This is a genomic window from Bradyrhizobium sp. WCU1 (genome assembly GCF_053474805.1).
The window spans coordinates 3012453-3124689 of the sequence record NZ_CM130280.1; the positions used below are offsets into that span (position 1 = coordinate 3012453).

Consider the following 112237-nt stretch of genomic DNA (forward strand, 5'->3'; position numbering starts at 1 on the left):
GACCTGGGTCGAGAACACGACGCCCAGCATGTTGGGCCAGACGAAGCCTTCGTGGAAAGCATAGAGGCTGCCGGCGAGGCCGGCGATGGTGCCGCCGACCGCGAAGATGATCGCCTTCAGGTGCTGCGCCTTGTAGCCGAAGAAGGCGATGCGCTGCTCGTTCTCGCGCAGGCCGGCGAGCGCGAGGCCGAACTGCGAACGCACCAAAAAGCGGCACAGCAGATAGACCACGACGAGGATGCCGAGCACCATATAGTAGTAGACCGGCCCCTCTTCGAACTCGTAGCTGCCGAGGGTCAGCGGCGGGATCGAGGGGATGCCGTTCTGGCCGCCGAGATAGTACCAGCCGCGCGCCAGCCGATCGGCGGCATAGGAGCCGGTGAGCGTGCCGAGCGAGACGAAGATCACGCTCGAAGGATAGCGCCCGAGCAGCAGGAAGCCGCCGAGCAACAGCGATGCGGTGAGGCCAATCAAGGCGCCGGCCGGCAGGATCAAGAGGATCGAGGTGACGTTGAGGTCGCGCGCCATCAATGCCACACCGTAGCCGGCGGCGCCGAAGAACAGCGCTTGGCCGAAGCTCATGATGCCGGCATAGCCCCACACCAGGTCGAACGACAACGCGAACAGCGCGAGGATCACCACGCGGGTGGCGAACACCGTGAGATAATCCTGCAGCACCCATGGCAGGACCAGTGCGATCAGCAGCACCAGCCCTTCCACGATCGGCAGGACCTTCCATCCTGCCGATGCCTGTCCCGCCGGCGCGCGTGCGGCCGGTGCACTTTCACCCGTCACGACATCTGGTTCCTCACCGACGCGTGCGACGGCCTCGCTTGCTCTACCCATTGATCGCTCAGCACTCCTTGGGATCAACGAGACCGTCGCTGCGCGCCACGATCTCATAGTTCCCGCCTTTGGCAACAGCGGTGTACATCTTCATCTTGCAGTGACGCTTGCCCGGCACCATTTCGGCCGGCCCGCCCGGCCCTTCGGCGATCTTGGCGTGGTCGAGCGCGGCCGCAACCGACTCGCGGTCGATCTTGCCGGCCTTCTTGACCGCCGCTTCCCACAGCTTGAGGCCGCGATAGGTTCCGGTGGCGGCGCTGCCGGCCGCGAACAGGAAGTTGCCGGGGAAATCCTTCTCGTAAGCCGCTTGCAGCTTGGCGTCGAACGGATCTTCCTTGGTCAGCACCTTGAAGTAGTCGAGGCAGCTGGCCAGCCCCTCGATCTCGTTGGCCTGATTGATGTTGAGCGTGTTCTCGTCATAGTAGACGCAGGCGAGCCGACCGCCGTTCTTGAGGAAGCCCGCTTCATAGAGCTGCTTGAAGAACGGACCGACGCCGGGCGGAATCACGGTGTTGAACACCACGTCGACCTTGTTGGAGATGACGCGGTTCACCGTGGCCGAGAAGTCGACCTGGTCGAGCGGGTAATACTCCTCGAACACCACCTCGCCGCCATTGTCCTCGATCACCTTGCGGGCGTAGACGTTGAGCGTGTGCGGCCAGACATAGTTGGCGCTGGGCAGCGCGAACTTCTTGCCGCCGTTCTTGATCAGCCAGGGAATGAAGGTGTCGCATTGCTGCGCCGGCGTCGGCCCGGTGCAGAACAGATAGGGCGTGCACTCCTTGCCCTCGTAGAGCTGCGGATAGATGTAGAGCGTCTTGCCGCGCGCCACAATCGGATCCTTGATCGCGTTGCGCATCGACGACGTGATGCCGCCCAGCACCATGTCGACCTTGTCGCGCTGGATCAGCTTGCGGACATTGCCGACCGCGACCGATTCGTTCGAGGCGGTGTCCTCGATGTAGAGCTCGAGCGGCCGGCCGAGCAGCCCGCCACCGGCATTGATCTCCTTGATCACCATCTTGGCGACGTTGGCGTCGGCGTTGCCGGCATAGGCGATCGGGCCGGTCAGGTCGGTCGCGATGCCGACCTTGATCGGGCCCTCGGCGGCGTTGGCCCAATCCGGCCTGATCACCCAGCTACCGACTCCGGTCGCGAGTGCGCCGGTCGCGAAGGCGAAATTGCCCATGAAGCGGCGGCGCGTCAGGTTCATGCGTTCAATCGACATGGTGATTAGACCCCTTTCCCAGCAATGAGGCCTTGCGGCCGGAATTTGATGAAGGCGATGGCGAGCACGAAGACGAGCACGTCGGCGACGACAGGCGACATCACCCATGGCAGCGCCGCGCTGAGCGTGCCGATCAGGCCGGCGCCGGCGACCGGACCGATGAAGGAGCCGACCCCGCCGACCATCACGGCGACGAAGCCCTGGATCAGGAAACGGATGCCGAGATCGGCGAACAGGCTGAACACCGGCACGATCAACGCGCCGGCAAGCCCGGCCAGCGCCGCGCCGAACGCAAAGGTTGCGCCGTAGATCAATGGTGTCGAGATGCCCGAGGCGCGCGCCAGCGCCGGGTTCTCCAGCGTGGCGCGGACCCGCAGCCCGAACGAGGTGCGCGCCAGCAGCAGGTAGCAGGCCCCCATCACCAGCAGCGTGATCACGATGATGGTGAAGCGCCAGGCCGAGATGTGCACCGAGCCAAGGTCGATCGACCCGCCGATCGGCTCCGGCACGGTGAGATAGAAGCCGCCGATCAAGCCGCGTACGCTTTCGCGGATGATGAGCCCAAGCGCGTAGGTGCCGAGCATCGCCACGATCGGCGCGGCGTAGAAGCGCCGGATGATCAGCGCCTCCAGCACGAAGCCGAGCGCGCCGACCACGAAGGGCGCCGCGATCATGCCGACCCAGACCGGGGCGCCATGGGCATAGGCCAGGTAGGTCACATAGGCCCCGAGCAGGACGAACTCGCCCTGCGCAAAGTTGAAGATGCCCATCATGCTGGCGATGATGCCGAGCCCGAGCACGACCAGCACGATGATCGCGCCGAAGCTCACGATCTCGAACACCGCGGCGAAGGTGCTAGCCATGGTGTTCGATCCCTCCGGCCTGCGACAAGCGGCGCCTCACATCTTCTTCCAGTCGCCGGCCTGCTCGAAGGCGTGCGCGGCGCGGTAGATGGTGCTCTCCTCGAACATCCGGCCGACCAGCATCAGCCCGACCGGCAGCCCGTCGACCATGCCGCACGGCAGCGACATCGCCGGGTGATGGGTGATGTCGAACGGCGCGGTGTTGGAGATCATCTCGAGCGCGCGCGCGACGTATTCCTCGCGGCTGGCATTGGCCTCGGGCAGTTTCGTCGCCTTCATCGGCGTGGTCGGCATCAGCAGCAGGTCGTAGTCCTTGAACGCCTTGTCGTAGGCCGCGGTGAGCCTTCGCGAGATGTTGAGCGCCTTGCCGTAGAAGCGCGGACCGAAATTGTTGTTGATGTAGGTGCCGAGCAGCATGAACAGCTTGGTGGTCTCGGACAGCGAATCCGCCTGGCGGCGCCAGCCGCGATGGAAGTCCATCAGCGAGGTCGAATAGAGGTCGCCGCGGCTGAGGCCGTAGCCGTCGCCGAACATCATGGTCTGGGTCAGGCCTTCGGTGCCGATCGGCGTCCAGATCGCGCCGCCCGCCATGTGCATCGGGATCGAGACATTCTCGACCGAGGCGCCGAGATCCTTGAAGCGCTTGGCCGCCTCGCGCACGCTTTCGTTCACCGCAGCTTCCGCGGTCGGCTGCTCAAAGCCTTCCTTGAGGATGCCGATCTTCATGCCCTTGACGCCCTTGCCGAGCGCCTTGGTGTAGTCCTCGACCTTCGGCGCCTTGATGCGCGGGTCATAGCCGTCGTCGCCGGCGAGTACTTCGAGCAGCAGCGCATTGTCTTCCACGGTCGCGGTCATCGGGCCGGTGTGGTCGACATAGATCTCGATCGGCATGATGCCGGTGTAGGGCACGAGGCCCCAGGTCGGCTTCATGCCGTAGGTGCCGCAGAACGAGGACGGCATCCGGATCGAGCCGCCCTGGTCGCCGCCGATCGCCATGTCGACCTCGCCGAGCGCGACCACGACGCCGGAGCCCGACGACGAGCCGCCGGCCGAATAGCCCATCTTGTGCGGATTGTGCACCGGCCCGTAGGAGCCGGTGTGGCTGCCGCCGGACAGGCAGAAGTGCTCGCAATGCACCTTGCCCTTGATCTCGGCGCCGGCGTCCAGCATCCGGGTCACGATGGTGGCGTCGAAGTCGGGCACATAGCCTTCCAATGTCGACGAGCCGTTGGTCATCGGCACGCCGGCCAGCATGATGTTGTCCTTCAGCGCCACCGTCTTGCCCTTGAGCTTGCCGGAGGCCGCGCCCTTCACCGTCGACTTGCGATACCAGGCGTTGTGCTTGTTCTCCTCCGGCGCCGGACGAGTGCCGGGCGTGCGCGGATACTTCACCTCGGGCAGTTCGTCCGGCATCTGGGCGACGAGATTGTAGGCATCGACCGAGCCCTGCATCAGGCCGCGGAACGAGGCCACGTCCTCATCGGTGAGTGACAGACCGCACTGCTCGGCGACGGCACGAAGTTGCGTTGGCGTGGGAAGGACGACGGTCACGGCGCTCTCCTGAAGCTTTTGATCCCTGGATGATCCCTCGGCACGGGGCTGGGCTGCGCGCTGACCCGCGCGAACCGCTCACCCCGTCGCTGTATTGAAAACGGAAATATTTTCCTTTTCAAGTATTATTTCGCGAAACGCTTGCCCGAGGGTGTTGCACCGCCACTCAGATCGCCTTGATCACCCTGAAGTCGAGGCCGTCGGCTTCGGCAAGATACATCGGCATCCTGGCATGGCCATTGCGCACCGTGATCGAACCGCGCGGACTGCGATAGACCAGATTGTCGGTCGCCGCGAGCAGTGGCCGGATGTCCAGCGTGCCGGCGCGGTTGGCGGCGGCCTCGAGCAGGCAGAAGCCTTCATAGGCGGACTCGCCGCACGACCCGATCGGCGGCGCGAACGGCCCGAACATCGCCCGATGGCGGTCCCTGAAATCGTCGCCGGCGTGCGAGCCGACCGAGGGAAAATAGCCGGAGGCGCAGAACAGGTTCTCGGTCTTGTCGGCGCCGATGCCGAGCAGCGACGTTTCGTCGACGCAGCTGGCATAGCGCAGAATGGTGCGGGCGAGCCCGGCCTCGGCGAAGGCGCGGTTGAAGGTCACGCTGTCGGTGCCGATCAGCGAGATCAGCACGACATCGGGCTTCGCCGCACGGATCCGCTCCAGCTGCGCCGCGTGATCGTCCTCGCCGACCGGCACGAACTCCTCGCCGACCACCGTGCCGCCGGTCTCCTTGATGTAGCGCTTCACCGCGCGGTGCGATTGCCACGGCCAGACATAATCGCTGCCGATCAGGTACCAGCGCGCGGCGCGCTTGGTCTCGGCGAGCCAATGGATCGACGGCCGGCTCTGCCAGCGCGGCGTCTCGCCGATCGCAATCACGCCCGGCGTCCGTTCGCCGCCCTCATAGACCGGCGTGTAGATGTAGGGGATCTTGCTGCGGGTGATGAGGTTACGCAGTGCGAGGCGCACCGCGCTGGTGTGCATGCCCATGATGAGATCGACGTCGTCGGACGCGATCGCCTGCTCGGCGCGGTCCAGGACTTCGTCGAGCGGTCCGCCGGCGTCGTAGACCTGGAACTCGATCTCGCGGCCGAGGATGCCGCCGCGCCGGTTGATCTCGCTAACTGCGAGCTGTGCGGTCGAGGTCGTGGCCGGCCCCCACATCCCCGGCGAACCGGAGCAGCAGACGAAGCCCGCGACCCGCAGCCGGTTGCGCGCGCCGCGCGGACCGAACCCGCTGCGATCCATCGGCGCAAGCGCGCGATCCGACGCCGCCGACGCCAGATTCCTGAACAACAGGGACGGCGGGAACGGGAGGTTTCTTGCGGTGACGTTGAGCGTCGAATGCACACCTGCTCCTGTCTGGCACCGCACCCTGGGACAAGCGCGGCGTCGGCCTCGCGGACGACGGTGCCAAGCTAGATCGTCTTGATCACATTGAAGTCGAGACCGTCGGCTTCGGCAAGATAGATCGGCATTTCGGCACGGCCGTCACGAATGGTGACGGTGCCGCGCGCACCGCTGTAGACGAGGTTGCGCGCCGCTGACGACAGCGGCCCTGTCGACAGCGAACGGGCCCGGTTGGCCGCCGCTTCGAGGAAGCGCATCCCCTCGTAGTTCGACTGCCCGACCGAGCCGATCGGCGGCGCGTGCGCCCCGAACATCGCGCGGTAGCTGGTCTGGAATTCGTCATTGGCGCGCGAGTCGACGCAGCCGAAATAGCCGGAGGCGCAGAACAGGTTCTCCGTCGCGTCCGGCCCGATGCCGAGCAGCACCGTCTCGTCCATCGCGCCCGCATAGCGCAGCGTGGTGGCGGCGAGGCCCGCCTCGGCGAAGGCGCGGTTGAAGGTGATGCTGTCGGTCCCGATCAGGGTGATCAACACGACATCGGGCTTGGCGGCGCGGATCCGCGCCAGATGCGGCTCGTGATCGTCCTCGCCGAGCGGAACGAACTCCTCGCCGACCACCTGGCCGCCGGCCTCCTTGATGTAGCGCTTCACCGCGCGATGCGATTGCCAGGGCCAGACATAGTCGCTGCCGATCAGGTACCAGCGCCGCGCCTTCTTCACCTCGGTGAGCCAGTGGATCGCCGGCCGGCTTTCGGCCCGCGGCGTCTCGCCGATCGCCATCACGCCGGGGGTCCGCTCGCCGCCCTCATAGACCGGCGTGTAAACATAGGGGATGCGGCCGGCCGTGACCTTGCGCAGCGCGAGGCGCACCGCGGAGATATGCGAGCCCATGATGACGTCGATCTCGTCATAGGCGATCGCCCGCTCGGCGCGGCGCACGACCTCGTCGATGGGCCCGCCGGCGTCGTACATCGACAATTCGACCTCGCGGCCGCGGATGCCGCCGCGCCGGTTGATCTCGGCGACCGCGAGCATGACGCTGTTGGCGGAGATCGGCCCCCAGATTCCCGGGGCGCCGGAGAAGGTGATGAAATTGCCGATCCGAAGCTTGCTGTCGGTACCACCGCGGCGCGAGGAGCCCGGCTTGACGGTCAAAGCGAGATCGGCCGCGCAGGACGACGGGCTTCGAAACAGGTGCGGCGGCGCGACGGGCAAGCCGCCATACGCCTGGTAAGAGACCGTCGAGAGCACGCCAACTCCTGTCTGGGAAGCAATACGCAACGCAGCCAGCGGGCGGTCACGGCATCCGCCCCTTGGTTGGGGGAATATCCTAGGGGAAAATATTGAATATTCAACAATTGAAGTGCATATAGAAACGGCATGCGTTGCCGGACATTCATTCACCGGGTCAGGAACCAGGTCTCACGCCGTGGCTAAACCGCCGAAAGAAAACTCCCCGATCACCGAACACCTCACCTACCTGCTCGCGCAAGCCAACCGGGAGATCAACCGGCAGTTGGAGACGCGGCTGGCTAAGGAAGGCGTGCCGGTCGAGCAGTGGCGCATCCTCAAAGTGCTGTCCGACGGCAACGGCCACTCGATGGGCGAGCTTGCGGACGCCGTGCTGCTCAACCATCCGACGCTGACCAAGATGATCGACCGCATGGTGTCGGACGCGCTGGTCTACCGCGTGCAGGACCCGAAGGATCGCCGCAAGGTCTTGATGTTCGTCTCCGACCGCGGCAAGGCGCTGTGCCGGCGTCTGAACTCGCTGGCGGTGAGCCAGGAGGCGCACATCGTCGAGAGCTATGGTGACAAGTCGACCACCGAGCTCAAGCGCCTGCTGGAAAGCCTGATCGGCAGCGCCAACTAAGGCCGCGCCGGCCGGGCGCCGCCACGATCGAAATCATCGAAAAAAACGGCAGGGAAATGTCGGGATATGGCTGACCGGTGCGTCCTCTGGGCGCGCCGGTGGCGCAGCCTTCGCGCCTGGGCGCTTTAGGTCCACCCGATCGACAAACTAGCGAGGACATCCCGTCATGCCTTCGATCACACCGTTCCTCTGGCTCGACAACAACGTCCGCGATGCCGTCGCCTTCTACAAATCGGTGTTCCCGAACGCCGAGATCGAGACCGTCAGCGACTTCATGGCGAGCTTCGAACTCGAGGGGCAGCGGTTCTACGCGCTCAATGGCGGGCCGCAGTACAAGTTCAACGAGGCGGTGTCGTTCTTCCTCAGCGTCGAGACCCAGCAGCAGGTGGATTACTTCTGGGAGAAGCTCACCGACGGCGGCCAGGAATCGCGCTGCGGCTGGCTCAAGGACCGCTTCGGCCTGTCCTGGCAGGTGATCCCGACCGCGCTGAGCCGCTACCTCGGCGACCCCGATCGGAAGGCCGCGGACCGCGTCATGCAGGCGATGCTGAAGATGCAGAAGATCGTGATCGCCGACCTCGACAGGGCGTACGCGGGCTGAGAGCTGCCGACGATCTGGAGCAGCCCCTAGCCTGATCCGGCATCTGAGCGCGCTTCCTTCGAAGCACGCTCAGTGTTCGATCGGCCGCGCTAAACCCCTTCGGCTTGCCTGGACGGGTCGACACTGACATTGCGCCGAAGAAATCCCAAGACATCGGCCTCGGCGATCGGCGGTGAATAGAAATAGCCCTGCACCGTGAGGCGCCCGAGCTCTTTCAACACGTCCAGTTCCTGCTGAGTCTCCACACCTTCGATGACGCAATCGAGACCCATGTCGCGGCTGAGCGCCAACAGCGATTTGACGATTTTGTAGCTCGCGGGATTCTCGTTCAGATTGGTGACGAAACTTCGGTCGATCTTGATCTTTGTCAGCGGGAGCGCATGCAGGCGAGACAGGCTCGAATATCCGGTTCCAAAGTCATCGAGCGAGATTCCGCAGCCAAGCAGCCGCAGCAACTCAACCGAGTTGCGGACCTCCTCGAAGTCATGCGTGAACGCGGTCTCGGTGATTTCGAGGTCGATCCTGTTCGGCGGAAACCCGCTGTTGCGAATGATGCTGACGATGGCCAACGTGTTCCGGGACGAATTGAGGTCATGGGCTGAAAGATTGAATGAGAGCCGGATATCGCTCGACCAGCGGGCCGCCGCCGCCAACGCCTTCCGAAGCAGCGGCTTGGTCAACAAGTCGATGATGCCTGCCCGCTCGGCGACCGGGATGAACTGCGCCGGGGGAATTTTGCCGAGGATCGGGCTGGTCCAGCGCGCCAGCGCTTCAAAGCCAACCGTCGCTTGCGATCGAATGTCGACGATGGGTTGAAACAGGACTGTCAGCTCCTCATCAAAGTCAGCCAGCTTCAGGGCTTGCTCAATGCGGGCGTCACGATTGATCTGCGCTTCATGGCTCGAGGAAAACAGCACCGCTTCACCACGTTTGGCGCCCTTGCCATGATAAAGAGCGTAGTCGGCACGCTCGAACAACTGCTCTACGGAGGATGCCATCTCCGGATAAACTCCGATCCCTATCGATCCGGAGATCTTCACGGTTGCTTCGGGCAGAACGAAAGGCAATCGCAGCGATTGCGCAAGCTGGTCTGCTTGTGCGACAAGCGCTTCGTCCTTCGGCGCGTTGGCGACGACATACGCAAATTCATCTCCGCCGAGGCGCGCCAAGAATACATCCCGGTCGGACGCACATTGATCGGAAAGCCGCCTGGCAACCTCGATCAGCAACCGATCGCCGACCGCGTGACCATAAAGGTCATTGACCGGCTTGAATCCATCCAGGTCGATAATTGCAAGGGCGACACGCGATTGATCCGACGAAGCGTCCTGCAGCACGTCCCCAATGCGACTGAAAAATGCCCGCCGGTTCGGCAGATCGGTGAGACTGTCTAGATTCGCGAGGCGCAAATTCTCGTTGCCGAGCAACTCCGCCCGCGCCTGCGCTTCGACCATCCGGGTAAAGTCACGATATTGAATCGATATGACAATAACGATAGCGACCGTCACCAGCGTGAAATTGACTGCCATGCTGACGAAAACGGGAACCCCAGTCGACGCAAAGAACACCACGAAGGGAAGGCTGACGGTGAGCGCGACAGTCACTGCCGCCGAACGCGAATGAATCAGGCACACCATGCTGCTGAGCATCACGATGGTCTCGAACAGGCCGACAAAGGCTTGCTCGTACGCGTCACCATACGGGAACAGGGCAAATCCCCACGCAGCGAACGCCAAGCCGAGAATGGCGGCCAGCAAGTTCGTCCGTCGCAGCTCACGAAGCGCTCGCTCGTCGGTCAGCGCGAGCTCTCGCTTACGCCACCACACGACCAGCCTGACGCAACAAACGACGCTGAGCAACAAGGCAACACCGAGCGTCAGCCAATCGGGCGCTTTCCCGATAAAGTTGGATGAGACGACCCATGCGTTTGCAACAAGGATGAAGTAGAGCAACGGAACCAATCGCGAGAGCGCCGCGAGTTGCGCACGGAGCAAGCCTGGCTTTCCGCTGTCGACCGACAGGAGCCCGACCGCCGCAGATAGCCCCTTCCTTACGACCATCACGCATGCCTTGCGCGTGCCGGCAAACCGAGAACCGCACAAACGCAGCATTCTGACTTGCGACGATTCCAACACGCTGAAGCCCCCTCTCACGCCAACAAAACTGGCCGCAGATGGGTGAGTTGAGGCGAACCGATCTCGGCGATTTTCACTGCCACGCCGATTTTCCCCGAGCGTCGCGTCGTTCGCCTCACCTACCCGCCAATTGCCTCAATAGAATCCGGACGAAGACAACGACAATCACACCCACTCTGTCGCTGACGCACACGCACCAAGCTGACAGCACGCCAGAATCGCTAGCCACCAATCAGGCGACTGACATTGTATTTCGCACGCTCTACCTCGAGGCACGCAACGGCGATCCTCAAGGCCAGCTCCTGACGACGCTCCTCGTCTGCCAACGTCTCAAGCAACGGATTTATTTCCTGCAGCGCGCCCTCCAGGAGGCCAATCACCCCGGTCAATCTGGCCCGCAGTTGACCACCGGCATCGGCGGCGTTTGCGCCCTCCGCCGCCAATCGCCGTTGGTTGCCGCACTCGGGATTGTCGGGCCCCGCGGCATCTGGCATCGAACCGCTGTTCACCGCGATCGGTGGCGCTTTGCGTGGGAAAATCAAGATATTCTCCATGATTAGACACTCCAGGTCAGGCAGGTCCCGACCAGCCGACGATCGTATCGGGAGCCCCTTCAATGCGTCCGCTCAGCCTCGCCCGCTTTCAGCGGCAGACACCTCCGCAGACCGGCTCGGCCGATTAGCCCAGCGCCGCCGCTTCGGACGCCGCACGCTGCATACTCGACGACATCTCCTTTGTGACCACGCTCTGCTCTTCGACCGCGGCGGCAGTTGACGTCACGTACTCGCTGACATGCTGGATGGCTGAGCGGATCGTTCTCAGCGCCTCGACCACATCGTTCGAAATTCCATTGAGACTTTCGATCTCCTGGTTGATCTTGTCGGTCGCCTGCTTTGCCTGATTGGCAAGATTCTTCACCTCGGCCGCCACGACCGCAAAGCCCCGCCCCGCCTCTCCGGCGCGAGCCGACTCGATCGTTGCGTTGAGCGCCAGCAGATTGATCTGGCCGGTGATCTCGTGAATCATCTGCACGATCCCGCTCATCGATTGAGCCGCTTCGGTCAGGCGTTGCGCCTGCTTGTCCGCCCCCTCGACATGTCCGACAGCCGTCATCGTCGTTTCCCGCGACTTGGACATAGCGGACGAAATCTCCTGGACCGATGCGTTGAGCTCCTCCGCGCCCGCCGCGACCGACTCCATCATCCCGCGGACATGCTCGCTCTTTCTCCGCGCGATCACTTGCGCCGTGACGTCGGAAGCGTACTTCACGACCTTGAACGCTTTGCCATTCAGATCGAGAATTGGATTGTACGACGCCTGTATCCAGACCTCGCGACCGCCCTTCCCGAGCCGGAGATACTCTCCGGCCTGATAGCAGCCGTCCCGCAATGACTTCCAGAATGCCCGATAGTCCTCGCTGCCGCTGTCAGCCGGCGCAACGAAGATCGAGTGATGCCTCCCCTGGATCTCGTGAAGGGAGTAGCCCAATGCATTCAGAAAATTTTCGTTGGCCGTGATGACCGTGCCATCCATGTTGAACTCGATGACCGCCTCGGACTTTCCGATGGCAGAAATCTGCCCGGCGAAATCGGCGGCCTTGAGCCGTTGTTCGGTTATGTCGGTCGCGAACTTGACCACCTTGATCGGCTTGCCCTGGTCATCGAGAATCGGATTGTACGATGCGAGAATCCAGACTTCGCGGCCTCCGTTGCCGATACGCTTGTATTCGCCGGATTGATATTCGCCGCGCGTCAAGCGTGACCAGAACTCTCGATACGCCGATCCGTCGCGCTCGTCCGGCGCAACGAACATGCGGTGATGCTGCCCCCTGATATCGGCGAGCGAGTAGCCGAGCGCCCCGAGAAAATTCTCGTTGGCCGTGACGATGGTGCCATCGAGTTCGAATTCGATGACGGCCTGCGTGCGATTGATCGCGGCAAGCTTGCCGGCCGCATCCAGATTGCGGGCCTTCGCCCGCGTGACGTCGGTCGCGAACTTGACCACCTTGAACGGCCTGCCCTGCTTGTCGACGATCGGATTGTAGGACGCCTGAATCCATATTTCGCGACCGCCCTTTGCAACACGCCTGAACTCCGCCGATCGCAACTCTCCACGGCCGAGCGCTGCCCAGAATTCGCGATACTCGACAGTGTCCCGCTCTGACGCGTCGACGAACATGCTGTGATGCTTCCCGCGGATTTCCTCCAGCGAATAGCCGACGGCGTCGAGAAAATTACGATTCGCCGTGATGATCGTGCCATCCACGTTGAACTCGATCACGGCTTGAGACCGATCGAGCGCATCGATCAGGGCTTGCGCGTCCGCACGCTCTTTGCGACCAAACATTGATGTCCTCCTGATTGGATTGGCCAACGATTCGCGATGAAATTCAGGCCTTCGAGACCGCCGCGCCGTTGGAAATGTTGACTAGGATGGCCTCTCGGAAACCACGGGTTTCAATCACCGGTACGTGCGGATCGCCGACAGCGAACGGAGCGTCCTGTCGATCCTTTGAATATCGGATGCCACGATCAGCAGGCTCACGAATGCCGCATCCTGCTCCTGCAGCGACATTCCACCCTGTGCGACGGAACCATCCAGGCCGGCGCGAAACCGGCCCAGCTCTTGCCTCTGGCGTTCGAGCAATTGACTGAGCCGAAGATAGATCGAGTCGGCACCGGGCAACTGCGACTCCGAATCAGCCGGTTCGGACAGCTGCATCCGCCTCGCGCGGAATCTGACGACATTCTCTGGCACGCGTACGGTTCCATTTCTTCGTGACCACGTAACCGCGTCAAGCCTCGCGGAGTTAGATTCATCTACCGCCGAGAGCTTAACGGAGCTGCTGCCCTGTTCGCGTCAAACTGAACCAGATCGCGCCAAGGCTCGCGCGTCGCACCACTCCTGCGCCAACCAACAGATGCGACATGCAAGCCCGTTAGCGCCACGAAGGACCGGTTCGTGCCACGACGAAAGGTTCCAGCTTGATCGATCGAGCGTCATGGCGTCGAATCACCTGAGCACCATGCATCGAGAAGCGATGTGATCGTCGCGCGATCGCGAACGACTCTGGAAATCTGCCGAAGCACCGGCACGGACGCAGCGTTGCACTCACATGAACCGGAACTCACGGCGTCGGAAGACGCTGGCGCGATCGCGTCTTGATCGCACCGCGTGATTTATTTTCGTTAAGTCGCGGCAACACAAGCTCAATTTTCGGCGAATATGCACGAGCGCGGCGCGTCGACATCATGCTTCGCAATGACGAACGCGATCCGGGTCAGACCTGCTTCATTTCAAACTCTGCTCAGCCCTCTCGCGATGACACGGCGCGAACCAGCGGAGGGACGAATGCGGCTTGACAGCTGTCCTGATTTACCGAACAGATGCCGGAGGCTCATTTGATATTGATCGACTGGTTGGATAGACGCGAAGCCGCAGCGAAGGCGACGACAATGGTCTGAGCAGCGCCAGTGGATGTTCCGTGAATATTTGGTATTCGGCATTTGCCGAACGAACATTTGCAGGGCTGCTCTTGGATGAATAAAGACGACGACCGTCACGATCTCATTCTTGATCGACCCGACGGTTTCTTTGTGCACGACGCGCAGGGCCGATTTCTCGATATCAACGAACAGTCGTCAATCGATCTCGGCTATTCGCGCGAAGAACTCCTGGCGATGACCATCAACGATATCTCGATCGGAGCGACCCCTGCCGAGAACGCGGTGAAGTGGGGAAATGCAGAGCCAGGAATGGCGATGACCTTCCGCGAGATCGCGGTCAGACGAGACGGCTCGAGTTATCCGGTCGAGATCAGCGTCACGTGCCAGATGATGCAAAACCGAAAGGTATTTGTCGGGCTGGCTCGCCGGGTCAACGACCAAGTCCTGCAGCCCGACACCGCCCCCGCCCTACGAGGCTCGTTGTTCGAATTGTCTTCGTTGCAGCAACAAAGGCATTTGCTCGATCGCTTTCAAGTTCTTGCAACCGACATGGATCGGCTCAAACGGTCGGCGCTGGCAGTCTTCGGCGTCAGAGAGTTGCACGTGTCTTCAGCCCCATTCGAGGTGCGGGCCAGTGTCGTTTCGCTCAACGAACTCGGCCTGGTGTATGTGGCGACAACGACCGACTTCACGTGCAGCTTCCCCGAAGAGGCGCATTTTCGTTTGCAGTTTGCGATTAGTGGTAGCGGCACGACAGCAACGGCAGACGCATTCGCCGAAATCGACGAGCAGCGCGCATGTATCCTCCCGCCGGGGCAACACTCTGAACTTCACTTGCGCGGCGGCCACCGACGTCTCGCGCTACGAATTGCTCCTGACGCGTTCAAACGCAAGTTGAGCGCCTTGATGGGCGGAATGCCAAGCGGCGAGCTCGTTTTTGAGCCGTCGCTGGACATGACACTCGAGCGCTCGCAGCGCTTGCTGCAGACGACACTGTTTCTCGCCGAGACCGTGAACTGGTCGTCGTCAGCGAAGGTTCCTTCGCTTGCGTTGCGCGAGCTGGAGCAGGCGGTCATCGTTGCGGCTCTCGAGGCCGGCCGACACTCGCATAGTCGCTTTCTGCAGGGCGCGGCTGCCGCTGCGGCGCCTCATCACGTTCGGAAGGCCGAGGAATATATCGAAGCCAATTGGTCTCGCTTGGTTCCGATCGAAGAACTCGTTGCGGTCGCGGGCGTTGGAGCGAGGACGCTTTTTCGTTCGTTCAGCCAATTTCGCGGCCGCTCGCCCATGCAGTTTGCCAGACTGGTCCGCCTGCAACGGGCGCGCGAGCTGCTTTCGGCACCCACTTCGGAGACCACGGTTATCGGGACCGCCCTGGCTTGCGGCTACTCCAATGCAAGTCATTTTGCACGGCATTATTTCGAGGCCTTTGGCGAGCGTCCGTCGCAGACGCTGGCGCGACACAGCTGAACATCGGTCGGTCCGGCCAATTCCAACGACGTCGGTGCGAAGCGGTCTTCCGAAGAGACCATGCGCAAAAGGCTAAAGTGCATCGCGCACTAAAGCGCGATGAGATTTGGTTGAATCATCATCGCGCTTTAGACCTTTGTTTGAGCATGATCTCTTCGGAAAACCGCTTCGCACTTTTCCGGATCATGCTTTAGCCGGTGCAGCGACAGATCGTGGGATGGGCCAAGCGAAGCATGCCCACCGTCGAAAGCAACGCAAGACGTGGTGGACATGCTTTCGCTTTGCCCACCCTCCAATCGCGACGATCGCAGCCGATTACGCGTACCTGCCGTGGCAGTGCTTGTATTTTCAACGGAAGTGAAATTGTGGAGTCGTTTCAACGAAGTACGAACCCTATGGTTTGCCCTGTCAATCTTTTGTCAAACGGCCTGCCTTTTCTTCAGTGCATCGTGTGCTGCTGATGCGCTCCAGCGTTGTCAGAGTCTCTGATGCGTTTCGTGGTGGGACCAGTGCTTCGGGACACCTAACTGCTTTGGACGCATCGTCGGGCTTCGTCGTGAGCTGCTGGGCTAAATGTACTGTTGCGTTGCTCCGATAGCGATCTGGATTTTCACAGGTGAAATTGGCTTCGGGGGCATTCGACCGGACACGTCGTGCCGGTGGTGATGTCGATGAGCTGACGCAGCGGCCACGGCGCTTGAAATGCCAATAGACAAAGCGGGCGATAGATTAAGGCCTCAGATGAAATTAAGTTTTCGTAATGCGGCAATTGCCGGCGTCGTCGAGAGCTAAATACCAAGACTCTCCCTACAGCAAATCTCGGGTGCCAAACCTGTCGAGTTCGCAGCAAGCGAATGGAGTTCAGTGAGGACATCACGCCAAACGAGATTGGACGAGTCGCAAGCTACTGATGACACGTTGTCGGTGGCATGATGAGGGCGACGCCGCAACCTACTGCGACCCTCGAGCCGCACAGCTTCGGCCAAATGGGGCTGTGTTTGCTAGCGCTGACGAACAGGACGTAAAAGGGAGACCGCTCAGCCACCCCTTACCGAAGAGTGTCCGCATTTGGCGTGTGTGACGGGGCTATATGCAAGCTTCCACGATCATGCTTTGGCCTGCTCGGCTGAAGTGTGATTGAAGGCAACTGCAAGATTGGACTTAGGTACTTTGGAATTGTCCTCGTGATTGTTCACCCAATCAGTGGACACGAGCGCAGCGAGTATCGTCCGCAAGGACGATTGCATTTGATTCTATGGTTTCAGGCTGAACCATCATGCTGCGGCATTGGCAGCTAATTGATCCGGCCGTCGACGATACGAAATGATCCAGTTAAGGGAGAAATGGAGCTGGGGGTCCTACATAGCGCTGGACTCGAAAGATCAAACACCAGGAATCACCGCCCGCCGAGGGGTTTCCTTTCGTGAGGGTCAAAACGGTTTTGCGGTTTTATTATACCCCTCAAGCTGATAGTTGGTCAGAACTTCTTAGGCAACGTGTAAATCGCTGATCTAATGGCAGAAATTGGCATCACGATTTCTTGAGCTGCATTGCGGAGATGGTCTGTAGACGCCTCCCAAAAGGCGCTAGGAGCGTCGCCCATGCGGCAATCCTGAAAAGCGTCAAAAAACCGATTCGAAAAAGCTAGATCGCAACTGGTTGCGTTTTTGCTGATTTACAGAACTGCCGTCTGATTGCCAAACACTCAAAGCGAGATAGGTTTCTCGTCGCAAGGACGCCCGAGCGATGGAGAAGCCTATGGAATAGCCGAGCGAAACAACAAAGTCTGAGCTGAGGCACGGCCGCCCGTCCCTCAGCTCAGCCTTCTAAACCAACTAACTAAGTCGGTCGTTAGCGACGGAAACACAATTCCGCCGTGCGCTATCGGCCGGCATCAAACACCTGAGCAAACGGAAACATATGCGACGAGAGGAGCACGATAATGACCGACAACGTGATCAATATTGACGATGCCCGAGAGTTGCGGGAGCTGGGTCTGCCAATCCTGCCCATTGTGGACAAGGAGTTTTCCCACCGAGCGATGAAGCTCTTTGCGAAGGCGGAGCAGGCAAGGATCAAATTCTACAGGACTTTTGTTGACTACTGCAAAACAGCCGAGCCGACCGAACGAGGTTACAACCGTATAAGAAAAGCACTCGATAAGGTGTTATCGGTCCGCAATCAGGCCGCAACATACACGTCAGCTGACGATAGCGAAGCTCAGGCGCTTCAAAGCCTCCTGACAGAGCCGATGACCTCATTCTTGGCTTTCTGGGCAGAGACGCTGGAAAGGTTCGAGGAGGAGGGCCAGGCGGTCACGGTCCACGTCACACGAGAGATGTTTGATGGGTGGTCCGTGGGCGAAACCGCAACTCCATAAGCGGCAACAACCCGAGCGGACCAAGACATTCGCAGCAAACGCAGGAACGCTCTGCCCGGAACTTCTATCTAAAATAGTAGTATCGAACATGCTCGCACAACGAGACTATGACTTCGTGGAGAGGCCAGGAATGAACGTGATAGGTGAACTCAAAGGTGATCTCTTGATCCTCACGATCGACATTTCGGCCAAAGCTCGCAAGCTGGCTAGGCCGTCTTCGACTGGGAAAACCAAGCTTATCGCTACCACGAACGGATTCATCAACTATGGCGCCATGAAGGTGTCGCTCAACGCCACGGTTCCTTTGAAGTGACTGAAACGAAACTGGACGTCTGATGCCTGCCGTTGTCGCTAATGGGACGGCGCTTTCGCTAAGCTCTTGGAGAATCCATTGACTAGATGAAACGTCATTTCTGGCAGCGGCGGAGCTTCGCCCGACGACTGCGGGAACTGAAGGCTATTACACCGCACTAAGCTAACCCAAACAGGAAACTAGATATGACCGGAAATCACGATTCTGGCGACGGCGGAGCTTTGCCTGGGCTGCACGATAACTCCGATATCGAAGCGAGGCTCAGCTACTTCATTCAAGGCTACTACGAATTCACCAAGGACGCCGCAGACATATACATTCGAAAATGCCAACTGGTTCTCGAAGCTGAAGAGGAACTCCCCGTTGAAGCGGTCCAGCGGTTCTTCGACCGAATTCGGTTGCCACGCAATTCGGCGACTTATCGGAAAGTGAGAAAAATCGCAGAGGCTGGCGACCGTTTGCTGAAGGTTGCAGACCGACTGCCCGATTCGTGGACGACCCTTTACCAGCTTGCAAAATTGCAACCTCAGGAATTCGACGAACTGGTCCAAAACGACGCTTTGCATGTCGGCATAACGGCCGCTGATTTGCGGACAGCTACCGCTAGCGGTTCCGACAAGCCGAAATTCATCATCAAGGTTGACGGGTCCAGTCTGAGCCACGGCGAGCAAACGCAGCTCTATCGGGAGATCAAGGAGTCTGCTGACAAGTACGGTGCGACCGTCAGCGCACCCGAGTTTGACGAAACCGAGCATGAGGATGAAAGTCAATGAGTGGAGATAACAGCGAGCGTAGCCTTCTATCGGAGCGCCTTCGTCCGCAATGCTTTTGCGACCTGACGCTGCCGCCAGCCACCAGTGAAAGGCTTCAACGTATGATCGAGGAGAAACGTCCGATGAATATGATCTTCCATGGTCCTCCAGGAACAGGGAAGACGTCGGCCGCTCGGATCTTTCTGCGGAAGTGGGATGCGTTTGATGTGATGCAGATCAATGGTTCGTCGCAAACTGGGATTGATTTCATGCGAGAGCGGGTCGAGGGCTTTGCTCGATCTCCCTTTTCCATGACCGACGACTTGCGGATATGTTTCATCGACGAAGCTGACTATCTTTCGGCGAGCGCTCAAGCTTCTTTGCGAGTGTTGATCGAGCAAAACGAGCACAGATGTCGTTTCATCTTTGCGGCAAATAGACTTGAGAAAATCGCAGACCCGCTGAAATCTAGGCTTCACGGCGTCAGCTTCTTGACCCCCGCTGCTAGTCGGCCCTCAGTGCTGCTCCGGCTAGGGACAGGTTGTCCGAACGTCTTGCCGAACTAGGCGTCAAATTTGACCCCGTCCGTTTAGACGAAATCGTGACGCTGTATTTTCCGGATCTCAGGCGAATAGCGAATGGCCTAGAGTTTGAATTCGAGACCCAACCAAGAGATACGTTCCAAATGGAACGCTGAGCGATGTGGTCCAACCCGCCTTCTTGAGATGGGCGTCTTGGGTACACAAAGCAATCGGCCGAGGATGGCCCCCTCGGCCGATCACAGGACGGGGTATCACCTTCTCGGATTCTTGGTTCGAGGAAGAGCGCTGATCCATTTCTTTTTTCGGCCCAGTAGTCTCAACCTCCACAATAAATATTGGCGGGCATTGTCGCTGACGATTTCGAGGGTGCTGTGTCGGCCTATTAGACTGAATTGGTCATCGGTCGCCCGTGCGACGAAGTAATCGTTGCGGGTGCAGCGATGATAGAGAGCGTAACGAATATCAGCGAGTTGCTGAAATGAAAGCGGCGCATTGTGTTTCAGCCAAAGCTCGATGTCCTCATCAGGCGGAAATTTTGGCGGCTCTGATTTTTGACACCTCGTTACGGTAGGAAACCAAGTGCGACCATTGTCGTCGGCTAAAATGCCGGGCTCAAAGTTTGAAATCGTATTTTCTTGCATATTCTAACTCCGTTAAAAGCAGGCACGCCAAAGGGGCGTGCCTCAGGGTTATTTATGCAGATTTTAAACTCACCTTTTTCAGCTGATTCTGCTTCATTCCGGCTCGACAGTGCGAACGACGGCTGTAGATCGACTCCTGCTTAGTCCAATTCGAAAGCAGGAGCACACGATGTCGTCCCCTATCTTGAAGTCCCTTACTTTCGTGCCGCAGCCCAAGCCCAGCTCAGACCCACTGATCATGAAGCGGGAACGCATGGTGTCCCGTTTGGAAGACCAGAAGAAGTTGCTCGCCGATCCCCTATACCAGCGACGCATCAAGCGCTGGGAGAAGAAAGAGGGCGGCGAGAAGGTGCTGGTCGAGAAGCCCCTGCGCACCAGTAAGTGGTGGCAGCAGGATCAGAGCGGTGCCTGCGTGATGACCGTGAAGGTCGGATCGAAGCGCATCGAGTTCGAGAAGGGTAAGGCAGCAATTGCCGTTGGCTCATTGGACAAGCTGCCCGCCGTGATCGATGCGCTGATCAAGGCGGTGCGAGCTGGCGAGCTTGATTCTCAGCTAAGCGAAACGAGCAAGTCGGCTCGTCCGGTGCCGCCCCGTAGGGCTGCCTAACGTCCAGTCGATTCCACGGATAGACTTTCGAGAGTCTTCCACCGAAATTGCCAATCTGGCAGTTGCATAGCCAGTCAGGTTCTATATCTGTTCTTGGTCGGGTGCCTGACTGGTTACGCCTAGAGGATAACGAAACTTACATTCAATGAGCACTGCTGTTCAAAAGGGATTCGTCTTTCATGAGGCACGCTTCAATGCTGCTGATTTCCTAGCGAAAAAAAATAGTGCTCGTCCCGTCTACAAGACTGACCTAGGTGCCCTTTTCGAGGGAGACTGCCTCGATGTGCTGCCGCTTCTGAGAGACGAATGCGTTGATACCGTATTTGCGGACCCGCCGTTCAACCTCAACAAGCAATATGGGAGCCGCTCCAACGACAATCGATCCTCCGAAGAGTATCTGAATTGGTGCTACGCTTGGATTGAAGAATGTGTACGGGTCCTCAAGCCAGGCGGGTCCTTATTCATCTACAATATTCCTCGCTGGAACATATTGATCGGCGCCTACCTGATGAATCGGGGGCTCGACTTCCGACACGACATTGCTGTGGACTTCAAAAGCTCTCTCCCAATTCCTGGGCGTCTTTATCCAAGTCACTACAGCCTTCTGTATTTTTCCAAGGGCAAGCCCAAGACCTTCAGAAAAATTAGAACTCCCATCGAGTTATGCCGGCACTGCGGTAAGGAGATCAGAGACTACGGGGGGCATCGACACGCCATGCACCCGAACGGGGTAAACCTAAAAGACGTGTGGACCGACATCCCCCCTGTTCGCCACTGGAAATTCAAATCAAAGAACCGGAGAGCCAATGCGCTGTCTACTCGGCTGGTAGATCGAGTAGTGGAGCTATCCACCCGTGCGGGAGACGTCGTCCTTGACCCCTTCGGTGGCAGTGGAACTACCTTCGCAGTTTGCGAAAAGAAGCACCGCCGTTGGCTTGGCATCGAGTTGGATTTTTGTGATGTAATTGTCGACCGGCTGGAAGATGCGGAAATCAAACATCACCGCAACGACGATCACGTTGAGGATTAATCAACCGGCTTAAGTTTGATATGCCCCCTGATGTCTGAATATTGATCGTACAGGACTGAATCGATCCTTTCTTGCTTCCCAGTAGCATTCATCTCGTAGAGAGAGCCGTCCTCGGCGAGGTACTTTGCATTCGCATCGAACCGATCCGGCGCAAAGCCGATCTCCCACAATGGGATTGTGACAGCCTCGCTAAAATTGCGCCTGTCCAATTCCTGGAAACTGCCGTTGCGATTCGAGACAGGCCATATGCGGGCAGCGCAATTTGCTTTGTCATTCGAAGTAATGAAGATGCCGAGATCGAGCGCCTTCTCTTTGAAAAGATAGTCCAACTTCATTGCTGCTCGAAACGAACTTGCAATATTCCCCGTTTCAAACTCCACGCCGCACCGAAAAGTGGTCTTGGCATCACTACGACTGAAGAAATGTTCCAAACCCTTGAGCGCCGGGATCAACCCAGGCGACGCTCGAAGACAATAACTCTGATGGATTGACGTTGCGATTGGACCCGCTGATGCTCCCGAGAGCTTTTCATAGGCCTGCAACAGCTCAATAAGGCGGCTCGCTTCCAAGCGGTAGAGTGCGAACTCGTCTTCGACCTCAAGGTATCCGTCGATTTCTTGATCAAGGATCGTCTTGTCAGTGGCCCAACCGAGCTCCCGTAACTTTGACTGGAAGCGCCCCGTAATAAACTTTGCCGAGTTGGTTACGGAGGGCTTTGCCTTGCCCGCAGGATTTTTCCAGTACCAGGCGCTATCGTTCACAACGAAATCTTCGTTTGAACTCTTCACATAGCGCAGAGCTATCTGCACGTCGCTGGACAGACGCTTCTCTGTTTGTGAGTTACCAATCGAGGAAGTCTTTCGGAAGAAGATTTGCACAAAATGCCTCTCGCCCAATCCAAGGCGAGGAATATCATCCTTTTTATCAATTTGAAACCTATGGAAAACGGCTACTTATCAGCTTGATTCTTCCGTCCACGTCTGATGTCGTTTGGTACAATCAGAGATAGAGGTCGCCATTGACCGCCAAGACAATCGTCTTTTTCAATAATAAAGGCGGCGTTGGGAAGACGACCCTAGCCTGCAACGTCGTTTCTTACCTGAACATGCACCTCGGCAAGAGGGTGCTGCTAGTGGATGGTGATCCGCAATGCAATGCAACTCAGTCGGTCCTCGAGGAGGATCTGCTGGGTGAAATCTACTGGGATCGTTTCAGCGCTCGAAAGACGCTTTATCACTACCTTAAACCACTAGAGCGAGGCGAGCCTTCGATCGAAGGGACATTCGAGCCCGTGAGGTCATCAGAAAACGCTTACAAGACCGACCTAATCGCAGGGCATCCCAATATGTCCCTTGTTGAAGATCGGCTCAGTCAAGCTTGGAGCGATCTGCAAGGCGCCGATCCGATCCGGGGCTATAGAATCAGCAACTGGATGTCGCAGTTGCTTCATTCAATCGGCGACCGATATGACCTCATTGTTTTCGATGTTGGTCCGTCGCTCGGCGCCCTAAATCGTACAATTCTGTTGAGCTGTGATTACATCGTCACGCCATTCGGGTCCGACATTTTCAGCCTCTTGGGCATCCGGAATATCTCCGCATGGATCAAGAGTTGGTCGGATGACTATGAGAGAGCTGTCGCTAATCTCAAGCGAAAGAACGAGACGATACTGAGCGAATTTTCTGGAATCGTGGACACGAGTGTAAAATTTCGTTTGGCCGGATATTCAGTTCAGCAGTATGTCAAACGAAAATTCAAAGAAAAGGCCCGTCCGGTAAAGGCTTATGACGAAATAATTCAAGATATCCCTGAGACGGTGCAAGAAAGCCTCGGCGCCTTTATACCTGACTTTTTGAAGTTCGAAGATCTAGAACTGGGACACATCCCGTTTCTCTACAGTCTGGTTCCCCTTGCTCAGTCACAGCGGGTGCCAATTCACGCACTTACACAACACAAGGCAGTTGTTGGGAATCAAGTGCGCCAAGTAGCTGACTATGCACAGCTGATGAAAGTCGTGTGTCATCGCTTGCTGAACAATGTGAATAGCCAAGCCGCTGCGGATGTTCAGCGCCCATGATCGACTGGCCCTCAACCTTGATAAACGAAATCGCCAAAGGGCGATGTGTTCTCTTCCTGGGTGCTGGCGTATCTGCTACCGCCAGCAATCCGGCTGGTAATCGACCGCCGGACTGGAAGACCTTTCTTTCAGCGGCTTGCTCTTTGGTGAAAGATCCGACAAAGCGTGCGGCGGTAGACGCTTTGATATCGGAAGGAAAGCTTCTAGTAGCGCTTCAAGCGATTAAGGATCTGTCCGATCAAGCGGACTATCACGCATTCCTAGATAGCCATTTCAATAGCCCTCACTTTGAGCCCAGCGAACTACATCGCATCATCAATGCTCTCGATGCTCGAATAGTGATCACGACCAATTTTGATAAGATCTATGAACGGTATTGCTTTTCGGCTCCAGGTGGAATGGATGCATTTAAAATCATAGATTATAGAGCAGCAATTCTAGCTGATGAGCTTCGATCCGATACGAGGCTCATCGTGAAGGCGCATGGCACCATCGACAAAATCGATGAAATGATCTTCACTAAGGCTCAATATCACGAGGCGAAAAGAGACTATCCAAGGTTCTATGATGTTCTGAGAGCAATCTTTTTAACGAACACGATTGTTTTCATCGGCTGCGGCCTAGAGGATCCTGACATCCTCCTGTTGCTTGAGGATGTCCGAATATCGGGGCGTCAAAGTAAGCCTCATTATGCGCTCATAAAACAGGGCAAGCATGAATTCATGATTCGTGATTGGCGGGCAACGTACAACATAGCTGTGATTGAGTATGGTCCTGACCATGACGACCTAAAAGGCGAGCTACAAAATTTGCTCGATCAGGTGGAGAGTGCTCGAGCCGATTTAACCGGTGCAATACCAGCAGGAGTATAAGCAAAAGTACCCCCAGCTCCATTTCTCCCTTAACTGGATCATTTCGTATCGTCGACGGCCGGATCAATTAGCTGCCAATGCCGCAGCATGATGGTTCAGCCTGAAACCATAGAATCAAATGCAATCGTCCTTGCGGACGATACTCGCTGCGCTCGTGTCCACTGATTGGGTGAACAATCACGAGGACAATTCCAAAGTACCTAAGTCCAATCTTGCAGTTGCCTTCAATCACACTTCAGCCGAGCAGGCCAAAGCATGATCGTGGAAGCTTGCATATAGCCCCGTCACACACGCCAAATGCGGACACTCTTCGGTAAGGGGTGGCTGAGCGGTCTCCCTTTTACGTCCTGTTCGTCAGCGCTAGCAAACACAGCCCCATTTGGCCGAAGCTGTGCGGCTCGAGGGTCGCAGTAGGTTGCGGCGTCGCCCTCATCATGCCACCGACAACGTGTCATCAGTAGCTTGCGACTCGTCCAATCTCGTTTGGCGTGATGTCCTCACTGAACTCCATTCGCTTGCTGCGAACTCGACAGGTTTGGCACCCGAGATTTGCTGTAGGGAGAGTCTTGGTATTTAGCTCTCGACGACGCCGGCAATTGCCGCATTACGAAAACTTAATTTCATCTGAGGCCTTAATCTATCGCCCGCTTTGTCTATTGGCATTTCAAGCGCCGTGGCCGCTGCGTCAGCTCATCGACATCACCACCGGCACGACGTGTCCGGTCGAATGCCCCCGAAGCCAATTTCACCTGTGAAAATCCAGATCGCTATCGGAGCAACGCAACAGTACATTTAGCCCAGCAGCTCACGACGAAGCCCGACGATGCGTCCAAAGCAGTTAGGTGTCCCGAAGCACTGGTCCCACCACGAAACGCATCAGAGACTCTGACAACGCTGGAGCGCATCAGCAGCACACGATGCACTGAAGAAAAGGCAGGCCGTTTGACAAAAGATTGACAGGGCAAACCATAGGGTTCGTACTTCGTTGAAACGACTCCACAATTTCACTTCCGTTGAAAATACAAGCACTGCCACGGGCGGTACGCTTAGCCAATGATTTCAAGTAGTTAGGCGTCTCGACTGTTCAAAACTCGGTCGTTTTTGTCTAACTCTCGAAAGCATTTCAATCCTGGTGGTGCTTGCTGAACTTCAGGGACACCACGAATGGACGGCGCTCGCTATCTTGAAGATGGCAAGCTCACGATTTTTCGCCGAGCCGGCACCTACTACGCCCGCCTGCGACTTTCGCCGGGGAAATATGTAACTCGGTCTTTGAAGACGACAGTTGAGGAGACTGCCGTTCAAACAGGCCGTCGGCTGCTGTTCCAAATGGAACACCGAGCCGAGCAGGGCTTGCCGCCAAAATCCAAATTATTCTCGACTGTCATCGACGAGTACATCCGCTTCCGTGAGCGGGATCATGCGCACGGCAAGACCTCAACGGGGATGCTGTCTCGTCAATCCGACTTTTGCGCTCGAACAAAGACGTTGCCATCCGTCGTTCGCTCGGCTGTGTAGAACACTTCACGATACCAAGTCCCAGTTGAAGCATGCATTGACAGTCGACCTTCGCACGCAATTGCACCAGTCTGCTCGTTTTTCTGCTGCGGTCGGATAAGGCCGAGTTCATACCGAACTGATTTATCGAACTCCGCTAATTGAGTTTCTTCTTTGATCCGAGCCTCTTCCTGAATCGCCTTCCGCTTGTCTTGAAGGGATCGCAATTGATCGAACAAAGGCAGGAAGTTGGAGCTGTAATACGCCACTTCGGCCGCAGTCATCGGCCTTGATCCATTATAGTTGATATTACGAAATGCAGCCAACGTGGGCGTGACGCTCATATCCTCGCACACCATACTAGAGTTGCCGCACCGCACTTTTGCTGCTTGGATCTTGCGGCTAATCTGCTTCGCTTCGGCCTCCAACGTTGACCACGTAGATGGATCAACCACAGACGGCAGCGCAGTTCTCGCTGCGGTGTACATGCTGCCTTTGCCCTTCATGGCAATATCGGTCACGACCGTAGTGACTTGCGGAGAGTCGCAAGTGAGATCTCCGGAATTGCAGCCCGCAAGCATTAAGACCGAAAGTAGCGGCAAGTAGCGCATTTTCAAATTGCCCCCGTCGCTCAACAAAAGAAGCTAACAACGAGCGGCATAGCACATTTTGTTCAGTATATCGAGGTGTGATATATTGAACAACACTCGATGCTTCCCTGCATGGACCTGCGGGAAGTGTTCGCCACAAATCTACGGCGCATAAGGAATGCGAAGGGCCTCTCGCAGGATGACCTCGCCTATGAGGCGGGTATTAGCCGGAGTTATTTGAGCCAGCTTGAGAAGGGCGTGTTCTACGCCAGCTTAAAGATTATCGAGAAGCTTGCTGCGACGCTCGAGGTTGAACCGGCTGAATTTCTGAATACACACAAGGCAAGCCGGAAAGCTCGTTAGGCTTGATTTAACCTTCCTGGAGGAGGCGCTAACAGCATTCCTCATGTTCCACGGGATAGCCGTGTTGTCTGGCTCGCTTATCAGCGTCCGCCGGACTACTGGACGATCTCTAGACGAGAAAGTCCAACAACAGACTGACTGGCTACGCCTGCCTCGACCAATGCTTTCGCAACATGCACAAAGAGATCATACAGCCCCTCACAGAAAACCGATCGTTCTTCGAAGCCATTTCCCGCTTTGAAGCGGTGAGAGATTTGGCCTCCCTTGCAAGCGCCCGCCACGTCACAGTCAGCACATTTCAATGGTAGGTTACTAAATTGAGCGTCGAGAGCTCGAGCTGAGATCAGCGAACGCAGTTCCGTGCGCTGCAGGTCTTTAAGAGTAAGGCCCGTATCCACAACGTCTAGGCCACAGACTCTCAGGAAATCGTCCAGCTCAACAGCGCCATCCGAGCGAACAGTAAAGGCGTCTGGCTGGCTCGAGCCAAACCCAGCCAGGTACGACTTGCCTCCCAGAAGTACCGACATCGTCGAGCGAAGCACACGTATGTTCACGACCGGATTGTCCTGGGCGAACCACTCGTCGAACGCCTCAATCAAAAAGCGGCCATATGACTTCGAATCCCCAGTGAAATTGTCATGCGTGACATCCGGGAATAAAAAGTCGAGTTGATCAAACCCAACTTCATTTACTAGATGGATGAAAACGTCCCTCCCGGAGAATTTTGGCTGAATGACGCTGAGGCAAGCCACGCTTGAAAGTCTGCCCGCTCTCTTAGCCTCGATCAACAAATCAATTCCACGCCGAACGTTCTGGTACGTCCCTCGTCCCCTATGATCAACACGAAATGAATCGTGCACAGATTGAGGACCGTCTAAGGACGTGCAAACTTTCACATCATGTTGCTCAAAAATTCCAATCCACTCGCTATCGATCAGTGTTGCGTTTGTTTGAAGGCATAAATCCAGGGATGGGGAATCGATGTCAGATCGCAATTTGCTGCATAAAGCGTCGAACCGCCTCTTCCCGTAAAGCAACGGCTCTCCACCGTGGAAAATTACTTGCGCTTTATCTATCTCTCCAGCGGCCAAAGTACGCTTGAGGTAATCGCTCAGCGCATCTCCGACATCTGCCTTTGTTCTTGCGGGCTTACTTAGAAAATCTCGTTCGCCGCCGTGGAAGTAATAGCAGTAGGTGCAATTAATATTGCACCTTTCTGCCAATTTGAAAATTATCTGCTGTTGGGCCATTCTTTAGAAGCTTTTCGTCCAGCTCACCCAGGCGTCAAACTGCGGCGACACTCCTTTCCGAATGTCTCCGATCACAGAGGCGGTGACCTTTTTTCCCTTGGCGTCCCCCTCATGAATCTTAGCACCGGCCTTTTCGAGTTCTTCGAGAGCTTTAGCAACATCTTCTGGTTTCGACATTTTCTCGACTCCTAAAATTGCTTAGCTGAAATTGGGCGAGTCATTGAGCTTGCTCTCCCTTAGGTAGAATACCGCAAAGTATCGTTTTGTAAATAGTTGTCCGGGATTGCCCGAATGAGCTAGCCACCATTTTACGAATTAGTTTCGTAAATTCAGTCGCCTAGTCTAGTTGCAAACACGGTTGGTGTGGCCTGCTTACCGTAATACTCTTGGATCATCTGCACAGATGTATCCATGTTGCGAGCGACATCAAACACGCCGACGCCATTTCGCAGCGCATTCACCGCACAGAAGTGCCGTACGCAGTAGACGGCATACTTTTCACCGAAGCTGCTTCTGATGATCCCGGCGTCTCGGAGCGCCGCATTCAGCTGATCGATGAGCGTGATGATTTGCGCTCCATCGGGCATGACCAGAGCGTTACAATCGGGGATCTCTTCAACATCGAATTTCCGCCCATCTTAGCCGAGCGCCCTTCTTCTGCACCTCAATGTTGACAGGGGGATAAGTCCTGTTACGAAGGCCCCTCAATTCAAGGAGCCCTCAATGGCAAAAAAAGCAAAAAAGCGGACTCCTGTTCGCTATTCGAAAGATGACATCAAAGCACTGAAGGCACACTCGAGGGCGAGAACACCTCTCAAGAGAATTGCGAAAGAGATGAAACGCACCGAAGGTTCATTACGTCAGAAGGCGCTGAAGCTGGGTATTGGCCTCGGTCATCAACGCTAGCTTCAATTGATCTCCTTCAGTAAGCAGTCAATCCCTGGGCTTGTCACCTTAGCAACGCCGGTTTCGCTGGTGCCTGTCGATTGCTGTTGTCCCGTGACACAACATTCGCCAGTGCTGGCATGGACCAATCTTGGTCTAGCTAACTGTTACGTTTCATCTGGCGCACAGCATCGCTTGCAGCAATCTTTTCGATGATTGTTTTCATGATGAGGTCCAGCGATTTTCCGTCAGAATAATCTGCCGGAGAAATGAAGTCTGCCCGTCTGTCCGTGATCAGTTTCTGCGCCTTCTTGCTGGACGTGTTCGGTCGGTAGACAGCAATTGAGTGGCCGCCCTGCTCACGGACCAGGCGCATGCAAGGAATGTCGGTATCGCCATCACCGATAAACACAATGTTGCTGAAGGGAATCGGTCGCTGGTCAGGATCGACGTATTCGTTGATCTTTTTGTGATCGCTGACAGTAAGCGCCCCTTTATTAATCCGAAACAAGTATTGCGTCTTAGTGGTGTAGTTGATCGCCAATGCGGGCCAGCTAGCGACGCCATTTTCGTCATAAGCAAACGAAGAGGCGAAGATCTTGCGAAACTGGCGACCGATCTTGCTCGCCCTTATCATCTCCTTGATGCCGGACGAGATGATGAAGTGCTCCAGTTTCACATTGTGTCGACCAGCATGAGCGTTGATCCGAGCAAACCACTTTTCGACGCCGGGAAACAATTTGACCGTCTTGCCATGCTGGGCAATGTCTCTGCGACGCACCGGCACTCCGGCTGCTTTTGCTCGCTCCAACATAAACGTCATATAAGAGAGAATTTCGTCTGCCTCGTGTTTCTCTGCTCTCTCCTTGTTGCGAGACCAGAACTTGGCTTTTGTCATTCCGATAGCGGGAATAAAGGTATTTTCTTGCACGTTGCCTTGCGCAAGGGTCCCGTCGAAATCGTACGCAATAGCCATAGGGATTAGTTTCTTAGGCATCGCAGGCTTCCTAGATTCTCGTCGCTTTCTCGTTCAATCGGACCAAGCGACTGAGGCGTGCTAGAGCTGACATTTGATGGTGATCATGGTCTTATCTCCCCGTTTGTAGCCATGGCGGGGTGCCAGTGATTTTTGGCTAGTAACGAAAGCGCCAGTTGCTTCGTCCAATCGCAATAGCTTCCAACCCACAGGTTCATTACTGACGCTGCCTCCGGCAACCTGCCAAACACGCATAACAGCGTGGTCCTCCTTAGTAATTCCGACGGCATGGACTTCAACGTCTCGATTGTAACCGTCGTATCGAAGCTGAAGGACATGCCCTGACAGCAGAGCATCACAGGCAGTTTGTAACCACACTTGCGAATCTCCAGTTGGGAATCCGGTCCTTTCAACGTAAGCGAGTCGTGTTGCCTGGCAAAGCCCGAGGTCCCAAGGCGCACAAGCTTTTGCCCGCAGAGCCAGTTCAGGGACCAGGAAATTCGTGGGCTAGTCGCCGAGTCTCGTAGCAAACACAGCAGGCGTAGCCTGCCTTCCGTAGTACTCTTGTATCATCTGCACTGATGTACCCATGTTGCGGGCGACTTCGAAAACGCCCACTCCATTGCGGAGCGTATTGACTGCATAGAAATGTCGGAGGCTGTAGACAGTATACTTTTCGTTGAAGCTACTCCGCTCGACCCCGGCACCTCGCAAAGCTGCATTCAGCTGATCGATGAGCGTGATAATCTTCGATCCGTCTGGCATGACGAACAGCAAGTCGTCGGGATCTTCCTTCCGACGCTTTGTCAAGTATTTGTCCAATCGTTTGGCTGCGACCGATCTCAAGATGGCGTCCCGCTCACCAGTTTTTCCTCGCACTACCAAGCGGAAATTTTTGCGACCTTTTTCATCTGTAAACGGGTGAACGTCACGGACATTCAGATTGTTTGCTTCGCCGGTGCGAATGCCTGAGTTGGCCAAGACAAGAACATAACTGCGCAACAGCTCCCTGCTTTTGCGGGTGCGAACATCTCTTGCCGTTTTGATGCGCTTACATAAGGTGCGCCAAAGCTTGCAGTATTCCCAGCGCTCAAACGCAGGACGCACACGTTTCCTTTTCGGCGTGAAGGAAATAGTGATTGGCGGTTTGTTGCCTCGCCAGCCCTGCTCAGCGGCCCACCTAACGATGGCCTTCCCGAGCATCATGTCCCACTGAAGCGTCTTATCCGTGGGATACCGCTTGGCGTTCTTCGGCAGCTTGTCGAACGAGGCGTAGTAGTCACGGCGCCAGGGAACGAACTCCCGCATCACCTTGTCGTTGATGTCCTCGACGGCGAGCTGCCCAGCGTACTCACGCCAGAACTTCGAAACTCTTCTGATCTGCCTCAGCATCCCCGTTGAGGTCTTGCCGTGCGCATGATCCCGCTCACGGAAGCGGATGTACTCGTCGATGACAGTCGAGAATAATTTGGATTTTGGCGGCAAGCCCTGCTCGGCTCGGTGTTCCATTTGGAACAGCAGCCGACGGCCTGTTTGAACGGCAGTCTCCTCAACTGTCGTCTTCAAAGACCGAGTTACATATTTCCCCGGCGAAAGTCGCAGGCGGGCGTAGTAGGTGCCGGCTCGGCGAAAAATCGTGAGCTTGCCATCTTCAAGATAGCGAGCGCCGTCCATTCGTGGTGTCCCTGAAGTTCAGCAAGCACCACCAGGATTGAAATGCTTTCGAGAGTTAGACAAAAACGACCGAGTTTTGAACAGTCGAGACGCCTAACTACTTGAAATCATTGGCTAAGCGTACCGCCCGTGGCAGTGCTTGTACTTCTTGCCCGAACCGCAGGGGCAATCCTCGTTGCGGCCGACCTTGCCCCAGCTTGCCGGGTCATTCGGATTGCGCTCGGCGGCGGACATGGCCGGCGCCAGCGAGGCCTGGGCGTAGGTGGCTTCGCTGAGGCTGGCGCGGGCGAACTCGTCCTCACCGGTGTTGGGATCGAGCTTGTGGGCTTCCATCATCGGCAGCGGCTGCGGCGGCTCGTCCGGCGGCACGATCTCGACCCGCATCAATTGCGCGGTGACCGCCTCGCGCAGATGCGCGCTCATCTCCTGGAAGAGATTGAAGGCTTCGGTCTTGTACTCCTGCAACGGATCGCGCTGGCCATAGCCGCGCAGGCCGATCACCTGGCGCAGATGGTCGAGCATGATCAAATGCTCGCGCCAGAGATGGTCGAGCGTCTGCAGCAGGATGGTCTTCTCGACGTAGCGCATCACGTCGGGGCCCCATTGCGCGACCTTGGCCGCCATCCGCTCGTCGACATGGTTCTCGATGCGGTTGAGCAGCTCCTCGTCGGCGATGCCCTCTTCCTTGGCCCATTCGTCGACCGGCAGGTCAACATCGAGCACGCGCTTCAGCTCTTCCTTGAGGCCCGCAGTGTCCCACTGCTCGGCATAGGCATGTTCGGGGATGTGCTTGGCGACCACGTCCTCGACGAAGGCATGGCGCATGTCGGTCACGGTCTCGACGACGCTGTCGTCCTTCATCAGGTCGACGCGCTGGTCGAAGATCACCTTGCGCTGGTCGTTCTGGACGTTGTCGAACTTGAGCAGGTTCTTGCGGATGTCGAAGTTGCGCGCCTCGACCTTCTGCTGGGCCTTTTCGAGCGCCTTGTTGATCCAGGGATGGATGATGGCCTCGCCTTCCTGCAGGCCGAGCCGCTGCAGCATGCTGTCGAGCCGGTCGGAGCCGAAGATGCGCATCAGGTCGTCTTCCAGCGACAGGAAGAATTTCGAGCGGCCGGGATCGCCCTGACGGCCGGAGCGGCCGCGCAGCTGGTTGTCGATGCGGCGGGATTCGTGCCGCTCGGAGCCGATGATGTAGAGGCCGCCCGGCTTCTTCACGGTCTTGGCGGGCTTGTTGCCCTTGGCGGGCTCGACCTCGAAATCCTCTTCCGCCTTCAGCACGATCTCGCGGAAGCGCTCGATGTCGGCCTTGATCTGCTCGATCTTCTTGGCCTTCTCGGCCTCGTCGGTGATGCCTGCGGTCTCCTGCTGGATCCGCATCTCGAGCGAGCCGCCGAGCTTGATGTCGGTGCCGCGGCCGGCCATGTTGGTCGCGATCGTGATCGCGCCCGGCACGCCGGCTTCGGCGACGATATAGGCTTCCTGCTCGTGGAAGCGCGCGTTCAGCACCGCGAACAGCTTTGCCGGCTTGCCGGCGCGGGCCGCGGCGTAGAGCTTCTCCATGCCGGATTCGGAGGTGAAGTCGATCTGCTTGTAGCCGTGCTTCTTGAGGTACTCGGCCAGCACTTCCGACTTCTCGATCGACGCCGTGCCGACCAGTACCGGCTGCAACCGCTTGTTGGCCCGCTCGATCTCGGCAAGGATCGCACCGTACTTCTCGTTCTGCGTGCGATAGACCTCGTCGTCCTCGTCGAGACGCGCCACCGGCAAATTGGTCGGGATCTCCACGACCTCGAGCTTGTAGATGTCGAACAGTTCGTCGGCTTCGGTCAGCGCCGTGCCGGTCATGCCGGACAGCTTGGCATACATCCGGAAATAGTTCTGGAAGGTGATCGAGGCCAGCGTCTGGTTCTCGGGCTGGACCGTGACGTGCTCCTTGGCTTCCAGCGCCTGGTGCAGGCCTTCCGAATAGCGGCGACCCTGCATCATGCGGCCGGTGAACTCGTCGATGATGACGACCTCGTCGTCGCGGACGATGTAGTCCTTGTCGCGGGTGAACAGCGTGTGCGCGCGCAGCGCCTGGTTGACGTGATGCACGACCGAGACGTTCTCGACGTCGTACAGCGAATCGCCCTTGAGCTGGCCGGCGTCGCGCAGCAGGTTCTCGAGCTTCTCCATGCCGCCTTCGGTCAGCGTCACCGTGCGCTGCTTCTCGTCGACCTCGTAGTCGTCCTTCTTGACGAGCTTCGGCATGAAGGTGTCGATGGTGTTGTAGAAATCCGAACGGTCGTCGAGCGGGCCGGAGATGATCAGCGGCGTGCGCGCCTCGTCGATCAGGATCGAGTCCACTTCGTCGACGATCGCGTAGAAATGCTCGCGCTGGACCATGTCCTCCAGGCGGTACTTCATGTTGTCGCGCAGATAGTCGAAGCCGTATTCGTTGTTGGTGCCGTAGGTGATGTCGCAGGCATAGGCCGCCTTGCGCTCGGCATCGTCGAGGCCGTGCACGATCACGCCGGTGGTCAGCCCCAGGAAAGCGTAGATCTGGCCCATCCAGCCGGAGTCGCGGCGGGCGAGGTAGTCGTTGACGGTGACGACATGGACGCCCTTGCCGGCGAGCGCGTTGAGGTAGACCGCAAGGGTCGCGACCAGCGTCTTGCCTTCACCGGTCTTCATCTCGGCGATGTCGCCCTCGTGCAGCACCATGCCGCCGATCAGCTGGACGTCGAAATGGCGCTGGCCGAGCGTCCGCTTGGCCGCCTCGCGCACCGTGGCGAAGGCCGGGACCAGGATGTCGTCCAGGGTCTTGCCTTGGGCTAGCTGCTGCTTGAATTCGGCAGTGCGGGCCTTGAGCTCGTCGTCCGTCAGTTTGACGAGGTCGGGCTCCAGCGCGTTGATGGCGTTGACGCGGGACTGATACCCCTTGACCCGGCGGTCGTTGGCGGAGCCGAAAAACTTGCGGGCGAGCGCGCCGATCATGCGAAATTCCTGTTCTTCGGTCTCGAGTTCGGTCTTGGTTCAGTCTTGAAGCTTAAGTCTTGGAATACAGCCTGAGATGGTCCGCCAGATCGCCTATCAACTCACCGTGACGCGCTGCAACTCGAGCCCCGACCCGGGGCTCCTCCGCCAATTGAGTGGGAAACGGGCCATCCTGGGTTCAACGGCGAAAAACGCAGCAAAATAAGCGCTCTCACCGCTGACGCGGTCGGCCAGAGATATGGCCCGGTCGGGGGGTTGTCAACGTCGCCAAGATGTCAAGGAATTCATCATTTTGACAAGACTTTCGCGTTGCCAATGTAACACGATTGGGCGAGTGTCCGCCCCGCTCGAGCTTCCCCCTTTAGATCAAGGATTTTGCATGACCACCTCGCCTCCGGAAATCAAAACCGGCCTGCGCCTCGGCCTCGCCGCCCTGGCCGCCACGGGCTGTCTTGTCGCAGTGCTGGCTGCCGGCCTGCCGGTCCGCGCCGCGGAATCGGACCCGGTGCTGGCGAAGGTCAACGGTTCCGAGATCCACGCCAGCGACGTGGCGCTCGCCGAGGAGGAACTCGGCCCGAGCCTGCAGCAGATGGACCCCTCGACCCGCAAGGACAACGTGCTGTCCTTCCTGATCGACATGAAGATCGTCTCCAAGGCCGCCGAGGACAAGAAGATCGAGAACAACGACGATTTCAAGAAGCGGCTCGCCTTCACCCGCAACCGCCTGTTGATGGACAGCCTGCTTGCCAGCGAGGGCAAGGCCGCGACCACCGACGATGCCATGAAGAAGGTCTATGACGAGGCCTCCAAGCAGATCACCGGCGAGCAGGAGGTGCGCGCGCGCCACATCCTGGTCGAGACCGAGGATGAGGCCAAGGCGATCAAGGCCGAGCTCGACAAGGGGGCTGACTTCGCCGAGCTCGCCAAGAAGAAGTCCAAGGATCCCGGCGCCTCCGACGGCGGCGACCTCGGCTTCTTCACCAAGGAACAGATGGTGCCGGAATTCTCCGCGGTCGCCTTCGCGCTCGAGCCGGGCAAGATCTCCGATCCGGTCAAGTCGCAGTTCGGCTGGCACATCATCAAGGTCGAGGAAAAGCGCAACCGCAAGGCGCCCGACTTCGAGCAGGTGAAGGCCCAGATCGAGACCTATGTGACCCGCAAGGCCCAGGCCGACTACGTCGCCAAGCTGCGCGAGGCCGCCAAGGTCGAGCGCATGGACAAGCCGGCCGACGCCGCCAAGGACCCGGCCGCACCGGCCGATGCCGCCAAGGACGCGCCGAAGCCCGCCGACAACAAGATGGCGCCTGCGAAGAAGTAAGCGCCGCGACGCTGAACTGATCGAAGTTGCGATGGCCGGGCATGTCCCCGGCCATCTGCGTTTTGGGGAGGCTTTGCAGCACGGATGAAGCGCAGCGCAATCCGGGCTACGGATTGTCGTTTCTTGAACGATTGATGACAGCGCGTCAGCCCTCTCCCGCTTCGGCCGGCGAGATGTTATGCAGCGCTTCCCTCCCCGTAGCCGGAAGCCTGCCGATGTCCACCGCCGTCTCCCCCCTCGCCCCGCCTGACGTTCCCGAGATGCCCGTGATCGCGGGTGTGCGGCTTGCTACCGCCGCCGCCGGCATCCGTTACAAGGGGCGCACCGACGTGCTGCTCGCGCTGCTGGACAAGGGCACCACGGTGGCCGGTGTGTTCACCAAGTCGAAATGCCCGTCGGCGCCGGTCGAATGGTGCCGCGCCAAGCTGAAGGGCGGAGCCGCGCGCGCGCTGGTGGTCAATTCCGGCAATGCCAACGCCTTCACCGGCAAGACCGGCAAGGCCTCCACTGCGCTGACCGCGCAGATCGCCGGGAAAGCGGTCGGCTGCTCGACCTCGGAGGTGTTCCTGGCTTCCACCGGCGTGATCGGCGAGCCGCTCGACGCTACCAAGTTCGATGGCGTGCTGGCGCAGCTCGCGGAGACCGCAACCCCGGATCGCTGGATGGACGCCGCCCGTGCGATCATGACCACCGACACCTTCCCGAAGGTCGCCACCGCGACCGTGAAGCTCGGCAAGGCCAAGGTGACGATCAACGGCATGGCCAAGGGCGCCGGCATGATCATGCCCGACATGGCGACCATGCTGTCCTTCATCTTCACCGACGCGCCGCTGTCGGCCGGTGTGCTGCAAGCGCTGCTCAAGGCCGGCGTCGAGGACACCTTCAATGCGCTGACCATCGACGGCGACACCTCGACCTCGGACACGCTGCTGGCGTTCGCGACCGGCGCCGCGGCGGCCCATGGCGCGCCGAAGATCTCGCGCGCCAGCGACCCGCGCCTGAAGGCCTTCACCAAGGCGTTCCAGCAGATCCTCGCCGACCTCTCCGAGCAGGTGGCGCGCGACGGCGAAGGCGCGCGCAAGCTGGTCGAGGTCGTGGTCGAGGGCGCGACGACAAAACCGTCGGCGCGCAGAATCGCGATGTCGATCGCCAATTCGCCGCTGGTGAAGACCGCGATCGCCGGCGAGGACGCCAATTGGGGCCGCGTGGTGATGGCGGTCGGCAAGGCCGGCGAACCCGCCAACCGCGACAAGCTCTCGATCTCCTTCAACGGCATCCGCGTCGCCAAGAGCGGCGCGCGCGATCCGTCCTACAATGAGAAAGAGGTCTCGGAGGCGATGAAGGCGCCGAAGGTCCAGATCAAGGTCGCGCTCGGCCTCGGCAAGGCGAAAGACCGCGTGCTGACCTGCGACCTCACCAAGGAATACGTCACGATCAACGGCGACTACCGGTCGTAGGGCTTTCGTCGTTGCGACGAACGAGGCTCTCGATTCCGTCATCCTGAGGAGCGCCAACGGGTCCGCGCGAAGCGCGGCCCGATGACAGGCTCCGCGCGTCTCGAAGGATGCACGGCCCCGATGGCGCCGACTGGAGAGAACCGGACCGCCGATCCTTCGAGACGCCGCGCGAAAGCGCGGCTCCTCAGGGTGACGGGGATAGGGTGGTGAGTCGCTGACCTAAAGCGCGATGATATTTGGTTGAATCGTCATCGCGCTTTAGCTCTTTGTTTGAGCATGATCTTTTCGGAAAACCGCTTCGCACTTTTCCGGATCATGCTTTAGCTGCTGATCCGCGCGTTGGCGACCGCCTTCTTGAACAGCGCGTTCATCGCGTCCGCGATGCCCTGGGTCGGGCTGACCTCGAAGTAGAAGCCCGGCGACGCGCAGGCCTGCATGTTCTGCGCGATCTCGCTGTTCGGCGACGGACCGAACGGGCCCTTGTTGAACGGATCGATCCAGCTCATGTACCAATTGTTGGTCGGCAGCTGCAGATAGGTGGTGTAGAGCACCGCGATCTTGATGCCGCGGTTCTTGATTGCCGTGCAGAGCGCCGGGTTGATCGGCGACTGGCAGCGGTTGCTGCCGGTGATCGGCTTCAGGCAGCTTGAATTGGGCTCGTCAGCCACGCCATCGGACACGAAGAACAGATACTTCAGCGGCGCCGCCGAGGTGCCGGGGCCCGGCGCGCTGATCGCGTTGCTGATGGCCGGAAACACCGTGGTGAACTGGGTGTCCTTGTCGGCGGTGTAGGCGTCGTTGTTGCCGTAGACGCCCATCAGATCGATGTTGCCGGCCGCGGTCTTGGCGCTCGACAGGCTGGCCGACAGCGAGAACAGCGGGCGCAGGCCGATCGTCTGCGAAGAGGCGCCGAAATCGTAGATCGCCATCCGGTACTGGCTGGAATAGGTCGCGGTATTCGCCGCCGTGTCCATCAACTGCTGGGTCGCGCTGCGCAGCACGTCGATTCGCGTCGTGACGCCGAGCGTCTTGGCGAGATTGTAGTAGTTGTTGGGATCGTTGTAGTCGTGGCAGGCGAAGGCGCACTGGTCCGGGGTGTTGTTGACCATCTTGGTGACATCGGTCGGCGTCGCCGCAACCCCCATCGACGGCGAGTTGTCGAGCAGGAGATAGAAATCGATATAGAGCGGCATGGTCGCGGTCGAGGTCGAGGTACCCGACACGGACACCTTGCCCTGCCCGATGACGCCGAGGAACATGGTCGGGACATCGGCCGTGAACTTGACCGTCGAGGTGATGGTGCCGCCGCTCTTGGTCATGGTCGGCGTCACGCTCGTCAGCGTAAAGCCGTTCTGGTTGAAGACGTTGCCGTTGAAGATCTTCCTCGCATCGGCTTCGCCCGCCGTGATCTCGCCGTCCGAGGTCATGGCGCCGGCCGCGATGAAGCCGGGCGATCCCCTGGCGACCGACCCGACGCTCGCCGCGTCGGCGGCGGATATCAGCTTGCTGCGGATCTGGTTGGCGCGCGAATAGTCGACCGCGCATCCGACGGCGATCATCAGCGGCAGCAGAGCGAGGCCGAAGATCATCGCAATGTTGCCGGAGCGATCGCGGCGGAAACGGCTGAGGGTCCGGATCAAGGTGCTCATGGGTTATATCGGCACAAGAAATGATGGGTAGATAAACGGCTCCACCCTGCCGGCGACGAATTAAGAGCGGCTTATCGCGGACGCAGAAAGAGCGTGCGGGCACAAATCGTTTGGCCGAGGGGCGCATTGCTGGTTAATGAAAGCTTGCAGATCAGAAGGAAATTCCCGCTTTATGGCTGACATCAAGCTGACCCTCGTCGTCGCCTGCGCGCTGGTCGACGCCGACAAACGCGTGCTGCTGGCGCAGCGCCCCGCAGGCAAGGCGCTGGCGGGCCTGTGGGAATTCCCCGGCGGCAAGATCGAACCGGGCGAGCGGCCGGAACAGACCCTGATCCGCGAGCTGCACGAGGAGATCGGCATCACGGTGAGCGAGCCGTGCCTCGCGCCGCTGACCTTCGCCAGCCACGCCTACGAGACCTTCCATTTGCTGATGCCGCTCTACATCTGCCGCCGCTGGGAGGGCATGGCGGTGGCGCGCGAGGGCCAGAACCTCGCCTGGGTCCGCGCGGGCAAGCTGCGCGACTACCCGATGCCGCCCGCCGACATCCCGCTGCTGCCGCACCTGATGGATTTGCTGCTGTGACCTCCTCTGCCGCTCCGGGGAGGTGCGTTGCCAAAAACATCAAAAACAACCCCATGCAAAGGCAGCCGGCGGTAGCCGGCGCTCGACCAGGCGACTTGACACGTCGGGCAACTCACCCGCATAATTCCATTATTCCGAAATCGTGGAGACGTCCCTCGCCCCCTTGCTCGCGCTGATAAAGGGACCTGACGGTAAGGGACGCACTGTGGACAGGCTCCCTCCCCACTTGCGGGGGAGGGCTGGGGAGAGGGGTGCCACACGGCGCGCTCTCTCCGCATGATCTTGAACACGCGCGCAGAATTGCGAAAGCGATGATCACACGAATATCTCGCTCGGGGCTACCCCTCTCCCCAACCCTCTCCCGCAAGGGGAGAGGGAGCCTGAGCAGCGTGCGCCCCTAACGGCTCAACGCTTCACACCCTTCACCGCCGCCTCCAGGCTCGCCTTCGCCGAGCCCGGCTTCAGCGGCTTCGGCTGGCTGTCATGCGGCGCCCAGCCGGACAGCCAGACGATGTCGAAGGTGGCGCGGATGCGGCCGTCGGGATCGGCGAAGCGCTCGCCGTAGATCTGCGCCATGCGCAGCATGGTGGCGCGGCGGGTCGGGGCGTGGCGGCGCTCGTGCAGCACATTGGTCGCGCCCATGCGCCTGAGATCGGCCATCAGCGCGAACGCGCTGGCATAGCGCACCACGACGCGGTCGACATCGGTGACCGGCAGCGCGAAGCCAGCGCGCTGCAACAACGCCCCGATGTCGCGCAAATCGGCGAACGGCGCGACGCGCGGCGACACGCCGCCCTCGCACTCCGCCTCCGCCGCGGCGAAGCTTTGCCTGAGTTCGGTCAGCGTATCGCCGCCGAGCATCGCAGCGAGCAAGAGCCCGTCCGGCTTCAGCGCGCGGCGGATCTGCGCGAGCACGCCGGGCAGATCGTTGACGAACTGGAAGGCCAGCGCGGAGACCATGAGATCGAGCGACTCCGGCGGCAGACCGAGCGCTTCCGCCTCGCTGAAGCCGATCGGATCGACCGATCCGACACGCCCGCGCAGGGCGTCCCCGAGCCCGTCACCCGGCGTCCAGAGATCGGCCGCCGCCGAAAAGCTGCGCGATACCGCCTGCAAACGGTCCGCCATGTCTGCGGTGACACGCTCGAGCAGGAACGTCGCCGCCCCCGCGCGCCGGGCGCGCGACAGCCGCGCGGCGAGCAATGCGCGATCGAACAGGTTGGGAGCGGTGGCCGGGTTCGGTGCCATGCCGGCTGGTTACGCCGGACCGCCGTCGCAGGCAATGCGCCTTGAGCCCGCGTTGCGCAAACGCTAGCCTCGCCTGCCATGGACGCCGAGGCATCACCGACACGCTCCATTACCGGTCAGGTCCAGCGCGCGCTCGGCGCGGTCGGCGGCGCTTGGTTGCGGACTGCGCGGCTGGCGCTCGACATCGCGCTGCCGACGCTGTGCGTGTCCTGCCGCGAGCCGGTCCATGGCGAAGGGGTCTGTGCGGCGTGCTGGGCCAAATTGTCGTTCATCGCGCCGCCGTTCTGCCCGCGGCTCGGCATTCCCTTTGTCTACGATCCAGGTCCCGAATTGCTCTCGATGGAGGCGATCGCCCATCCGCCGGCCTACAGCAGGGCCCGCGCCGCGGTGCGCTATGACGATGTTGCGCGTACGCTGGTCCATGCATTGAAATATCAGGATCGCACCGATCTGGCGCCCACAATGGGTCGCTGGATGGCCCGGGCGGGGAAGGAATTGCTCTCCGAGGCCGACATGCTGGTTCCGGTTCCGCTGCACTGGCGGCGGGGCTGGAGCCGGCGCTACAACCAGTCCGGCGCGCTCGCCAAGGTGATCGCGCGCCACAGCGGCGTGAAAATGGTCTCCGAGGCGTTGCGACGCACCCGCGCCACCGAGCAGCAGATCGGGCTGTCGCGCAAGGACCGCGCCAGCAATGTGCAGGGCGCATTCGGGGTCGCCGATGAACGCAAGGCTGACATCCAGGGCCGCCGCGTGGTCCTGGTCGACGACGTCCTGACCTCGGGTGCGACAGTGGATGCCTGCGCACGGGCGCTGCTGCGGGCCAAGGCCGCGCAAGTCGACGTGCTGGTGTTCGCCCGGGTTGTCGATACCCACCGTGCTCCCATATAATCTGTCATTCAGGTTCAACCGAGCACACCATGACCGCTGCCATTGAAATCTACACCCGCCCGGGCTGCGGTTATTGCACCGCGGCCAAATCGCTTTTGACGCGCAAGAACGCCGCGTTCACCGAACTCAGCGTCGCGAGCAACCCGGCCTACCGCGACGAGATGTACGATCGCGCCGGCAGCGGGGCGACCTTCCCGCAGATCTTCATCGGCCAGACCCATGTCGGCGGCTGCGATGAGCTCTACGCGCTCGACCGCGAGGGCAAGCTCGACGGCCTGCTCAGCAACGGAGGCGGCGACTGATGGTCACGGACAACAAATTCACCGCCGCGATGGTGCAGATGCGCACCGGATTGCTGCCCGAGCCGAGCCTCGAGCAGGGCACGCGGCTGATCCGCGAGGCGGCGGCGCAGGGCGCCAAATACGTGCTGACCCCCGAGGTCAGCAACATGATGCAGCTGAACCGCGCGGCGCTGTTCGAGCATTTGGCCAGCGAAGAGGACGACAAGTCGCTGCAGGCATACCGCGCGCTCGCCGCGGAGCTGAAGATCCATCTGCATATCGGCTCGCTGGCGCTGCGCTACTCGCCGGAAAAGGCGGTCAACCGCTCGTTCCTGATCGGGCCCGAGGGCAATGTGCTCGCGAGCTACGACAAGATCCACATGTTCGACATCGATCTGCCGGGCGGCGAGAGCTACCGCGAATCGGCCAATTACCAGCCCGGCGAGACCGCCGTGATCTCCGACCTGCCCTGGGGCCGGATCGGATTGACGATCTGCTACGACGTGCGCTTCCCGGCGCTCTATCGCGCGCTGGCCGAGGCCGGGGCCTCCTTCCTCACCGTCCCCTCCGCCTTCACCCGCAAGACCGGCGAAGCGCATTGGCACACGCTGCTGCGCGCCCGCGCCATCGAGACCGGCTGCTTCGTGTTCGCCGCGGCGCAAGCCGGCCTGCATGAGAACAAGCGCGAGACCTTCGGGCATTCGCTGATCATCGACCCCTGGGGCGAGATCCTCGCCGAGGGCGGCGTCGAGCCAGGCGTGTTCCTCGCCGAGATCGATCCCGCCAAGGTCGAGACCGCGCGCAAGACCATTCCCTCGTTGCAGCACGGCAGGCGTTTCGGCATCGCCGACCCCAAGGCCGGCCCGGAGCATCTGCACCTCGTCCGGGGTTCGGCATGATCCGCTACACGCTGCGCTGCGCGCGCGGCCATCAGTTCGAGAGCTGGTTCCAGAGCTCCTCGGCCTATGAATCGCAGGAGCGGCGTCACCTGATCAATTGTCCGTCCTGCGGCTCGGCCGAGATCGAGCGTGCGATCATGGCGCCGCAAATCGTCAGCAAGAAAGGCCGCGAACCGGCCCAGCCTGCGCCGGCCTCGCCTGTCGAAGCGACCGCCACTGAATCGACGTCGCTGATGATGGCGCAGGAGCGCGAGCTGCGCAGCAAGCTGAAGGAACTGCGCGACCACATCGTGAAGAATGCCGACAATGTCGGCGACCGCTTCCCCAACGAAGCCCGCAAGATGCATTACGGCGATATCGAGCACCGGCCGATCTACGGCGAGGCCTCGCCCGAGGAAGCGCGCGCGCTGATCGACGAAGGCGTCGAGGTCTCGCCGCTGCCGACGCTGCCGGAAGACCGGAATTGACGCCCTTCCGTGATTCCGGGGCGCGCGAAGCGAGAACCCGGAATCCATCGGGCCACAAGTCCGGCGTTGGAATGGATTCCGGGCCCGCGCAAAGGGGCGCGCCCCGGAACGACGGAAGAGAGTGACATGACCCCCGAGACATTTTCTTCCTGGCAGGTCTGGGCGTTTCTGTCCGCCGTGTTCGCGGCCTTGACCGCGATCTTCGCCAAGGTCGGCGTCGAGGGCATCAACTCCGATCTCGCGACCCTGATCCGCACCGTGGTCGTCCTGATCACGCTGTCGGCGATCCTGTTTGCGACCGGGCAGTTCACCCAGGCCGGACCGATCTCGACCAAAAGCTGGCTGTTCCTGCTGCTGTCCGGGCTCGGCACCGGCGCGTCGTGGATCTGCTATTTCCGCGCGCTCAAACTTGGGCCGGCCACACTGGTCGCGCCGATCGATAAGCTCAGCGTGGTGCTGGTGGCGCTGTTCGGCGCCGCGTTCCTCGGCGAACGCCCCTCGCCCTATGGCTGGATCGGGATCGCGCTGATCTCGGCCGGCGCGGTGCTGATCGCTGTTAAAGGCTGATCTACGCGGCGATCAAGAGCGCGACGCCGATCACGATCAGGACGATGCCGAACACCTCGCGCAGCGAGAACGGCTGCTTGAGCGAGAAATAGGCTACGCCCTGCGCGAACAGCACCTCGATCAGCGCCAGCGTGCGCACATTGGCGGCGGCGGTGAGTGCGAACGCCAGGAACCAGAACTGCGACGAGAACGCACCCATGAAGCCCGCGAATAGCGAGGGCCGCCACAGGCCGAGGATCTTCCGCAGCACATCGGGCGCGCGCAGCAAGAGATAGACCGACAGGATCAGGGTCTGGACGAACAGGCTCCACATCAGCGTGTAGGAGGCCGCCGTGACAAACGAGACGCCGGGCACCGCGATGATCGCGCCGCGGAAGCTCACCGCCGAGATCGCGAACACCGCAGCCGCGCCGAGGCCGAGCACTGTCGGGCGCAGATCGGCAAAGCTCTTTTGCCCGCCGGGCCTCAGCGCGGTGACGACGACGCCGACGGTTGCGATCACGATCGCGATCACCTTGGCCGACGTCAGATGGTCGCCGAGGAAGACGAAGCCGAAGATCGCGGTCTGGATCGCCTCGGTCTTCATGTAGGCGGTCGTCACCACGAAGGAACGGTCGTTCATCGCCAGCAGCATGAAGCCGGTGCCGACGATCTGGCTGAGCGCGCCGGACAACAGCCACGGCCAGAACGACGCCAGCGGCCACGGCACGGGGTCGCCGGTCACGAGGATCGCGAGCACAAAGAACACCACCGAGAACGGCAGGCCGAACAGGAAGCGGATATTGGTCGCGCCCCAGGTCCCGAGCGGCCCGGTCAGCTGCCGCTGCATCGCATTGCGCGCCACCTGCCCGAACGCAGCGACGATCGTGAAGGGAATCCAGAGCGAGGAGAGCGTGAACATGCGGGATAAGGGGTGCGCCGGGCGGGAGTACGCGCGCAGCGTGCCGGGCCGCACTGATGCGGTCAACTGGCGCTGTGCATGACAGGCCTGCGCCCGTGCCACAAACTCACTGTCGTCCCTGCGAACGCACTAGGGCATGCACACATCTAGTTGGGTGGGGATTCCCGAATCGGTATTTCGTGTGATTCATATTGCGGCACTTCGGCTTTGGCGGAGGTGTCGACATGCTGGCGCAAATTGACTGGTCATTAGGTCGGTTCGGGGATCTCCGCCTCGATAAAGGGGGGCGGCGCTCGTCGAATGCATGGTCGCGGGCAAGGATGTCTGCCTGCGACGGCTGGCAGGAGGCATGCGTGCCCGGGAGGTGCGCTTCAACCGCTTTCTCGGCAATGCCAAGGTGACGACGACGCGGATAATCGAAAGCTGGAGCGATGGTACGGTAATGGCGGCCGAAGGCCGCCATGTGCTGGCGATCCAGGATACCAGCGAGATCAATTTTGCCACCAAGGCACAAAACCGGCGTGGCTTGGGCGAGATCGGTCATGGCAACACCCGCGGGGTGTTGCTGCACCCGATGCTGGCCGCAGACGCGGAAAGCGGCTGCTGCCTTGGCCTGTTGCACGGCGAGATCTGGACCCGCCAGGGCCGCCGCACCGTCTCGCACGACAATCGCGATCTGAAGGACAAAGAATCGCAACGCTGGATCGCGACCGCTCTGGCAGCCAAGCCGCTGTTGGCGAAGGCTGCGATGGTGACCATGCTGGGCGACCGCGAGAGCGACATCTTCGCGCTCTACGCCTGCGCCGCAGAACACCAGTTCCACGTCATTGCCCGGAGCATGCATGATCGCAAGCTGGCGGATGGCTGTGGCCTGTATGCGGCCAGCGAGGCCATGACCAGCATCGAACAACGGACCATCGTATTGCCTGCGCGAGCACAACGGCCTGAGCGGGCTGCGCTTCTCGATCTGCGCTTCGGCGCCGTCGAACTGGCCCGACCGCAAACCAAGTTCCTGCGCCATCTGCCGAAAAGCCTACCCTTGATCCTGGTCGATGTGCGCGAGATCGAGCCGCAGGCCGGGATCGAGCCGCTGCACTGGCGGCTGCTCACCACGCATCCGGTGACGAATGCAGAAGAGGCCTGGCGCATTATCGAATGGTACAAGCGGCGGTGGCTGATCGAGCAGTTCTTCCGCATCTTGAAGACACAAGGCCTCAAGCTCGAAGACAGTCAGATCGGGACCGCCGAGCGGCTTCTCAAGCTGGTCGCGATCGCGGCCAAGGCGGCAGTCATCTCCCTTCAGCTTGTGCAGGCGCGCGATGGTCGCGACAACCAGTCTGTCCGAATTGCCTTCAATGCTGGGGAAGTCGCTACACTTGCCGCCCTCAATCGCAACCTCGAAGCCCAAAGCAAGCGGCTGAGAAACCCGCACCCGCCTGACAGCCTCGCTTGGGCCGCCTGGATTATCGGCCGGCTCGGCGGCTGGGACGGCTATCCATCGTCCAAACCGCCGGGCCCCATCACTATGAAACACGGCCTGCAATACTTCCACGCCGCAGCCGCTGGATGGTCCCTCAGAGATCTGTGCATGCCCTAGTGCGAACGCAGGGACCCATAACCACAGGGAGCGGTATGTGGCACACCGGTCAGACAAGCAGGTCGCTGAGATCCCGCCATTCGAGATTCTCTCGCTCAATCAGCTCGATCTTCCAGTCACGCTTCCATTTCTTGAGCTGCTTCTCGCGTGCGATGGCTTCTTCAGCCCGTTCATAGGCTTCCACATATACAAGGCGGTAAACACCATATGTCTTGACGAATGCTGAGCCCTTTCCGGCTCTATGCTCCTCAAGCCGCTTCTGAACGGAATTCGTCACGCCGATATACAGCGTGCCATGGCGTTGGCTGGCGAGGATGTAGACGTAGTACATGCTCGGAACGCGGACCTCGCCCGATTATTCGGGCCGGTGGTTATGGGTCCCTGCGTTCGCAGGGACGACACCTTTCTGGAGGACATAGCGTCTCACATCTTCAACGGTCGCGCCACAAGCTCCGTGTCGCCCCTGCGAACGCAGGGGCCCATAACCCCAGGGAGCTATTTGGGGCACGATGGCCGGACCGCCGACCTACAACAAATCGGAACGCGGACCTTGCCCAACTATTGGCGCCGGTGGTTATGGGTCTCTGCGTTCGCAGGGACGACACCGGTTGTGTGGATGCGAACAACCCTACACCTCTTCCGCCACCACCATGTAGTTCACGTCCATGTCGGTCGAGACGGTCCATTTGTCGGCGAGCGGGTTGTAGACCACGCCGGCCTGTTCGGTGACGGTCAGGTTGACGTCGCCGAGATAGCGTTCGAGCTCGGCGGGGGTGACGAACTTGCTCCACTCATGGGTGCCGCGCGGCAGCCAGCGCAGCACGTATTCGGCGCCGACGATCGCCAGCGCAAAGCTCTTCCAGTTGCGGTTCAACGTCGAGACCACCATCAGCCCGCCGGGCTTGAGCATGACGGCGCAGCGCTTGATGAAGGCGCCGACGTCGACGACATGCTCGACGACCTCCATCGCCAGCACGATGTCGAAGCGCTCGCGGACGTCCATCTCCTCCACCGTGGTGCAACGGTAGTCGATCGACAGATGGCCCTTGTCGGCGTGCAGCTTCGCCGCGGATATGTTGGTGGCCGACGGATCGATCCCGATCACCTGGGCCCCTAACCGCGTGAACGGCTCGCACAACAACCCGGCGCCGCAGCCGATGTCGAGCAGGCGCAGGCCGGACAGGCAGCTCAGGCTCTTGACGTTGCGCTCGAACTTGCGGCAGGCGGCGTCGCGGATATAGGTCAGGCGCAGCGGATTGATCTTGTGCAGCGGCGCCATCTTGCCGCGCGGATCCCACCATTCATCCGACAGTTTCGAAAACTTCGCGATCTCGGCCGGATCGACCGAGCTGGCGGAGGCACTGGAAAGAGTTGTTTGCGTGGCCATGATTGCGCGCGCCCCTATCGCGCGGTGATCGAATTGCGGAACGATAGCGGCGAAGCGATGGTCTTGATGATCTCGATGCCCTCGCCTACGCCGCGGATGGTGACGTCGCCATAATTGAGCAGCCGCCCCGCGATGCTCTGGTTGACGTCGACGCTCTCGACCTTGTCGAGGCTCATCTCGAAGGTGCGCCGCTTGATGAAGCCGGTCTTGTGCACCACGCGAAAATTGGTGACGTCGGTTTCGGTGGTCCAGCGGTGGAACCAGGCCGCGGCGGTCCAGTACAGGGCCGCGACCGCGACCACGGCGGCCGTCGCGAGGCAGGCCAGCACCAGGCCGTCGACGGTCGTGAACCTCGACAGGATCAGCAGCGCCAGCGCCGCAACCCAGGCGATGATGGCCGGCCAGTAGAAGATCCAGTGCGCATTGGTGGAATACAGCACCTTCTCGCCGGGCTGCAGGATTTCGTCGATGTAACGTCCCATCCAACCCGCCTTCGAGTTACCTCAGCGCCACAACCGGCCTGCAACCGGCCGTAACACCCCCAGGAACCGGCTTGCCCCCGGGCGCGGCGCTATGTATACGCGCCTTTCGGTCCCCGCGCTTGCGGTTTTCGGCGTGGGTTAACCTACTTATCCTCTTAAAGGAATAGACGCGTCGTCATGGGCCGCCTCGTGATGAAATTCGGCGGTACGTCCGTCGCCAATATCGATCGTATCCGCAACGTCGCGCAGCACGTGAAGCGCGAGGTCGACGCGGGCCACGAGGTCGCCGTCGTCGTCTCCGCGATGTCCGGCAAGACCAACGAGCTGGTGGCCTGGTGCACCGAGGCCTCGCCGATGCACGACGCGCGCGAATATGACGCCGTGGTCGCCTCCGGCGAACAGGTCACTTCGGGCTTGCTTGCGATCGTGCTGCAGGGCATCGGCATCCAGGCGCGCTCCTGGCAGGGCTGGCAGATCCCGATCAAGACCTCGGACGCGCATGCCTCGGCGCGCATCCTCGAGATCGACGGTACCGAGATCATCGACCGTTTCAAGGAGCGCAAGGAAGTCGCTGTCATTGCCGGCTTCCAGGGCATCAACCCGCAGACCGGCCGCATCACCACGCTCGGCCGCGGCGGTTCGGACACCTCGGCGGTGGCGATCGCGGCCGCGTTGAAAGCCGACCGCTGCGACATCTACACCGACGTCGACGGCGTCTACACCACCGACCCCCGCGTGGTGCCGAAGGCGCGGCGACTCGACAAGATCGCGTTCGAGGACATGCTGGAGCTGGCTTCGCAGGGCGCCAAGGTGCTGCAGGTTCGCTCGGTGGAACTCGGCATGGTGCACAACATGCCGATCTTCGTGCGCTCCAGCTTCGACAAGCCAGAGGATATCGACCCGCACGCCAACCAGCCGCCGGGCACGCTGATCTGCAGCGAGGAGGAAATCATGGAAATGCACGTCGTCACCGGCATCGCCTTCTCCAAGGACGAAGCCCAGATTTCCGTGCGCCAGATCGAGGACAAGCCGGGCGTCGCCGCGGCGATCTTCGGGCCGCTCGCGGATGCCAACATCAACGTCGACATGATCGTGCAGAACGTGTCGGAGGACGGCAAGACCACCGACCTCACCTTCACCGTGCCGGCCACCGACTACAACCGCGCCAAGGACACCATTACCTCCGCCAAGGCCAGGATCGGCTATGCCAGGCTCGACACCGAGACCGACGTCGCCAAGGTGTCGGTGATCGGCAGCGGCATGCGCAGCCATGCCGGCGTCGCGGCGAAGGCGTTCAAGGCGCTGGCCGAGCGCAACATCAACATCCGCGCCATCACGACGTCAGAGATCAAGTTCTCGGTCCTGATCGACGCCGCCTACACCGAACTCGCGGTGCGCACGCTGCACACGCTGTACGGCCTGGATCAGGCGTAGGAGCGACCGGCATCCGAGCGGCGGGTGGGCTCTCTCCGCCGTCATTCCGGGGCGTGCGCAGCACGAGCCCGGAATCCATGGGGCCACGAGTTTTGCGGATGAATGGATTCCGGGCTCTCGCTTCGCGAGCCCCGGAATGACGGGAGAAGCAGGAGCCGTACTCCCTCACCCCTACCCCGGAGTTAGAATTTCTCTTAGCGGGCGCAGCATTGGGCTGACGCAGACGTTATTTGCTACTGGCAGGCGTTTTGCTTGGCAAAGCGAGCCTCGATTGGCTATACGGCCAGTCAGGTAGGCTGTCGCAAACTGTGGCACAGTTTGGTGATCCCGAATCGGCGGGAACTGGCGCGTGCGGCGACACCGAATGACTAAAATTGTTGTTTTTGAAGAGTTTCGCGCCAGCGGCCGGCCGGCCCGCTGCGCCGGCCTTGCGGGGAGGGACTGAAGCACATGCGGAGCGCGTCGGGAGGCCCACGCATCCTGTTGAGACGGCTCCGCGAAACCATGGCGGAGCAAGTCTCCGCCCAGGAGCGCCTCGACAAGATCGTGGTGCTGATCGCGGCCAACATGGTGGCCGAGGTCTGCTCCTGCTACGTGCTGCGCGTCGACAACACGCTCGAGCTCTATGCCACCGAAGGTCTGAATCGCGACGCCGTGCACCGTACCGTGCTGAGCGCGCATGAGGGCCTGGTCGGCCTCGTCGCCAGCGAGGCGACGCCGCTCAATCTGTCCGACGCGCAAAGCCATCCGGCCTTCGCTTACCGCCCGGAGACCGGCGAAGAGGCCTACCACTCGTTCCTCGGCGTGCCGATCCTGCGCGCCGGCAACACGCTCGGCGTCCTCGTCGTGCAGAACCGCGCCAAGCGGACCTATGTCGAGGAAGAGGTCGAGGCGCTGCAGACCACCGCCATGGTGCTGGCGGAGATGATCGCATCCGGCGAGCTCGCCGCGCTGGCCCAGCCGGGCGCCGAGCCCGCCGCGCGGCACTCGCTGCACAAGACCGGCGCGGTGCTGTCCGACGGCATCGCGCTCGGCCATGTCGTGCTGCACGAGCCGCGCGTCGTCATCACCAACTACATCGCCGAGGACCTGCCGAAGGAGATCAAGCGGCTCGACACCGCGCTCGCCAATCTGCGCGCCGATCTCGACCGCATGCTGGAGCGCGGCGACGTCGCCGAAGGCGGCGAGCACCGCGAGGTGCTGGAAGCCTACCGCATGTTCGCCAACGACCAGGGCTGGTCGCACAAGCTGCATGAGGCGGTCGCCACCGGCCTCACTGCGGAAGCCGCCGTCGAGCGCGTGCAGTCCGACACCCGCGCGCGCATGCTGCGCTCGACCGATCCGTATCTGCGCGACCGGCTGCACGACCTCGAGGATCTCGGCCATCGGCTGATGCGGCAGCTGGTCGGCCAGGATCATGCACCGTCGCGCGAGCAGCTGCCCGACAACGCCATCCTGATCGCGCGTGCGATGGGACCGGCGGCGCTGCTCGACTACGACCGCAAGCGGCTGCGCGGCCTGGTGCTGGAAGAAGGCACCGCGAACTCCCACGTCTCGATCGTGGCGCGCGCGCTCGGCATTCCCGCGGTCGGCGAGGTGCCGAACGCGCCCGGCATCGCCGATCCCGGCGACGCCATCATCGTCGACGGGATTTCCGGCGAGATCTATGTCCGCCCCTCCGCCGAGATCGAATCGGCCTATGCCGAGCGCGTCCGATTCCGGGCGCGGCGGCAGGCGCAATATTCGGAGCTGCGCGACAAGGCCTGCGTGACCAAGGACGGCCAGCCGATCGAGCTCCTGATCAACGCGGGCCTGACCATCGATCTGCCGCACATCGAGGACACCGGCAGCGCCGGCATCGGCCTGTTCCGCACCGAATTGCAGTTCATGGTGAGCCCGAGCCTGCCGCGCTCGAGCGACCAGCTCGCGCTGTACCGCACCGTGCTCGATGCCGCGGGCAACAAGCCCGTCACCTTCCGCACGCTCGACATCGGCGGCGACAAGGCGCTGCCCTATATGGAGACGGTGGTCGAGGAAAATCCGGCGCTCGGCTGGCGCGCGATCCGGCTCGGCCTCGACCGTCCCGGCCTGTTGCGCGGCCAGATCCGCGCGCTGCTGCGCGCCGGCGGCGGCCGCGCGCTGAAGATCATGTTTCCGATGATCTCCGACATCGCCGAATTCGACCAGGCCAAGGCGATCGTCGAGCGCGAGCTGACCTATCTGCGCCAGCACGGCCATTCGCTGCCCGAGCGGATCGATATCGGCACCATGGTCGAGGTGCCGGCGCTGCTCTACCAGCTCGACGAGCTCTTGAAGAAGGTCGACTTCGTGTCGGTCGGCTCCAACGATTTGTTCCAGTTCCTGTTCGCGGTCGACCGCGGCAATGCCAAGGTCTCCGAGCGCTTCGACATCCTGTCGGCGCCGATCCTGCGCGCGCTGCGCGACATCGTGCGCAAGGCCAGGGCGGCGAAGAAGGCCGCCTCGCTGTGCGGCGAGATGGCCTCGAAACCGATCGGCGCGCTGGCGCTGATCGCGCTCGGCTATCGCTCGCTGTCGCTGTCGGCGACCGCGCACGGCCCGGTCAAGGCGATGATCCTCGACCTCGACGCCAGGAAGGCGGAGGCGATGATCAATCCCCTGCTGGACGCACCGGTCGGCAGCGTCTCGATCCGCGAGGCGCTGACGAAGTTTGCGGAAACCGAGGGGCTGGCCTTGTAGCGACGCTGCCGTCGCCGCTATCGCCCCTTTTGCGCCCTTCGCGCTTTCAGCAAATTCGAGATACCGCCATGCTACCCGAAGCCAAACTCGACGTCCTGCTCGCCCATCACGCCTCGCTCGAGGCCGAGCTGCTCGGCGAGGTGAAGTCCGATCGCTACGTTGCGATCACCCGCGAGCTCGCCGAGCTCAATCCGCTGATCGATGCGGTGAAGCTCTATCGCGCTGCTCGCACTGAACTCGCCGATACCGAGGCGATGCTGGCGGACGCAGGCACCGATCCCGAGATGCGCAGCTTGGCGGAAGCCGAGCTGGAGACGCTGCAGGCGCGGATCGGCGATCTCGAGCAGCAGATCCGGATCGCGCTGCTGCCCAAGGACGCGATGGACGACCGCAACGTGATGCTGGAAATCCGCGCCGGCACCGGCGGCGACGAGGCCTCGCTGTTCGCCGGCGACCTGTTCCGGATGTATGAGCGCTTCGCTGCCTTGCAGGGCTGGAAGGTCGAGGTGATCTCGGCGAGCGAGGGCACCGTCGGCGGCTACAAGGAAATCATCGCCGAGGTGCAGGGCCGCGGCGCGTTCGCCAAGCTGAAATTCGAATCCGGCGTGCACCGGGTGCAGCGCGTTCCCGACACCGAGACGCAGGGCCGCATCCACACCTCGGCCGCGACCGTCGCGGTGCTGCCCGAGGTCGAGGACGTCGATGTCGACATCAAGGACACCGACTTGAGGATCGAGACCATGCGCGCCGGCGGCGCCGGCGGTCAGCACGTCAACAAGACCGAATCGGCGATCCGCATCACCCATCTGCCGACCGGCATCGTGGTGATGATGCAGGACAGCCGCTCGCAGCACAAAAACCGCGCCTCGGCGATGAACATCCTGCGCTCGCGGATCTATGACGCCGAGCGCCAGCGCGTCGAGGCCGCGCGCTCCGCCGACCGCAAGGAGAAGGTCGGCTCCGGCGACCGCTCCGAGCGCATCCGCACCTATAATTTCCCGCAAGGCAGGGTCACCGACCACCGCATCAATTTGACGCTCTACAAGCTGCCGCAGGTGATCGCGGGCGAAGCGCTCGGCGAACTGATCGACGCGCTGACCACCGAGCACCAGGCCGCGCAGCTCGCGGCACAGGGCGCGGCGGCGTGAGATTGGCAGCCCGGATGGAGCGAAGCGAAATCCGGGCTATGAGATGGCGGTGATGTCCGTGAACCAGTTCACTGGCCAGACGATCGACGCGGCCCGGCGCGCGCTTGCAACGCGATTGGCAGCCGCTGCCAACGACTCCGCCGAGCTCGATGCACGGCTGCTGGTCGGTGCCGCGCTCGGCCTCGATTTGACCGGCATGATCACCGCGGCGCATCGCGCGCTGACGGCCGACGAATCAACGCGCCTCGAAGCCCTCGCGCAGCGCCGCCTCGCCGGCGAGCCGGTCGCGCGCATTCTCGGCATCAAGGAATTTTGGGGACTGCCGCTGCATCTCTCGGCCGCGACGCTGGTGCCGCGTCCCGACACCGAAACCGTGGTCGAGCGTGCGCTTGAACTGCTGCGCGCCGACGGCGCGGCCGACCGCGCGCTGCGGATCGCCGATCTCGGCACCGGTTCCGGTGCGATCCTGCTGGCGCTGCTCTCGGAACTGCCCAACGCGCATGGCTTCGCCACTGACATTTCGGCAGAGGCGCTGCAGACCGCGCGCCGGAACGCCGCCGAGCTCGGGCTCGCGGATCGCACGACGTGGGTCCAGTGCGACTACGCCAGCGCGCTGACCGGCGCGTTCGACCTGATCGCATCCAATCCGCCTTACATCCCCTCGGCCGATATCGCCGGTCTCGATATCGAGGTGCGCGCGCACGATCCCCGCGCGGCGCTCGACGGCGGCGCCGATGGGCTCGACGCCTACCGCTCCCTGATTTCGCAATCTGCGGGTCTTTTGGCCTCGGGTGGATTTCTGGTTGTTGAAACTGGGCAGGGCCAAAGCGACGACATTGAAGCCCTGATGACGGCTTCCGGCTTATCCCCAACGGGGCCGCCGAGGGCCGATCTGGGGGGCATTCCGAGGGCCGTTTCCGCCCGCCGGCCGCCCCGATAAAGTCCTATTGGAACGCAAAAAAACCTCTTGGAATATCCCCGGGGAACGACTACGTTCCGGGCACAACATCGGTGCTGGCCCCGTAAACCGTTACGGGTGATGACCAGGGTTCAGCAGAGCCCGCCGATCGAAAGGTTCCAGGAACGCAGGTCTCACAGAGCGCAATTAGCCAAAGCTGTGCTGCTCTCGACCGCCAAGCGAACGAAAGCCTGTTATTGCGCTTGAAGACTTACGCACGAGAACTGGGCCTGTCTCGACGGGCGGAATGATTTGGTCGCTGGCGGCTTTTGCCGGCGGTTGGGGAACGCGTATTTGCTGAACGCGATGGTCAGCGACATCGAAGCCACTTCGAACGGTGCTGCGATTCCGTGCGCCTCGGCGCGCGCCGAATCGGACTTTGCAAATCGGACTTTGCAAATCGGACTTCTGAGCAATCGGACTTTCTGGAATCGGACTGTGGACGGCAATAACTTCAGGGCTGGAATAAAAGGCGACAGATGAGAAACGGTCAGAACAACAAGCGGATGCGCAACCGGAATAACAACAATAATAACAACAACAATAACCGGCGCGGCCAGAATCCCCTGACACGGGTGTACGAATCGAACGGGCCCGACATCAAGATCCGCGGCACGGCCTCCCACGTTGCCGAGAAATACGTCCAGCTCGCGCGCGATGCACGCTCCTCCGGCGATCCGGTGGCGGCTGAAAACTACTATCAGCACGCCGAGCACTACTACCGGATCATCGCGGCCGCGCAGGAGCAGTTCCGGCAGAATCAGCAGCAGCCGCGCCCCGACGCCGAGCCGGTCGCGACCGAAGACGGCGACGACGACAGCGACGGCTATTCGAGCTTCGGCCAGGAGCCGGGCTTCGTGCCGCAGCAGCAGCCCTTCATGCGCGACAACGGCCAGCAGCCCTTCCAGCGCGAGCAGCAGCAGCAGCCGCGCGAGCACCGCGAGCGTGACCAGCAGCCGCCGCGTGAGCATCGCGAACGCGAGCATCGTCCGCAGCCGCAATATCAGCCGCAACCGCAGAACCAGCCGCAGCCCGCGATGGCCGATGCCGGCGGCGTCGATCGCCTGCCCTCGTTCATCACCGGTGGCGCGCAGCCGCAGGTCAACGGTGGCGCCTATGAAGCCAGCAATGGCGGTGGTGCCGAACGCGGCGAGCGCAGCGAGCGCTTCCCGCGCCGCCGCCGCCGTCCGCACGGTCCGCGTCCCGACATGGCAGCGCAGCCCGCGCCGAGCGGCGACGACTTCAATCCGGGCAACGAGTAAAGCACATATGCAGCCACCCTCCCTTCCAGGGGAGGGTGGCTGATTCACGTCATTCCGAGTGGCTGGATTTGCGCGTCGCCGTCGAGGACGGCACCAACACCGGCCGCAACGACGGGATCAGCTGCGGCCGCTCGCGGCGCGCCGGGATCGCGCGATAGACCTGCTTGCTCGCTTCCACGATATGCACGCCGGCGAAGGGCATCGACAGCGCCGCGCCGACCCGCTCCCACGCCATCGCCGAGCGCAGGAACCAGCTGCCTTGCACCGGCGGCATGAACAGCGCCTCGCCCCATGACGCCGGCGTGAACCAGGTCTGCCGTAACAGCTGGGTGATCTGGGCCCGCGAATAGGGCCGGCCATGGCCGAACGGCGTCGCATCGGTGCGCGTCCAGACGCCGCGCCGGTTCGGGATGATCGCGATCAGCCGCCCCGACGGCGACAGCACCCGCCACACCTCGCGCAGCAGCCGCTCCGGATCGTCGGACATCTCCAGCGCATGCACCAAGAGCACGCGGTCGACCGCGGCATCCGGTAACGGCATCGAGAATTCGTCGATCAGGGTCGCCAACGCGGGGCGGCCGGTCGGCCATTTCAGCACGCCCTGGGCGGCCGGCATGAAGGCAATACAGCGCTCGCAGCTATCACGGAACAGGCCGAGATAGGGCGTCGGATAGCCGAGCCCGAGCACGCGCTGGCCTTCCGCGTTCGGCCACCGCGCACGGATGCCGCGGTTGATCAGCTGCCGCGCCACGATGCCGAGGCGCTGCGAATAGAAATCGCGGAGGTCGATGACGTCCATGATCTCAGCCTACCATGCCCCCTGCCGCCGGGGTGCGCGGAAAATTGCGTTGCCGCCGGAGCGTTAACGCCATATTTCACACCTATATTGGACGCGTTAAGAGCACGATCCGAAAAAGTGGGCATCGGCTTTTCGAGAAGATCATGCTCTGAAGCGTCCGTCCCGTTTGTTCGTGGAGATATCATGACCGCCGAAATTCGTACCTTCAGCTGCCTCACCGACAATTTCGGGTACCTGATCCACGATCCCGTAACCAAGGCGACGGCGTCGATCGACGCGCCGGAAGCCGGCCCGATCATCAAGGCGCTGGAGCGCGAAGGCTGGACGCTGACCGACATCCTGATCACCCATCACCATGGCGACCATGTCGGCGGCGTCGCCGAGCTGAAGCAGAAATACGGCTGCCGCGTCGTCGCCCCGCACGACCAGTCGGCGAAGATCGCCAATGTCGACCTGCGCGCCGCCAATGCCGACGTCATCAAGATCGGCAGTCTCCTGGCCCGCGTGGTCGAAACCCCCGGCCATACGCTCGACCATATCTCCTACGTGTTCGACGGCGAGAAGGCCGTGTTCGCCGCCGACACGCTGTTCTCGATCGGCTGCGGCCGGGTGTTCGAAGGCACCTATCCGATGATGTGGGATTCGCTGCTGAAGCTGCGTTCGCTGCCGGATGATTTCCGCCTGTATTGCGGCCATGAATACACCGCCTCGAACGTGAAGTTCGCGCTCACCATCGAGGCCGACAATCCGCATCTGCAAGCGCGCGCCGAGGAAGTGACGCGGCTGCGCGCCGAGAACAAGCCGACGATTCCCGTGCTGCTCGGCGACGAGAAGAAGGCCAACGTGTTCCTGCGCGCCGACGAGCCTGCGGTTGCGGCCAAGCTGCACATGAAGGGCGCCGACCCGGCGCTGGTGTTCGGCGAGCTCCGCGAGCGCAAGAACAAGTCCTGATGTCACAGCCCTCCGCGGCCGACATCATCGCGCAGCTCGCGCTGAAGCCGCATCCCGAAGGCGGGCATTATCGCGAGACGTTTCGCGACGAGCGCTGCGATGCCGCCGGGCGCGCGCATTCGACCGCGATCTATTTCCTGCTGGCGCGCGGCGAGCGCTCGCATTGGCACCGCATCGACGCCGTCGAGATGTGGCACCATTATGCCGGCGCGCCGTTGACCTTGCGGATTGCGCAGGACGGCGGCCCGCAGCAATCGATCACGCTCGGCGGTGATGTCGCGCGCGGCGAACAGCCGCAGGCGCTCGTACCGGCGGGCGCCTGGCAGGCGGCGGAAAGCAGCGGCGACTGGACGCTGGTCGGCTGCACGGTCGCGCCGGGATTCGAGTTTTCGAAGTTCGAGCTGGCGCCGAAGGGTTGGGAGCCAGCTTAGTAGGATTCTCTCTTGTAGGAGCTGCACTCGTAGGATGGGTAGAGCGCAGCGAAACCCATCGACTTCTCTCCTCGCGGCGAGATGATGGGTTTCGCTGCGCTCTACCCATCCTACATTCATTTCCGCAACACCATGTCCTTCGCCGCGATCAACCCACCGCCGGCGATCAGAACGGCGGCGATGGCGATGTTGGCGCTGGGCTCGGCGAAACCCGCCAGGATGAGGAACGCGGTCGAGAGCAGCGGCGTGGCGTAGGACGCTGCTCCCAGCACGCGGATGTCGCCGCGCTTCATGCCGATGTCCCAGGCAAAGAACGCCGCGCCCACCGGACCGATGCCGAGTGCGACCACTGCCAACCATTGCAGCGGCGTTGCGGGCCACACCGTGGTCTCCACCATCATGTGCACCAGCGCGGCCAGCACTGCGGTGGCAAGGCAAAAGCCCGCCACGGCATCTGTCGGCACCGCCTTGAGCCGGCGCGACATCACCGAATAGGTCGCCCACACGAATGCCGCGACGAAGGCCGCCGCGAAGCCTGGAATCTGTTCCCTGGTGAAATTGCAGGTGTTGCCGGCAAACAGCAGCACGGTGCCGGCAAGGCCAAGCAGTGCGCCGACGATGTGATGGATCGCCAGCCGTTCGCCCGGCAATAGCGAGGAGAACAGCACGATCAACAGCGGCCAGAGATAGTTGAGCAGGCCGGCCTCGGCCGGCGGCGCGAAGCGCAGCGCCAGGAAATACAGCGCGTGATAGCCGAACAGCCCGCCGACGCCGACGACCCAGGCGAGCAGCGGCTGCTTCAAGGCGCCGAACGCGGCAGGGCGCAACAGGAAGCTTGCGAACGCGACCGCAGCGCCGATCGCAAACGTCATGGCAGCAAGCTGGAACGCCGTGATCGCGCCGGTCGCGACCGTCATGACCGACAGCAGCGACCACATCAGGATGGCGGTCAGTCCGACAAGGGTGGCAGTCCGGGTGGTCATTTCAATTCAATCCGTCATGGCCGGGCCGGCCACGTCTTTGCTTCACGCCTCGCGGTTGTAACGACGAAAATGCCCGGCACAAGGCCGGGCATGACGCATTGATCGAGGTCGCGTGCGGCGCTGCGCCGCTTACGCGTGATACTGGCCGCCGTTGATGGTCAGCGTCGAGCCGGTGATGAAGCCGGCATCGTCGGCCGCCAGGAAGACCACCGCGCGCGCGATCTCCTCAGGCTCGCCGAGGCGATTGACCGGGATCTGCGGAATCACGTTCTTCTCCAGCACATCCTTCGGCACCGCCTGCACCATCTCGGTGTTGATGTAGCCGGGCGCGATCACATTGACGGTGATGCCGCCCTTGGCGTTCTCGATCGCCAGCGCCTTGGTGAAGCCGATGTCGCCGGCCTTCGCCGCTGAATAATTGACCTGGCCGAACTGGCCCTTCTGGCCGTTAATCGAGGAGATCGAGATGATGCGGCCGAACTTGCGGGCGCGCATGCCCTCGATCACCTGGCGCGTCATGTTGAACAGCGAGCCGAGGTTGGTGTTGATCACGGCATTCCACTGCTCGAGCGTCATCTTGTGGAATGCGGTGTCGCGGGTGATGCCGGCATTGTTCACCAGCACGTCGATGGGGCCGAGTTCGGTCTCGACCTTCTTCACACCGGCCGCGCAGGCGTCGAACGATGCGACGTCCCACTTGTAGACGGGAATCCCGTTCTCCGCCTTGAACTTCTCCGCCGCGGCGTCATTGCCGGCGTAGCTCGCCGCCACGTTGTAGCCGGCCGCTTTCAGCGCCTTGCTGATAGCAGCTCCGATGCCCCGCGTTCCGCCCGTCACCAATGCAACACGTGCCATGTCCGTCTCCTCCTTGGCCGTCTTTTATAACCGGATAACTCCGGTCTACGCACTCACAACGAAGCGCGATGAGATCGTCGCGCTTCCGCTCCCTTTTTGAGCATGATCCGTTCGGAAAACCGCTTCACACTTTTCCGGATCATGCTCGCGCAAAACAAAAATGCCCGGCGCAAAGCCGGGCATCTTTTCTATCAGTTCGCGCCGTGGTTGACAGATGATCTTTTCATCACCTAGCCGGCCTCGCTGCCTTTTGTTCAGTCGCGTGCAACGCACATGGCGATGCCCATGCCGCCGCCGATGCACAGCGTCGCGAGGCCCTTCTTGGCATCGCGCTTCTGCATCTCGTGCAGCAGCGTGACCAGCACGCGCGCACCCGACGCGCCGACCGGATGGCCGATCGCGATCGCGCCGCCATTGACGTTGACCTTGGCCGGATCCCAGCCGAGGTCCTTGTTGACGGCGCAGGCCTGCGCGGCGAACGCCTCATTGGCCTCGATCAAATCGAGGTCGGCGATGTTCCAGCCGGCCTTCTTCAGCGCCGCGCGCGAAGCGGGGATCGGACCGGTGCCCATGATCTTGGGATCGACGCCGGCCTGGCCCCAGGAGACGATGCGGGCGAGCACCTTCTTGCCCTGCTTGGCGGCTTCCTTGGCGGTCATCAGCACGACGGCGGCGGCGCCGTCATTGATGCCGGAGGCGTTGCCGGCGGTTACGGTGCCGTCCTTCTCGAAGGCGGCGCGGAGCTTGGCCATCGCGTCGAGCGTCGCGCCGTGGCGCGGATACTCGTCGGCATCGACCACGATGTCGCCCTTGCGGCTCTTGATCGTGACCGGGACGATCTCGTCCTTGAACTTGCCGGCCTTCTGCGCCGCCTCGGCCTTGTTCTGCGAACCGACTGCGAACTCGTCCTGCTGCGCGCGGGTGATCTGGTACTGCTTGGCGACGTTCTCGGCGGTGTTGCCCATGTGGTAGCCGTTGAAGGCATCCCACAGGCCGTCCTTGATCATGGTGTCGATCAGCTCGAGGCCGCCCATCTTGACGCCGCCGCGCAGATACTGCGCGTGCGGGGCCATGCTCATCGACTCCTGGCCGCCCGCGACGACGATCGAGGAATCGCCGTTGAGCAGCGCCTGGTAGCCGAGCGCGACCGTGCGCAGGCCGGAGCCGCAGAGCTGGTTGACGCCCCAGGCCGGGCTTTCCACGGGAATGCCGGCCGCGATGGAGGCCTGGCGGGCCGGGTTCTGGCCCTGCGCCGCGGTGAGGATCTGGCCCATGATGACTTCGGAGACCTGGCCGCCCTCGACGCCGGCACGCTCCAGCGCCGCCTTGATGGCAATCGCGCCGAGATCGTGAGCCGGTGTGGTCGCGAATGCGCCGTTGAAGCTGCCGACCGGGGTGCGGGCGGCGCTGACGATGACGACATCGTCTGACATGGACATCTCCTATGGGTTGTAGCTGGGTTTCTCGACGGCGGGCGGCCGGTTTGGCTGGCCTGTCTCTTAACGGCTATCCTGTAAAGCTCATTGAGGCATGTCAATCAAACTGTGGCGCAAATCGCGCCGCGACGCACTCAAAATGACGCCCTTGGCACATTCCTGAGCAAATCCTATGCTTTGGAATTAACCGCACAGCACAAAACGGTAGCCGAACCGCTTTGAAAATGCTTACCTTTGCTGCGATGCGTTGCATTTAGCCCTGCGGCGATGCCGTCGGGTTCCAGGTTCTTCGGTGTTGAAGTGAGAGCCCATGGCAAAATCTGAACAACCGACCACGATCAAGAAATACGCGAACCGGCGGCTCTATAATACCGGTACGAGCACCTATGTGACGCTCGAGGATCTCGCGGCGATGGTGAAGGAAGGCGAGGATTTCCTCGTCTATGACGCGAAGACCGGCGACGACATCACCCGCTCCGTGCTCGCGCAAATCATCTTCGAACAGGAGAACAAGGCCGGGCAGAACCTGCTGCCGACCACGTTCCTGCGACAGCTGATCCGGTTCTACGGCGACAGCATGCAGATGGTGGTGCCGAAATATCTCGAACAGTCGATCGAGACGCTGACCAAGGAACAGGAGAAATTCCGCAAGCAGATCGCGGGCGCCCTGAGCGGCACGCCGTTCGCTCCCCTGGAAGAACAGGTCCGCCGTAACATGGAGCTGTTCCAGCAGACCTTCTCGATGTTCAAGCCGTTCGTGCCGCAGCGCGGCGGCACTGAAGCCGAGAAGGTGCCGGAGCCCGCGCCCGACGACGGCAACATCGACGACCTGCGCCGCCAGATGAAGGACATGCAGGAACGTCTCGAGCGCATGTCGCAGCCGGCGAAGAAGGACGAGTAGCTTTTCGTTCTCCAGCGCGGACCTCACCGCATCGTCGCCCCGGCGAAAGCCGGGGCCCATAACCACAGATCCATTGTTGTTGCCCGAGGCGTCTCCCGGATCGCCTCATTGAGAAGCCGCGGCGTATGGGTCCCGGCCTTCGCCGGGACGACACCGTTTGTTGGGCAATCCGAGTCAGCCCGCGGCGGGCACAACCTTTTCCGCCGGCACGTTCCACGGCCGGTCCGGCGAGGCGAGGCCGATCAGGCGGCCCTGAATGAAGTCGCAGCCCCATTCGCGCAGCATCACGGCGGCTTCCTCGTCCTGCACCCATTCGGCGACCGTCTTGATCTCAAGCCGGCGCGCAAGATCGATCAGCGTCTGCACGAAGGCGCGATCGTCGGCCGAGCGCACGATGTTCTGCACGAAGGCGCCGTCGATCTTGACGATGTCGACGCCGAGCTTGCGCAGGTTGCGGAACGAGGTGTAGCCGGCGCCGAAATCGTCGATCGCGATCCGGCTGCCGAAATTCTTCAGCCGCGTGACGAAGCCGCGGACGTCGTCGATGTCCTGGATCGCGACGGTCTCGGTGATCTCCACGATCAGCCGCTCGCCGACGCCGGGATGCGCGCGCATCAAGGATTCGATTGGAAGATCGGCGCCGTCTCGGATACGGGCCGACCGCTCGTGATGCGCAATCGATCGCTGTTCATATCAGGTAAATGGCGCGACGTATCGACGACCGCGAATAGCCTGATTGCGCCACTCACACCGGCATTCCGCCCCGTTTGCGGCGTGATCTTCTGTGACCGGGTGATGAGGGATCTCGGCGTTGTCGAGCGCATCCTGCCGACCGATGCAGATATCCGCCACGAATGGTTCGACCTTGGAGATTTTTCCGGACTGATTGCTGGGCAATCTCCCAGTGGCCGCTTCATCCATGGCCAGAGCCAGGCCATTGTCGACGTCGCAACCGGCCGCACGCTTCTGCGCACCGAGCGCACTGGCGACTTCTCGGTTGACGGCAGTCGTCTGATCGACGGATTTACCCTGCGGGATATCTCGACCGGCAAGGCCCTCTGGACGCTGCACGAAACGCCGCACGGCGGATTCGTCATGATACTCGCCGATGGCCGGGTTCGGCTGTCGCCCGGCGCCGAAAGATACATCAAGCTGGTGCGTGGCTTCGAGGTGAAGCCATTTGATGATGCCGCGCGGAAGCAATTCGAACTGCCGCACGGTCTCGCGCCGTGGCTTGCGACATTTGGCCCGCGGGCGCGGCGCTGAAGCACCTCCCCGCGCCCCGACAGGGCTTGCGGACGCGCAAGCCCTGATTGCCGCACGGCAATCGCATCACCTGCGACGCACCTCGCGGGGTCCGCTACAGAGATTGCCTCCGACAGAAGGCAATCCCGATGACCATCCAGCTCTACGGCTTCTGGCGCTCGAACGCGGCATTCCGCGTCCGCGTCGCGCTTGCGCTCAAGAACCTCGATTTCGAGGAAATCGACATCGACATCCTCTCCGGACGCCAGTTCGATCCGGGCTACGCCGAAGTCAACGCGGAGCATGTCGTCCCCACCCTCGTTCATGACGGCCGCGCCATCTTCCAGTCGCTGGCGATCATCGAATATCTCGACGAGATCCATCCCGAGCCGCGGTTGCTACCGGCCGACCCAAGCGAACGGGCCTATGCACGATCGCTGGCAATGATCCTCGCCGCCGATGCGCATCCCCTGACCGTCCCGCGCGTCCGCAAGCATCTCGCGCAGGCGTTCGGCGCCGATGCCGCCGCCATCGAGACATGGTGCAGGCATTGGACCGCCGAGGGACTTTCGACCTACGAGCGATTGCTGACGCGGCGTCCGGCGGCTTCCTTCGCGCTGGGACCGGCCCCCACGATCGCCGACATCAGCATCGCGGGCCAGGTGGCCCTCGCCGACGTCTATCGCATGGAGCTCGCGGCATTTCCGGAGGTGGCGGCGCTGGCGAAGCGATGCTTCGCCTTGCCGGCATTCGCCGAAGCGCATCCGTTTCAGCAACGGGGCTACAATCCCGCCGGCTAGATCAGAGCGCGATTGCGCGAACGTCCTTCGAGCAATTGCCGACGCGCCGTCAGCCCCTGCCCCACGATATCGAAGAAGGCGCGGACGCGGGCGGTGTTGCGCAGATCGCGGTGGGTGATCAGCCAGAGTTCACGCGTGAGCGCGGCCTCCGGGACGGAGACGGTTTCGATGTCGGATTCCTGATCGCCAAGATAGCAGGGCAGCAACGCCATGCCGATGCCGGCCTTCACCGCCATCATCTGGTTGATCAGGCTGCTGGAGCGATACACGATCTGATCATTCGGCACGGTTGCGGTGAGCCAGCTCGCCGCGGCCGCGGCCGCCGAACTATCCCAGCCGATGAAGCTGTGGCCCTCGAACGGGGCGCCGCCGGGCCGGCCGCGGTCGGCCAGATAGCGCGGGCTCGCGTAAAGCGCCCACGCCGTCTCCGCGATCTGCCGTCCGAACAAGTCGCCCTCAGACGGGCGCGTCGCCCGGATCGCGATATCGGCCTCGCGTCGCAGCAGGTCGAGCTGGCGGTTGTCGACGAGCAGCTCGAGCGTGATCCCCGCGTGCCTCGACCTGAACTCCGCGAGCAGATCGTTGAGGATGCGGTAGGCCAGCGATTCCGAGCAGGTGATCCGCAAATTGCCGGACAGCCGAGCGTCCCGGCCGGTGACGTCGCGGTCGACCGCCAGCACCTCCCTCTCCATGCGTTCGGCGGCGAGCAGCATCCGGTCTCCGGCGTCCGTCGGCGTATAGACGCCGCCGTTTCGCTCGAAGAGCTGGACCTCAAACCTCGCCTCGAGCGCGTTGAGCCAGCGAAAGATCGTGGAGTGGTCGTTACCCAGCTCCTGCGCAGCTCCCCTGAGCGAGCCGGCCCGGCTGATGGCAAGGATCAGCCGAAAGTCGTTCCAGTCCATGCCGCGATGCTCTCCGGAAAAAGCGCAGCCGCACGATTCGGGCGCACGCTTGCGCTGCCGGATATGAGGTGCGGGGGCCGGGGTCAACGCAATGACCCGCGTGGCAGGTATAACGACGTCAGCCCGCGGCGGGCACGACCTTTTCCGCCGGCACGTTCCACGGCCGCTCCGGCGAGGCGAGGCCGATCAGGCGGCCCTGGATGAAGTCGCAGCCCCATTCGCGCAGCATCACGGCGGCTTCCTCGTCCTGCACCCATTCGGCGACCGTCTTGATCTCAAGCCGGCGCGCAAGATCGATCAGCGTCTGCACGAAGGCGCGATCGTCGGCCGAGCGCACGATGTTCTGCACGAAGGCGCCGTCGATCTTGACGATGTCGACGCCGAGCTTGCGCAGGTTGCGGAACGAGGTGTAGCCGGCGCCGAAATCGTCGATCGCGATCCGGCTGCCGAAATTCTTCAGCCGCGTGACGAAGCCGCGGACGTCGTCGATGTCCTGGATCGCGACGGTCTCGGTGATCTCCACGATCAGCCGCTCGCCGACGCCGGGATGCGCGCGCATCAAGGATTCGATGGTGGCCCACCAGTCCGGATCCATCGTGGTGTCCGGCGAGATGTTGAGGCTGAGCTGCACATCAGGGGCCGCGGCGAGCTCGGCGATGGCGAGCTCCAGCACGCGATGATCGACCAGCCGGATCAGGCCGAGCCGCTCGGCGACCGGCACGATGTCGGGCGCGAGCAGCGCACGGCCGTCGTCCTGCTCCATGCGGACCAGGCACTCGTAAAACGACGGCTGCCGCGAGCGCGCATCGACTACCGGCTCGAAGCCGATCACGATGCGGCGCTCGTTCAGCGCGGTGACGATCTCGTCGGTGACGCGGATGTTGACGCGGCGCTGCGCGTCGCGCTCGACATTCGGCTTCCACAGCGCGAACGAACCGGCGCGGCGGCTCTTGGCGGCATCCAGCGTCTCCTGGGCGCGATTGACCGCCTCTTCCGCCGACTTCGCATGGCGCGGGATGGTGACGGCACCGATCGATGCGGTCACCGATACCGGGCCGGACCTGGTCGGCACCACCTCGTCGCGCACCGCGGCGAGGAAGCGCTCGGCCGCGACGTTGGTATCGTCGACGGTGCAGTTGCGCAGGATCAGGCCGAACTTGTTGCCGGAGAAGCGGCCGAGCATGTCGCCGCTGCGCAGCCGGGCGCGAATCCGCTTCGCCACCTCGGCGATGACGGCGTCCGCGACATCGAAGCCGAAAGCGTCGTTGACCCGCGCCAGATGATCGATGCCGATCAGCATGAAGGCACAGGAAGTGCGGAAGCGCGCGCACTCCTCGATGCTCTCGGCGAGCGAGGCGACCAGATGGGTGCGGTTGAGCTCGCCCGTCAGCGGATCGTGCCGCGACAGTTTCAAGAGCTGCTCGTCGCGGGCGTGGCGTTCATTGTTGACCCGGACGATGCCCTGCACCCGCGACGGCCTGCCGTCGGGGCCGGCAAACCAGCAGCCGGTCTCCTCGATCCAGATCACCGGCGCCGATGTGACGCTCCGTACGCCATATTCGATCCGGTAAGGCACCGGCTCCCCGCTTCGCGACGGCGCGGCGTGGCCGAGCGCGTCCACGCGAATGCTGCGCGACGGCTCGATCAGCTTCGCGAGCTCGGCGCCGCTCGCCAGCGCCGCGACCGGGATGTCCGGGAACACCGTCGCCACATTGTCGCTCCAGGCCATCGCGTCGCTCGCCAGGTCCCAAGCGAAGGTCGCTTGGCCGAGCGAGGCGAGGATGCTGGCAGCTGGCGGGACAGGGGGCATCGAACATGTCTCGATTTGGGACGGCACCCGGTGATTCTCCACAGCCTCAAGATAGTGGTTCCGGCGAATCCAACGCTAGGAGAAGTTGATAAATAATCTGGAAACCACGTTTTCGACTGCCGCGGAACGAACTGGGGATGGCGGGCATGACCCTTGCCATGAGGGTGTTGCAGAGGGACGCAACGTCCCAAACTATGACGCTCCATCGGGTCGCAGGCGATGTTTGATATCGATCAGTCAGAGGTCCTCGACGGCGAGTTCACCGACACTGCCGCCGTGACCAGCACGGCGCTGGTGCCGCTGGCCGTGACCACCCATTGGGCGCCCAAGATCCCGCTGCCGCACGGGGACCCGTCATTTCTGGCTCACCTGATCGCAACCGCCGCGCACGAGCCGCAGACGTGCGGGCTGCGGCGTGGGTCATTGGCCGACGCACAGACCGCCTACGGCCCGCATATCGACGAACGCCGCAGCGTGACGCGACGCACCCGGCAGATCATCTAGCAAACCATCGCGCGATCAGCGGGCCTTGACCGGCCGGTTGCCGTGACTGTCCTGCGGCACGCCGCGGCGCAGCGACATGTGGGAATGGATGCCGAGCCAGCGCCCGTCGGCCTGGCGCGCGAGGATGATCGTCGCCCGCCCCGGCCGGTCGAAGCGGCTGCCGTCCGGATTGAAGCCGGTGCTGGTCCAGGGCGTGATCACCGTCGCCATGCCGCCATCGGCGCTGATCAGCACCTCCGTATGCGCGAGATCGAAGGCGAAATCCGCGGTGCGGGGCCAAACGTTGTCCCACTGCATCTCGGTCCAGCGCGTGCGGCCGTGGATCAGTTCCTGATAGGTGCCGAACGAGATGATGTCCGGATGCCAGAACGGGCGGGCGGCCGCATAGTCGACCGCCCTGACGCAGGCAGCGAACCGTTCGAGCCAGTCGAAGATCGATTGCGTTGTCGTCGGATCGGCGATCGGAAGGGGCGCGTGTTCGTTCATGGCTCCCTCCGAAAACACGCTAGCGTTGCGGCCCGTCCGATGACGGGTGGCCGCCCGGCTGCAGATCCGGCGAGGCGACCGTCGGCTTGGGCGCAGACTGATCGAGCAGCACGGATTCCGCGACCGATGTCGCCGGCGGGACCGGTGCAGGCGCCGGAGCGGCGACAGGCGCGGGCTCGGGCCGCGGTGCAGGCTGCGCGACAGGTGCAGGCTGTGGTGCCTCGGGCTGCGCCTTGCTGACGCTCGGTGCCGGCGCCGCAGGCGCGACCACCGCACGGCGGCGGGTGCGCAGCGCAATTCCGGAAATGAAATCGACCAGCGCCAGCAGCGTCAGCAGGCAATAGGTCGAGTTGCCGAACTTCGGCCACAGCACGAATTCGGCGGCGGCCGCGCCGAACACGATCAGCGACAGCAGATGGTCGGTGAGATATTTCGCGCCGGGGCGCGCGCCCTTGATGACCTCGAGCAGCAACAGCAGCACGCCGGCGGCAAGCAGCATGTCGCTGAGCGTGATCTGCCACTGTTCGCCCGACAGCAAGGTCAGCCTGATCAGCGGGTCCGTGAAGGACACGCCGGGCATCAGGAAAGCGATGATGTTGTAGACCGCGAGCGGAACGAGCAGCAGCGGAAAACCGACCATCGGGGCTTGCGCCTTATTTCAGGGAGAACCAGCAAAGCGGCGATGGCACTTGCCTCGCCGCGGACGCGCGTCTTGACCGCACTCGTTGGCCGAATTCAGGCGCAGCGCCGTTTGATTGGAGCACAACCTTATCGGAAAACCGCTACGCACTTTTCCGGGTCATGCTCGCGCCTCCGCGGCGCGGCAGCCGAAGTCCGATCAGGACTCTTTCTTGGCCTTCAGGACCTGGCGGCCCTTGTACATGCCGGTCTTCAGGTCGAGGTGGTGCGGACGGCGCAGCTCGCCGGAGTCCTTGTCCTCGACATAGGTCGGGGTCTTGATCGCATCGGCCGAACGGCGCATGCCGCGACGCGACGGCGAGGTTTTTCTTCTGGGAACGGCCATGACGGTGTCCTCTAGGGTGTTGCGGAGGCATCGTCCGAAATACGGACGTGGCTCAGCGCTTCGAAGCGCAAGCTGCGATGCCGGTAAGGCCGCGCTTATAGAGGAAGGCACTCCGTAAAGCTAGGGCCGGAGACAGCAAAATGCGCCCGAAATCGCGCTCAATCGCCGCGATTGTCGCGCCAGCACCGCGTCACGGTATTGGCCCGGGCCATGTAGGTGCCGGACAGCCTGCGCACCCCCGGCCCCGGGTTCCGGGCGCTCCTTTTGAGCGGATTCGGCAGAATCGCCGCCAAAAGCGCGGCTTCCCGGGGCGACAGCGCCGCGGCGGACCGGCCAAAGGCATATTGGGCGCCGGCTTCGGCGCCAAACTGCCCGGCTGGGCCCATTTCCGCGATGTTCAGGTAGATTTCCAGGATCCGCTGCTTCGGCAGCACGAAGTCGATCCAGAGCGCCAGCGGCAGTTCCAGCCCCTTGCGGATCACGCTGCGGCCGGACCACAGGAACAGGTTCTTGGCCACCTGCTGGGTGATGGTCGAGCCGCCGCGGGCCACCTCACCGTCCTCGGCATCGTTGACCGCCTCGCGCAGCGCGCCCCAATCGACGCCCCGGTGCTTGCAGAAATGGGCATCCTCCGAGCTGACCACGGACCGCGGCAGGTAGGGCGACATCGCGCCGAAATCGACCCAATGCCGCGTGACCGGGGCGCCTCGCAGGGTCCGCCACGCCATCAGGGCCGAGACCGGCTGACCGGTGCGGTAGAACGGCGTCACCAGATAGGGCAGCAACAGCACCGCCAGCAAAACCAGCAATAAAATTCGGACAATGCGCAAAACGAGGGTTTCCGGGGAGGACCTCTCCAGCAACGATTTGGCACCCGCCCGCCAGGACACGGCCGGCACCGTCAGACGTCTGTGGGATAATTCACGGTTTTTCCAGCACTTTTAAGGCGCGAATCCATAGCAGGGTGGAATTGACGAAGCCGATCTCATCAACGATTGTCCGGCCGAAAATCGATCTGGAGCAATTCTTAATGACGACCGGTACTGCAGAGTTTTCCAAGCGGCTGGACCAGACCGCGGAGGATACCGAAGCCCTGCTCGCGAAACTGCTGTCCGACGCGACCGAGAGCGACGAGATCGTGCGCCCGAAGCGGCTGATCGAGGCGATGCGCTATTCAAGCCTCGGCGGCGGCAAGCGGCTGCGGCCGTTCCTGGCGGTCGAGAGCGCCGCGGTGTTCGGCATCCCGCGCGAAGCCGCGCTGCTGGTCGGCGCCGCGCTGGAATGCATCCACTGCTACTCGTTGATCCATGACGATCTGCCGGCGATGGACAATTCCGACCTGCGCCGCGGCCGCCCGACCCTGCACAAAGCCTATGACGACGCCACCGCGATCCTCGCCGGCGACGCGCTGCTGACGATTGCCTTCGACATCATCACCCGCGATGCGATCCACAAGGACGCTCAGGTGCGTCTGCTGCTGACCCGCGCGCTGGCCCGCGCCTCCGGCGTCGGCGGCATGGCCGGCGGCCAGATCCTCGACCTCGCCGGCGAAGGCCGTTTCGGCGACCGCGAGCCGGTCGACGTCGCCCGCGTGCAGCAGATGAAGACCGGCGCGCTGCTCCGCTTCGGCTGCATCGCCGGCGCGATCCTCGGCCAGGCCTCGCAGAAGGAATACCAGGCGCTCGACGATTACGGCAAAGCGCTCGGCGAGGCCTTCCAGATCGCCGACGATCTGCTCGACGTCGAGGGTGACGCGGCCGCACTCGGCAAGCCGGCCGGCGCCGACGCCGCACTCGGCAAGACCACCTTCGTCACCCAGCTCGGCATCGACGGCGCCAAGCAGCGCGTGCGCGACCTCTTGGCGCGCGCCGATGCCGCACTGTCGGTGTTCGGCGATCGGGGCGACGTGCTGCGCGCCGCAGCCCGCTTCGTCGCCGAGCGCAAGAACTAGATCATGATGCGAATCGCATCATGATCTAATCTCTTTTCTGAGCATGATCTCCGCGCAAACGCGTTGCGTTTGTCGCGAGGGAAAACCGGACTCCACTTTTCCGGATCATGCTCTAACTGGAAATCGCCCGAAATGAACAAGGAATTCGACGACCGCCTTGTTCGTTTCCGCAAGCTGCCGATGCCGGTCCGCGTGGTGGTGGGCCGGCCGCGCACCTTCACTTCGATCGTGGTCGGCATCGTCGTCGCGCTGTTGATGCCCGGCTCGCTACGCCTCGTCACGCGCCTGCTTGCCGGCTGGGACGCCTTCGCCGCGCTCTACCTGGTGCTCGCCTATCTGATGATGCTGCGCTGTGGCGTCGCCCACATCAAGCGCAGCGCCATCCTGCAGGACGACGGCCGTTTCCTGATCCTGCTGCTGACCGCGTTCGGCGCGCTGGCGAGCCTGTTGGCCATCGTGTTCGAGCTCGGCGCCTCCAAGGGCAGCCCGGCCGGACTGGCGGTGGCCATCGTCACCATCACGCTGTCATGGGCCATGGTGCACACCGCATTCGCGCTGCACTACGCCCATGAGTTCTATCGCGGCAAGACCCCCGGCGGATTGCAGTTTCCAAGCGGCGATGCGCATACCGACGTCGACTATTGGGACTTCGTCTATTTCTCGTTCGTGATCGGCATGACCGCGCAGGTCTCCGACGTCGGCATCACCGACAAGATCATCCGCCGCACCGCGACCGTGCACGGCATCATCTCGTTCGTGTTCAACACCGCGCTGCTGGCGCTGATGGTGAACATCGCGGCGAGCTTGATTTAGCGCGTTATCAATTGGATCGAACGGTTCGGCCACGGACTCTCGTCACCTCTCCCCGACGGGGAGAGGTCGATTTGCGCAGCAAATCGGGTGAGGGGCCGCGGCGCTAACGAGAGACCGCAATCCCTCACCCGGCGCTGCGCGCCGACCTCTCCCAAGGGAGAGGTGAAGTACCGCTGCAGCTGCAGCTCAACCTAATCTCCCCGGGCGCTAGTTGCAGACCTCGACATTGCCGACGTTTCCGCCGGGGCCGCCGCCGCCGCGGTATTCGAGATGGCAGCCGCGCCTGACCGGACGGCACAGATAGGCATCGCACGTGATCTGCCCGCTGCCGCCGCCTTCCGCCCTCGCACGGCCCTGCGGGCGCGGAATGTCGGCGGACGGGAGCTGCGGCTCGCGCTGCGGGCGGAACGCACGGTCCTGCTCGCGGCGCGACGGGCGCTCGTCGCCGTCGCGTTTGGCGACCGGCTTCCGCTCGCGCCGTTTTTCGCATTCATTGTCGTCGTTGAGGAACGAGCCCTCGGCACACACGATCGTGGTGCAGCGATCGCCATCGGCCCTATAGCCGTGCTCGCAGACCAGCGGACAGACGCGGGACTGCTTCAGCCTGACGGCATCGAGCGTGTCGACACTCGCGGCCTTGACGTCGAGTCTGGTGCCGGCATAGCGGTTGAACAGCGTCAGCGAGCGCTGCGACGCCGCGTTCCAGTCGCCATCGACGGCGCCGGTCAGGCAGCCGACGCGGCGCAATTCGGTCTGCACCGATTTGACTACGTCGGCCTCGGGCGCCCCGGTGGCGAGTGCCGCCACGGTCGTGGTCTTCTCAGGCGGAGCTGATGGCGCGGCCGCAGCCGGCGTTGCCGATTGATCGGCAGCAGCCTTGTTCGCCGCGGCGCGATCGGCGAGCGCAGCATCCGCCTGACGCCTCTGCTCGGCAACCGTGGCCTGCTCCTGCGCGACCTGCTTGGCCCGTTCGGCGGCAAGACGCGCGGCTTCGGCAGCCTTCGCGTCGGCCTCGGCCTTCGCCTGCTGCGCCTTCTGCGCGCCCTCGGCGGCAAGCCGTGCACGCTCCTGCTCGGCCAGACGCGCCTTCTCGGTGGCGGCGACGCGCGCGTCCTCGGTCGCGAATTTATCGAGCTGCAACCTGGCGAGGTTGGCGTAGTAGCCATTCGGATACTGCGCGAGGAAAGCATTCATCGCGCTCTTGTTGCCGATCTGCAGCGCGAGCTCGTAGTCGCGCCTGGCTTCCGACTGCGGCGTCGGTGCCGACATCGGGGACGCGGCAGCGGCGACGGGCGCCGGCTTGGCTAGTGCCGGCACCAGCGGCACGTCCTCGCCGCCGAGCGAGCCATAGACGAACGGCTCCTGGCGGTTGTTGGTGGTCTTCAGCACCTCGTCGCGGACATAGCCGAAGGCGCGACGGACATCGAGACCGGGCGTCGGCAGGAACTTCGACAGCGCGATCGTGAACGGGCTGTTCTTGCCGTCGCCGTCGGCCGCCGTAGACCCGGCTTTCGCCGAATAGGCGATCAGCACGTTCGGACTGGTCGGCTCGACCTTGGCGAGGCCCTGCCCGATCGCCCGGGTCGCCAGCGTCCGCTTCATGGTCTTGGCGAACGGGTTGTCGCGGCAGGCATCGAGGATCACCAGCCGCAGCTTCCGCGCCGGCTCGATCGCGACCAGGATACGGTCGAGCGAAAACGCCTCGTCGTAGACGTCGGTGTCGCGCTCCAGGCGGGCATCGACCGGGATCAGGTAGTTGGCGCCGTCGACCTCGATGCCGTGGCCGGCGTAATAGACCAGCGCAATATCGGCATCGCGGGCGAGGTCGGCGAATTCGCGCAGTGCGCGGCGGGTCTCGACCGCCGGCAGGTCCTTGCGGAAGTCGACCGTGTCGAAGCCGGCATTCTTCAGCGTCGCTGATATCACCGAGGCATCGTTGACCGGGTTGGCCAGCGGCGCGGTGTTCCGATACGCCGAGTTGCCGAGCACCAGGGCCACGCGCTTTTCCGCGAAGGCGGGCTGGCAGACGATCAGCAGAACGGCCGCGACGGCGAGCAGCAATCGATTCAATTTCAAGAACCCAGACCTGTTCATGGCGATACTCTGGCGGTTTTCCAGCATGCAGGTCCGAATACCAGAATCAAGCGCGGCATTTTGTGAGGCGCCTCACGATCCGCGCCGGCGTCGACCATGTCACCCTGACTGTTAGTCGACGAGACGGACCGCCGGTTCGGATTTGGCCGGGCACGAGATTTGGTGCACGATCCGGACAACAAGAACAGACGCACGGAGGACGTGATGCAGGGCACCAGCGCGGCGGTTCCATCCGCCAGACCCGGCAAGATCGGCGGCATGATCGGCAGCATGGCCCGAAACCTCCTCGCCCTCGCGCTGCTGGCCGGCTGCGCCGCGGGCTGCGGCCTGGTCGACGCCGTGTTCGACGGCTTCAAGCACGCCAAGGCCGTGGAGAACGATCTGGTTGCGATGGTCGGGGTCAAGCCGGCGGTCGGGTTCAACTGGCACAATGGCCGGCTCACATCGGTGACCGTCACCTTCCCCAGCCTGCTCCAGGACAAGCCGTTGCAGCAACTTGCCGTCGCCGCGCGCGCGGCGGTCGGCAAGGAGTTCAAGCAGCGCGCCGACGATGTCGTGCTCGCCTTCTCGCTGGGGCCGTCCGAGACGCCGGCGGCACAAGTCGACCAGGCTCAGGACAAGAACCTGCCTTGAGCGGATTTATTCCCCGCCATTTATTCCTCACCTTGCGTCACGTGCTCCTGATATTGCGGCAGGTCGTCCAGTATCGCGTACCACGGCGCCTTGGAGCCGACGAAGATATGGGCGGTCGGCCGGATCGAAGGCGGCTCGCGCAGCGTACCCATAGTGACATGGGCATAGGCGCCGTTACGGACCTGCGAATAGAGCAGCGACCCGCAGCGGCCGCAATGCGCGTCGTGGGTGATCTCATCGCCATAGATCAGGAGGCGGTCGGCGCCGCGTGTGACGGTAAATTTTTTGCGGGCAATCCCCGCGAACGGCTTGAACGCCGATCCCGTGGCGCGCCGGCAGTTCGAGCAGTGGCAATTCAGCGCATAGGCAAACGCGTCGGCCACCTCGTAGCGCACGTCGCCGCAGAAGCATTCGCCGGTCAGGATGATTTCATTCGAATTTGCAGATGCGGTCACAGCTTGCTCCTCACGCAGAATTTTGCCGCCGGCCATGGCGCGATGCGGCGGTTCGCGGCTAGATTGCAGAGCCCTTTCCATTCCGATTGAATCGGAACGGGCTCGCGATCCTCGTTTGACGCGTTCCTCACGCGAACCGGTACCCGCTTCGCTCGAAAACGCTCCTGTAGACCAAAACCCCTGCCGGGAGGACCAACCCATGAGCCAAGATCGATCCACCGTCGAGAACGTCGTGCAAACCTATTTCGACGGCCTCTACGAAAGCAATGCCGACAAGCTCGCCGAAGCCTTTCATCCAAGCGCCGATCTGCGCTGGGTAGAGAAGGGCGAGCTGAAGGTCCTGACCGTGCCGGACTGGCTCGCTCTGGTGCGCAAGCGCACGTCGGCGAAGGCCGAAGGCAAGCCGCGCGAGGACTTCATCGTCACCATCGACCGCTCCGACGACAACACGGCCTTCATCAAGGTGCGTTGCCAGCTGCCGCCGCGCTACTTCACCGACTACCTCGTCGCCATGAAGCTCGCCGACGGCTGGCAGATCGTCTCGAAGTCCTACCGCTACGACCTCAAGGACTGACCGCCGCTCCCGCCGCGTTTCCACGACGGCTTTGTGACATGCCCAAGCGGCCCGGCTCCGGCCGGACCGCATTGACTGGCGCTGGTTTCCGGGCGAATTGAGCCGTTATGGAAGCCAAGTTTCAGATCTTTCTCAGCTTGCTCGGCGTGCTGGCGGGAACCGCCCTGGTTGCGCGGCGGACCGATGTCGCGCCGGCGATCCTGCTGCTCCTGGTCGGCGTGGTGCTCGCCTTCGTGCCGGGCATGCCGTCGCTGGAACTGCCGCCCGAGCTCGTGCTCCTGGTGGTGCTGCCGCCGCTGATCTATTCGGCGAGCGTCGCGATGAGCTGGCGCGAATTCAGGGCCAATCTGCGGCCGATCATCCTGCTGTCGGTCGGCTGCGTGATCTTCACTGCCTTCCTGGTCGCGGCGGCGACCCACTATCTGATCGGCCTGCCCTGGAGCGTCGGCTTCCTGCTCGGGGCGATCGTCGCGCCGCCGGACGTGGTGGCGCCGCTCGCAATCGCCCGCAAGCTCGGCATGCCCCGCCGCATCCTGGTGATCCTCGAGGGCGAGGGGCTGGCCAATGACGCGACCGCGCTGATCCTCTACCGCTTCGCGCTCGCCGCCATCACGACAGGGCTGTTCTCGCTGCCGAAGGCGACCGGCACCTTCCTTGTGATCGTTGCCGGCGAGATCGCGTTCGGCACCGCGGTCGGCTGGCTCAGCCTGCGCGCCCGCCGCAGAGCCCGGGATCCGCAGGTCGAGATCACGCTGTCCTTGATCACGCCCTATCTCGCCTACTGGATCCCCGAGCATTTCGGCGGCAGCGGCGTGATCGCGACCGTCGCCTGCGGGCTCTATATGAGCTGGAACGGACCGCTATTGATCTCGGCCGCGACGCGCCTGCAAGGCATCTTCTTCTGGGATTTGATCATCTACCTGATCGAGGGCCTGCTGTTCCTGCTGACCGGCTTCCAGATGCGCTCGCTGTACGAGAAGTCGAAGTCGTTTCCGCTGCACGACATCCTGACCGCCACGGTGCTGGTCGCAATCATCGTGATCGTCGCGCGCTTCCTCTGGGTGTTTCCCGGCACCTATCTGCCGCGCTGGATCAGCCGGCAGCTCCGCGACCGCGATCCGCTGCCGTCGTGGCGGGCGGTGTTCGTGGTTGCCTTCACCGGCGTGCGCGGCGCGGTCTCGCTCGCCGCGGCACTGGCGCTGCCGCTGACACTCCCGAATGGCGACGCCTTTCCGTATCGCGACCTGATCCTATTCGTCGCCTTCGGCGTGATCTTCGTGACGCTGGTCGGGCTCGGCCTCACCCTGCCGCCGGTGGTGCGCTGGCTCGGCCTCGCCAAGGACGGCCGAAGCGAGCATATCGCCGAGCACGAGCAGGAGATCGCGGCGCGGCGCGAGGCGCTGAACGCCGCGCTGAAATCGCTCGATGCGATCACCGACGACCGCGAGCTCTCCGACGAGGTGGTCAAGCTCTTGCGCTCGCGCCACGAGATCCGCGTCAACCAGCTGCCCGACACGCTCGACCCCGAAAAGCACGACGCCTCCGCGGCCGGCACCGCGCTGACCCGGGAACTGATTTCATCCGAGCGCAAGTTCATCCACATGCTGCTGCGCGACGGCAAGATCACCGACGAGACCAGGCGCCGCATCGAGCGCGACCTCGATCTGGAGGAAGCGAGCCTGTCCAACCGCGAGTATCGAAAGATACCGCTGTAGCCCCGCTGTAGCGCGCCACCTCCACATGGCGTCCCAGTGAAGGCCGGGACGACCGAGGAGGTTATTCTGCCGCCGTCTGCTTTCCGGGACCGCCGACGAAGCCTGCGGGATCGCCGAACCGCTCGACCATCACGGCGGTGAGATCCTTGGCCTTGCTGGTGACGCAGGCGCCGGAGCGCACCGTGTAGCGATCCTGGTGCGCGGCATGCGGCGGCGCCTCGCCGTTTTGCAGCGCGCGGGCCGCCTCCATCATCAGCTTGCGGAAATGCATGATGCCGAGATCGGTCGGGCCGAGATGCTCACGGGTGCGGTCGGCGATCGGGCCCTGGCTGTCCTGCACCGCGGCGTCCTGCTCGGAGACGCCCTTGATGCCGGTATAGCTCCTGGTCCGCTGCAGCTTGCGATCGATCAGATAGTCATTCGACTTGTTGCGCAGCGGCACGTAGTTCTCGTCGACCACGGCCATCACGCCGTTGCCGTTGGCGTAACCGTCGCGCTCGGCGTCGGTCAGCGGACGTTCGGGATTCCATGCATAGGTGTAGATCCAGCAATTGGTGTCGGTCACCGGCACGAAGGTCTGGCCAAACATGTTCTCGCCCGGCATCGAGCTCGGCGCGTAGCTGTGGAACGGCATCAGGAACTGGGCAATACGCCAATAGATGTTGTCGCTGCCGGTGAGCCGCCCGCCCGCGACCGTCAGCCCCGCGTCGTGCGGATTGATCTTGATCACCGGCCGCGGGTCCTCGGCGATCCAGCGCATGTGATCGGTCGCGACCCGCGTCAGCGGGTTGACGAAATGCTTCTTGATGTCGAGGATCTCGTTCTCCTCCTTCTCGAAGGAGAGATGCGCGAAGGTGAAATGCGCGGTGTCGATCGAGCCTTCCACCGCCTGCACCCAGTTGCAGTCCTGCCATTTCTTGGTGACGAAGCGGTGCGAGGCCGGCAGCAGCGCCATCTCCAGCGCGGGCAATTCCGGCATCTGATCGACCGGGCCCATATAGGCCCAGATCATCTCGCCCCATTCGCGCACCGGATAGGACTTGATGCGGATCAGGTCCTTGGCGTTGAGGTCCGGATACGAGGTCGGCATGTCGACGCAGCGGCCGTCGGTGTCGAACTTCCAGCCGTGATAGACGCAGCGGATGCCGCATTCCTCGTTGCGGCCGAGCCAGAGATTGGCGCCGCGGTGCGGGCAGTATTGATCGATGACGCCGACCACGCCCCTCGAGTCGCGGAAGGCGAGCAGCTCCTCGCCCATCACAACGATCTTCTTCGGATCGCTGTCCGGCTCCGGCAGCTCTTCCGACAGCAGCACCGGAATCCAGAACCGGCGTAGCAATTCGCCCATCCCCGTTCCCGATCCGGCTTCGGTGAGGAACCTGTTGTCTTCGGCGCGGAGCATGGCGTTTCCCCGGGTTGTTTTTTGATTTTCCCGGAGCTTGGCGTAGCGGATGCGGAACGTCAATGCGATTGGCGGCGCGGTCGGCCCAGCTCAAAGCGGGTTCAAGGCAGTCCGGTCCTCCGGCTCACGGCTTCACATAGGCCCATCCCTTCTCCTGCAACTCCATCACGCGCACGACGCCGGACTTCACGACTTCCGCCTGCTTGATGATCGGAATCGACTTGTTCTCGGCCTTCTGCATCTTCTCCTGGGTATTGCCGCAGGCCTTGAACGACACTTCGGGTGTACTGAGGGCCATTTCCTCGATGCGGGCCTTCACCGGCGAGGTATCCTCGCGCAGCATGTGCAGGCCCGGGCCGAACGTGACCACCTCGATCTGCACCTTCTCGCCGAGCCCTTTGTAATACTCGGTCACGTTGGTTGCGTTGTTGAGCGTGAGATTCATGGCGGCCGCATCATTGCTGTTCACCTGCAGGACCAGACGATGCTCCTTGCCTTTCGGCGCCACCGGATCGTGCATGCGCGCATACGCGGAGCGCTTGCGTATTTCGGCCGCGGTTCGCTGCCTTTCTAATTTATGAATGTCGCTCGCCCGGTAAGTTGCAGGCTGCTCGCCCGGTACCCAGTACTTTCCACCTTGCTCTGCCGCCGCCAATGGCGTGGAAGCCAGCACAGCGATAGCAACCATCGCAACAAATTTCGCAACAGATTCAAAATTGCACATCAAACATCTCCCTCTCGAAAATCGGCAGGCAAAGTTCTCAATTACCGGGCCTCGCGACGGCGAGCGGCCATTTGCAGACCGCGGCCATCCTCGCGCGCATCGCGTCCAGCCCCGCGAGCGAGAATGTTGCATCCTGGGCAACCCCGGCACCGCGGGAGAGGTGGACGGCAAGCACCGCGTGATCGGGAAGCGATTGCAGCAGGCGAACCACATCGCCGGCGACGGCAACGCCGGAACCGACCGCCGGCACGGTTGCCGCGGCCTGCACCGGCGGACCGTCGTTGATGCGGTAGGAAATCGCATAGCCGTCGCCGCGGCCCGAGATGGCGGGTCCCGCGAACGACAATTCGGTCCGCCCGCCACGGCACCGGATCGACAGTTTCACGGACGAATCGACCGAATCGGACGTCGTCGCAGTGGCGATGGGTGAATAGTCGACCGGCGACGTCGTCTCGCTGACCGTCCAATTGTTCGTTTTCGACACCTCGCGGCGAGCCGGAACAGCAGCATGCGACAGCTTGTCGAGGCACTCCAGGCGCGCTTCGCGGTCGAGCTGAGCACAGGCGCGCAGCTGTGCCATGGGATCTGTCATCCCATCTTCCACCCCTTGCGCCAGGGCAACGCCGTTGATGACGGCGACTGCCACGACAAGCGGGGCGGAAAGCCTGGTCATTGCGATGCCCGTGCGGTCGACGACTGCCGATCGAGCCACGCCTGCGCGGCGGGAAAGCGCGCGAGGCCAGGCACGGTCGCTCCGAGATTGATCGATTTCCATTTCGGATCGAAGCCGGGTCCCTGCAGCTTGTCGATCCGCGAGAACAGATGATCGACGAAACGGGCAACGCGCTCGAAGCGGTTGGTGTTGGCCGCCCAATTGAACGCGACGAGGGCGGTCGGCACGGCGATCGTGGCGACATGATCGCCCTGCTTGATCAGATTTGGGTAATCGGCCGCATCGAGTGCTGACGGCAGATAATAGTCCTCGAACTTGCTGTCATACGGGACCGGCAGGAACTTGAAGCCCGCTTCAAATCGGCCCTTCACGAAGGCATCGACCGGCTTCGAGGTGATGAACACGACGGCCGCCATCTCGCCCTTCCGCATCTGATCGAGCGCGACCTGGTGCGGAATGAACGTCTTGTCGATGTCGATGCCGAGGCGACTGAAGATCAGCGGACCTGAATAGGCTGCCGCCGTACCCTGGCTGTTGAAGTTCACCTTCTTGCCGGCGAGGTCGCTCAGGCTCTTGATCTCCGGACGAACGAAGATGTGCAGTTCGGACGGAAACAGGTTCAGCACGTAGGTGATCCGCCGCTGGATATCCGGCACCTGGCTCTTGTATTCCTCGAGCGCGTCGGAATTGATGATCGCAGCGTCGATGCCGCGCAGATACAGCAGCGAGTTCAGGTTCTCCACGGGCCCCCGCGTCACCACCGGCAGGACGTGCAGATTGTCGCCGTCGTCGACCACGCGGGCCATCTCCGCGGCGAGGCGGATCGGCGCGCCCTCGAGCAGGCCGCCGGCGAGACCCACCGTCCAGGCGTTCATGGCCAGGGCTTCGGGCCTCGGCTGGGGCGGCTCGGCCCGGACCACGCGCGCCTTGTGAGGCTGGGCATTTTGCGGCCGCGCATCCGTCGGCGACGGCTGCAGCGCCGGGAGCAACGACGGCACGGCTGCGAGCAGGAACAGCAGGCGCAATCGGGTAGACCTTCTCATCGACCAGCTCCTTTGCACGACATCACGTCAGCGCGTTCGCCCTTGCTGCGAGGATCGTTCGATCAACGCAGCGCCTCGAATCACGCCTTTGCCTCCTCGATTCCACCGGCCTCCGCACCGCATTGCTGTTCTGTCCGGCAGGACCGGCGTCATTCGCGCGGTTTGTCCTTGCTTGTGCAAATTGCAGGGAATTGCTGGCGATGCCGTTGGGTCGCGCTGCGACGCCGGAACGCGGCACATCCGGACAACACGTCACCGCCAGGGCTGCTGCGAACCATCGGGGAGCCGTGGAGCGCATCCTCCTCGGAGGAACTAGCCCTTGATCCGATTTGACGCGCGCATCGGTGCTCTCACAAGGCGCGTTCCCGACATCATTTCGAATGACGGTGCTCTCATGTGTCCGCACGTTCAGTATCACCTGCCTCATGGTGATATCGCCCATTCTGATCCGGCATCATACGGCGCAGGGGCTAACGGATACTATGACCCGCAAGGATTACCCCTGATACCGCGCAGCCTTGAGCCAGGCCGAAGCATTGAGCTCAGCCGCAGTCGGCGTCACGGCGTAAGGCAGGTGCTGCGCTTATACCGGCCGTTCGCCCTTCACGGTCACGCGGGTGCCGGAGCGGGTGTGCGGCCAGTAATCCCACATCGCGCGGTGCTGGGCGCAGCGGTTGTCCCAGAACGCAATTGCGTTCTCGGTCCAGCGGAAGCGGCACTGGAACAGCGGGTTCTCGGCGTGCTGGTAGAGATAGGCCAGCATCGCATCGCTCTCGTCGCGCGGGATGCCGACGATGAAGCGGGTGAAGCCGCGATTGACGTAGAGCGATTTCTTTCCCGTCACCGGATGGGTGCGCACCACCGGATGCTCGGCGCGGGGATATTCCCGCTTGTCGGCGACGCCGTAATTGGCGTACAGGCCGCGATAAGTCTGCTCGCCGTCATGCAGCGCGGTCAGCCCGTCGAGATAGGCCTTCATACGGTCCGACAGCGCCTCATAGGCGGCGTACATGTTGGCGAACAGCGTGTCGCCGCCGCGCGGCGGGCATTGCTTGATGTAGAGGATCGAGCCCATCGGCGGCTCGAGATCGCAGGACACGTCGCTGTGCCAGCCTTCGCCATTGGCGCGCGGCGAATCCTTGTCGGCATAGATTTTCATCAGCGCCGGATCGCCCTCGTTCGGCGCGGCCGGATGGACATGCAGCTCGCCGAACTTGCGGCCGAAGGCGAGGTGCTGCTCGGGGCTGATGTGCTGATCGCGGAAGAAGATGACGAGGTTTTCGGCGAGCGCACGATGGATCTCGTCCATCTGGCGGTTGGAGCGCGCATCGTCGCCGACCAGCCTGGCGATATCGACACCGGAGATCTCCGCGCCGATGATCGGCGTCAGCTTCTCGACGCCGATGGTCTCATAGGGCTCGGATTGGTCGGCGAGATGGCGATAGCGCGGGCCTTGCTTGCCGGACAATGAGCTCATGGGCGGTCTCCCGATGGTCTTGAAGGGGAGCATGGTAGCGCTCATCGACGGAAGCGCAATCGCACGGCAAACATACCTGTCGTCCCGGACAAGCGCAGCGAAGCGGAGCGCAGATCCGCGACCCGGAACCACGGGACTGGGTTTTGCGAAGACTCGCAATTCGCATCTTGCGCCACGACGACGGCCTGTGGCTATGGGTCCCTGCTTTCGCAGGGACGACACCGAGGATCGGCTACGAGCGGAATGAACTACTCAGCGGCGCCCGCCGGCTCCGGCACCTTGGCGCCCGCGCCATACTTCTGGTCGATATAGTCGATCACCAGCGCCTTGAAGTCGGCGGCGATGCCGGGACCGCGCAGGGTGCGGAACTTCTTGCCGTCGACAAACACAGGCGCAGCCGGTGCTTCGCCGGTGCCGGGCAGCGAGATGCCGATATTGGCGTGCTTGGATTCGCCGGGGCCGTTGACGATGCAGCCCATCACCGCGACGTTGAGCTGCTCGACACCGGGATACTTGGTCTTCCAGGCCGGCATCTCGTCGCGGATGAAATCCTGGATCGAGCGCGCCAGCTCCTGGAACGTGGTCGAGGTGGTGCGGCCGCAACCCGGGCAGGCCGCAACCAGCGGCACGAAGGTGCGGAAGCCCATCGTCTGCAGCAGTTCCTGCGCGACCTGCACTTCCAGCGTGCGGTCACCGCCTGGCTCCGGCGTCAGCGAGATGCGGATGGTGTCGCCGATGCCCTGCTGCAGCAGGATACCGAGCGCGGCCGACGACGCCACGATGCCCTTCGAGCCCATGCCGGCTTCGGTGAGGCCGAGATGGATCGCATAATCGGAGCGGCGCACGACTTCCTGATAGACCGCGATCAGGTCCTGCACGGCGGAGACCTTCGCCGACAGGATGATCTTGTTCTTCGGCATGCCGAGCTCTTGCGCGCGGGCCGCCGATAGCAGCGCCGACTGCACCATCGCCTCACGCGTCACCGCGCGGGCGTCGCGCGGGTTCGGCGACGCGGTGTTCTCGTCCATCAGCTTGGTGAGCAGCTCCTGGTCGAGCGAGCCCCAATTGGCGCCGATGCGCACCGGCTTGTCGTTCTTGTTCGCGATCTCGATGATGTCGGCGAACTGGGTGTCGCGCTTGTTCTTGAAGCCGACATTGCCGGGATTGATGCGGTACTTGTCGAGCGCCTCGGCACAGGCCGGATACTCGGCGAGCAGCTTGTGGCCGATATAGTGGAAGTCACCGATCAGGGGCGTCGTGATGCCGCGCTTGCGCAGGCCGTCACGGATGTGCGGCACCGCGGCTGCCGCTTCCTCGCGGTCGACGGTGATGCGCACCATCTCGGAGCCGGCGCGGGAGAGCGCGGCGACCTGGGCGATGGTGCCGTCGATATCGGCGGTGTCGGTGTTGGTCATCGACTGCACGACGATCGGCGCACCGCCGCCGACGGCAACATTGCCGACCATGACCTGCGTGGTTTGGTGCCGCGGCGCGGGACCGGCGACGTCGTCTTGCGGCAAAATCTCGGGCTTGTTCATGGCGTCTCGAATATCAGGTTTTGGTGACATTCACCAAGGGGGCGATGGGCCTCGCGCATAGCAGGCCAAGCGGTGATGTTTCGGAGTGAATTCAACAGCTTATGCCGCCGATTGAGGCCAAACGCAAGCCATGCAGCGGCGTCCTGCATACCTAGGCTATATTGGACCGAATTGGGGTGAATCAAAGGGCAAAGTGACAGCTTTTCATGTGACCCGGCGCACTTCTTTGGTTTGAGCATGACCTTTTCGAAAAACCGGTAGCCACTTTTTCGGGTCATGCTCTAGCATCCAGTTAAGGGCATATCGGGAGGACGTGAAAATGGCCGACTATGGCGAGCTGATCACCACGGCGGAACTCGCCGAGATCCTGACCCGGCCCGAGCTGCGGCTGTTCGACTGCACGACCTATCTGGAGCCGGCGCCTGCCGGCAGCAACATTCCCTATATCGTCGTCTCGGGCCGCCAGACCTTCGAGGCGGGCCACATCCCGGGCGCCAATTTCCTCGATCTGCAGGCCGAATTCTCCGATGCCCGTACCGAGCTGCGCTTCATGATGCCACCGACGGCGCAGCTCGAGGCGGCGTTCGGCCGGCACGGCATCTCGGCTAGCAGCCGCGTCGTGCTCTATTCGATCGGGACTGCGATGTGGGCGACACGTTTCTGGTGGATGCTGCGTTCGCTGGGCTTCGAAGGCGCCGCGGTGCTCGACGGCGGCATCGACAAATGGACCGCCGAGGGACGCGATATCGAGACCGGGCTCGCCGGCGGCTATCCGCCAGCGACGTTTCCGGCGCGGCCGAAAGACGGCCTATTCATCGATAAGCACGACGTGCTCGCCGCGACCACCGAGAGCGACACCGTGATCGTCAACGCGCTTGGCCCGCAATTCTACAAGGGACTGGAGCCGAGCCGCTACGGCCGGCCCGGCCGCATCCCCGGTAGCGTCAGCGTGCCGGCGGCGTCGCTGATCGACGCCAAGCACAAGACGTTCGTGCCGCTCGAAGAGGCCGAGGCAACCTTCGCCGCGCAGGGCATCACCAAAGACAAGCGCGTCATCGCCTATTGCGGCGGCGGCATCTCCGCGACCATCGACCTCTTCCAGCTGCATCGGCTCGGCTACGACAATCTCACGCTCTATGACGGCTCGATGGGCGAATGGGCGAAGGATGCGGCGCTGCCGATCGAAGTGGGGTAGCGGAGGGGGTGGTGCCTCCTCCTTCGTCGTCCTGGCGAAAGCCAGGACTCATAACCACCGAATTTGCTTGTGAACGGGAACGCGGCCCCAGCGTCGCGCGACAACCGACATTTGGGGTAATGGGTCCTGGCTTTCGCCAGGACGACACTGAATGTCGGGCGCGCTGACGAGGCACACATCCGTGTTTTTGGATGTCGGGGAAGCTATCGTAGGACGACACTTTTTCCTCATCGTCATTCCGGGGCGTGCGAAGCACGAGCCCGGAATCCATCGGGCCGCATCGTTCGTGGATGAATGGATTCCGGGCTCTCGCTTCGCGAGCCCCGGAATGACGGGAGAGGTTACGCCGGCACGTTCGGGTCGGGCGTCAGCTTCGGGTCGGGCTTGTTGACCAGATAGAGCCCCGCGATCACCAGCAGCGCGGCGACGCCGAACACCGGGGTCAGCGTGTCGTGCATGATGAAATAGGCTGCGACGACGCCGAACAGCGGGGTGATGAAGGTGAAGGCCGACAGCTTGCTCGCCGAATAGGTCTTCACCATCGCAAACCAGATCACGAAGGTGCAGCCGACCACCCAGACCGCCTGATAGGCGAGCAGCGAGATCGACAATGCGCTCGGCACGTGCTCGATGCGCTCGCCTGCGATCCAGGCGGCAAGCCCGAGGATCGGGATCGAGATTGCAACCTGATAGCCGAGCGCCTTCTCAGGCGCGGCCTTGCGCAACTGCGTGCCCTTGGCGACCAGCGTGGTCGCCGCCCACAACGCGCCGCCTGCGACCACCATCAGGTCCCCGAGCAGCACCTTGGCATCGACATTGGGCTGCGGCACGCCGATCGCAAGCGCGACGCCGGCAAAGCTCAGCGCCAGCCCGCTCCACTGCACGGTCGAGAGGCGCTCGCCGAGGAACTGGTGCGAGCCGAGCGCGACGAAGAACGGCGCGGTGTAGAGGAAGACAGAGGCGCGCGAGGCCGAGGTGAAGACGAGGCCGGTGAAGATCAGCACGAATTCGCAGCCGAACATCAGCCCGGCGATGATGCCGGGCACGAGCGTGCCGTCGCGCTCGAAGAATTTGACGCCGCGCAGATGGCCGACGATCAGCATCACCGGCAGCGCGCCCGAGGAACGGATCAGCGCCTGCAGCATCGGCGGCACGTCGGGCAGCGCGAGCTTGACCGCGAGCTGGTTGAAGCCCCAGCTCACGCACAGCATCAGCATCAATGCGATGGCGCCGGGCGGCAGCCCGTGCCCGACGCTGACGGGCCTCGTGCCGCTGGCGGAGATCGCTTGGGTCGACATGTTTCCTCGCAGGCCGGCTTGCTGCCGTGTTGTTGTTTAGGAGGTGCTCGTTGTCATCTCACCTCTCCCGCTTGCGGGCGAGGTCGGCGCGTAGCGGCGGGCGGGGGCTCTCTCCGCCATGCGACTCGTGGAGAGAGCCCCCACCCCAGCCCTCCCCCGCAAGCGGGAGAGGGGGCACAGCGCCTTCGTGGTCAGCGTTTGCGTGAATTGCATCAGCGCATCACGTCTTCTGGCAATGCGCGCAGGTGCCGGCGATCTCGACGACCGAGAGCTTCGGGATGAAACCCGAGGCGCGCGCCGCCGCAGTCAGGCTTTGCGCGACGGGCGCGGCCGGAATCTCGCCGACCGAGCCGCAATGGTCGCAGATCAGGAACGCGACCATCGAGGTCTCGTCATGGTCGTGCGCGCAGGCGAGGAAGGCGTTGCGGCTCTCGATGCGATGCACGAGACCGTTTTCCATCAGGAAGTCGAGCGCCCGATAGACGGTAATCGGTGCCGGCCGCGGCATTGTCTTGGCCAGTTCGTCGATCACCTCATAGGCGCCGAGCGGGCGATGGCTCGACAATAGCGCCTGCAGCACCTGACGCCGGATCGGGGTGAATTTCTGCCCACGGCGCGCACAGACCTGCTCGGCATGCGCCATCGCGTCCGCGGCGCAGCGGCCGTGATCGTGGTCGGGGGCAGGAAATGTCGGCTTGGCCAGGCTCATTGCCTCGATATGTAGCATTTTCGCGCCCGTTCCCATAGCCCGGCCCCACCCAATACCCCGCCGCTATGCAGCCATGTGTGCAATGCGGAGCAGCCCTCCGTTAACCCGACGTGCAGGATTAATAAGCAAGCTTATTATATGCCAAGCTTATGGAGGCACGATCGATGCGCGGTTCCGTGGACACGGAGTTCATGTTTACGCTGGGCGAGCTGTTCCGGCTGATCCGCGTCTATGCCGACAAGGAGGCCGCGCGCTACGGCATCACCCGCGCGCAATGGGCCGTTCTGTCCAAGGTGGAACGCCAGGAGGGATTGAAGCAGACCGAGCTCGCCGAGCTGCTGGAGATGCAGCCAATCACATTGACGCGGCTGATCGACAAGCTCTGCGACAATGGCTGGATCGAGCGCCGCAGCGACGAGAACGACCGCCGCGTCAACCGCCTCTATCTGAAGAAGGCCGCGCGCCCGTTGCTCGGGAAGCTCGCTGGCCTGCGCTCCGAACTCACCGCGACCGCGCTCGAGGGCATCAGCCCCGCAGACGCGCATCGCCTGCTCACTCAATTGGAATCGATCAAGGAAAACGTTCGCAATGCCATCCAAAGCCCAGCCGGCGAGCCCTCCCGAAAAGAGCAGCGCTATGGCTGAACCCATCCTCAAACTGGCCCCCGAGCAGAAGGGCAATCCGGGCGAGCCTGCGCCGGCCGGCAAGGCCAGCCGCGCGCCGCACCGTCGCCTGATGGCGGGCCTGCGGCGCTATCGCCGCGTGCTGCTGCTAGTCGTGCTGCCGACCGTTGCGGTGATCGCCGGCGGCGTGTTCTATCTCAATGGCGGGCGCTATGTCGGCACCGACGACGCCTATGTCGGCGCGCAGAAGGTGCTGATCACGCCGGAGATCTCCGGCAAGATCGACAAGATCGTCGTCAAGGAAGGCCAGCACGTCAAGAAGGGCGACGAGCTGTTCGAGATCGATCCGGTGCCGTTCCGCCTCGCGGTGGACCAGGCCAAGGCGGCGCTCGACCAGACAAGGACCACCTATGACAACCTGGTCGACAACATCAAGATCAACACCAGGATGCTGGAATTTGCCCAGCAGAGCATCGAATTGAAGAAGCGCGACGTCGATCGCAAATCGACACTCGCCAAGCAGAATTTCGGCTCGCAGCTCGATCTCGATAACGCCGCCAACGCGCAAGTCACCGCCGAGAGCCTCGCGCAATACGTCAAGCAGCAGATATCCAAGGACAAGACGCAGCTGCTCGGCGATGTCGAGCTGCCGATCGAGAAGTTCCCGCCCTACGCCCAGGCCAAGGCCAAGCTCGACGACGCGCAGCGCAATCTCGACCACACCGTGCTGCGGGCGCCGATGGACGGCGTCGCGACCCAGGTCGACCAGATCCAGCTCGGCCGCTTCGTCACCGCGGGCGCGCCGGTGTTCTCGGTGATCGACGTCGATCATCCCTGGGTCGACGCCAATCCGAAGGAAAGCGATTTCACCTATGTCGCGGTCGGCCAGCCGGTGACGCTCGACGTCGACGCGTTCCCGAACCACGAATTCAAGGGCAAGATCGGCTCGCTGTCGCCCGGCACCGGCGCGCAGTTTGCGATCCTGCCGCCGCAGAACGCCACCGGCAATTTCGTCAAGGTGGTGCAGCGCGTGCCGGTGCGGATCTATTTCGACGAGAACGATCCGTTCGTGAAGAAGCTGAAGGCCGGCATGAGCGTCTACGCGACGATCGACACCAACCACCGCCGCACGCTGGCGGGCCTGCTCGGACTGCGGTCGGCTGCCGCGCACCCGGACCACGAGGACTGAGATGGAGCAAGATCGAAGCCCAGCGCGCCACCTCTCCCCTTGTGGGAGAGGTCGGATTGCATCGCCAGATGCAATCCGGGTGAGGGGTTACGCTCTCTCGTGGGACCTGATCCCCCTCACCCGCGCCTTCGGCGCGACCTCTCCCCGATGGGGAGAGGTGGATTCCCGCTGCAATCAGCGAACAGGGCTGAACTGAATGAATGCACCGTCACCATCAGCCGTGCCCGGCATGCGCCGGAACATGGTGACGATCTGCGCGATGACTGCGACGATCATGCAGGCGCTCGACACCACGATCGCCAACGTTGCGCTGCCCTATATGCAGGGTTCGCTGTCGGCCTCGCAGGACCAGATCAACTGGGTCCTGACCTCCTACATCGTCGCGGCCGCGATCATGACCGCGCCGGTCGGCTGGATCGCCAACCGCTACGGCCGCAAGCGGATCTTCATCATCTGCTCGGCCGGCTTCACCATCGCCTCGGTGCTGTGCGGCCTGGCGCAGGACATCAACCAGATGGTGCTGTTCCGCCTGTTGCAGGGCGTGTTCGGCGCGGCGCTGGTGCCGCTGTCGCAGGCGGTGATGCTCGACTCCTATGCGCTGCATGAGCGCGCCAAGGCGATGTCGATCTGGGGCATGGGCGTGATGATGGGCCCGATCATGGGACCGTCGCTCGGCGCCTGGCTGACCGAGACCTATTCCTGGCACTGGGTGTTCTTCGTCAATCTGCCGTTCGGCTTCTTCACGGTGCTCGGCCTGATCATTTTCATGGACGAGACCAAGCAGGACCTCAATCTGCGCTTCGACTGGTTCGGCTTCGGCGCGCTCGCGGTCGCGATCGGCGCGCTGCAGCTCGCGCTCGACCGCGGCGAGCAGCTCGGCTGGCTGGAATCCAACGAGATCATGATCGAGTTCATCGTCTCGGCGATCGGCTTCTACTATTTCTTCGCCCATTCGCTGACCACCAGCCGGCCGTTCATCCAGTTCGCGCTGTTCAAGGACAAGAACTTCCTCGGTGGCTGCGTGTTCATGACGGTGATGGGGCTCGTGCTGTATTCGACCATGGCGCTGTCCTCGCCCTACCTGCAGAACGTGGTCGGCTACCCGATCATCACCGCGGGCCTGCTGCTGGCGAGCCGCGGCTTCGGCACCTTCGTCGCGATGATGCTGGTCGGCCGCCTGATGCGTTACATCGAGGCGCGCACGCTGATCATCTCGGGCCTCGGGCTGACCGCGGCATCATTGTTCCAGATGACCGGCTGGACCGACATGACGCAGGCGAACGAGATCATCATCGTCAGCGTCGTCCAGGGCTTCGGCTTCGGCCTCGTGTTCGTGCCGCTGTCGACGGTAGCGTTCCTGACGCTGCCGGGCCAGCTGCGCACCGACGGCACCTCGATGCTGACGCTGCTGCGCAACGTCGCGAGTTCGGTCGGCATCTCGATCGTGATCGCGCAGCTCACTGAAGCGGGGCGGCGGATCTACGCCAAGCTCTCCGAGCAGATCAACCCGTTCAACCACGCGCTGCAGATGCCCGACGTATCGGGCATGATCAACCTCAACACCGATGCCGGCCGCGCGATGGCCGACCGGATGGTGGCGGCACAGTCGCAGATCATCGCGTTCTCGCACGACTACCAGCTGGTGATGATCTTCATCCTGGTCTCGATCCCGCTCGCGCTGATGATCGGCTCGACCAAGGCCGCGCTGCGCGCGCAATCGGCGCCGCCGGACCATGCCGCGGTGATGGAGTAGGTTTCTCCTCGTCATTCCGCGGCTCGCGAAGCGAGACCCCGGAATCCATACATCAGCAAGGTTTGCGGCCCAATGGATTCCGGGCTCGTGCTTCGCACGCCCCGGAATGACGAGGGAAAGAGCCACACTCACCCCCTCCCAAAGCGCAAGACACTGCGCCCGCAATCGCGTTGACTTTCCGACCTCCCCTCCCAATACTCCGCAAAAAACAAATGCCCGTCACACAAATGGCGGATTCAGGGGAGGACGCGATGCCGACTTCACGCAGGACGCTGCTGAAGACTTCAGCGGCTGCCGCCGCTGCTTTCAGCTTCGATTGGACACGCGCGCAGGCCCAGGCCGAGACGGTCCGGATCGGCGTGATCTACGACCTCACCGGTCCGTTCGCCGCCGGCGGCTCGGTCGCCTCCTCGATCGGCACCCAGATCGCGATCGATCTCGTGAACGAGAAGGGCGGCATCGGCGGCAAGTACAAGATCGCCCCGGTCAATGTCGATTCCCAGAGCAAGCCTGATGTCGCGATCAACGAGGCCAACCGGCTGATCGACCAGGAGAAGGTCGACATCCTCAACGGCGTGTTCGCGAGTTCGCACGCGGTGCCGCTCGCAGCCAAGGTCGAGCAGCAGAAGCGCATCCTGTGGATCACGACCGCGGTCTCGACCGCCGTGTTCAAGGACAAGAACCTGCAATACGTGTTTCGCGCGCAGATCCATTCCGATCAATACGGCCAGGCCTTCGGCGGCTTCCTCGGCGAGCACGCCAAGGCCAGGCTCGGCATGGAGCCGAAGGACGTCAAGGTCGCGCTGATCCATGAAGACGGCCCCTACGGCGTCGGTGTCGCCGCCGCCGACGAGATGTTCGCCAAGGAAGCCGGGCTCCAGGTGGTGCTCAAGGAAGGCTATTCGGCCTCCGCGCCCGACCTGTCGGTGCTGGTGACCAAGCTGAAACGCGCCAAGGCCGACATCATCTCGCATGCCGGCTACAACCCCGATATCACGCTGTTCCTGCGCCAGGCGCGCGAGAGCGGGCTGAAGTTCAAGATGCTGTTCGGCGCCGGCGCCGGCTACAGCCAGCTCGACAAGTTGCGCGCGACGTTCGGCGCCGACATCGACAATTTCTGCAACATCGATCCCGTGCCGGCGCAGCTGCTCGATCCCGCCAAGCTGGCGCCGGGCGTCGGCGATCTCACCAAGACCATGGTCGCGCGCTATCGCGAGAAGACCAGCGCCACCGAAGTGCCGCCGCACTGCTCGATGGGCTTCAACCAGACCTGGATCCTGCTCAACAATGTTCTGCCGGTCGCCAAGGAGAAATATGGCGGCTTCGATCCCGAGGCGATCCGCAAGGCCGCGCTCGACGTCGACATCCCGCCGGGCGGCACCATCCAGGGCTATGGCGTGAAATTCTATCCGCCGGGCGCGCCGATGGCCGGCCAGAACGAGCGCTCCACCCCTGTCGTGATGCAGAACGCCGGCGAGCGCATCACCGTGGTGTGGCCGACCAATATCCGGACGCAAGACCCGGTGTTCCCGCTGCCGAAGGGATCGGTGTACGGGGCGTAGTGCTTGGAGAACTGCGGCGGCAGCGGCGGTGCACCCTCTCCCCTTGTGGGAGAGGGTGGCTTCGATGCGGAGCATCGAAGCCGGGTGAGGGGTTTCTCTCCGCGAACTCTTTGACAATTGAGCTCGCGGTGGCAACCCCTCATCCGGCGCGCTACGCGTGCCACCTTCTCCCACAAGGGGAGAAGGGAAGAACTGCGCGCGGTCAGAACGTCACCCGCCTGCCCTCGTCGGCGGCCCAATAGCCGGCGTAGTTCACCTTGGTCGTCTCGAACGCCAGTGCGAGATCGGCGAGCGGCTGCCGGCCGGTCGCCACGCACTCCATGAAGTCCTGGATCTCCTGCAAATAGCCGCGGGTCCATTCCTCCTCGAGGCAGATATATTGCCAGCCGGTCTTTCGATCGACCTTCTCGGTGATGTAGACGTTCGCGAGCTTCTCCTCGCTGGTCTGGTAACTCGTCAGATGCGTGTTCGGCGTGATGTTTGCAAACAGCGAGCCCCCTGACGTGTAGGTCTCGATCAAATTGCGCACGCCGCCCATGATCATGTCGCCGGAGAACACCGTCGCCTTGGTGCCGTCGGAGAAGGTCGCGGTCAGCGTGCCCCAATCCTCGACGTCGACCGGATTGGCCTTGATGTAGGTGCGCTCCTCCGGCTTGAGCAAGGCTGTGACATTGCCGACGTCGCAGGTGACGCTGGCGACATCGATGGTCTCGCCGCGGGCTTTCGCCTCGACCTGCTTGAGGTAGAGCACAGCCGATAGCGGATGGCAGCCCATCCGGATCAGCGAGCCGCCGCCGGTCATCGCCCATTGCGCGGCATGCGCCGCGTGCGAGCCGGAATGGCTCTCCTCGCCCTTCATGAACAGGATCTTGTCGCCCGTCGCGCGGATGATCTCCGCGGTCTTGGTGATCGCCGGCGCGTAGATCCAGTCCTCGGCATACATGAAGAGCCGTCCAGTTCGCTCGATTGCGGCGCGGGTTTGCTCCATCTCCTCCATGACGCGCTGGTACATCAGCGCCTTTGGCACGTGTTTGCCGATCGGCGCCTTGTCGCCGTCACGGCCGAAATAGCCGCTGAACGGTTTTTCGCAGATCACGTGCTTGCCGGCCTGCATCGCCTCGACAATCATCGCGGCATGCAAATTGGGCGGCGTGCAGATGTCGATGACGTCGAGCTCGCGGTCGGCAACCAGCTCGGCGAAGCTGCGATAGGCATTCGAAATTTGATGCTTGCGGGCGAACGCATTGACGTGATCGCCGCGCGCCGCCACCGCCCTTACCTCGACCTCGACGCCATAGACGCGCCGGTAAGCGTACATATGCAGTTCCGAGACGAAGCCGCAGCCAGCCAGACCGATCTTGATTTTTGTCATTTGAGGATGCCTCTGAGGTCGCGGGATGGCACCCATCATAGCCGAGCAGCGTGGCCGGTCGATGCATGCGGCGGCAGAAAAGCGCCCACCGCCGTCCGATCATTGCGCGAGCTTGGCGACGCCCATCTTCGAGAGCAGGGTCAGGTTGTCCTCGATATGCCAATTGTCGGTAACACGGCCGCCGGTGACCTTGAGCAGATCGGTAGCGATGAAATCGATCGGCTGGCCGCTGCCCTTGGCCGTGCCGAAGCTGCCGGTGAAATGACCGCGGAACTGCATGTGCACGGTGACGTAGTCACCGGCCACGATCATCTTGACCACTTCGACCGAGAGGTCCGGCACGGCGGAACGAAAATTCTTCGAGGCAAAAGCCGGGCCTTGTGGCCCCTGCGGGCGGCCGGCCGGCAGGGTGTGATCGATGAAGTTATCGGATATCGCGGCCTTGAGCACAGCCTCGTCGCCGCTATTCCAGAACTGGTAGAACGCCTTCGCGACGGCGACAGTGGCATCGCGCTCGGCCGCTGGAACCGCGGTCGCGACGACGAGGTCGTCGATCGTCACCTCGGCCGCACGTGCTGGCGCCGCGAGCAGCACGCCCATTGCAATCGCTGTGGCGGCCAGAACATCACGCATTGTTTTTGCTCCTCGTTGCGGCCTCGCGCTCGCGAAACACCAGTTCGAGCAGGATGCCCGTCGGCGTGCGGACGAACAACCGGCGCTCGCCGAGCTCCGGCAGCTCCATGGTGGAATAGGGAATGGCGAGTGCCTCGATCTTGTGACGATAGGCCTCATAGCCTTCGAGGCGGAAGCCGACATGGTCGATGGTTTCGCCGCGTGGATCGTTGCGGGTGCCCTCACCCGGGACCAGATGCACCACCGGCTCGCCGTCGGCATAAAGCCAGTAGCCGGGGAAGGCGAAGCCGGGGCGATAGCCCGGCTTCACGTCCAGCAGATTTTCGAGGAAGGCACGGGTGCCTTCCAGATCCTTGGTACGCAGGGTGACGTGGTCGAGCATCGATGCCTCCCGCGATCAGGCCGTCGGTCCGGGCAGACCGGTCACGCCGGGCGCGCCGCGCTGGATCACCGGCGTATTGGCGCGATTGGCGAGCGCATAACGGGCGATCTCGTCCTTGCGTGCGAACCAGACGTCGCCCTTGCTCTTGGCGTAGGACAGGAAGCGATCGAGCACCCGCGCACGGCCGGCGTGGCCGGAGATACGATCGTGCAGGCTGATCACCATCATCCGCCGGCGCTTCGCGCCCTCCTCATACAGCTGGTCGAACTCGTCCTTCAGCGCCTGCTCATAAGCGGCCGGATTCCATCCCTGGAACGGGAAGGAGACGATGTCGTTCATGTGCATCGTGTAGGGCACGGTGACGAAATCCTTGCCGCGCACCGGCACGATGAAGGATTCGTCATGGCTCGGCTCGTCGATGTGATAGAGGAAGCCGAGATCCTGCAACGTCTCCAGGATGTGCACGGAGTTGCGCATCCAATACGCGTTCCAGCCGATCGGCGTTTGTCCCGTGATCTTCTGGATCGTCTCGACGCTGTCGGCGATGAAGCGCTTTTCCTGATCCTTCGGCAGCTGATACGAGTTGCTCCAGACCCGGCCATGGGCAGCCGCCTCATGACCGCGACGCACGATCTCCCGGGCGATCTCGGGCGAGGTCTCGACTGCCTTGCCGATCATGAAGGACGACAGCTTGATGCCGTGCTTGTCCATCAGATCGAGCAGGCGCGGGATGCCCTCATAGTGGCCGTAGGCGAAGAACGCGTTGGTTGGCAGATCGGGAACGCCTTTCTCGATTGGATCGGGAATGACGCCGCCTGCGCCCGAGATCGGCTGACCGCCCCCCTCGAACATCAGCGACAGGCTCACCGCAAGGCGCGCGCCGTTGGGCCAGAAACCGCCTGTGTTGGACGAGGTCTCGGTATCGGAGGCGGCGTTGGCGCGCTGGCTTGTGGCACCGAGCCCCGCGGCCGCGAGGGCTCCGGCTGCGGTGACGGCCTGGAGGGTCTCGCGGCGGCTCAGATGGGTGGAGGAAGCGTGGGTCATGGCTGATCTCCTTGTTGATGGAAATCCTACTAGCCTCTTTCCGATTTGAGTATTATCCTGCTGATATTGGAGATATTATCTACTTATTGGAAACAATCGGTGCTGGACGACATTACCGAGCTCCGAACCTTCGCCAAGATCGTTGCCGCCGGCAGCCTGTCCGCCGCCGGGCGCGAGATGGGCATCTCGCTCAGCGTTGTCAGCAAACGGCTCGCGACGCTGGAAAGGCGTACCGACACCAGCCTGATCGTCCGCAGCACGCGTCACCTCGCGCTGACCGAGGAGGGACAAAGGCTGTTCGACCGGGCACAGCGCATCCTCGCCGAGGTCGATGAAGCGGAGGCCTCGCTGACGCATGGCCGCGTCGAGCCGCAGGGCGTGCTACGGGTCAGCGCAACGGTCGCGCTCGGCCGCGCTCATGTCAGCCCGGTCTGCCGCGATCTCGCGCTGGCCCATCCGAAGATGTCGGTCGAGCTCATGCTCACCGACCGCCTCGTCGAGCTGATCGACGAGCGCATCGACGTCTTGATCCGCATCGGCATGCCCCGTGACTCAGACTTGATCATGCGCAAGCTGATCGACAATCACCGCATCATCGCGGCTTCACCGGCGTATGTCATGCGCCACGGCACGCCAGCCTCGCCCGAGGATCTCACGCAGCATGATTGCCTGCTCTACAACAGAGGTGCGCAGGCGCGTTGGCGACTGGTGCACAGCGACGGCCGCGCCGCCGAAATCGAGGTGTCGTCGCGACTGCGCTGCGACAACGGCGAGGTCGCGCATGACTGGGCGGTCGATGGCGCCGGCCTGATCATGAAGAGCTGGGTCGACGTTGCGCCCGATCTCGCGTCTGGCCGCCTGGTGCAGGTACTGCCGGAATGGCGCAGCGATCCCGCGCCAGTCTGTGCATTGTTCGCGCAGGGACGCCAGATGCCGACACGGGTTAGGCTGTTCCTTGACGCCATCTCGAAGCGGATGGCGGCGTTTCAGGTGGCCGGCGGCGCGTAGCGCGCAGCCATCACGGCGTCGAACGCATTTGCCATGACGTCCGTCGAAGGCATCATGCTCGTGAACAATTCGAATGCGTCCGCCGCGGCGTAGATCGCGAGATCGCGCCCGGTCAGGACTTTGGCACGCTTGGCCTTGGCCGCCAACAATAGCGGTGTCCAGAGCGGCGTGTAGACGGCGTCGGCAACCCACATCGACGGATGCAGTAGCGCGTCCGGTACCGGCGTGTCGCGGCTCGGCAGCATGCCGACCGGCGTAGCATTGACGACGCCAGTCGCGCCATCGAGCGCTGCCTCGACGCTGGCGACGCCACGAGCCGCATGACGGCCGGCCAACTGGCCGGCCAGTCGCGCGACCTTGGCCCCATCACTGTCGAAGATGCGCAGTTCGCCGACGCCGAGGATGGCCAGCGCAAAGGCGATGGCCTTGCCGACGCCGCCGGCACCGATCAGCGCGATCGGGCCGCGCGGTACGGTGGTAAGCAGCGGTGCAATCGCGCGCACGAAACCTGATGCATCAGTGTTGTACCCGACCAGACGTGCGCCATCGGCGACGATGGCGTTGACCGCGCCGATCGCGCGCGCATCCGGCGCGAGGTCATCGAGCAGGTCGATCACCGCTTCCTTGTAGGGAAAAGTGACATTGACGCCGGCAAAGCCGAGCCGCTTGATGCCGTCGAGCATCGCGCGCAGATCGTCATGCCCGGCGCCCTTCACTTCGATGAGCTGATAGTGGCAACGGACGCCGAGCGCGGCGGCGGCCTGCTCGTGCATCGCAGGCGCCGCCGAATGCGCGATCGGGTACCCGATCAGACCGGTCAGGAAACGATCGCGCATTGTCCCTCACGTCGGCAGTGCTCAGCTCATGCGGTCGAGCCGAGCATAGCTGTCTTCCATGCCGTGCTCCATGCCGGTCGCGAGCATCGCCGCGCGTGTCTCGGCATCCGGCAGCGTCATCCGCATGGTCATCACGGTGCCCTCACCGTCGGGCGCAAACCGTGTCTCGACATGATTGTCGGGTGTCGGATCCGGCAGGTGCATGCGCTCGACATGCACGATGCGGCTGAACGGCTCGAGTTCGAGATATTCGCCGGTGAGATGGAATCCGCCGCCCTTGCCGTCGGTCCACTCGTAGCGGATCTTGCCGCCGGGCCTGAGCTCGCTGACGCAGACCGGCATGGTCCAGCCTTCCGGACCGAGCAGCCACTTCTGCAACAGCTCCGGCTCGGTATGCGCGCGATACACCGCCTCGGGCGGCGCGACGAAGCGCCGGGTCACGACGATATGGCGGTCGCCTTCGGTCTTCAGCGTCAACTTGCTCATAGGGCACCTTTCACGTCTCGGGCTTCATGGCGGCCAGCACTCCGTCCAGCCGGTCGTAATTGGTTTCCAGCGCGCGGCGCAGCATGCCGAGCCATTGATCGATCTCGGCAACCGCTGATGGCGCCAGCCGGCACGGCCGCTTGGTGCCTTCGGCCCGCCGCACGATCAGGCCGGCGCCCTCGAGCACCTTGAGGTGGCGGGAGATCGCGGGCTGGGTCAGCTCGAACGGCTCGACCAGTTCCATGACGGTCGCTTCGCCCAAAGCGAGACGCGCCAGAATCGCCCGGCGGGTCGGGTCGGCGAGCGCGGAGAAGGCGGCATCGAGGTTGGCCATGATCGATCTCAGATTAGTTATATAACTTACTTGTTATATAAATGATCACGCATAGTCAAGCGAAATCCGCCGCGGCGGAGGCGCGCGGCGGATTTCGGTCGTCATTTCAATGCTGGATTTACGCGGCGGCTAAACGTCGAAGAACACCGTCTCGTTGTCGCCCTGGAGATGGACGTCGAACGTATAGACGTTGCCGCCCGTCTTCTTCGCGATCAGGGTGGCGCGGCGATCGGCCGGCACCAACGCCAGCACGGAATCGCTAGCGTTGGCCGCCTCGCCGTCGAAATAGATCCGCGTGTAGAGATGCAGCAGCATGCCGCGCGCGAATACCGCGAGCACGATGTGCGGCGCCTGCGGCTTGCCGTCGGCATCCGGCACCACGCCCGGCTTGATGGTGTCGAAGGCAAAGCCGCCGCCCTTGTCGGTGCCGACGCGGCCGAAGCCCTTGAACGAGGAATTCGGCAGCGCGCGCGTGTCCTGCGGATCGGAGAAGCGGCCTTGGCTATCGGCCTGCCAGATCTCCAACATGCAATCGGGGATCACGGCGCCGTCGCCGTCATAGACCTTGCCCTCGACACGGATGCGCTCGCCGGATGTATCAGGCGTCAGCAGATTGTTGCTGAAGGCGTCGTTCCACTCGTATTCCCCGTTCGGCGTCAGGCCGTATTTGAAATAGGGGCCGACGGTCTGCGAGGGCGTGATTCCATCAGGACGCTGGTTCGACACTTACTTGGTCTCCATCGGCGTGGCGTTGCGCCCGCGCAGCACGATATCGAAGCGATAGCACAGCGCCCATTCCGGCTTGGTGTTGTCGAGATCGAACGACGAGATCATCCGCGCCCGCGCCTTCTCATCGGTCACCGAGTTGAAGATCGGGTCGAACGGAAACAAGGGATCGCCGGGGAAATACATCTGCGTCACCAGACGCGAGATGAAGGAATGTCCGAACACCGAGAAGTGGATATGCGCCGGCCGCCACGCATTGTGGTGGTTGCCCCACGGATAGGCGCCCGGCTTGATGGTAATGAACTTGTAGTAGCCCTTGTCGTCGCTCTGCGTCCGGCCCGCGCCGGTGAAGTTCGGGTCGAGCGGCGCCGGATGCTGGTCGACGACATGGATGTAGCGGCCGCAGGCATTGGCCTGCCACAGCTCGACCAGCGTGTTCGGCACGCCGCGGCCGTCCTCGTCGAGCACGTGGCCGTGCACGATGATGCGCTCGCCGAGCGGCTCGCCCTTGGCCTGGATAGTGAGATCATTGTCGTTCGCGCGCACCGTCTCATGACCGTAGACCGGCCCGGTCAATTCCGAGAGCGTATGCCGCATCGGGATCAGCGGCTTCTGCGGCGAGCGCTTGACAGTGGAGCGATAGGCCGGCGACAGCCGCGCCGGATGAGCCGCAAGCGATTGCAGCGGATACAACAGGGTCATGGCGAATTCCTCCGCGGCCCACGCGCCCGGCGGGCTCACTTCAGATCATTATAATGCATAACCAAATTGTGGAAGGGCTGTTTTCAGCCTTTCCAAGCCATTGGATCAATTCAGCTTTTCGATCGCGACCGCGACGCCCTGGCCGACCCCGACGCACATAGTTGCCAAGGCAAGCTTCCCGCCCCGCTTCTCCATGCCGTGCACGGCGGTCAACACCAGCCGCGCGCCGCTCATGCCGAGCGGATGGCCGAGCGCGATCGCGCCGCCATGCGGATTGACGAAATCAGCGTCTTCCTTGACGCCGAGCTGGCGCAGGCAGGCGATGCCCTGCGAGGCGAAGGCCTCGTTGAGCTCGATCAGGTCGAAGTCCGACACCTTGATGCCGAGCCGCTCGACCAGCTTCCTGGTCGCCGGCACCGGGCCGATGCCCATGATGCGCGGCGGCACCGCGGCCGACGCAAGGCCGAGGATTTTCGCACGCGGGGTGAGGCCGTGCCGTTTCACGGCGACTTCGGACGCGAGGATCATCGCGGCGGCGCCGTCGTTGACGCCCGATGCGTTGCCCGCGGTCACCGTGCCCGGATTGCGCACGATCGGCTTCAGCTTGGCGAGACCTTCGAGCGTGGTCTCGGGGCGCGGATGCTCGTCCTTGTCGACGGTGATCGGACCGGCCTTGCCGCCGGGCACCTGGACCGGGATGATCTCCTCGGCGAAATAGCCCGACGCGATCGCCGCGCCGGCGCGCTGCTGCGAGCGGATCGCCATCGCATCCTGATCGGCGCGCGAGACCTGGAATTCCTCGGCGACGTTCTCGCCGGTTTCCGGCATCGCATCGACGCCGTACTGCGCCTTCATCAAGGGATTGATGAAGCGCCAGCCGATCGTGGTGTCGTAGATCTCGGACGAGCGCGAGAACGCTTCCGAAGCCTTGCCCATCACGAACGGTGCGCGCGTCATCGATTCGACGCCGCCTGCGATCGCGAAATCGATCTCGCCGGCGCGGATGGCGCGGCCAGCGGCGCCGACCGCATCGAGGCCGGAGGCGCAGAGCCGGTTCAGGGTCTGGCCGGGAACCGACTCCGGCATGCCGGCAAGCAGAAGCGCCATGCGCGCGACGTTGCGGTTGTCCTCGCCGGCCTGGTTGGCGCAGCCGAAATAGACCTCGTCGACCTCGTTCCAGTTGAGCGTCGGGTGCTTGGCCATCAGCGCCTTGATCGGGGCCGCGGCGAGATCGTCGGCGCGCACCTTGGCGAGCGAACCGCCGAAACGGCCGATCGGAGTCCGGACGGCATCGCAAATGAACACATCACGCATTGAATCTCTCCCTGAATGCCGCGACTTAGGCGCTGGGTCGGCTGGAACTTGAGATGGGTTTTAGGAGCGCGCCCGCGGCAGGTCAATTGACGCGGCTGCGCGCCCCGCACGCATTACCGTGAGGGCCGTCATAAAGGCACCGTGAACAGGGTGGAAAACCCTCCTCTCGCGGATAGGACCGCCCGGCGAAATTTTGTAGTTTCCGCCCCCTAATGACCATTCAGCAGCCTATCCCCGTTCCGCCCGAAGCTACTCCCGCCGAGGCGCCGTCGCGCGTCACGCCGATGATGGAACAGTATCTGGAGATCAAGGCCGCACATCCCGGCCTGCTGCTGTTCTACCGGATGGGCGATTTCTACGAGCTGTTCTTCGAGGACGCCGAGATCGCCTCGAAGACGCTCGGCATCGTGCTGACCAAGCGCGGCAAGCATCAGGGCATGGACATCCCGATGTGCGGCGTGCCGGTCGAGCGCTCTGAGGACTATCTGCACCGCCTGATCGGCGCCGGACATCGTGTCGCGGTCTGCGAGCAGACGGAAAATCCCGCGGAGGCGAAAGCCCGCGGCAACAAGAGCGTGGTCCGCCGCGGCGTGGTGCGGCTGGTGACGCCGGGCACGCTGACCGAGGACACGCTGCTCGACGCCCGCACCAACAATTACCTGATCGCGATCGCACGCGCCCGCGGCTCGGCCGGCGCCGACCGGCTCGGGCTCGCCTGGATCGATATCTCAACCTCCGAATTCATGGTGACGGAGTGCGCGACCGCGGAGCTTGCCGCGACCTTGGCGCGCATCAATCCGAACGAGGCGATCGTCACCGACGCGCTCTATAGCGACCACGAGCTGGCGCCGACCTTGCGCGAGCTGCCGTCGGTGACGCCGCTGACCCGCGACGTGTTCGACAGCGCCACCGCCGAGCGGCGGCTGTGCGACTATTTCGCGGTCGCGACCATGGATGGCCTGTCGGCGATGTCGCGGCTGGAGGCGACGGCTGCGGCCGCCGCCGTCACCTATATCGACCGCACGCAAGTGGGGAAGCGTCCGCCGCTGTCGCCGCCGGCGCGCGAGGCCGCCGGCACCACGATGGCGATCGATCCGGCAACCCGCGCCAATCTCGAACTGACGCGGACGCTGGCCGGCGAGCGCCGCGGCTCGCTGCTGGATGCGATCGACTGCACGGTGACCGCGGCCGGCTCCCGCCTGTTGGCACAGCGCCTCGCCGCGCCGCTCACCGATGTTGCCGTGATCGCGCGACGGCTCGACGCGGTCTCGGCTTTCGTCGCGGATTCGGCCGCACGCGAGGACGTCAGAACCGTGCTGCGCGCGGCACCCGACATGTCGCGCGCTCTGGCGCGGCTCTCGGTCGGCCGCGGCGGCCCGCGCGACCTGGCGAGCCTGCGCGACGGCATTCTCGCCGCGGACCAGGCGCTGGATCTGTTGGCGCAGCTGGCCGATCCGCCGGCCGAAGTTTCGACCGTGATGGCGGCCTTGCAGCGCCCCTCGCGTGACCTGGCGCAGGAATTCTCCCGCGCACTGTCGGAGCAATTGCCGCTGATCAAGCGCGACGGCGGCTTCGTCCGCGAGGGCTATGAGGCCGCGCTCGACGAAAGCCGCAGTTTGCGCGACGCCTCGCGCCTCGTCGTCGCCGCGATGCAGGCGCGCTATGCCGAGGACACCGGCATCAAGACGCTGAAGATCCGGCACAACAACGTGCTCGGCTATTTCGTCGAGGTCACCGCACAGCACGGCGACAAGCTGTTCGCGCCGCCGCTGAATGCGACCTTCATCCATCGCCAGACGCTGGCGGGACAAGTCCGCTTCACCACATCAGAGCTCGGCGAGACCGAGGCCAAGATCGCCAATGCCGGCGAACGCGCGCTCAATCTCGAGCTCGAGATCTTCGAGCGGCTCAGCGCGATGGCGCTCGCCGCCAGCGACGATCTGCGCGACGCCGCGCATGCTTTCGCGATGCTCGACGTCGCGACCTCGCTGGCGAAACTCGCGATCGACGACAATTATGTGCGGCCCGACGTCGACGGCTCGCTCGGCTTTGCGATCGAGGGTGGCCGGCATCCGGTCGTCGAGCAGGCGTTGAAGCGCGACGGCCAGCCGTTCATCGCCAATGCCTGCGATCTGTCCCCGGCGCCTACGCAGAAGTCGGGCCAGCTCTGGCTGATCACCGGTCCGAACATGGCCGGTAAATCGACCTTCCTGCGCCAGAACGCGCTGATCGCGCTGCTTGCTCAGATTGGCAGCTATGTACCGGCATCGCGCGCGCGGCTCGGCATCGTCGACCGGCTGTTCTCGCGCGTCGGCGCCGCCGACGACCTGGCGCGGGGCCGCTCGACCTTCATGGTCGAGATGGTCGAGACCGCGGTGATCCTCAACCAGGCCGGCGAGCGGTCGCTTGTCATCCTCGACGAGATCGGCCGCGGTACCGCGACCTTCGACGGCCTGTCGATCGCCTGGGCCGCGATCGAGCATCTGCATGAGAGCAACCGCTGCCGCACGCTGTTTGCCACCCACTATCATGAGCTCACCGCGCTCTCGGCCAGGCTGCCGCGGATGTTCAACGCCACGGTGCGCGTCAAGGAATGGCAGGGCGACGTCGTGTTCCTGCACGAGGTGTTGCCGGGCTCCGCCGACCGCTCCTACGGCATCCAGGTCGCGAAACTCGCCGGTCTGCCGCCCGCCGTGATCACCCGCGCCAAATCTGTGCTGGCCAAGCTCGAGGCCCAGGACCGCGGCCAGACCGCACGTGCGCTGGCCGACGACCTGCCGTTGTTCGCCGTCCCCTCCCGGGCCGCCGCCGAAGACAAGCCGCCGAGTGATGCCGATCTGCTGGTGGAAGCCGTGAAGGCGCTGCACCCCGACGAAATGTCGCCGCGCGAGGCGCTGGATGCGCTGTATGCGTTGCGGGCGAAGCTGCCGAAGGGGTAGCCGCGTAGGATGGGTAGAGCGAAGCGAAACCCATCAACTTTCCTACGCGCGGAGGCATGATGGGTTTCGCTTCGCTCTAACCATCCTACGCCTTCTGCGCCTGCTTCCTCCGCCCGATCCGCCACAACACCAGATTCCACGCGATGCAGGTGGCAAGCGCGCAGCAGAGGCCTACGGCCGAGCCGAATTGCAGCACCGCGACATTCAGCACGGCGATGCCGAGGCCGAAGCCGAGCAGGCCCCAGGCGCTGTTGGCGAGCACGGCGGCGGTGGCGGGACCGCCGATCCGCGGATGCAGGATCAGCATCATCGAGGAGAACACGATCGGAAACAGCGCGATCACGCCGGTGACGCGCGGGCCGACCCAGGTCGACGCGGTGACCACGGTGCCGACCAGGCTCGCGACCAGCGCGGCGCGCAAGGGAATGTCGTACCAGCGCCGCGCGATCAGCGGCATCCTGGCGACGTGGCGGTAGGGCCTGAGCAGCGGAATGCAGATCGCAAACGCAATGGCGTTGAGGATCAACCCGCCGGCCAGCGTCCAGGCGAACTGGCGGATGATGGTGCCGAGCACCAGCCACAACGCGATCGCACTTCCCGCGCTGATCCACATGCTGAAGCGCTGCGCCAGCACGGCGTAAGTGAGGCCCATGAAGATCGTCGCCGCATTGACCGGCAGGCTCGACAGCGCGCCCTCGGCGATGAAAGCAGCGTCATGGTCGAGCGCGAGGAAGGTGTAGGACGGCCCGGCCGAGATCGGCAAAGTGGCGATCAGCGCGCCGATCACCGGCCCCGACCGCTCCGTGATGATGGATGCACTGACCACGAACGCGGCCGCAACCGCCATGCGCAGAACGAGGAGCAGGATGAAGTGGAGTTCGGGGGACATTTTTCCGTCGTCCCGGGCAAGCGAAGCGCGACCCGGGACCCATAACCACGACCGCTAGCGGGGAACGAAAGCCGTCGAGCAGCCGAATTTCAACGATGGGACACGGCGTATGGGTCCCGGCTCCCGTGCGCAATTGCGCACTAGGCCGGGACGACATCGGTGAAAGGCGGCTACACCCTCACCATCGACACCGACACCTTCGGGCCGTTCTTGATGGTCTGATAGACCACGCAATAGCGCTCGGTGAGTTTCAGCAGCAGATCGAGCTTGTCCTGCGGCGCGTCGGTGCCGACGTCGAAGCGGAGACGGATCTCGCGGAAGCCGACCGGGGCCTCCTTGTCGACGCCGAGCGTGCCGCGGAAATCGAGATCGCCCTCGGCGAACACGTTGCCGACCCTGAGCGGCACCTCGACCGCGGTCGCGACCGATTTCAGCGTGACGCCGGCGCAGGCGACCAGCGCTTCCAGCAGCATGTCGCCGGAGCAGAGCTCAAGCCCGGAGCCGCCGGTCGCGGGATGCAGGCCGGCGACCGCAAGCGCGCGGCCGGTTTCGACCTTGCAGGACAGGCTTTCGCTGTCGATCGTGCCCTTGGCCTTCAACGTGATCACGGCGGCCTGGGGGTCGGTCTTGTAGCGCTCCTTGATCGGAGCCTGCATTGCGCGGAGTTCGGCGGAGTCCATGGGTCTGCTCCCGGCTATTCTTCTTAGCCTTCGGATGTAAGGCCTTATGGCGCCGATGTCACCACCACATCGCCTCGCCGGCGCTGGATTTGTCCGTGACGTCACGCACCGAACGGTCTAGCGAGCGGTCGAGCGCGGTCAGCACGCGGCGTTTGAAGCTGTCGAACAGTTCCGATTTGCGGTCGCGTGGCCGCGCTAGATTGATGGTGATCTGCTCGAACAGCCGGCCCGGCCGCGGCCGCATCACCAGCACACGGTCGGCCAGCACCACAGCCTCGTCGACATCGTGGGTGACCAGGATCAGGGTCGGCCTTGTGTCGGCCCAGAGATCGAGCAGGTGGTCCTGCAGATCGCGCCGGGTGAAGGCATCGAGCGCCGAGAACGGCTCGTCGAGCAGCAGCACTTCGGGCTGCGGCACCAGCGCGCGGGCGATCGCCACCCGCTGCGCCTGCCCGCCAGAGAGCTCGCGCGGCCAGGCCGACGCCTTATCGGCGAGACCGACGCGGGCCAGCGCGGATGCAACCCGCGCGCGCCTTGCCTCCGCCGGCAGATCGGCGAGACCGAAGCCGATATTGTCGGCGACGCTGAGCCAGGGCAGCAGTCGCGGCTCCTGGAAGATGATGCCGATCTTGGCGTGCGGCGACGTGATCACCGCATTGTCGAGTGTCACGCTGCCGGTGCTGGCGCGATCGAGGCCGGCGATGGCGCGTAGCAAGGTCGACTTACCGCAACCGGAACCGCCGATAATGGCGATGATCTCGCCGGGCGCAATCTCCGCCGAGAAGCGTTCCAGCGCGTGGACGCCGTTCGGATAGGTCTTGCCGACGTCCTTGAGTGCGAGCATCACTGCCCTCCCCGCGCGCCGAACGCATCCTGCCAGCGCAGCAGCGGCGCGGCGGCGACCTCGATCAGCCAGTCGGTGAGCTTGCCGAGGATCGCGAAGATCACGATCGCAGCGAGGATCTGCGCCGGCTTGCCGAGCTGCTGGCCGTCCAGCAGGAGATAGCCGAGGCCCTCGGAGGCGCCGATCAATTCGGCCGCGACCACGAACATCCATCCCAGGCCAAGCCCGACCCGCAGCGCCACCACATAGGCCGGCAGCACCGCCGGCAACAGGATGCGGCGGATCATGGCCGGCCCGGACAGCCGGAACACGCGGCCGACCTCGACGATCTTGCGATCGACCGACAGGATCGCGCCCATCACGCCGAGATAGATCGGAAAGAACACCCCGACCGCGATCAGTGCGACCTTCGAGGTCTCGAAGATGCCGAGCCAGAGCACGAACAGCGGCACCCAGGCGAGCGAAGGGATCGCACGCAAGGCCTGCACGGTCGGATCAAGCAGCCGCTTGGCGAAATCCCAATAGCCGGAGATCGCGCCCATGATGGTGCCGGCGACGACGCCGAGCGCAAAGCCCGCACCGACGCGCCACAAGGTCGCGAGGATATGCCGCGACAGCTCGCCGCTCCTGGCGAGTTCGACGATGGTCTGGAACACCTTTGACGGCGGCGGCACCAGGCGGCCGTTGGAATAGCCGAGATAAACCACCAGTTCCCAGCCGAGCGCACACACCACCGGCACCAGAAGCCCGAGCGCCGGCCGCGCAAAACGCGACCAGCGCGCCGGCGCCGCACGCGGCGCGGCCGTCTGTTCCAGCGCGGGCAGGTCAACGCTCATGGCCATAGCAAGAACTATTCTTCGCGAGGGATTGCAAGGTGGGGATCGAAACACAAGTCGCGGCGCCCGCTTCCCTTCTCCCCTTGTGGGAGAAGGTGGCGCAAACGAAGTTTGCGACGGATGAGGGGTTGTTTCAGCTTGCGCGAGCGTGCCGTGTGGTGAGAACCCCTCACCCCGCTTCGCTGCGCGAAGCGACCTCTCCCACAAGGGGAGAGGGTGCAGCGGTCAGTTCGTCGGCAGCGGGACTTGATCGTCGATCAACGCGTCCAGCGCCGCCTTCACGTCGGTCTTGGCATCGATCACGCCCGCCTGCTGCAAGGCGAGGCCGGCGGCCAAAATCGACTCGCGCTGCGGCGCGCCTATCCGGCTGTGGGTCAGCTCGGTGCGCTCCTTCAGCTGCTTGTCGACCACGGCGTCCGGCAGTTTCGTTACCGCGATGAACGTCTTCTTCAGCTCGTCATAGTTCGCCAGCGAATATTTCCGCGCCTCCTCATAGGTTGCGAGCACGCGACGGACGATGTCCGGGTGCGCCTTCAGGAACTCCTCGCGGACATTGAGGATGCCCCAGGTGTTGGCGTCGGCCTTGCGGTAGAACAGCTTGGCACCCTCCTCGACCTCGGCCTGCGCCATCATCGGATCGAGCCCGGCCCAGGCGTCGACATCGCCGCGGATCAGCGCGGTCTTGCCGTCGGCGTGCTGCAGCAGCACCGTCGTGATGTCCTTTTCGGTCAGGCCTGCGCCGAGCAGCGCGCGAACCAGGAAGATGTGCGGATCGGTGCCGCGGGTCACCGCGACGCGCTTGCCCTTGAGATCGGCAACCGAGGCGATCTTGGAGTCCTTGGTGGTGACCAGCGCGGTCCATTCGGGACGCGAATAGACGTAGACCGACTTGATCGGGTTGCCGTTGATCCGGGCGACCAAAGCGGCCGAGCCCGCGGTCGAGCCGAAATCGATCGAGCCGGCATTGAGGAATTCGAGCGCCTTGTTGGAGCCGGCCGACTGCACCCAGACGATGCCGATGCCGTCCTTGGCGAACTCCTTCTCCAGCAGGCCCTTTTGCTTCAGGACCATCGACACCGGATTGTAGGTCGCCCAGTCGATCCGGATTTCCTTCAGCGCATCGGCGGCGAGCGCCGCGCCGGGCAAAAGTGCCGAGACCGCGAGCAGCGCCGCGAAGCCGCGCCGGGAAAATTTGTGCATTCGTCGATCTCCTCGATCAGATTAAGAAACAATCTTTTAATTCAATGAGTTAGCCTTGCGGTCAACGAGAAAATCTCTACCCTTTACGAGACGCCGCGAGAACGATCTTGCTCACGGCGCCGCCAGGAAAGCATGGAGCTGCTGTCGTCATACTTTGGTCAGTGACAGCAACAGCTTCGTCCGATATCGGATGGACGTATGGACAGCATCGTAGCCGACGGCCGCGCTGAAGCGGATGATCGTTTCGAGACTGCGCGGATCACCGCGGCGGTCAATGCGCTGGCCGAGCAGCATGCCGGCCGCGAGGACCAGTTCCGCGCCGCGATGGCGCAACTCCTCAAGGCCGAGCTGATCGCGGCGCGCGCCACGGCGCAGGCGCTGCTGCTGAAGGACCGTCACGGCCGCCGTTGCGCCGAACGGCTGTGCTTCGTGCAGGACGAGATCATCCGCATCCTCTATGCGGCGGCGACCCGGCATCTCTATCACTCGCCGATCCCCTCGGGCGCCGAACGCATGGCCGTGGTCGCGACCGGTGGCTACGGCCGCGGGCTGATGGCGCCGGAATCCGACATCGATCTGCTGTTCATCCTGCCCTACAAGCAGACCGCCTGGGGCGAGCAGGTCGCCGAAGCGATTCTCTATTGCCTCTGGGACATGGGGCTGAAGGTCGGCCACGCCACCCGCTCGGTCGATGAATCGATCCGCCAGGCGCGCGGCGACATGACGATCCGCACCGCGATCCTGGAAACCCGGTTCCTGACCGGCGACCAGCCGCTGTATGACGAGCTGGTCGAGCGCTTCGACAAGGAAGTGGTGCAGGGCACCGCCGCAGAATTCGTCACCGCCAAGCTCGCCGAGCGCGAAGAGCGGCATCGCCGCGCCGGCCAGTCGCGCTATCTGGTCGAGCCCAACGTCAAGGACGGCAAGGGCGGGCTGCGCGACCTGCATACGCTGTTCTGGATCGCCAAGTACGTCTACCGCGTGCGCGAGACCGACGAGCTCTTGGAACGCGGCGTGTTCGACGCGCAGGAGTACCGCACCTTCCGCCGCTGCGCCGACTTCCTGTGGTCGGTGCGCTGCAACCTGCACTTCTTCGCCGGGCGCGCCGAGGAGCGGCTGTCGTTCGACATGCAGCGCGAGATCGCGGTCCGGCTCGGCTACACCTCGCATCCCGGCATGCAGGATGTCGAGCGCTTCATGAAACACTACTTCCTGATCGCAAAGGACGTCGGCGACCTCACCGCGATCCTGTGTGCCAGGCTCGAGGAAGAGCACAACAAGCCGGCGCCGGTGCTGAGCCGGATGGTCGCGCGGCTGCGGCCCGGCACCAAGCGGCGGCGGGTCAACGGCAGCGACGACTTCATCGTCGACAACAACCGCATCAACCTCGCCGCGCCCGACGTGTTCAAGCACGATCCGGTCAATCTGATCCGGATCTTCCGCCTCGCGCAACAGAACAACCTCGCCTTCCATCCCGACGCGATGCGCACGGTGACGCGCTCGCTGAAGCTGATCAACACCCAGCTGCGCGAGAACGACGAGGCCAATCGCCTGTTCATGGAGATCCTGACCTCCGACAATGCGGAAGTCGTGCTGCGGCGGATGAACGAGACCGGCGTGCTCGGCCACTTCATCCGCGCCTTCGGGAAGATCGTGTCGATGATGCAGTTCAACATGTACCACCACTATACGGTGGACGAGCACCTGCTCCGCTGCATCGGCTTCCTGCAGGACATCGAGCGCGGCGGCAACGAGGAGTTCACGGTCGCCAGCGACCTGTTCCGCAAGATCCGCCCCGAGCATCGCCCGGTGATCTATATCGCGACGCTGTTGCACGACATCGCCAAGGGCCGCCCCGAGGATCACTCGATCGCCGGCGCCAAGGTGGCGCGGCGGCTGTGCCCGCGGCTCGGCTTCTCCGCCGCCGACACCGAGCTGGTGGCGTGGCTGATCGAGGAACATCTGACGATGTCGACGGTGGCGCAGTCGCGCGATCTGTCGGACCGCAAGACCATCGAGAACTTCGCCGCCGTGGTGCAGTCGGTCGAGCAGATGAAGCTGCTGACGATCCTGACCACCGCCGATATCCGCGGCGTCGGCCCCGGCGTGTGGAACGGCTGGAAGGCGCAGCTCTTGCGCACGCTGTACTACGAGACCGAGCCGGTCCTGACCGGCGGCTTCTCGGAAGTGAATCGCGCCCAGCGCATCGCGGTGGCGCAGGCCGAATTCCGCCGCGCCTTCACCGAATGGCCGGAGGTCGAGCTCAACGCCTATATCGGCCGGCATTACCCGGCCTACTGGCTCAAGGTCGAGCTGCCGCGCAAGATCCGCCAGGCGCGCTTCATCCGCGCCAGCGAGCAGGCCGGCCACAAGCTGGCGATCAATGTCGGCTTCGACGAGATCCGCGCCGTCACCGAGCTCACGATCCTGGCGACCGACCATCCCTGGCTGCTGTCGATCATCGCGGGCGCCTGCGCCTCGGCCGGCGCCAACATCGTCGACGCCCAGATCTACACCACGACCGACGGCCGCGCGCTCGACACCGTCTCGATCTCGCGCGAATACGACCGCGACGATGACGAGGGCCGCCGTGCGACCCGGATCGGCGAGATGATCGAGCAGGTGCTGGAAGGCAAGCTCAGGCTGCCCGAGGCGGTGGCCAAGCGCGCGGTGCGCAGCAAGGCGCGGCCGTTCATCGTCGAGCCCGAGGTGACCATCAATAACCAGTGGTCCGACCGCTACACTGTGATCGAGGTCTCCGGCCTCGACCGGCCCGGCCTTCTCTACCAGCTCACGACAGCGATCTCGAAGCTCAACCTCAACATCGCCTCCGCCCACGTCGCGACCTTCGGCGAACGCGCCCGCGACGTGTTCTACGTCACCGATTTGCTCGGCGCCCAGATCACGGCGCCGACCCGCCAATCGGCGATCAAGAGCTCGCTGCTGCATCTGTTGTCGAGCGAGGAGCAGGCCGCGAAGCCGGCGGCTTGATTATCCGTCATTCCGGGGCAGCCCGCAGGGCTGAGCCCGGAATCCATCGGGCCGCACGTCATGCCGTGGAATGGATTCCGGGCTCTCGCTTCGCGAGCCCCGGAATGACAGCTGAGTTTGCTCAGCGAACCGCCACCCCCTCATGCCTTAGCAACCAGCGCTTCCTCTCCAGCCCGCCGCCGTATTTGACCAGCGAGCCGTTGGCGCCGATCAGACGGTGGCAGGGCACGACGACGCTGATCGGGTTGGAGCCGTTGGCGTGGCCGACCGCCCGCATCGCGTTCGGCATTTTCAGCCTCACAGCCAGCGCGCCGTAACTCATGGTGGTGCCCGGCGGGATCTTCGGCAGCGCGTGCCAGACCTTCTGCTGGAACGGCGTGCCGGCGACGCGCCATTCGACATCCGCGAGCCGACCGAGATCGCCATTGAAATAATCGC

108 protein-coding genes and 1 pseudogene (2 of these 109 only partly in view) are annotated in these 112237 nt (G+C 62.9%); 48 read left to right on the forward strand and 61 right to left on the reverse strand.

The genetic code is table 11. The features are described from left to right. The 6 genes from ACTUWL_RS13955 to ACTUWL_RS13980 form a co-directional block, all read right to left on the reverse strand. Window positions 1-846 carry the 5' portion of a branched-chain amino acid ABC transporter permease gene (locus tag ACTUWL_RS13955; protein WP_021081561.1) on the reverse strand. Its footprint begins 249 nt before the window's first position, so 846 of the gene's 1095 nt are visible here — the first part of the coding sequence; its start codon is at window positions 844-846; its stop codon lies beyond the left edge, outside the window. 7 nt (window positions 847-853) lie between these two features. Then, entirely contained in the window at window positions 854-2074 is a 1221-nt protein-coding gene (locus tag ACTUWL_RS13960; protein WP_021081560.1) for a substrate-binding protein, read from the reverse strand. 5 nt (window positions 2075-2079) lie between these two features. Next, window positions 2080-2937 (reverse strand): branched-chain amino acid ABC transporter permease, encoded by an 858-nt coding sequence (locus ACTUWL_RS13965; RefSeq protein WP_021081559.1) that lies wholly within the window; start codon window positions 2935-2937, stop codon window positions 2080-2082. A gap of 36 nt (window positions 2938-2973) precedes the next feature. After that, window positions 2974-4488, reverse strand: coding sequence for an amidase (locus ACTUWL_RS13970; RefSeq protein WP_021081558.1), 1515 nt, complete (start codon window positions 4486-4488; stop codon window positions 2974-2976). Window positions 4489-4654: 166 nt separating this feature from the next. Further along, window positions 4655-5839 carry a substrate-binding domain-containing protein gene (locus ACTUWL_RS13975; protein WP_021081557.1) on the reverse strand — a complete coding sequence of 395 codons (1185 nt, stop codon included), beginning with the start codon at window positions 5837-5839 and terminating at the stop codon, window positions 4655-4657. A gap of 68 nt (window positions 5840-5907) precedes the next feature. After that, complete coding sequence (locus tag ACTUWL_RS13980; RefSeq protein WP_021081556.1) at window positions 5908-7089, reverse strand: substrate-binding domain-containing protein; 1182 nt, start codon at window positions 7087-7089, stop codon at window positions 5908-5910. Between the two features lie 178 nt (window positions 7090-7267). On the opposite strand from ACTUWL_RS13980, the gene ACTUWL_RS13985 reads away from it, so the two are divergent. Then, the gene (locus tag ACTUWL_RS13985; RefSeq protein WP_021081555.1) at window positions 7268-7711 is read left to right on the forward strand and encodes a MarR family winged helix-turn-helix transcriptional regulator; all 444 of its coding nucleotides are present in this window, start codon (window positions 7268-7270) and stop codon (window positions 7709-7711) included. A 166-nt stretch (window positions 7712-7877) separates the two neighbouring features. Then, window positions 7878-8312, forward strand: coding sequence for a VOC family protein (locus ACTUWL_RS13990; RefSeq protein WP_021081554.1), 435 nt, complete (start codon window positions 7878-7880; stop codon window positions 8310-8312). Window positions 8313-8401: 89 nt separating this feature from the next. Here ACTUWL_RS13990 and ACTUWL_RS13995 read toward each other — a convergent pair whose 3' ends face one another. From ACTUWL_RS13995 to ACTUWL_RS14010, 4 genes are all read right to left on the reverse strand, one after another. Further along, entirely contained in the window at window positions 8402-10423 is a 2022-nt protein-coding gene (locus tag ACTUWL_RS13995) for a putative bifunctional diguanylate cyclase/phosphodiesterase (RefSeq protein ID WP_291734137.1), read from the reverse strand. Between the two features lie 245 nt (window positions 10424-10668). Next, on the reverse strand, window positions 10669-11001 hold the full coding sequence (locus ACTUWL_RS14000; RefSeq protein ID WP_021081552.1) for a hypothetical protein: 333 nt from the start codon (window positions 10999-11001) through the stop codon (window positions 10669-10671). Window positions 11002-11125: 124 nt separating this feature from the next. After that, window positions 11126-12793, reverse strand: coding sequence for a methyl-accepting chemotaxis protein (locus ACTUWL_RS14005; RefSeq protein WP_021081551.1), 1668 nt, complete (start codon window positions 12791-12793; stop codon window positions 11126-11128). Window positions 12794-12907: 114 nt separating this feature from the next. Then, complete coding sequence (locus ACTUWL_RS14010) at window positions 12908-13168, reverse strand: hypothetical protein (protein WP_021081550.1); 261 nt, start codon at window positions 13166-13168, stop codon at window positions 12908-12910. Window positions 13169-13986: 818 nt separating this feature from the next. On the opposite strand from ACTUWL_RS14010, the gene ACTUWL_RS14015 reads away from it, so the two are divergent. From ACTUWL_RS14015 to ACTUWL_RS14035, 5 genes are all read left to right on the forward strand, one after another. Beyond that, a complete protein-coding gene (locus tag ACTUWL_RS14015) occupies window positions 13987-15363 on the forward strand; it encodes a helix-turn-helix domain-containing protein (RefSeq protein ID WP_021081549.1) in 1377 nt (458 codons plus the stop codon). A 1942-nt stretch (window positions 15364-17305) separates the two neighbouring features. Beyond that, window positions 17306-17743: a hypothetical protein gene (locus ACTUWL_RS14020; RefSeq protein WP_021082255.1), complete on the forward strand. Its 438-nt coding sequence runs from the start codon at window positions 17306-17308 to the stop codon at window positions 17741-17743. A 130-nt stretch (window positions 17744-17873) separates the two neighbouring features. Further along, window positions 17874-18056, forward strand: a complete 183-nt coding sequence (locus ACTUWL_RS14025; protein WP_021082256.1) for a hypothetical protein — start codon at window positions 17874-17876, stop codon at window positions 18054-18056. A 185-nt stretch (window positions 18057-18241) separates the two neighbouring features. Then, the gene (locus ACTUWL_RS14030; RefSeq protein WP_021082257.1) at window positions 18242-18829 is read left to right on the forward strand and encodes a hypothetical protein; all 588 of its coding nucleotides are present in this window, start codon (window positions 18242-18244) and stop codon (window positions 18827-18829) included. Then, window positions 18826-19374, forward strand: a complete 549-nt coding sequence (locus tag ACTUWL_RS14035) for an AAA family ATPase (protein WP_106940567.1) — start codon at window positions 18826-18828, stop codon at window positions 19372-19374. Before ACTUWL_RS14030 ends, ACTUWL_RS14035 begins: the two co-directional genes overlap by 4 nt. 227 nt (window positions 19375-19601) lie before the next feature. Here ACTUWL_RS14035 and ACTUWL_RS14040 read toward each other — a convergent pair whose 3' ends face one another. Then, on the reverse strand, window positions 19602-19991 hold the full coding sequence (locus tag ACTUWL_RS14040; RefSeq protein WP_146160412.1) for a hypothetical protein: 390 nt from the start codon (window positions 19989-19991) through the stop codon (window positions 19602-19604). Between the two features lie 169 nt (window positions 19992-20160). On the opposite strand from ACTUWL_RS14040, the gene ACTUWL_RS14045 reads away from it, so the two are divergent. Together ACTUWL_RS14045 and ACTUWL_RS14050 are read left to right on the forward strand one after the other, a co-directional pair. After that, window positions 20161-20598 (forward strand): DUF6641 family protein, encoded by a 438-nt coding sequence (locus ACTUWL_RS14045; protein WP_021082258.1) that lies wholly within the window; start codon window positions 20161-20163, stop codon window positions 20596-20598. 145 nt (window positions 20599-20743) lie between these two features. Next, complete coding sequence (locus ACTUWL_RS14050) at window positions 20744-21628, forward strand: DNA-methyltransferase (RefSeq protein ID WP_021082259.1); 885 nt, start codon at window positions 20744-20746, stop codon at window positions 21626-21628. Here the strand turns inward: ACTUWL_RS14050 and ACTUWL_RS14055 are convergent. Next, window positions 21625-22506 (reverse strand): hypothetical protein, encoded by an 882-nt coding sequence (locus tag ACTUWL_RS14055; protein WP_021082260.1) that lies wholly within the window; start codon window positions 22504-22506, stop codon window positions 21625-21627. The genes ACTUWL_RS14050 and ACTUWL_RS14055 overlap by 4 nt on opposite strands. A gap of 140 nt (window positions 22507-22646) precedes the next feature. Between ACTUWL_RS14055 and ACTUWL_RS14060 the strand changes: the two genes are divergently transcribed. The 3 genes from ACTUWL_RS14060 to ACTUWL_RS14070 all read left to right on the forward strand — a co-directional run bounded on the left by ACTUWL_RS14060 (window position 22647) and on the right by ACTUWL_RS14070 (window position 26095). Next, complete coding sequence (locus tag ACTUWL_RS14060; RefSeq protein WP_021082261.1) at window positions 22647-23705, forward strand: ParA family protein; 1059 nt, start codon at window positions 22647-22649, stop codon at window positions 23703-23705. After that, complete coding sequence (locus ACTUWL_RS14065) at window positions 23702-24577, forward strand: SIR2 family protein (protein WP_021082262.1); 876 nt, start codon at window positions 23702-23704, stop codon at window positions 24575-24577. Before ACTUWL_RS14060 ends, ACTUWL_RS14065 begins: the two co-directional genes overlap by 4 nt. Before the next feature lie 1164 nt (window positions 24578-25741). Next, on the forward strand, window positions 25742-26095 hold the full coding sequence (locus tag ACTUWL_RS14070) for a hypothetical protein (RefSeq protein ID WP_197366639.1): 354 nt from the start codon (window positions 25742-25744) through the stop codon (window positions 26093-26095). On the opposite strand, the gene ACTUWL_RS14075 is transcribed toward ACTUWL_RS14070, so the two are convergent. Continuing rightward, window positions 26035-26595, reverse strand: a complete 561-nt coding sequence (locus tag ACTUWL_RS14075) for a hypothetical protein (protein ID WP_146160413.1) — start codon at window positions 26593-26595, stop codon at window positions 26035-26037. The genes ACTUWL_RS14070 and ACTUWL_RS14075 overlap by 61 nt on opposite strands. 201 nt (window positions 26596-26796) lie before the next feature. Here ACTUWL_RS14075 and ACTUWL_RS14080 point away from each other — a divergent pair, with 201 nt between their 5' ends. Continuing rightward, on the forward strand, window positions 26797-27027 hold the full coding sequence (locus ACTUWL_RS14080; protein WP_035653659.1) for a helix-turn-helix domain-containing protein: 231 nt from the start codon (window positions 26797-26799) through the stop codon (window positions 27025-27027). 95 nt (window positions 27028-27122) lie between these two features. Here ACTUWL_RS14080 and ACTUWL_RS14085 read toward each other — a convergent pair whose 3' ends face one another. Beyond that, window positions 27123-28277, reverse strand: coding sequence for a radical SAM protein (locus ACTUWL_RS14085; protein WP_021082470.1), 1155 nt, complete (start codon window positions 28275-28277; stop codon window positions 27123-27125). Between the two features lie 3 nt (window positions 28278-28280). Then, entirely contained in the window at window positions 28281-28454 is a 174-nt protein-coding gene (locus ACTUWL_RS14090) for a hypothetical protein (protein ID WP_021082469.1), read from the reverse strand. Between the two features lie 209 nt (window positions 28455-28663). On the opposite strand from ACTUWL_RS14090, the gene ACTUWL_RS14095 reads away from it, so the two are divergent. Beyond that, window positions 28664-28951, forward strand: coding sequence for a hypothetical protein (locus ACTUWL_RS14095; protein WP_146160414.1), 288 nt, complete (start codon window positions 28664-28666; stop codon window positions 28949-28951). A gap of 49 nt (window positions 28952-29000) precedes the next feature. Next, complete coding sequence (locus tag ACTUWL_RS14100; protein ID WP_021082467.1) at window positions 29001-29183, forward strand: hypothetical protein; 183 nt, start codon at window positions 29001-29003, stop codon at window positions 29181-29183. Window positions 29184-29322: 139 nt separating this feature from the next. On the opposite strand, the gene ACTUWL_RS14105 is transcribed toward ACTUWL_RS14100, so the two are convergent. The 3 genes from ACTUWL_RS14105 to secA form a co-directional block, all read right to left on the reverse strand. Continuing rightward, window positions 29323-30159, reverse strand: a complete 837-nt coding sequence (locus ACTUWL_RS14105; RefSeq protein WP_021082466.1) for an HAD family hydrolase — start codon at window positions 30157-30159, stop codon at window positions 29323-29325. Window positions 30160-30645: 486 nt separating this feature from the next. Further along, a complete protein-coding gene (locus ACTUWL_RS14110) occupies window positions 30646-31812 on the reverse strand; it encodes a tyrosine-type recombinase/integrase (RefSeq protein ID WP_021082465.1) in 1167 nt (388 codons plus the stop codon). 114 nt (window positions 31813-31926) lie between these two features. Further along, a complete protein-coding gene (gene secA / locus ACTUWL_RS14115; RefSeq protein ID WP_021082202.1) occupies window positions 31927-34791 on the reverse strand; it encodes a preprotein translocase subunit SecA in 2865 nt (954 codons plus the stop codon). A gap of 379 nt (window positions 34792-35170) precedes the next feature. On the opposite strand from secA, the gene ACTUWL_RS14120 reads away from it, so the two are divergent. Next, entirely contained in the window at window positions 35171-36109 is a 939-nt protein-coding gene (locus ACTUWL_RS14120) for a peptidylprolyl isomerase (protein ID WP_021082203.1), read from the forward strand. Between the two features lie 215 nt (window positions 36110-36324). After that, complete coding sequence (gene argJ / locus ACTUWL_RS14125; RefSeq protein ID WP_021082204.1) at window positions 36325-37566, forward strand: bifunctional glutamate N-acetyltransferase/amino-acid acetyltransferase ArgJ; 1242 nt, start codon at window positions 36325-36327, stop codon at window positions 37564-37566. Between the two features lie 320 nt (window positions 37567-37886). Here the strand turns inward: argJ and ACTUWL_RS14130 are convergent, their stop codons facing one another. Then, on the reverse strand, window positions 37887-39215 hold the full coding sequence (locus tag ACTUWL_RS14130; protein ID WP_021082205.1) for a TadE/TadG family type IV pilus assembly protein: 1329 nt from the start codon (window positions 39213-39215) through the stop codon (window positions 37887-37889). A gap of 172 nt (window positions 39216-39387) precedes the next feature. Here ACTUWL_RS14130 and ACTUWL_RS14135 point away from each other — a divergent pair, with 172 nt between their 5' ends. Next, window positions 39388-39798 carry a (deoxy)nucleoside triphosphate pyrophosphohydrolase gene (locus ACTUWL_RS14135; RefSeq protein WP_021082206.1) on the forward strand — a complete coding sequence of 137 codons (411 nt, stop codon included), beginning with the start codon at window positions 39388-39390 and terminating at the stop codon, window positions 39796-39798. A 405-nt stretch (window positions 39799-40203) separates the two neighbouring features. On the opposite strand, the gene ACTUWL_RS14140 is transcribed toward ACTUWL_RS14135, so the two are convergent. Beyond that, window positions 40204-41046, reverse strand: a complete 843-nt coding sequence (locus ACTUWL_RS14140) for a methyltransferase domain-containing protein (protein WP_021082207.1) — start codon at window positions 41044-41046, stop codon at window positions 40204-40206. Between the two features lie 78 nt (window positions 41047-41124). Between ACTUWL_RS14140 and ACTUWL_RS14145 the strand changes: the two genes are divergently transcribed. The 5 genes from ACTUWL_RS14145 (at window position 41125) to ACTUWL_RS14165 (ending at window position 44148) form a co-directional block, all read left to right on the forward strand. Further along, window positions 41125-41934: a ComF family protein gene (locus ACTUWL_RS14145; protein ID WP_021082208.1), complete on the forward strand. Its 810-nt coding sequence runs from the start codon at window positions 41125-41127 to the stop codon at window positions 41932-41934. 29 nt (window positions 41935-41963) lie between these two features. After that, entirely contained in the window at window positions 41964-42236 is a 273-nt protein-coding gene (gene grxC / locus ACTUWL_RS14150) for a glutaredoxin 3 (RefSeq protein WP_021082209.1), read from the forward strand. After that, window positions 42236-43114: a carbon-nitrogen hydrolase family protein gene (locus ACTUWL_RS14155; RefSeq protein WP_021082210.1), complete on the forward strand. Its 879-nt coding sequence runs from the start codon at window positions 42236-42238 to the stop codon at window positions 43112-43114. The genes grxC and ACTUWL_RS14155 overlap by 1 nt, the downstream gene beginning before the upstream one ends. Beyond that, complete coding sequence (locus tag ACTUWL_RS14160; RefSeq protein ID WP_021082211.1) at window positions 43111-43581, forward strand: DUF1178 family protein; 471 nt, start codon at window positions 43111-43113, stop codon at window positions 43579-43581. Before ACTUWL_RS14155 ends, ACTUWL_RS14160 begins: the two co-directional genes overlap by 4 nt. 126 nt (window positions 43582-43707) lie before the next feature. Then, window positions 43708-44148, forward strand: coding sequence for an EamA family transporter (locus tag ACTUWL_RS14165; protein ID WP_106940564.1), 441 nt, complete (start codon window positions 43708-43710; stop codon window positions 44146-44148). Between the two features lies 1 nt (window position 44149). On the opposite strand, the gene ACTUWL_RS14170 is transcribed toward ACTUWL_RS14165, so the two are convergent. Further along, window positions 44150-45049 carry a DMT family transporter gene (locus tag ACTUWL_RS14170; protein WP_035653523.1) on the reverse strand — a complete coding sequence of 300 codons (900 nt, stop codon included), beginning with the start codon at window positions 45047-45049 and terminating at the stop codon, window positions 44150-44152. Between the two features lie 304 nt (window positions 45050-45353). On the opposite strand from ACTUWL_RS14170, the gene ACTUWL_RS14175 reads away from it, so the two are divergent. Continuing rightward, window positions 45354-46646, forward strand: a complete 1293-nt coding sequence (locus ACTUWL_RS14175) for an IS4 family transposase (RefSeq protein WP_110201936.1) — start codon at window positions 45354-45356, stop codon at window positions 46644-46646. A 49-nt stretch (window positions 46647-46695) separates the two neighbouring features. Here the strand turns inward: ACTUWL_RS14175 and ACTUWL_RS14180 are convergent, their stop codons facing one another. The 3 genes from ACTUWL_RS14180 to ACTUWL_RS14190 all read right to left on the reverse strand — a co-directional run bounded on the left by ACTUWL_RS14180 (window position 46696) and on the right by ACTUWL_RS14190 (window position 48515). Beyond that, a complete protein-coding gene (locus ACTUWL_RS14180) occupies window positions 46696-46977 on the reverse strand; it encodes a GIY-YIG nuclease family protein (RefSeq protein WP_021081960.1) in 282 nt (93 codons plus the stop codon). Window positions 46978-47274: 297 nt separating this feature from the next. Further along, window positions 47275-48033 (reverse strand): bifunctional 2-polyprenyl-6-hydroxyphenol methylase/3-demethylubiquinol 3-O-methyltransferase UbiG, encoded by a 759-nt coding sequence (ubiG, locus tag ACTUWL_RS14185; RefSeq protein ID WP_021081959.1) that lies wholly within the window; start codon window positions 48031-48033, stop codon window positions 47275-47277. 14 nt (window positions 48034-48047) lie between these two features. Next, a complete protein-coding gene (locus ACTUWL_RS14190) occupies window positions 48048-48515 on the reverse strand; it encodes a PH domain-containing protein (protein ID WP_021081958.1) in 468 nt (155 codons plus the stop codon). 177 nt (window positions 48516-48692) lie between these two features. Here ACTUWL_RS14190 and ACTUWL_RS14195 point away from each other — a divergent pair, with 177 nt between their 5' ends. From ACTUWL_RS14195 to ACTUWL_RS14215, 5 genes are all read left to right on the forward strand, one after another. Continuing rightward, on the forward strand, window positions 48693-49949 hold the full coding sequence (locus ACTUWL_RS14195; RefSeq protein WP_021081957.1) for an aspartate kinase: 1257 nt from the start codon (window positions 48693-48695) through the stop codon (window positions 49947-49949). 450 nt (window positions 49950-50399) lie between these two features. Next, window positions 50400-52667, forward strand: a complete 2268-nt coding sequence (gene ptsP, locus ACTUWL_RS14200; RefSeq protein WP_106940562.1) for a phosphoenolpyruvate--protein phosphotransferase — start codon at window positions 50400-50402, stop codon at window positions 52665-52667. Between the two features lie 68 nt (window positions 52668-52735). Next, complete coding sequence (prfA, locus tag ACTUWL_RS14205) at window positions 52736-53815, forward strand: peptide chain release factor 1 (protein ID WP_021081955.1); 1080 nt, start codon at window positions 52736-52738, stop codon at window positions 53813-53815. A gap of 52 nt (window positions 53816-53867) precedes the next feature. Continuing rightward, window positions 53868-54755, forward strand: coding sequence for a peptide chain release factor N(5)-glutamine methyltransferase (gene prmC / locus ACTUWL_RS14210; protein ID WP_021081954.1), 888 nt, complete (start codon window positions 53868-53870; stop codon window positions 54753-54755). A 497-nt stretch (window positions 54756-55252) separates the two neighbouring features. Further along, the gene (locus ACTUWL_RS14215; protein WP_021081953.1) at window positions 55253-56035 is read left to right on the forward strand and encodes a DUF4167 domain-containing protein; all 783 of its coding nucleotides are present in this window, start codon (window positions 55253-55255) and stop codon (window positions 56033-56035) included. A 49-nt stretch (window positions 56036-56084) separates the two neighbouring features. On the opposite strand, the gene ACTUWL_RS14220 is transcribed toward ACTUWL_RS14215, so the two are convergent. Then, window positions 56085-56834, reverse strand: a complete 750-nt coding sequence (locus ACTUWL_RS14220; RefSeq protein WP_021081952.1) for a class I SAM-dependent methyltransferase — start codon at window positions 56832-56834, stop codon at window positions 56085-56087. 183 nt (window positions 56835-57017) lie between these two features. Between ACTUWL_RS14220 and gloB the strand changes: the two genes are divergently transcribed. Then, window positions 57018-57785, forward strand: a complete 768-nt coding sequence (gene gloB / locus ACTUWL_RS14225) for a hydroxyacylglutathione hydrolase (RefSeq protein WP_021081951.1) — start codon at window positions 57018-57020, stop codon at window positions 57783-57785. Beyond that, window positions 57785-58216 (forward strand): cupin domain-containing protein, encoded by a 432-nt coding sequence (locus ACTUWL_RS14230; protein WP_021081950.1) that lies wholly within the window; start codon window positions 57785-57787, stop codon window positions 58214-58216. The genes gloB and ACTUWL_RS14230 overlap by 1 nt, the downstream gene beginning before the upstream one ends. A gap of 116 nt (window positions 58217-58332) precedes the next feature. Here ACTUWL_RS14230 and yddG read toward each other — a convergent pair whose 3' ends face one another. The 3 genes from yddG to ACTUWL_RS14245 form a co-directional block, all read right to left on the reverse strand. Next, window positions 58333-59199: an aromatic amino acid exporter YddG gene (yddG, locus tag ACTUWL_RS14235; RefSeq protein ID WP_021081949.1), complete on the reverse strand. Its 867-nt coding sequence runs from the start codon at window positions 59197-59199 to the stop codon at window positions 58333-58335. 129 nt (window positions 59200-59328) lie between these two features. Then, a complete protein-coding gene (phbB, locus tag ACTUWL_RS14240; protein WP_021081948.1) occupies window positions 59329-60054 on the reverse strand; it encodes an acetoacetyl-CoA reductase in 726 nt (241 codons plus the stop codon). Window positions 60055-60308: 254 nt separating this feature from the next. After that, a complete protein-coding gene (locus ACTUWL_RS14245; protein ID WP_021081947.1) occupies window positions 60309-61487 on the reverse strand; it encodes an acetyl-CoA C-acetyltransferase in 1179 nt (392 codons plus the stop codon). Between the two features lie 313 nt (window positions 61488-61800). Between ACTUWL_RS14245 and phaR the strand changes: the two genes are divergently transcribed. Further along, window positions 61801-62391, forward strand: a complete 591-nt coding sequence (gene phaR / locus ACTUWL_RS14250) for a polyhydroxyalkanoate synthesis repressor PhaR (RefSeq protein ID WP_021081946.1) — start codon at window positions 61801-61803, stop codon at window positions 62389-62391. A gap of 174 nt (window positions 62392-62565) precedes the next feature. Here phaR and ACTUWL_RS14255 read toward each other — a convergent pair. Then, window positions 62566-63018, reverse strand: a pseudogene (locus ACTUWL_RS14255) (EAL domain-containing protein); the annotation flags it as partial. Here ACTUWL_RS14255 and ACTUWL_RS14260 point away from each other — a divergent pair. Together ACTUWL_RS14260 and maiA are read left to right on the forward strand one after the other, a co-directional pair. Beyond that, window positions 62995-63657: a hypothetical protein gene (locus ACTUWL_RS14260; RefSeq protein ID WP_035653678.1), complete on the forward strand. Its 663-nt coding sequence runs from the start codon at window positions 62995-62997 to the stop codon at window positions 63655-63657. The pseudogene ACTUWL_RS14255 and the gene ACTUWL_RS14260 overlap by 24 nt on opposite strands. A 128-nt stretch (window positions 63658-63785) precedes the next feature. Further along, window positions 63786-64436: a maleylacetoacetate isomerase gene (gene maiA / locus ACTUWL_RS14265; protein WP_021082498.1), complete on the forward strand. Its 651-nt coding sequence runs from the start codon at window positions 63786-63788 to the stop codon at window positions 64434-64436. On the opposite strand, the gene ACTUWL_RS14270 is transcribed toward maiA, so the two are convergent. Both ACTUWL_RS14270 and ACTUWL_RS14275 read right to left on the reverse strand, forming a co-directional pair. Further along, window positions 64433-65425 (reverse strand): LysR family transcriptional regulator, encoded by a 993-nt coding sequence (locus ACTUWL_RS14270; protein WP_307756490.1) that lies wholly within the window; start codon window positions 65423-65425, stop codon window positions 64433-64435. The genes maiA and ACTUWL_RS14270 overlap by 4 nt on opposite strands. A gap of 31 nt (window positions 65426-65456) precedes the next feature. Then, window positions 65457-67148, reverse strand: coding sequence for a putative bifunctional diguanylate cyclase/phosphodiesterase (locus ACTUWL_RS14275; protein WP_168470980.1), 1692 nt, complete (start codon window positions 67146-67148; stop codon window positions 65457-65459). A 219-nt stretch (window positions 67149-67367) separates the two neighbouring features. Between ACTUWL_RS14275 and ACTUWL_RS14280 the strand changes: the two genes are divergently transcribed. Beyond that, on the forward strand, window positions 67368-67652 hold the full coding sequence (locus tag ACTUWL_RS14280) for a hypothetical protein (protein ID WP_021077533.1): 285 nt from the start codon (window positions 67368-67370) through the stop codon (window positions 67650-67652). A 15-nt stretch (window positions 67653-67667) separates the two neighbouring features. On the opposite strand, the gene ACTUWL_RS14285 is transcribed toward ACTUWL_RS14280, so the two are convergent. From ACTUWL_RS14285 to mtgA, 4 genes are all read right to left on the reverse strand, one after another. Continuing rightward, window positions 67668-68138, reverse strand: a complete 471-nt coding sequence (locus ACTUWL_RS14285) for a YybH family protein (protein WP_021077534.1) — start codon at window positions 68136-68138, stop codon at window positions 67668-67670. A 19-nt stretch (window positions 68139-68157) separates the two neighbouring features. Further along, complete coding sequence (locus ACTUWL_RS14290) at window positions 68158-68778, reverse strand: hypothetical protein (RefSeq protein WP_021077535.1); 621 nt, start codon at window positions 68776-68778, stop codon at window positions 68158-68160. Window positions 68779-68976: 198 nt separating this feature from the next. Continuing rightward, entirely contained in the window at window positions 68977-69162 is a 186-nt protein-coding gene (gene rpmF, locus ACTUWL_RS14295) for a 50S ribosomal protein L32 (protein WP_021077536.1), read from the reverse strand. A 158-nt stretch (window positions 69163-69320) separates the two neighbouring features. Next, window positions 69321-69992: a monofunctional biosynthetic peptidoglycan transglycosylase gene (gene mtgA, locus ACTUWL_RS14300; protein ID WP_035650502.1), complete on the reverse strand. Its 672-nt coding sequence runs from the start codon at window positions 69990-69992 to the stop codon at window positions 69321-69323. A gap of 200 nt (window positions 69993-70192) precedes the next feature. Here mtgA and ACTUWL_RS14305 point away from each other — a divergent pair, with 200 nt between their 5' ends. Together ACTUWL_RS14305 and ACTUWL_RS14310 are read left to right on the forward strand one after the other, a co-directional pair. Then, the gene (locus ACTUWL_RS14305) at window positions 70193-71113 is read left to right on the forward strand and encodes a polyprenyl synthetase family protein (protein WP_021077538.1); all 921 of its coding nucleotides are present in this window, start codon (window positions 70193-70195) and stop codon (window positions 71111-71113) included. A 132-nt stretch (window positions 71114-71245) separates the two neighbouring features. Then, entirely contained in the window at window positions 71246-71926 is a 681-nt protein-coding gene (locus ACTUWL_RS14310) for a DUF1345 domain-containing protein (RefSeq protein WP_021077539.1), read from the forward strand. Window positions 71927-72133: 207 nt separating this feature from the next. Here the strand turns inward: ACTUWL_RS14310 and ACTUWL_RS14315 are convergent, their stop codons facing one another. Continuing rightward, window positions 72134-74020 (reverse strand): caspase family protein, encoded by a 1887-nt coding sequence (locus ACTUWL_RS14315; RefSeq protein WP_035650544.1) that lies wholly within the window; start codon window positions 74018-74020, stop codon window positions 72134-72136. Window positions 74021-74224: 204 nt separating this feature from the next. Between ACTUWL_RS14315 and ACTUWL_RS14320 the strand changes: the two genes are divergently transcribed. Further along, on the forward strand, window positions 74225-74653 hold the full coding sequence (locus tag ACTUWL_RS14320; protein ID WP_021077541.1) for a hypothetical protein: 429 nt from the start codon (window positions 74225-74227) through the stop codon (window positions 74651-74653). 20 nt (window positions 74654-74673) lie between these two features. Here the strand turns inward: ACTUWL_RS14320 and ACTUWL_RS14325 are convergent, their stop codons facing one another. Next, entirely contained in the window at window positions 74674-75144 is a 471-nt protein-coding gene (locus ACTUWL_RS14325) for a GFA family protein (protein WP_106940404.1), read from the reverse strand. 163 nt (window positions 75145-75307) lie between these two features. On the opposite strand from ACTUWL_RS14325, the gene ACTUWL_RS14330 reads away from it, so the two are divergent. Both ACTUWL_RS14330 and ACTUWL_RS14335 read left to right on the forward strand, forming a co-directional pair. Further along, the gene (locus tag ACTUWL_RS14330; RefSeq protein WP_021077543.1) at window positions 75308-75682 is read left to right on the forward strand and encodes a nuclear transport factor 2 family protein; all 375 of its coding nucleotides are present in this window, start codon (window positions 75308-75310) and stop codon (window positions 75680-75682) included. Between the two features lie 107 nt (window positions 75683-75789). Continuing rightward, the gene (locus ACTUWL_RS14335) at window positions 75790-77397 is read left to right on the forward strand and encodes a Na+/H+ antiporter (RefSeq protein WP_021077544.1); all 1608 of its coding nucleotides are present in this window, start codon (window positions 75790-75792) and stop codon (window positions 77395-77397) included. 61 nt (window positions 77398-77458) lie between these two features. Here the strand turns inward: ACTUWL_RS14335 and ACTUWL_RS14340 are convergent, their stop codons facing one another. The 6 genes from ACTUWL_RS14340 to ispG all read right to left on the reverse strand — a co-directional run bounded on the left by ACTUWL_RS14340 (window position 77459) and on the right by ispG (window position 84254). Next, complete coding sequence (locus ACTUWL_RS14340) at window positions 77459-78799, reverse strand: Rieske 2Fe-2S domain-containing protein (protein WP_021077545.1); 1341 nt, start codon at window positions 78797-78799, stop codon at window positions 77459-77461. Window positions 78800-78923: 124 nt separating this feature from the next. Continuing rightward, window positions 78924-79523, reverse strand: coding sequence for a DsrE family protein (locus ACTUWL_RS14345; RefSeq protein ID WP_021077546.1), 600 nt, complete (start codon window positions 79521-79523; stop codon window positions 78924-78926). 37 nt (window positions 79524-79560) lie between these two features. Continuing rightward, window positions 79561-80196, reverse strand: coding sequence for a hypothetical protein (locus tag ACTUWL_RS14350; RefSeq protein ID WP_021077547.1), 636 nt, complete (start codon window positions 80194-80196; stop codon window positions 79561-79563). After that, the gene (locus ACTUWL_RS14355; RefSeq protein ID WP_021077548.1) at window positions 80193-81239 is read right to left on the reverse strand and encodes a TAXI family TRAP transporter solute-binding subunit; all 1047 of its coding nucleotides are present in this window, start codon (window positions 81237-81239) and stop codon (window positions 80193-80195) included. Before ACTUWL_RS14355 ends, ACTUWL_RS14350 begins: the two co-directional genes overlap by 4 nt. A 583-nt stretch (window positions 81240-81822) precedes the next feature. After that, the gene (locus ACTUWL_RS14360; RefSeq protein ID WP_021077549.1) at window positions 81823-82716 is read right to left on the reverse strand and encodes a TauD/TfdA dioxygenase family protein; all 894 of its coding nucleotides are present in this window, start codon (window positions 82714-82716) and stop codon (window positions 81823-81825) included. Window positions 82717-82964: 248 nt separating this feature from the next. Next, a complete protein-coding gene (gene ispG, locus ACTUWL_RS14365) occupies window positions 82965-84254 on the reverse strand; it encodes a flavodoxin-dependent (E)-4-hydroxy-3-methylbut-2-enyl-diphosphate synthase (protein WP_021077550.1) in 1290 nt (429 codons plus the stop codon). A gap of 319 nt (window positions 84255-84573) precedes the next feature. On the opposite strand from ispG, the gene ACTUWL_RS14370 reads away from it, so the two are divergent. Further along, a complete protein-coding gene (locus ACTUWL_RS14370) occupies window positions 84574-85449 on the forward strand; it encodes a sulfurtransferase (protein ID WP_021077551.1) in 876 nt (291 codons plus the stop codon). A 341-nt stretch (window positions 85450-85790) separates the two neighbouring features. Here ACTUWL_RS14370 and ACTUWL_RS14375 read toward each other — a convergent pair whose 3' ends face one another. Then, complete coding sequence (locus ACTUWL_RS14375; RefSeq protein ID WP_021077552.1) at window positions 85791-86747, reverse strand: DMT family transporter; 957 nt, start codon at window positions 86745-86747, stop codon at window positions 85791-85793. Between the two features lie 220 nt (window positions 86748-86967). Next, a complete protein-coding gene (locus ACTUWL_RS14380) occupies window positions 86968-87456 on the reverse strand; it encodes a Fur family transcriptional regulator (protein WP_026191999.1) in 489 nt (162 codons plus the stop codon). A 164-nt stretch (window positions 87457-87620) separates the two neighbouring features. Between ACTUWL_RS14380 and ACTUWL_RS14385 the strand changes: the two genes are divergently transcribed. The 4 genes from ACTUWL_RS14385 to ACTUWL_RS14400 all read left to right on the forward strand — a co-directional run bounded on the left by ACTUWL_RS14385 (window position 87621) and on the right by ACTUWL_RS14400 (window position 92583). After that, window positions 87621-88100 carry a MarR family winged helix-turn-helix transcriptional regulator gene (locus ACTUWL_RS14385; protein ID WP_021077554.1) on the forward strand — a complete coding sequence of 160 codons (480 nt, stop codon included), beginning with the start codon at window positions 87621-87623 and terminating at the stop codon, window positions 88098-88100. Beyond that, the gene (locus tag ACTUWL_RS14390) at window positions 88093-89268 is read left to right on the forward strand and encodes an HlyD family secretion protein (protein ID WP_035650507.1); all 1176 of its coding nucleotides are present in this window, start codon (window positions 88093-88095) and stop codon (window positions 89266-89268) included. The genes ACTUWL_RS14385 and ACTUWL_RS14390 overlap by 8 nt, the downstream gene beginning before the upstream one ends. Window positions 89269-89497: 229 nt before the next feature. Beyond that, window positions 89498-91021, forward strand: coding sequence for an MDR family MFS transporter (locus tag ACTUWL_RS14395; protein ID WP_291735211.1), 1524 nt, complete (start codon window positions 89498-89500; stop codon window positions 91019-91021). Between the two features lie 251 nt (window positions 91022-91272). Next, complete coding sequence (locus tag ACTUWL_RS14400) at window positions 91273-92583, forward strand: ABC transporter substrate-binding protein (RefSeq protein ID WP_021077557.1); 1311 nt, start codon at window positions 91273-91275, stop codon at window positions 92581-92583. Window positions 92584-92785: 202 nt separating this feature from the next. On the opposite strand, the gene ACTUWL_RS14405 is transcribed toward ACTUWL_RS14400, so the two are convergent. From ACTUWL_RS14405 to ACTUWL_RS14420, 4 genes are all read right to left on the reverse strand, one after another. Beyond that, complete coding sequence (locus tag ACTUWL_RS14405) at window positions 92786-93955, reverse strand: Gfo/Idh/MocA family protein (protein ID WP_021077558.1); 1170 nt, start codon at window positions 93953-93955, stop codon at window positions 92786-92788. 99 nt (window positions 93956-94054) lie between these two features. Then, on the reverse strand, window positions 94055-94588 hold the full coding sequence (locus ACTUWL_RS14410; RefSeq protein ID WP_021077559.1) for an ester cyclase: 534 nt from the start codon (window positions 94586-94588) through the stop codon (window positions 94055-94057). Next, window positions 94581-94970 (reverse strand): VOC family protein, encoded by a 390-nt coding sequence (locus ACTUWL_RS14415; protein ID WP_021077560.1) that lies wholly within the window; start codon window positions 94968-94970, stop codon window positions 94581-94583. The genes ACTUWL_RS14410 and ACTUWL_RS14415 overlap by 8 nt, the downstream gene beginning before the upstream one ends. A gap of 15 nt (window positions 94971-94985) precedes the next feature. Then, window positions 94986-96014, reverse strand: a complete 1029-nt coding sequence (locus ACTUWL_RS14420; RefSeq protein WP_021077561.1) for a polysaccharide deacetylase family protein — start codon at window positions 96012-96014, stop codon at window positions 94986-94988. A 99-nt stretch (window positions 96015-96113) separates the two neighbouring features. Between ACTUWL_RS14420 and ACTUWL_RS14425 the strand changes: the two genes are divergently transcribed. Further along, window positions 96114-97022 carry a LysR family transcriptional regulator gene (locus tag ACTUWL_RS14425; protein ID WP_021077562.1) on the forward strand — a complete coding sequence of 303 codons (909 nt, stop codon included), beginning with the start codon at window positions 96114-96116 and terminating at the stop codon, window positions 97020-97022. Here ACTUWL_RS14425 and ACTUWL_RS14430 read toward each other — a convergent pair. The 6 genes from ACTUWL_RS14430 to pcaF all read right to left on the reverse strand — a co-directional run bounded on the left by ACTUWL_RS14430 (window position 97001) and on the right by pcaF (window position 101420). After that, window positions 97001-97858: a shikimate dehydrogenase gene (locus ACTUWL_RS14430; protein WP_021077563.1), complete on the reverse strand. Its 858-nt coding sequence runs from the start codon at window positions 97856-97858 to the stop codon at window positions 97001-97003. The two genes, ACTUWL_RS14425 and ACTUWL_RS14430, sit on opposite strands and share 22 nt — an antisense overlap. Before the next feature lie 21 nt (window positions 97859-97879). Beyond that, complete coding sequence (locus tag ACTUWL_RS14435) at window positions 97880-98344, reverse strand: SRPBCC domain-containing protein (protein WP_021077564.1); 465 nt, start codon at window positions 98342-98344, stop codon at window positions 97880-97882. Window positions 98345-98354: 10 nt separating this feature from the next. Further along, window positions 98355-98678 carry an ArsR/SmtB family transcription factor gene (locus tag ACTUWL_RS14440; RefSeq protein WP_021077565.1) on the reverse strand — a complete coding sequence of 108 codons (324 nt, stop codon included), beginning with the start codon at window positions 98676-98678 and terminating at the stop codon, window positions 98355-98357. A 129-nt stretch (window positions 98679-98807) separates the two neighbouring features. Next, a complete protein-coding gene (pcaG, locus tag ACTUWL_RS14445; protein ID WP_021077566.1) occupies window positions 98808-99404 on the reverse strand; it encodes a protocatechuate 3,4-dioxygenase subunit alpha in 597 nt (198 codons plus the stop codon). Further along, window positions 99405-100106, reverse strand: a complete 702-nt coding sequence (gene pcaH, locus ACTUWL_RS14450) for a protocatechuate 3,4-dioxygenase subunit beta (RefSeq protein ID WP_021077567.1) — start codon at window positions 100104-100106, stop codon at window positions 99405-99407. It lies immediately after the preceding gene. 105 nt (window positions 100107-100211) lie between these two features. Continuing rightward, on the reverse strand, window positions 100212-101420 hold the full coding sequence (pcaF, locus tag ACTUWL_RS14455; RefSeq protein ID WP_021077568.1) for a 3-oxoadipyl-CoA thiolase: 1209 nt from the start codon (window positions 101418-101420) through the stop codon (window positions 100212-100214). A 212-nt stretch (window positions 101421-101632) separates the two neighbouring features. Between pcaF and mutS the strand changes: the two genes are divergently transcribed. Continuing rightward, window positions 101633-104359 carry a DNA mismatch repair protein MutS gene (mutS, locus tag ACTUWL_RS14460; RefSeq protein ID WP_021077569.1) on the forward strand — a complete coding sequence of 909 codons (2727 nt, stop codon included), beginning with the start codon at window positions 101633-101635 and terminating at the stop codon, window positions 104357-104359. 85 nt (window positions 104360-104444) lie between these two features. Here the strand turns inward: mutS and ACTUWL_RS14465 are convergent, their stop codons facing one another. The 5 genes from ACTUWL_RS14465 to ACTUWL_RS14485 all read right to left on the reverse strand — a co-directional run bounded on the left by ACTUWL_RS14465 (window position 104445) and on the right by ACTUWL_RS14485 (window position 108808). After that, window positions 104445-105248, reverse strand: a complete 804-nt coding sequence (locus tag ACTUWL_RS14465) for a hypothetical protein (protein ID WP_021077570.1) — start codon at window positions 105246-105248, stop codon at window positions 104445-104447. Between the two features lie 170 nt (window positions 105249-105418). After that, window positions 105419-105928: an OsmC family protein gene (locus tag ACTUWL_RS14470; protein WP_021077571.1), complete on the reverse strand. Its 510-nt coding sequence runs from the start codon at window positions 105926-105928 to the stop codon at window positions 105419-105421. Window positions 105929-105986: 58 nt separating this feature from the next. Beyond that, window positions 105987-106772, reverse strand: a complete 786-nt coding sequence (locus tag ACTUWL_RS14475; protein WP_021077572.1) for an ABC transporter ATP-binding protein — start codon at window positions 106770-106772, stop codon at window positions 105987-105989. Then, window positions 106772-107608, reverse strand: a complete 837-nt coding sequence (locus ACTUWL_RS14480) for an ABC transporter permease (RefSeq protein WP_021077573.1) — start codon at window positions 107606-107608, stop codon at window positions 106772-106774. The genes ACTUWL_RS14475 and ACTUWL_RS14480 overlap by 1 nt, the downstream gene beginning before the upstream one ends. Window positions 107609-107833: 225 nt before the next feature. Next, complete coding sequence (locus ACTUWL_RS14485; protein ID WP_021077574.1) at window positions 107834-108808, reverse strand: aliphatic sulfonate ABC transporter substrate-binding protein; 975 nt, start codon at window positions 108806-108808, stop codon at window positions 107834-107836. A 198-nt stretch (window positions 108809-109006) separates the two neighbouring features. Between ACTUWL_RS14485 and ACTUWL_RS14490 the strand changes: the two genes are divergently transcribed. After that, complete coding sequence (locus tag ACTUWL_RS14490) at window positions 109007-111799, forward strand: [protein-PII] uridylyltransferase (protein ID WP_021077575.1); 2793 nt, start codon at window positions 109007-109009, stop codon at window positions 111797-111799. Window positions 111800-111920: 121 nt separating this feature from the next. On the opposite strand, the gene ACTUWL_RS14495 is transcribed toward ACTUWL_RS14490, so the two are convergent. After that, window positions 111921-112237: the 3' portion of a methylated-DNA--[protein]-cysteine S-methyltransferase gene (locus ACTUWL_RS14495; protein ID WP_021077576.1), read on the reverse strand. It continues 211 nt past the right edge of the window; 317 of the gene's 528 nt are visible here — the last part of the coding sequence; the start codon falls outside the window, past its right edge; its stop codon occupies window positions 111921-111923.

Coding starts and splice junctions, on each gene's coding strand:
- ACTUWL_RS14320 (WP_021077541.1), top strand. CDS start 74,225: ATGCAGGGCACCAGCGCGGCGGTTCCATCCGCCAGACCCGGCAAGATC.
- ACTUWL_RS14370 (WP_021077551.1), top strand. CDS start 84,574: ATGGCCGACTATGGCGAGCTGATCACCACGGCGGAACTCGCCGAGATC.
- ACTUWL_RS14285 (WP_021077534.1), bottom strand. CDS start 68,138: ATGAACGAACACGCGCCCCTTCCGATCGCCGATCCGACGACAACGCAA.
- ACTUWL_RS14415 (WP_021077560.1), bottom strand. CDS start 94,970: ATGCTCGACCACGTCACCCTGCGTACCAAGGATCTGGAAGGCACCCGT.
- ACTUWL_RS13990 (WP_021081554.1), top strand. CDS start 7,878: ATGCCTTCGATCACACCGTTCCTCTGGCTCGACAACAACGTCCGCGAT.
- ACTUWL_RS14335 (WP_021077544.1), top strand. CDS start 75,790: ATGGAAGCCAAGTTTCAGATCTTTCTCAGCTTGCTCGGCGTGCTGGCG.
- pcaH (WP_021077567.1), bottom strand. CDS start 100,106: ATGACCCTGTTGTATCCGCTGCAATCGCTTGCGGCTCATCCGGCGCGG.
- ACTUWL_RS14480 (WP_021077573.1), bottom strand. CDS start 107,608: ATGAGCGTTGACCTGCCCGCGCTGGAACAGACGGCCGCGCCGCGTGCG.
- secA (WP_021082202.1), bottom strand. CDS start 34,791: ATGATCGGCGCGCTCGCCCGCAAGTTTTTCGGCTCCGCCAACGACCGC.
- ACTUWL_RS14000 (WP_021081552.1), bottom strand. CDS start 11,001: ATGGAGAATATCTTGATTTTCCCACGCAAAGCGCCACCGATCGCGGTG.
- ACTUWL_RS14045 (WP_021082258.1), top strand. CDS start 20,161: ATGTCGTCCCCTATCTTGAAGTCCCTTACTTTCGTGCCGCAGCCCAAG.
- gloB (WP_021081951.1), top strand. CDS start 57,018: ATGACCGCCGAAATTCGTACCTTCAGCTGCCTCACCGACAATTTCGGG.
- ACTUWL_RS14110 (WP_021082465.1), bottom strand. CDS start 31,812: ATGGACGGCGCTCGCTATCTTGAAGATGGCAAGCTCACGATTTTTCGC.
- ACTUWL_RS14360 (WP_021077549.1), bottom strand. CDS start 82,716: ATGAGCTCATTGTCCGGCAAGCAAGGCCCGCGCTATCGCCATCTCGCC.
- ACTUWL_RS13995 (WP_291734137.1), bottom strand. CDS start 10,423: ATGCTGCGTTTGTGCGGTTCTCGGTTTGCCGGCACGCGCAAGGCATGC.
- ACTUWL_RS14315 (WP_035650544.1), bottom strand. CDS start 74,020: ATGAACAGGTCTGGGTTCTTGAAATTGAATCGATTGCTGCTCGCCGTC.
- ACTUWL_RS14420 (WP_021077561.1), bottom strand. CDS start 96,014: ATGACCCACGCTTCCTCCACCCATCTGAGCCGCCGCGAGACCCTCCAG.
- ispG (WP_021077550.1), bottom strand. CDS start 84,254: ATGAACAAGCCCGAGATTTTGCCGCAAGACGACGTCGCCGGTCCCGCG.
- ACTUWL_RS14165 (WP_106940564.1), top strand. CDS start 43,708: ATGACCCCCGAGACATTTTCTTCCTGGCAGGTCTGGGCGTTTCTGTCC.
- ACTUWL_RS14145 (WP_021082208.1), top strand. CDS start 41,125: ATGGACGCCGAGGCATCACCGACACGCTCCATTACCGGTCAGGTCCAG.
- ACTUWL_RS14355 (WP_021077548.1), bottom strand. CDS start 81,239: ATGAGAAGGTCTACCCGATTGCGCCTGCTGTTCCTGCTCGCAGCCGTG.
- ACTUWL_RS14485 (WP_021077574.1), bottom strand. CDS start 108,808: ATGCACAAATTTTCCCGGCGCGGCTTCGCGGCGCTGCTCGCGGTCTCG.
- ACTUWL_RS14040 (WP_146160412.1), bottom strand. CDS start 19,991: ATGCAAGAAAATACGATTTCAAACTTTGAGCCCGGCATTTTAGCCGAC.
- ACTUWL_RS14005 (WP_021081551.1), bottom strand. CDS start 12,793: ATGTTTGGTCGCAAAGAGCGTGCGGACGCGCAAGCCCTGATCGATGCG.
- ACTUWL_RS14440 (WP_021077565.1), bottom strand. CDS start 98,678: ATGGCCAACCTCGATGCCGCCTTCTCCGCGCTCGCCGACCCGACCCGC.
- ACTUWL_RS14395 (WP_291735211.1), top strand. CDS start 89,498: ATGCGCCGGAACATGGTGACGATCTGCGCGATGACTGCGACGATCATG.
- ACTUWL_RS14375 (WP_021077552.1), bottom strand. CDS start 86,747: ATGTCGACCCAAGCGATCTCCGCCAGCGGCACGAGGCCCGTCAGCGTC.
- rpmF (WP_021077536.1), bottom strand. CDS start 69,162: ATGGCCGTTCCCAGAAGAAAAACCTCGCCGTCGCGTCGCGGCATGCGC.
- ACTUWL_RS14190 (WP_021081958.1), bottom strand. CDS start 48,515: ATGGGACGTTACATCGACGAAATCCTGCAGCCCGGCGAGAAGGTGCTG.
- ACTUWL_RS14390 (WP_035650507.1), top strand. CDS start 88,093: ATGGCTGAACCCATCCTCAAACTGGCCCCCGAGCAGAAGGGCAATCCG.
- ACTUWL_RS13965 (WP_021081559.1), bottom strand. CDS start 2,937: ATGGCTAGCACCTTCGCCGCGGTGTTCGAGATCGTGAGCTTCGGCGCG.
- ACTUWL_RS14100 (WP_021082467.1), top strand. CDS start 29,001: ATGGCAAAAAAAGCAAAAAAGCGGACTCCTGTTCGCTATTCGAAAGAT.
- ACTUWL_RS14215 (WP_021081953.1), top strand. CDS start 55,253: ATGAGAAACGGTCAGAACAACAAGCGGATGCGCAACCGGAATAACAAC.
- ptsP (WP_106940562.1), top strand. CDS start 50,400: ATGCGGAGCGCGTCGGGAGGCCCACGCATCCTGTTGAGACGGCTCCGC.
- ACTUWL_RS14090 (WP_021082469.1), bottom strand. CDS start 28,454: ATGTCGAAACCAGAAGATGTTGCTAAAGCTCTCGAAGAACTCGAAAAG.
- ACTUWL_RS14140 (WP_021082207.1), bottom strand. CDS start 41,046: ATGGCACCGAACCCGGCCACCGCTCCCAACCTGTTCGATCGCGCATTG.
- ACTUWL_RS14475 (WP_021077572.1), bottom strand. CDS start 106,772: ATGCTCGCACTCAAGGACGTCGGCAAGACCTATCCGAACGGCGTCCAC.
- ACTUWL_RS14015 (WP_021081549.1), top strand. CDS start 13,987: ATGAATAAAGACGACGACCGTCACGATCTCATTCTTGATCGACCCGAC.
- ACTUWL_RS14030 (WP_021082257.1), top strand. CDS start 18,242: ATGACCGGAAATCACGATTCTGGCGACGGCGGAGCTTTGCCTGGGCTG.
- ACTUWL_RS14325 (WP_106940404.1), bottom strand. CDS start 75,144: ATGGCCGGCGGCAAAATTCTGCGTGAGGAGCAAGCTGTGACCGCATCT.
- phaR (WP_021081946.1), top strand. CDS start 61,801: ATGGCAAAATCTGAACAACCGACCACGATCAAGAAATACGCGAACCGG.
- ACTUWL_RS14050 (WP_021082259.1), top strand. CDS start 20,744: ATGAGCACTGCTGTTCAAAAGGGATTCGTCTTTCATGAGGCACGCTTC.
- ACTUWL_RS14345 (WP_021077546.1), bottom strand. CDS start 79,523: ATGTGCAATTTTGAATCTGTTGCGAAATTTGTTGCGATGGTTGCTATC.
- ACTUWL_RS14350 (WP_021077547.1), bottom strand. CDS start 80,196: ATGACCAGGCTTTCCGCCCCGCTTGTCGTGGCAGTCGCCGTCATCAAC.
- ACTUWL_RS14245 (WP_021081947.1), bottom strand. CDS start 61,487: ATGTCAGACGATGTCGTCATCGTCAGCGCCGCCCGCACCCCGGTCGGC.
- ACTUWL_RS14305 (WP_021077538.1), top strand. CDS start 70,193: ATGACGACCGGTACTGCAGAGTTTTCCAAGCGGCTGGACCAGACCGCG.
- yddG (WP_021081949.1), bottom strand. CDS start 59,199: ATGACCACCCGGACTGCCACCCTTGTCGGACTGACCGCCATCCTGATG.
- ACTUWL_RS14490 (WP_021077575.1), top strand. CDS start 109,007: ATGGACAGCATCGTAGCCGACGGCCGCGCTGAAGCGGATGATCGTTTC.
- ACTUWL_RS14170 (WP_035653523.1), bottom strand. CDS start 45,049: ATGTTCACGCTCTCCTCGCTCTGGATTCCCTTCACGATCGTCGCTGCG.
- ACTUWL_RS14080 (WP_035653659.1), top strand. CDS start 26,797: ATGGACCTGCGGGAAGTGTTCGCCACAAATCTACGGCGCATAAGGAAT.
- phbB (WP_021081948.1), bottom strand. CDS start 60,054: ATGGCACGTGTTGCATTGGTGACGGGCGGAACGCGGGGCATCGGAGCT.
- ACTUWL_RS14410 (WP_021077559.1), bottom strand. CDS start 94,588: ATGCGTGATGTTCTGGCCGCCACAGCGATTGCAATGGGCGTGCTGCTC.
- ACTUWL_RS14280 (WP_021077533.1), top strand. CDS start 67,368: ATGTTTGATATCGATCAGTCAGAGGTCCTCGACGGCGAGTTCACCGAC.
- ACTUWL_RS14070 (WP_197366639.1), top strand. CDS start 25,742: ATGGACGGCGCTCGCTATCTTGAAGATGGCAAGCTCACGATTTTTCGC.
- mutS (WP_021077569.1), top strand. CDS start 101,633: ATGACCATTCAGCAGCCTATCCCCGTTCCGCCCGAAGCTACTCCCGCC.
- ACTUWL_RS14340 (WP_021077545.1), bottom strand. CDS start 78,799: ATGCTCCGCGCCGAAGACAACAGGTTCCTCACCGAAGCCGGATCGGGA.
- prfA (WP_021081955.1), top strand. CDS start 52,736: ATGCTACCCGAAGCCAAACTCGACGTCCTGCTCGCCCATCACGCCTCG.
- argJ (WP_021082204.1), top strand. CDS start 36,325: ATGTCCACCGCCGTCTCCCCCCTCGCCCCGCCTGACGTTCCCGAGATG.
- ACTUWL_RS14275 (WP_168470980.1), bottom strand. CDS start 67,148: ATGCCCCCTGTCCCGCCAGCTGCCAGCATCCTCGCCTCGCTCGGCCAA.
- ACTUWL_RS14385 (WP_021077554.1), top strand. CDS start 87,621: ATGCGCGGTTCCGTGGACACGGAGTTCATGTTTACGCTGGGCGAGCTG.
- ACTUWL_RS14405 (WP_021077558.1), bottom strand. CDS start 93,955: ATGACAAAAATCAAGATCGGTCTGGCTGGCTGCGGCTTCGTCTCGGAA.
- ACTUWL_RS14065 (WP_021082262.1), top strand. CDS start 23,702: ATGATCGACTGGCCCTCAACCTTGATAAACGAAATCGCCAAAGGGCGA.
- ACTUWL_RS14195 (WP_021081957.1), top strand. CDS start 48,693: ATGGGCCGCCTCGTGATGAAATTCGGCGGTACGTCCGTCGCCAATATC.
- ACTUWL_RS14180 (WP_021081960.1), bottom strand. CDS start 46,977: ATGTACTACGTCTACATCCTCGCCAGCCAACGCCATGGCACGCTGTAT.
- ACTUWL_RS14465 (WP_021077570.1), bottom strand. CDS start 105,248: ATGTCCCCCGAACTCCACTTCATCCTGCTCCTCGTTCTGCGCATGGCG.
- ACTUWL_RS14310 (WP_021077539.1), top strand. CDS start 71,246: ATGAACAAGGAATTCGACGACCGCCTTGTTCGTTTCCGCAAGCTGCCG.
- ACTUWL_RS14220 (WP_021081952.1), bottom strand. CDS start 56,834: ATGGACGTCATCGACCTCCGCGATTTCTATTCGCAGCGCCTCGGCATC.
- ACTUWL_RS14025 (WP_021082256.1), top strand. CDS start 17,874: ATGAACGTGATAGGTGAACTCAAAGGTGATCTCTTGATCCTCACGATC.
- ACTUWL_RS14290 (WP_021077535.1), bottom strand. CDS start 68,778: ATGGTCGGTTTTCCGCTGCTGCTCGTTCCGCTCGCGGTCTACAACATC.
- ACTUWL_RS14470 (WP_021077571.1), bottom strand. CDS start 105,928: ATGGACTCCGCCGAACTCCGCGCAATGCAGGCTCCGATCAAGGAGCGC.
- ACTUWL_RS14430 (WP_021077563.1), bottom strand. CDS start 97,858: ATGCGCGATCGTTTCCTGACCGGTCTGATCGGGTACCCGATCGCGCAT.
- ACTUWL_RS14135 (WP_021082206.1), top strand. CDS start 39,388: ATGGCTGACATCAAGCTGACCCTCGTCGTCGCCTGCGCGCTGGTCGAC.
- ACTUWL_RS14435 (WP_021077564.1), bottom strand. CDS start 98,344: ATGAGCAAGTTGACGCTGAAGACCGAAGGCGACCGCCATATCGTCGTG.
- ACTUWL_RS14085 (WP_021082470.1), bottom strand. CDS start 28,277: ATGGCCCAACAGCAGATAATTTTCAAATTGGCAGAAAGGTGCAATATT.
- ACTUWL_RS14155 (WP_021082210.1), top strand. CDS start 42,236: ATGGTCACGGACAACAAATTCACCGCCGCGATGGTGCAGATGCGCACC.
- ACTUWL_RS14120 (WP_021082203.1), top strand. CDS start 35,171: ATGACCACCTCGCCTCCGGAAATCAAAACCGGCCTGCGCCTCGGCCTC.
- ACTUWL_RS14010 (WP_021081550.1), bottom strand. CDS start 13,168: ATGCAGCTGTCCGAACCGGCTGATTCGGAGTCGCAGTTGCCCGGTGCC.
- ACTUWL_RS14330 (WP_021077543.1), top strand. CDS start 75,308: ATGAGCCAAGATCGATCCACCGTCGAGAACGTCGTGCAAACCTATTTC.
- prmC (WP_021081954.1), top strand. CDS start 53,868: ATGTCCGTGAACCAGTTCACTGGCCAGACGATCGACGCGGCCCGGCGC.
- ubiG (WP_021081959.1), bottom strand. CDS start 48,033: ATGGCCACGCAAACAACTCTTTCCAGTGCCTCCGCCAGCTCGGTCGAT.
- ACTUWL_RS14020 (WP_021082255.1), top strand. CDS start 17,306: ATGACCGACAACGTGATCAATATTGACGATGCCCGAGAGTTGCGGGAG.
- ACTUWL_RS14175 (WP_110201936.1), top strand. CDS start 45,354: ATGGTCGCGGGCAAGGATGTCTGCCTGCGACGGCTGGCAGGAGGCATG.
- maiA (WP_021082498.1), top strand. CDS start 63,786: ATGACCATCCAGCTCTACGGCTTCTGGCGCTCGAACGCGGCATTCCGC.
- ACTUWL_RS14035 (WP_106940567.1), top strand. CDS start 18,826: ATGAGTGGAGATAACAGCGAGCGTAGCCTTCTATCGGAGCGCCTTCGT.
- ACTUWL_RS14260 (WP_035653678.1), top strand. CDS start 62,995: ATGCGCGCGCATCAAGGATTCGATTGGAAGATCGGCGCCGTCTCGGAT.
- pcaF (WP_021077568.1), bottom strand. CDS start 101,420: ATGCGTGATGTGTTCATTTGCGATGCCGTCCGGACTCCGATCGGCCGT.
- ACTUWL_RS13960 (WP_021081560.1), bottom strand. CDS start 2,074: ATGTCGATTGAACGCATGAACCTGACGCGCCGCCGCTTCATGGGCAAT.
- ACTUWL_RS14230 (WP_021081950.1), top strand. CDS start 57,785: ATGTCACAGCCCTCCGCGGCCGACATCATCGCGCAGCTCGCGCTGAAG.
- ACTUWL_RS14380 (WP_026191999.1), bottom strand. CDS start 87,456: ATGAGCCTGGCCAAGCCGACATTTCCTGCCCCCGACCACGATCACGGC.
- ACTUWL_RS14105 (WP_021082466.1), bottom strand. CDS start 30,159: ATGCCTAAGAAACTAATCCCTATGGCTATTGCGTACGATTTCGACGGG.
- grxC (WP_021082209.1), top strand. CDS start 41,964: ATGACCGCTGCCATTGAAATCTACACCCGCCCGGGCTGCGGTTATTGC.
- ACTUWL_RS14130 (WP_021082205.1), bottom strand. CDS start 39,215: ATGAGCACCTTGATCCGGACCCTCAGCCGTTTCCGCCGCGATCGCTCC.
- ACTUWL_RS14400 (WP_021077557.1), top strand. CDS start 91,273: ATGCCGACTTCACGCAGGACGCTGCTGAAGACTTCAGCGGCTGCCGCC.
- ACTUWL_RS14160 (WP_021082211.1), top strand. CDS start 43,111: ATGATCCGCTACACGCTGCGCTGCGCGCGCGGCCATCAGTTCGAGAGC.